The 114,226-nt window shown below is 55.3% G+C and carries 107 protein-coding genes and 4 tRNA genes (1 of these 111 cut by a window edge); 79 read left to right on the top strand and 32 right to left on the bottom strand.

Translation table 11 applies throughout. The annotated features are described in order from the left end of the window. The 4 genes in view from B6S09_RS04420 to B6S09_RS04405 are tightly spaced (at most 9 nt apart) and all read right to left on the bottom strand, a layout consistent with a single transcriptional unit that may run on beyond the window. A protein-coding gene (locus tag B6S09_RS04420; RefSeq protein WP_094277294.1) for an acetyl/propionyl/methylcrotonyl-CoA carboxylase subunit alpha crosses the window boundary here: on the bottom strand, positions 1-1,461 show its 5' portion. 504 nt of this gene lie to the left of the window's left edge; the window shows 1,461 of its 1,965 coding nt (coding positions 1-1,461); its start codon is at positions 1,459-1,461; the stop codon falls past the left edge of the window. Beyond that, positions 1,451-2,245: an enoyl-CoA hydratase-related protein gene (locus B6S09_RS04415; RefSeq protein WP_094277293.1), complete on the bottom strand. Its 795-nt coding sequence runs from the start codon at positions 2,243-2,245 to the stop codon at positions 1,451-1,453. The genes B6S09_RS04420 and B6S09_RS04415 overlap by 11 nt, the downstream gene beginning before the upstream one ends. 9 nt (positions 2,246-2,254) lie before the next feature. Continuing rightward, on the bottom strand, positions 2,255-3,859 hold the full coding sequence (locus tag B6S09_RS04410; RefSeq protein WP_094277292.1) for a carboxyl transferase domain-containing protein: 1,605 nt from the start codon (positions 3,857-3,859) through the stop codon (positions 2,255-2,257). 9 nt (positions 3,860-3,868) lie between these two features. Then, positions 3,869-5,032 (bottom strand): isovaleryl-CoA dehydrogenase, encoded by a 1,164-nt coding sequence (locus tag B6S09_RS04405; protein ID WP_094277291.1) that lies wholly within the window; start codon positions 5,030-5,032, stop codon positions 3,869-3,871. Positions 5,033-5,142: 110 nt separating this feature from the next. Here B6S09_RS04405 and B6S09_RS04400 point away from each other — a divergent pair, with 110 nt between their 5' ends. From B6S09_RS04400 to B6S09_RS04375, 6 genes are all read left to right on the top strand, one after another. Continuing rightward, complete coding sequence (locus tag B6S09_RS04400) at positions 5,143-6,330, top strand: acetyl-CoA C-acyltransferase (protein WP_094277290.1); 1,188 nt, start codon at positions 5,143-5,145, stop codon at positions 6,328-6,330. A gap of 9 nt (positions 6,331-6,339) precedes the next feature. Continuing rightward, complete coding sequence (locus B6S09_RS04395; RefSeq protein WP_094277289.1) at positions 6,340-7,833, top strand: CoA-acylating methylmalonate-semialdehyde dehydrogenase; 1,494 nt, start codon at positions 6,340-6,342, stop codon at positions 7,831-7,833. A gap of 358 nt (positions 7,834-8,191) precedes the next feature. Next, positions 8,192-9,343, top strand: coding sequence for an acyl-CoA dehydrogenase family protein (locus B6S09_RS04390; RefSeq protein ID WP_094277288.1), 1,152 nt, complete (start codon positions 8,192-8,194; stop codon positions 9,341-9,343). Positions 9,344-9,394: 51 nt separating this feature from the next. After that, complete coding sequence (locus B6S09_RS04385; protein WP_244900099.1) at positions 9,395-10,495, top strand: enoyl-CoA hydratase/isomerase family protein; 1,101 nt, start codon at positions 9,395-9,397, stop codon at positions 10,493-10,495. 35 nt (positions 10,496-10,530) lie between these two features. After that, a complete protein-coding gene (gene mmsB / locus B6S09_RS04380) occupies positions 10,531-11,430 on the top strand; it encodes a 3-hydroxyisobutyrate dehydrogenase (RefSeq protein WP_094277286.1) in 900 nt (299 codons plus the stop codon). A 2-nt stretch (positions 11,431-11,432) separates the two neighbouring features. Continuing rightward, positions 11,433-12,194 (top strand): SDR family NAD(P)-dependent oxidoreductase, encoded by a 762-nt coding sequence (locus tag B6S09_RS04375; RefSeq protein WP_094277285.1) that lies wholly within the window; start codon positions 11,433-11,435, stop codon positions 12,192-12,194. 211 nt (positions 12,195-12,405) lie between these two features. On the opposite strand, the gene B6S09_RS04370 is transcribed toward B6S09_RS04375, so the two are convergent. Beyond that, a complete protein-coding gene (locus B6S09_RS04370; protein ID WP_094277284.1) occupies positions 12,406-14,049 on the bottom strand; it encodes an electron transfer flavoprotein-ubiquinone oxidoreductase in 1,644 nt (547 codons plus the stop codon). A 119-nt stretch (positions 14,050-14,168) separates the two neighbouring features. On the opposite strand from B6S09_RS04370, the gene B6S09_RS04365 reads away from it, so the two are divergent. Both B6S09_RS04365 and B6S09_RS04360 read left to right on the top strand, forming a co-directional pair. Then, positions 14,169-14,921 carry an electron transfer flavoprotein subunit beta/FixA family protein gene (locus B6S09_RS04365; RefSeq protein ID WP_094277283.1) on the top strand — a complete coding sequence of 251 codons (753 nt, stop codon included), beginning with the start codon at positions 14,169-14,171 and terminating at the stop codon, positions 14,919-14,921. Then, positions 14,918-15,847, top strand: a complete 930-nt coding sequence (locus B6S09_RS04360; protein WP_094277282.1) for an electron transfer flavoprotein subunit alpha/FixB family protein — start codon at positions 14,918-14,920, stop codon at positions 15,845-15,847. The genes B6S09_RS04365 and B6S09_RS04360 overlap by 4 nt, the downstream gene beginning before the upstream one ends. Positions 15,848-15,953: 106 nt before the next feature. Here B6S09_RS04360 and tenA read toward each other — a convergent pair whose 3' ends face one another. Continuing rightward, the gene (gene tenA, locus B6S09_RS04355; protein WP_094277281.1) at positions 15,954-16,622 is read right to left on the bottom strand and encodes a thiaminase II; all 669 of its coding nucleotides are present in this window, start codon (positions 16,620-16,622) and stop codon (positions 15,954-15,956) included. A gap of 301 nt (positions 16,623-16,923) precedes the next feature. On the opposite strand from tenA, the gene pyrG reads away from it, so the two are divergent. The 11 genes from pyrG (at position 16,924) to rpoS (ending at position 26,509) form a co-directional block, all read left to right on the top strand. Next, positions 16,924-18,561 carry a glutamine hydrolyzing CTP synthase gene (gene pyrG / locus B6S09_RS04350; protein ID WP_094277280.1) on the top strand — a complete coding sequence of 546 codons (1,638 nt, stop codon included), beginning with the start codon at positions 16,924-16,926 and terminating at the stop codon, positions 18,559-18,561. Between the two features lie 87 nt (positions 18,562-18,648). Continuing rightward, on the top strand, positions 18,649-19,944 hold the full coding sequence (gene eno / locus B6S09_RS04345) for a phosphopyruvate hydratase (protein WP_094277279.1): 1,296 nt from the start codon (positions 18,649-18,651) through the stop codon (positions 19,942-19,944). A gap of 157 nt (positions 19,945-20,101) precedes the next feature. Continuing rightward, on the top strand, positions 20,102-20,392 hold the full coding sequence (gene ftsB, locus B6S09_RS04340) for a cell division protein FtsB (RefSeq protein ID WP_094277278.1): 291 nt from the start codon (positions 20,102-20,104) through the stop codon (positions 20,390-20,392). Further along, a complete protein-coding gene (ispD, locus tag B6S09_RS04335) occupies positions 20,389-21,081 on the top strand; it encodes a 2-C-methyl-D-erythritol 4-phosphate cytidylyltransferase (protein ID WP_094277277.1) in 693 nt (230 codons plus the stop codon). The genes ftsB and ispD overlap by 4 nt, the downstream gene beginning before the upstream one ends. Next, positions 21,078-21,554, top strand: a complete 477-nt coding sequence (ispF, locus tag B6S09_RS04330; protein WP_094277276.1) for a 2-C-methyl-D-erythritol 2,4-cyclodiphosphate synthase — start codon at positions 21,078-21,080, stop codon at positions 21,552-21,554. Before ispD ends, ispF begins: the two co-directional genes overlap by 4 nt. Beyond that, entirely contained in the window at positions 21,551-22,591 is a 1,041-nt protein-coding gene (truD, locus tag B6S09_RS04325; RefSeq protein WP_094277275.1) for a tRNA pseudouridine(13) synthase TruD, read from the top strand. The genes ispF and truD overlap by 4 nt, the downstream gene beginning before the upstream one ends. After that, positions 22,572-23,318 (top strand): 5'/3'-nucleotidase SurE, encoded by a 747-nt coding sequence (gene surE, locus B6S09_RS04320; RefSeq protein WP_094277274.1) that lies wholly within the window; start codon positions 22,572-22,574, stop codon positions 23,316-23,318. Before truD ends, surE begins: the two co-directional genes overlap by 20 nt. Positions 23,319-23,322: 4 nt before the next feature. Further along, entirely contained in the window at positions 23,323-23,952 is a 630-nt protein-coding gene (locus B6S09_RS04315) for a protein-L-isoaspartate(D-aspartate) O-methyltransferase (protein ID WP_244900098.1), read from the top strand. Beyond that, a complete protein-coding gene (locus B6S09_RS04310) occupies positions 23,949-24,530 on the top strand; it encodes a YqaA family protein (RefSeq protein ID WP_094277272.1) in 582 nt (193 codons plus the stop codon). The genes B6S09_RS04315 and B6S09_RS04310 overlap by 4 nt, the downstream gene beginning before the upstream one ends. Beyond that, entirely contained in the window at positions 24,530-25,489 is a 960-nt protein-coding gene (locus B6S09_RS04305) for a LysM peptidoglycan-binding domain-containing protein (protein ID WP_341802681.1), read from the top strand. Before B6S09_RS04310 ends, B6S09_RS04305 begins: the two co-directional genes overlap by 1 nt. Before the next feature lie 42 nt (positions 25,490-25,531). Further along, positions 25,532-26,509: an RNA polymerase sigma factor RpoS gene (rpoS, locus tag B6S09_RS04300; RefSeq protein WP_094277271.1), complete on the top strand. Its 978-nt coding sequence runs from the start codon at positions 25,532-25,534 to the stop codon at positions 26,507-26,509. Positions 26,510-26,742: 233 nt separating this feature from the next. On the opposite strand, the gene mutS is transcribed toward rpoS, so the two are convergent. Next, entirely contained in the window at positions 26,743-29,274 is a 2,532-nt protein-coding gene (gene mutS, locus B6S09_RS04295; protein WP_208321682.1) for a DNA mismatch repair protein MutS, read from the bottom strand. Between the two features lie 760 nt (positions 29,275-30,034). On the opposite strand from mutS, the gene B6S09_RS04290 reads away from it, so the two are divergent. From B6S09_RS04290 to B6S09_RS04235, 12 genes are all read left to right on the top strand, one after another. Beyond that, entirely contained in the window at positions 30,035-31,105 is a 1,071-nt protein-coding gene (locus tag B6S09_RS04290; protein ID WP_094277269.1) for an HlyD family secretion protein, read from the top strand. A gap of 1 nt (position 31,106) precedes the next feature. Next, entirely contained in the window at positions 31,107-33,824 is a 2,718-nt protein-coding gene (gene rbbA / locus B6S09_RS04285; RefSeq protein ID WP_094277268.1) for a ribosome-associated ATPase/putative transporter RbbA, read from the top strand. Position 33,825: 1 nt separating this feature from the next. Further along, a complete protein-coding gene (locus B6S09_RS04280; RefSeq protein WP_094277267.1) occupies positions 33,826-34,950 on the top strand; it encodes an ABC transporter permease in 1,125 nt (374 codons plus the stop codon). Positions 34,951-35,110: 160 nt separating this feature from the next. Further along, positions 35,111-35,596, top strand: coding sequence for a CinA family protein (locus B6S09_RS04275; RefSeq protein WP_094277467.1), 486 nt, complete (start codon positions 35,111-35,113; stop codon positions 35,594-35,596). Between the two features lie 74 nt (positions 35,597-35,670). Further along, the gene (recA, locus tag B6S09_RS04270; protein ID WP_094277266.1) at positions 35,671-36,738 is read left to right on the top strand and encodes a recombinase RecA; all 1,068 of its coding nucleotides are present in this window, start codon (positions 35,671-35,673) and stop codon (positions 36,736-36,738) included. 45 nt (positions 36,739-36,783) lie between these two features. Further along, positions 36,784-37,248 (top strand): regulatory protein RecX, encoded by a 465-nt coding sequence (locus B6S09_RS04265; protein ID WP_094277265.1) that lies wholly within the window; start codon positions 36,784-36,786, stop codon positions 37,246-37,248. A 102-nt stretch (positions 37,249-37,350) separates the two neighbouring features. Further along, entirely contained in the window at positions 37,351-39,978 is a 2,628-nt protein-coding gene (gene alaS / locus B6S09_RS04260) for an alanine--tRNA ligase (RefSeq protein ID WP_094277264.1), read from the top strand. Positions 39,979-40,230: 252 nt separating this feature from the next. Beyond that, positions 40,231-40,422: a carbon storage regulator CsrA gene (gene csrA, locus B6S09_RS04255; protein WP_019933193.1), complete on the top strand. Its 192-nt coding sequence runs from the start codon at positions 40,231-40,233 to the stop codon at positions 40,420-40,422. A gap of 140 nt (positions 40,423-40,562) precedes the next feature. Then, a tRNA-Ser gene (locus B6S09_RS04250) sits at positions 40,563-40,655 on the top strand. A gap of 11 nt (positions 40,656-40,666) precedes the next feature. Continuing rightward, a tRNA-Arg gene (locus tag B6S09_RS04245) sits at positions 40,667-40,743 on the top strand. Positions 40,744-40,768: 25 nt separating this feature from the next. After that, positions 40,769-40,845: transfer RNA gene (locus B6S09_RS04240), tRNA-Arg, on the top strand. Positions 40,846-40,870: 25 nt separating this feature from the next. Further along, positions 40,871-40,947, top strand: a tRNA-Arg gene (locus tag B6S09_RS04235). Positions 40,948-40,994: 47 nt separating this feature from the next. On the opposite strand, the gene oxyR is transcribed toward B6S09_RS04235, so the two are convergent. The 4 genes from oxyR to dusA form a co-directional block, all read right to left on the bottom strand. After that, a complete protein-coding gene (gene oxyR / locus B6S09_RS04230; RefSeq protein WP_094277263.1) occupies positions 40,995-41,888 on the bottom strand; it encodes a DNA-binding transcriptional regulator OxyR in 894 nt (297 codons plus the stop codon). 116 nt (positions 41,889-42,004) lie between these two features. Beyond that, positions 42,005-42,733: a glutathione peroxidase gene (locus B6S09_RS04225; protein WP_094277262.1), complete on the bottom strand. Its 729-nt coding sequence runs from the start codon at positions 42,731-42,733 to the stop codon at positions 42,005-42,007. Between the two features lie 145 nt (positions 42,734-42,878). Continuing rightward, positions 42,879-43,115, bottom strand: coding sequence for an HP1242/YdcH family protein (locus tag B6S09_RS04220; protein ID WP_094277261.1), 237 nt, complete (start codon positions 43,113-43,115; stop codon positions 42,879-42,881). A gap of 30 nt (positions 43,116-43,145) precedes the next feature. After that, positions 43,146-44,192 carry a tRNA dihydrouridine(20/20a) synthase DusA gene (gene dusA, locus B6S09_RS04215; protein WP_094277260.1) on the bottom strand — a complete coding sequence of 349 codons (1,047 nt, stop codon included), beginning with the start codon at positions 44,190-44,192 and terminating at the stop codon, positions 43,146-43,148. 81 nt (positions 44,193-44,273) lie between these two features. Between dusA and B6S09_RS04210 the strand changes: the two genes are divergently transcribed. The 14 genes from B6S09_RS04210 (at position 44,274) to B6S09_RS04155 (ending at position 53,988) form a co-directional block, all read left to right on the top strand. Next, positions 44,274-45,347: a tyrosine-type recombinase/integrase gene (locus B6S09_RS04210; RefSeq protein ID WP_094277259.1), complete on the top strand. Its 1,074-nt coding sequence runs from the start codon at positions 44,274-44,276 to the stop codon at positions 45,345-45,347. 275 nt (positions 45,348-45,622) lie between these two features. Then, positions 45,623-46,024: an MbcA/ParS/Xre antitoxin family protein gene (locus tag B6S09_RS04205; protein ID WP_019933198.1), complete on the top strand. Its 402-nt coding sequence runs from the start codon at positions 45,623-45,625 to the stop codon at positions 46,022-46,024. Then, positions 46,021-46,710: an RES family NAD+ phosphorylase gene (locus B6S09_RS04200; protein ID WP_094277258.1), complete on the top strand. Its 690-nt coding sequence runs from the start codon at positions 46,021-46,023 to the stop codon at positions 46,708-46,710. The genes B6S09_RS04205 and B6S09_RS04200 overlap by 4 nt, the downstream gene beginning before the upstream one ends. 210 nt (positions 46,711-46,920) lie before the next feature. Continuing rightward, positions 46,921-47,793 (top strand): hypothetical protein, encoded by an 873-nt coding sequence (locus B6S09_RS04195; RefSeq protein ID WP_134113956.1) that lies wholly within the window; start codon positions 46,921-46,923, stop codon positions 47,791-47,793. 109 nt (positions 47,794-47,902) lie between these two features. Continuing rightward, entirely contained in the window at positions 47,903-48,172 is a 270-nt protein-coding gene (locus B6S09_RS04190; protein WP_208321674.1) for a helix-turn-helix transcriptional regulator, read from the top strand. A 48-nt stretch (positions 48,173-48,220) separates the two neighbouring features. Next, the gene (locus tag B6S09_RS04185) at positions 48,221-48,436 is read left to right on the top strand and encodes a hypothetical protein (protein WP_094277256.1); all 216 of its coding nucleotides are present in this window, start codon (positions 48,221-48,223) and stop codon (positions 48,434-48,436) included. A gap of 63 nt (positions 48,437-48,499) precedes the next feature. Next, positions 48,500-49,078, top strand: coding sequence for a GPO family capsid scaffolding protein (locus tag B6S09_RS04180; RefSeq protein ID WP_094277255.1), 579 nt, complete (start codon positions 48,500-48,502; stop codon positions 49,076-49,078). Positions 49,079-49,194: 116 nt separating this feature from the next. Next, positions 49,195-49,884 carry a hypothetical protein gene (locus B6S09_RS04175; protein ID WP_094277254.1) on the top strand — a complete coding sequence of 230 codons (690 nt, stop codon included), beginning with the start codon at positions 49,195-49,197 and terminating at the stop codon, positions 49,882-49,884. A 92-nt stretch (positions 49,885-49,976) separates the two neighbouring features. Beyond that, complete coding sequence (locus tag B6S09_RS18285) at positions 49,977-50,513, top strand: hypothetical protein (RefSeq protein ID WP_134113957.1); 537 nt, start codon at positions 49,977-49,979, stop codon at positions 50,511-50,513. Then, positions 50,510-50,791: a pyocin activator PrtN family protein gene (locus B6S09_RS04170; RefSeq protein WP_094277253.1), complete on the top strand. Its 282-nt coding sequence runs from the start codon at positions 50,510-50,512 to the stop codon at positions 50,789-50,791. Before B6S09_RS18285 ends, B6S09_RS04170 begins: the two co-directional genes overlap by 4 nt. Beyond that, entirely contained in the window at positions 50,788-51,039 is a 252-nt protein-coding gene (locus B6S09_RS04165; protein WP_094277252.1) for a hypothetical protein, read from the top strand. The genes B6S09_RS04170 and B6S09_RS04165 overlap by 4 nt, the downstream gene beginning before the upstream one ends. Beyond that, positions 51,029-53,230, top strand: coding sequence for a replication endonuclease (locus B6S09_RS04160; RefSeq protein WP_094277251.1), 2,202 nt, complete (start codon positions 51,029-51,031; stop codon positions 53,228-53,230). The genes B6S09_RS04165 and B6S09_RS04160 overlap by 11 nt, the downstream gene beginning before the upstream one ends. Next, complete coding sequence (locus B6S09_RS18280) at positions 53,227-53,451, top strand: hypothetical protein (protein ID WP_134113958.1); 225 nt, start codon at positions 53,227-53,229, stop codon at positions 53,449-53,451. The genes B6S09_RS04160 and B6S09_RS18280 overlap by 4 nt, the downstream gene beginning before the upstream one ends. A 225-nt stretch (positions 53,452-53,676) precedes the next feature. Next, a complete protein-coding gene (locus B6S09_RS04155; RefSeq protein ID WP_094277250.1) occupies positions 53,677-53,988 on the top strand; it encodes an ogr/Delta-like zinc finger family protein in 312 nt (103 codons plus the stop codon). Between the two features lie 374 nt (positions 53,989-54,362). Here the strand turns inward: B6S09_RS04155 and B6S09_RS04150 are convergent, their stop codons facing one another. Both B6S09_RS04150 and B6S09_RS04145 read right to left on the bottom strand, forming a co-directional pair. After that, positions 54,363-55,796 (bottom strand): DUF8370 family protein, encoded by a 1,434-nt coding sequence (locus B6S09_RS04150; RefSeq protein ID WP_094277249.1) that lies wholly within the window; start codon positions 55,794-55,796, stop codon positions 54,363-54,365. Positions 55,797-56,008: 212 nt separating this feature from the next. Continuing rightward, on the bottom strand, positions 56,009-56,914 hold the full coding sequence (locus B6S09_RS04145) for an HNH endonuclease (protein ID WP_094277248.1): 906 nt from the start codon (positions 56,912-56,914) through the stop codon (positions 56,009-56,011). A 1,032-nt stretch (positions 56,915-57,946) separates the two neighbouring features. Here B6S09_RS04145 and B6S09_RS04140 point away from each other — a divergent pair. From B6S09_RS04140 to B6S09_RS04130, 3 genes are all read left to right on the top strand, one after another. Next, positions 57,947-58,396, top strand: coding sequence for a transcriptional repressor (locus tag B6S09_RS04140; protein WP_094277247.1), 450 nt, complete (start codon positions 57,947-57,949; stop codon positions 58,394-58,396). 38 nt (positions 58,397-58,434) lie between these two features. Beyond that, positions 58,435-58,641: a hypothetical protein gene (locus B6S09_RS04135; protein WP_094277246.1), complete on the top strand. Its 207-nt coding sequence runs from the start codon at positions 58,435-58,437 to the stop codon at positions 58,639-58,641. A gap of 63 nt (positions 58,642-58,704) precedes the next feature. Further along, positions 58,705-59,577, top strand: coding sequence for a bile acid:sodium symporter family protein (locus B6S09_RS04130; RefSeq protein WP_094277245.1), 873 nt, complete (start codon positions 58,705-58,707; stop codon positions 59,575-59,577). A 176-nt stretch (positions 59,578-59,753) separates the two neighbouring features. Here the strand turns inward: B6S09_RS04130 and alr are convergent, their stop codons facing one another. Next, positions 59,754-60,842 carry an alanine racemase gene (alr, locus tag B6S09_RS04125; protein WP_094277244.1) on the bottom strand — a complete coding sequence of 363 codons (1,089 nt, stop codon included), beginning with the start codon at positions 60,840-60,842 and terminating at the stop codon, positions 59,754-59,756. 9 nt (positions 60,843-60,851) lie between these two features. Then, positions 60,852-62,246, bottom strand: coding sequence for a replicative DNA helicase (gene dnaB, locus B6S09_RS04120; RefSeq protein ID WP_094277243.1), 1,395 nt, complete (start codon positions 62,244-62,246; stop codon positions 60,852-60,854). Between the two features lie 141 nt (positions 62,247-62,387). On the opposite strand from dnaB, the gene B6S09_RS04115 reads away from it, so the two are divergent. Beyond that, positions 62,388-63,233, top strand: a complete 846-nt coding sequence (locus tag B6S09_RS04115) for a Tim44 domain-containing protein (protein ID WP_094277242.1) — start codon at positions 62,388-62,390, stop codon at positions 63,231-63,233. A gap of 523 nt (positions 63,234-63,756) precedes the next feature. Here B6S09_RS04115 and B6S09_RS04110 read toward each other — a convergent pair. After that, positions 63,757-66,135 carry a penicillin-binding protein 1A gene (locus B6S09_RS04110; protein WP_094277241.1) on the bottom strand — a complete coding sequence of 793 codons (2,379 nt, stop codon included), beginning with the start codon at positions 66,133-66,135 and terminating at the stop codon, positions 63,757-63,759. A 163-nt stretch (positions 66,136-66,298) separates the two neighbouring features. Between B6S09_RS04110 and pilM the strand changes: the two genes are divergently transcribed. The 9 genes from pilM (at position 66,299) to B6S09_RS04065 (ending at position 74,696) form a co-directional block, all read left to right on the top strand. Next, positions 66,299-67,357 carry a type IV pilus assembly protein PilM gene (gene pilM, locus B6S09_RS04105; protein ID WP_208321675.1) on the top strand — a complete coding sequence of 353 codons (1,059 nt, stop codon included), beginning with the start codon at positions 66,299-66,301 and terminating at the stop codon, positions 67,355-67,357. Further along, positions 67,345-67,899 (top strand): PilN domain-containing protein, encoded by a 555-nt coding sequence (locus tag B6S09_RS04100; RefSeq protein WP_094277240.1) that lies wholly within the window; start codon positions 67,345-67,347, stop codon positions 67,897-67,899. Before pilM ends, B6S09_RS04100 begins: the two co-directional genes overlap by 13 nt. Next, positions 67,896-68,486 carry a type IV pilus inner membrane component PilO gene (locus B6S09_RS04095; RefSeq protein WP_094277239.1) on the top strand — a complete coding sequence of 197 codons (591 nt, stop codon included), beginning with the start codon at positions 67,896-67,898 and terminating at the stop codon, positions 68,484-68,486. Before B6S09_RS04100 ends, B6S09_RS04095 begins: the two co-directional genes overlap by 4 nt. Beyond that, complete coding sequence (locus B6S09_RS04090; protein ID WP_094277238.1) at positions 68,483-68,995, top strand: pilus assembly protein PilP; 513 nt, start codon at positions 68,483-68,485, stop codon at positions 68,993-68,995. The genes B6S09_RS04095 and B6S09_RS04090 overlap by 4 nt, the downstream gene beginning before the upstream one ends. Before the next feature lie 40 nt (positions 68,996-69,035). Continuing rightward, on the top strand, positions 69,036-70,700 hold the full coding sequence (locus B6S09_RS04085) for a type IV pilus secretin PilQ (protein WP_243832779.1): 1,665 nt from the start codon (positions 69,036-69,038) through the stop codon (positions 70,698-70,700). 158 nt (positions 70,701-70,858) lie between these two features. Beyond that, the gene (aroK, locus tag B6S09_RS04080) at positions 70,859-71,377 is read left to right on the top strand and encodes a shikimate kinase AroK (RefSeq protein ID WP_094277237.1); all 519 of its coding nucleotides are present in this window, start codon (positions 70,859-70,861) and stop codon (positions 71,375-71,377) included. Between the two features lie 15 nt (positions 71,378-71,392). After that, on the top strand, positions 71,393-72,460 hold the full coding sequence (gene aroB, locus B6S09_RS04075) for a 3-dehydroquinate synthase (protein WP_094277236.1): 1,068 nt from the start codon (positions 71,393-71,395) through the stop codon (positions 72,458-72,460). Positions 72,461-72,469: 9 nt separating this feature from the next. After that, complete coding sequence (locus B6S09_RS04070) at positions 72,470-73,816, top strand: SPOR domain-containing protein (protein ID WP_094277235.1); 1,347 nt, start codon at positions 72,470-72,472, stop codon at positions 73,814-73,816. A 61-nt stretch (positions 73,817-73,877) separates the two neighbouring features. Next, on the top strand, positions 73,878-74,696 hold the full coding sequence (locus B6S09_RS04065; protein WP_094277234.1) for a Dam family site-specific DNA-(adenine-N6)-methyltransferase: 819 nt from the start codon (positions 73,878-73,880) through the stop codon (positions 74,694-74,696). Between the two features lie 9 nt (positions 74,697-74,705). Here B6S09_RS04065 and B6S09_RS04060 read toward each other — a convergent pair whose 3' ends face one another. Then, on the bottom strand, positions 74,706-74,882 hold the full coding sequence (locus B6S09_RS04060) for a DUF2970 domain-containing protein (RefSeq protein WP_094277233.1): 177 nt from the start codon (positions 74,880-74,882) through the stop codon (positions 74,706-74,708). A gap of 193 nt (positions 74,883-75,075) precedes the next feature. Here B6S09_RS04060 and rpe point away from each other — a divergent pair, with 193 nt between their 5' ends. From rpe to B6S09_RS04040, 4 genes are all read left to right on the top strand, one after another. After that, positions 75,076-75,750, top strand: coding sequence for a ribulose-phosphate 3-epimerase (gene rpe, locus B6S09_RS04055; RefSeq protein WP_094277232.1), 675 nt, complete (start codon positions 75,076-75,078; stop codon positions 75,748-75,750). Beyond that, on the top strand, positions 75,743-76,411 hold the full coding sequence (locus B6S09_RS04050; protein ID WP_094277231.1) for a phosphoglycolate phosphatase: 669 nt from the start codon (positions 75,743-75,745) through the stop codon (positions 76,409-76,411). The genes rpe and B6S09_RS04050 overlap by 8 nt, the downstream gene beginning before the upstream one ends. A 23-nt stretch (positions 76,412-76,434) precedes the next feature. Next, on the top strand, positions 76,435-77,442 hold the full coding sequence (gene trpS / locus B6S09_RS04045) for a tryptophan--tRNA ligase (protein ID WP_094277230.1): 1,008 nt from the start codon (positions 76,435-76,437) through the stop codon (positions 77,440-77,442). A gap of 103 nt (positions 77,443-77,545) precedes the next feature. Next, positions 77,546-77,758 carry a hypothetical protein gene (locus tag B6S09_RS04040; RefSeq protein WP_094277229.1) on the top strand — a complete coding sequence of 71 codons (213 nt, stop codon included), beginning with the start codon at positions 77,546-77,548 and terminating at the stop codon, positions 77,756-77,758. A 90-nt stretch (positions 77,759-77,848) separates the two neighbouring features. On the opposite strand, the gene B6S09_RS04035 is transcribed toward B6S09_RS04040, so the two are convergent. The 3 genes from B6S09_RS04035 to B6S09_RS04025 are packed head-to-tail and all read right to left on the bottom strand — an operon-like array spanning position 77,849 to position 81,161. Beyond that, positions 77,849-78,379 (bottom strand): TadE/TadG family type IV pilus assembly protein, encoded by a 531-nt coding sequence (locus B6S09_RS04035; RefSeq protein ID WP_094277228.1) that lies wholly within the window; start codon positions 78,377-78,379, stop codon positions 77,849-77,851. Next, the gene (locus B6S09_RS04030; RefSeq protein ID WP_094277227.1) at positions 78,379-80,658 is read right to left on the bottom strand and encodes a pilus assembly protein TadG-related protein; all 2,280 of its coding nucleotides are present in this window, start codon (positions 80,656-80,658) and stop codon (positions 78,379-78,381) included. The genes B6S09_RS04035 and B6S09_RS04030 overlap by 1 nt, the downstream gene beginning before the upstream one ends. 11 nt (positions 80,659-80,669) lie before the next feature. Then, the gene (locus B6S09_RS04025; protein ID WP_134113959.1) at positions 80,670-81,161 is read right to left on the bottom strand and encodes a TadE family protein; all 492 of its coding nucleotides are present in this window, start codon (positions 81,159-81,161) and stop codon (positions 80,670-80,672) included. A gap of 231 nt (positions 81,162-81,392) precedes the next feature. On the opposite strand from B6S09_RS04025, the gene B6S09_RS04020 reads away from it, so the two are divergent. Together B6S09_RS04020 and B6S09_RS04015 are read left to right on the top strand one after the other, a co-directional pair. Next, the gene (locus tag B6S09_RS04020; protein WP_141201985.1) at positions 81,393-83,645 is read left to right on the top strand and encodes a hypothetical protein; all 2,253 of its coding nucleotides are present in this window, start codon (positions 81,393-81,395) and stop codon (positions 83,643-83,645) included. 359 nt (positions 83,646-84,004) lie between these two features. Next, positions 84,005-85,552 (top strand): ShlB/FhaC/HecB family hemolysin secretion/activation protein, encoded by a 1,548-nt coding sequence (locus B6S09_RS04015; protein ID WP_166670267.1) that lies wholly within the window; start codon positions 84,005-84,007, stop codon positions 85,550-85,552. Positions 85,553-85,603: 51 nt separating this feature from the next. Here B6S09_RS04015 and B6S09_RS04010 read toward each other — a convergent pair whose 3' ends face one another. Continuing rightward, positions 85,604-85,825, bottom strand: a complete 222-nt coding sequence (locus tag B6S09_RS04010; protein ID WP_094277223.1) for a Flp family type IVb pilin — start codon at positions 85,823-85,825, stop codon at positions 85,604-85,606. A gap of 321 nt (positions 85,826-86,146) precedes the next feature. On the opposite strand from B6S09_RS04010, the gene cpaB reads away from it, so the two are divergent. The 8 genes from cpaB to B6S09_RS03970 are packed head-to-tail and all read left to right on the top strand — an operon-like array spanning position 86,147 to position 94,075. Beyond that, positions 86,147-87,124, top strand: coding sequence for a Flp pilus assembly protein CpaB (gene cpaB, locus B6S09_RS04005; RefSeq protein ID WP_094277222.1), 978 nt, complete (start codon positions 86,147-86,149; stop codon positions 87,122-87,124). A 14-nt stretch (positions 87,125-87,138) separates the two neighbouring features. Next, the gene (locus B6S09_RS04000; RefSeq protein WP_094277221.1) at positions 87,139-88,380 is read left to right on the top strand and encodes a type II and III secretion system protein family protein; all 1,242 of its coding nucleotides are present in this window, start codon (positions 87,139-87,141) and stop codon (positions 88,378-88,380) included. Between the two features lie 9 nt (positions 88,381-88,389). Continuing rightward, positions 88,390-89,556, top strand: coding sequence for a CpaE/TadZ family protein (locus B6S09_RS03995; protein WP_094277220.1), 1,167 nt, complete (start codon positions 88,390-88,392; stop codon positions 89,554-89,556). Next, positions 89,553-90,809 carry a TadA family conjugal transfer-associated ATPase gene (locus B6S09_RS03990; RefSeq protein ID WP_094277219.1) on the top strand — a complete coding sequence of 419 codons (1,257 nt, stop codon included), beginning with the start codon at positions 89,553-89,555 and terminating at the stop codon, positions 90,807-90,809. Before B6S09_RS03995 ends, B6S09_RS03990 begins: the two co-directional genes overlap by 4 nt. A 14-nt stretch (positions 90,810-90,823) precedes the next feature. After that, positions 90,824-91,699, top strand: a complete 876-nt coding sequence (locus tag B6S09_RS03985) for a type II secretion system F family protein (RefSeq protein WP_094277218.1) — start codon at positions 90,824-90,826, stop codon at positions 91,697-91,699. 1 nt (position 91,700) lies between these two features. Next, entirely contained in the window at positions 91,701-92,585 is an 885-nt protein-coding gene (locus B6S09_RS03980; protein ID WP_094277217.1) for a type II secretion system F family protein, read from the top strand. Then, the gene (locus tag B6S09_RS03975) at positions 92,582-93,739 is read left to right on the top strand and encodes a tetratricopeptide repeat protein (RefSeq protein ID WP_094277216.1); all 1,158 of its coding nucleotides are present in this window, start codon (positions 92,582-92,584) and stop codon (positions 93,737-93,739) included. Before B6S09_RS03980 ends, B6S09_RS03975 begins: the two co-directional genes overlap by 4 nt. 51 nt (positions 93,740-93,790) lie before the next feature. Continuing rightward, positions 93,791-94,075, top strand: a complete 285-nt coding sequence (locus tag B6S09_RS03970; RefSeq protein ID WP_094277215.1) for a DUF3613 domain-containing protein — start codon at positions 93,791-93,793, stop codon at positions 94,073-94,075. An 11-nt stretch (positions 94,076-94,086) separates the two neighbouring features. On the opposite strand, the gene B6S09_RS03965 is transcribed toward B6S09_RS03970, so the two are convergent. The 6 genes from B6S09_RS03965 to B6S09_RS03940 form a co-directional block, all read right to left on the bottom strand. Further along, complete coding sequence (locus tag B6S09_RS03965) at positions 94,087-94,842, bottom strand: response regulator transcription factor (RefSeq protein WP_094277214.1); 756 nt, start codon at positions 94,840-94,842, stop codon at positions 94,087-94,089. A gap of 78 nt (positions 94,843-94,920) precedes the next feature. Continuing rightward, positions 94,921-97,593 (bottom strand): PAS domain-containing sensor histidine kinase, encoded by a 2,673-nt coding sequence (locus B6S09_RS03960; protein WP_166670268.1) that lies wholly within the window; start codon positions 97,591-97,593, stop codon positions 94,921-94,923. Between the two features lie 10 nt (positions 97,594-97,603). Continuing rightward, the gene (locus B6S09_RS03955; RefSeq protein ID WP_094277212.1) at positions 97,604-98,080 is read right to left on the bottom strand and encodes an A24 family peptidase; all 477 of its coding nucleotides are present in this window, start codon (positions 98,078-98,080) and stop codon (positions 97,604-97,606) included. 170 nt (positions 98,081-98,250) lie between these two features. Then, positions 98,251-100,200, bottom strand: coding sequence for an acetoacetate--CoA ligase (locus tag B6S09_RS03950; protein WP_094277211.1), 1,950 nt, complete (start codon positions 100,198-100,200; stop codon positions 98,251-98,253). After that, entirely contained in the window at positions 100,197-101,189 is a 993-nt protein-coding gene (locus B6S09_RS03945; RefSeq protein WP_094277210.1) for a fumarylacetoacetate hydrolase family protein, read from the bottom strand. The genes B6S09_RS03950 and B6S09_RS03945 overlap by 4 nt, the downstream gene beginning before the upstream one ends. Next, complete coding sequence (locus B6S09_RS03940; protein WP_094277209.1) at positions 101,186-102,313, bottom strand: homogentisate 1,2-dioxygenase; 1,128 nt, start codon at positions 102,311-102,313, stop codon at positions 101,186-101,188. Before B6S09_RS03940 ends, B6S09_RS03945 begins: the two co-directional genes overlap by 4 nt. A 126-nt stretch (positions 102,314-102,439) precedes the next feature. Here B6S09_RS03940 and B6S09_RS03935 point away from each other — a divergent pair, with 126 nt between their 5' ends. Together B6S09_RS03935 and B6S09_RS03930 are read left to right on the top strand one after the other, a co-directional pair. Beyond that, a complete protein-coding gene (locus B6S09_RS03935; protein WP_094277208.1) occupies positions 102,440-102,886 on the top strand; it encodes a MarR family winged helix-turn-helix transcriptional regulator in 447 nt (148 codons plus the stop codon). A gap of 134 nt (positions 102,887-103,020) precedes the next feature. Next, positions 103,021-104,175, top strand: a complete 1,155-nt coding sequence (locus tag B6S09_RS03930) for a CehA/McbA family metallohydrolase domain-containing protein (RefSeq protein ID WP_094277463.1) — start codon at positions 103,021-103,023, stop codon at positions 104,173-104,175. A 109-nt stretch (positions 104,176-104,284) separates the two neighbouring features. Here B6S09_RS03930 and B6S09_RS03925 read toward each other — a convergent pair whose 3' ends face one another. Beyond that, positions 104,285-104,893: a superoxide dismutase gene (locus tag B6S09_RS03925; RefSeq protein ID WP_094277207.1), complete on the bottom strand. Its 609-nt coding sequence runs from the start codon at positions 104,891-104,893 to the stop codon at positions 104,285-104,287. Between the two features lie 93 nt (positions 104,894-104,986). On the opposite strand from B6S09_RS03925, the gene B6S09_RS03920 reads away from it, so the two are divergent. The 3 genes from B6S09_RS03920 (at position 104,987) to bfr (B6S09_RS03910) (ending at position 106,487) form a co-directional block, all read left to right on the top strand. Next, a complete protein-coding gene (locus B6S09_RS03920) occupies positions 104,987-105,400 on the top strand; it encodes a DUF2753 family protein (protein WP_094277206.1) in 414 nt (137 codons plus the stop codon). Between the two features lie 142 nt (positions 105,401-105,542). Continuing rightward, positions 105,543-106,007 (top strand): bacterioferritin, encoded by a 465-nt coding sequence (bfr, locus tag B6S09_RS03915; RefSeq protein WP_094277205.1) that lies wholly within the window; start codon positions 105,543-105,545, stop codon positions 106,005-106,007. Positions 106,008-106,019: 12 nt separating this feature from the next. After that, the gene (gene bfr, locus B6S09_RS03910) at positions 106,020-106,487 is read left to right on the top strand and encodes a bacterioferritin (protein ID WP_094277204.1); all 468 of its coding nucleotides are present in this window, start codon (positions 106,020-106,022) and stop codon (positions 106,485-106,487) included. A 138-nt stretch (positions 106,488-106,625) separates the two neighbouring features. On the opposite strand, the gene B6S09_RS03905 is transcribed toward bfr (B6S09_RS03910), so the two are convergent. Further along, positions 106,626-107,492 (bottom strand): LysR family transcriptional regulator, encoded by an 867-nt coding sequence (locus tag B6S09_RS03905; protein ID WP_094277203.1) that lies wholly within the window; start codon positions 107,490-107,492, stop codon positions 106,626-106,628. 203 nt (positions 107,493-107,695) lie between these two features. Here B6S09_RS03905 and B6S09_RS03900 point away from each other — a divergent pair, with 203 nt between their 5' ends. Then, a complete protein-coding gene (locus B6S09_RS03900) occupies positions 107,696-108,820 on the top strand; it encodes an S-(hydroxymethyl)glutathione dehydrogenase/class III alcohol dehydrogenase (RefSeq protein ID WP_094277202.1) in 1,125 nt (374 codons plus the stop codon). Between the two features lie 200 nt (positions 108,821-109,020). After that, the gene (gene fghA, locus B6S09_RS03895; protein ID WP_094277201.1) at positions 109,021-109,857 is read left to right on the top strand and encodes an S-formylglutathione hydrolase; all 837 of its coding nucleotides are present in this window, start codon (positions 109,021-109,023) and stop codon (positions 109,855-109,857) included. A 98-nt stretch (positions 109,858-109,955) separates the two neighbouring features. On the opposite strand, the gene B6S09_RS18630 is transcribed toward fghA, so the two are convergent. The 3 genes from B6S09_RS18630 to cysC all read right to left on the bottom strand — a co-directional run bounded on the left by B6S09_RS18630 (position 109,956) and on the right by cysC (position 114,196). Beyond that, positions 109,956-112,385, bottom strand: a complete 2,430-nt coding sequence (locus B6S09_RS18630; protein WP_244900097.1) for a capsule polysaccharide biogenesis protein — start codon at positions 112,383-112,385, stop codon at positions 109,956-109,958. 197 nt (positions 112,386-112,582) lie between these two features. Continuing rightward, on the bottom strand, positions 112,583-113,371 hold the full coding sequence (gene cysQ / locus B6S09_RS03880) for a 3'(2'),5'-bisphosphate nucleotidase CysQ (RefSeq protein ID WP_094277200.1): 789 nt from the start codon (positions 113,369-113,371) through the stop codon (positions 112,583-112,585). A 207-nt stretch (positions 113,372-113,578) separates the two neighbouring features. After that, on the bottom strand, positions 113,579-114,196 hold the full coding sequence (cysC, locus tag B6S09_RS03875; RefSeq protein ID WP_211281086.1) for an adenylyl-sulfate kinase: 618 nt from the start codon (positions 114,194-114,196) through the stop codon (positions 113,579-113,581). Between the last annotated feature and the right edge of the window lie 30 nt (positions 114,197-114,226).

Genomic DNA, 114,226 nt, shown 5'->3' with positions numbered 1-114,226 from the left:
ACGCCAGCCGGTGCTGGTGGCAAAGGGTGCATCCCCGGGCTTAGGCAGGCTGAGGGCATAAGCCAGGGCGGCCATTGCCAGCACTTCACCGGTTGACAACCCGGGAGCCGGAAACAGGCTGTGGCGGTGTTGCTCGATAAAACGGGTATGCAGCTCACCGGCCCGAAATGCTGGTTGCTGGCACAAGCGGTGCAAAAAGCCGATATTGGTTTTGACGCCGCCGATGCGATACTGCTCCAGTGCCCGGGCAAGGCCGGCAAGGGCGGCTTCACGGTTGTGATCGTGCACGATCAGTTTGGCGATCAGCGGATCATAATAAATGCCTACCTGATCCCCTTGTCGCACGCCGGTGTCGAGGCGTACCTTGTTTGAGAGCGGCGGCGGGTGCAACGCATACAGAGTGCCGGAAGCGGGCAGGAAATCATGTCCGGTGTCTTCGGCGTAGATTCGGGCCTCCACGGCGTGTCCGCGAAGGGTCACTTGTTCCTGGGTCAGCGGCAGAGGCTGGCCTGCCGCCGTGCGCAACTGCCACTCCACCAGATCGAGTCCGGTAATCATCTCGGTCACCGGGTGCTCTACCTGTAGCCGGGTGTTCATTTCCATAAAGAAGAAGTGGCCGTCTGCGGTATAGAGAAACTCCACCGTGCCAGCCCCACAATAGCCGATGGCTTGAGCGGCCCGCACCGCTGCTTCACCCATGGCGGAGCGGATGGCAGAAGTCAGCCCGGGGGCAGGGGCCTCTTCCAGAATCTTCTGATGACGACGTTGCACCGAACAGTCACGCTCGGAAAGATACAGGCCGTTGCCATGACTGTCGCAGAATACCTGTACTTCCACATGACGCGCCTCGGGCAGGTAGTGCTCCAGCAGCATGGCGTCGTTGCCGAAAGACGACTTGGCTTCGCGCCGGGCGGCGGCCAGCGCCTCATCAAAGCCGGCGGGGCTGTGCACAATGCGCATGCCCTTGCCGCCACCGCCGGCGACCGCCTTGAGTAGCAGCGGGTAGCCGCAGTCATCTGCTTCACGCTGCAGCCGCTCATGACTCTGCTCCTCACCATGATAGCCGGGCACCAGAGGGACTCCGGCACCGGCCATCAGCGTCTTGGCGGCGGCCTTGTCGCCCATGGCGGCAATGGCGGCAGGAGGAGGCCCTACAAACACCAGGCCAGCCTCGGCACACCCCTGAGCAAAGCCGGCATGTTCCGACAGAAAGCCGTAACCCGGATGCACCGCATCGGCACCGCAGCTGCCGGCAATGTCCAGTAACGCTGCCTGATTAAGATAGCTGTCTGCCGCCGGTGCCGGACCCAGATGCCAGGCTTCGTCGGCCAGAGTGACATGCCGGGCATGACGATCGGCATCGGAATACACGGCCACGGTTTGCAGTCCCAGACGACGCGCAGTACTGAGTACCCGGCAAGCAATCTCGCCCCGGTTCGCCACCAGCAGTTTAGTCAGCATGCTCGTCCTCCCAGTCCGGTGTACGCTTCTCCAGAAAGGCGGCAAGCCCCTCCTGAGCTTCACCGGTGATGCGCAGGGCGGCCAGCCGGCAGGCACTGTCGTTGCTAAGGGCTCTGTCCAAAGGCCGGCTGGTGTAGTCCCGGATCAGTGCTTTGGCTGCGCGCTGGGCACAAGGCCCGCCCCGCAGCAGGGCAGAGGCCATGGCCGCGGCAGTCTGTGCCAGGGAATGTTCTGCTATTTTATGCACCAGCCCGAGCCGTTGGGCGTCGGCGGCGTTGATCACTTCGGCGCTGAGCATATAACGCCGGGCCTGGCGTTCGCCCAGCACCGGTAATACATAAGGGGCAATGGTGGCGGGAATCAGCCCCAGCCGGGTTTCGCTAAGGCTGAAGCGGGCATCGGCAGCGGCTACCACGACATCACAGGCACATATCAACCCCAGTGCTCCGCCGAAAGCCGCTCCCTGTACCAGCGCCAGGGTAGGGTGAGGAAAACGGTTCAACCGCCATAACAGCTCTGCCAGCCGTCCTGCATCAGTACGGTTTTCCTCGGGACTTAATGCCGCTGCTCGTTGCATCCAGCCCAGATCAGCCCCCGAACAAAAGTGTTTTCCCTCGGCTTTCAGTATTAGCAGGCGCAGATCCGGCTTGGTCCCGGCCAGCTCAAGACAGCGGTGAAAAGCGTCGATGGTGGTTTCGTTCAGGGCATTGTGGCGGTCGGGGTTATTCAGTACCAGCTCCCACACCCCTTTGCTTGTCTGTTGTAACAGGACAGGTTCAGACATGGTATCTCCTTACATGCGGAATACCCCAAAGCGGGTGGGTGCCGGTGGGCGGTTGCCTGCGAGCGCCAGGCTCATGGCCAGTACGGCGCGGCTGTCTTTGGGATCGATCACGCCATCGTCCCATAACCGGGCGCTGGCATACCAGGGGTGACCCTGATGCTCGTAACGCTCGATAATGGGGCCTTTAAAGGCCGCTTCATCGTCGTCGGTCCACTCTTTACCGGCCTGCGCCCGGGCATCCCGGCGCACGGTGGCGAGCACGCCGGCGGCCTGCTCACCCCCCATGACCGAAATGCGGGCGTTGGGCCATATCCATAAAAACTCAGGGTCGTAGGCACGTCCGCACATTCCGTAGTTACCGGCCCCGAAGCTGCCGCCGATAATAAGTGTTATTTTGGGAACACTGGCGCAGGCTACCGCTGTTACCAGTTTGGCTCCGTGCTTGGCAATGCCTTCTGCCTCGTACTTTTTGCCCACCATAAAGCCGGTAATATTCTGCAAAAACAGCAGCGGAATGCCCCGCTGGCAGCACAGTTCGACAAAGTGGGCCCCCTTCTGGGCCGATTCGCTGAACAGAATGCCGTTATTGGCGATAATACCCACCGGATAGCCGTGCAGATGGGCAAAGCCGGTCACCAGAGTGGGGCCATAGTTGCTTTTGAACTCATCCAGTATCGAGTCGTCCACCAGCCGGGCAATGACCTCCCGGACTTCAAAAGGTTTGCGCAGATCGGTGCCGACGATGCCATAGAGCTCATCGGCCGGGTAACGGGGAGGAACGGGGGCCTGAGGCGGTGGTGGCACAGGGGAACAATTGAGACGGGCAACCAGCCGGCGGGCCTTGGCCAGCGCATGCCGGTCGTTGTCAGCAGCATGATCCGCCACACCGGATTGCTGCGTATGTACGCCCGCGCCACCCAGCTCTTCAGCGCTGACCACTTCACCGGTGGCGGCTCTGACCAGAGGTGGTCCACCCAGAAAAATGGTGGCCTGGTTGCGAACCATAATGGATTCATCCGCCATGGCCGGAACATAAGCCCCGCCGGCGGTGCACAGCCCCATCACTACCGCCAGCTGTGGAATGCCGGCGGCAGACAGCCGGGCCTGATTGAAAAAAATACGGCCAAAATGCTCCCGGTCGGGAAACACCTCATCCTGGCTTGGCAGGTGGGCGCCGCCGGAGTCCACCAGGTAAAGGCAGGGCAGGCGGCAGCGCTCGGCAATCGCCTGTGCGCGCAGGTGCTTTTTGACCGTCAGCGGATAATAGGTACCGCCCTTTACCGTGGCATCGTTGGCTACAATCATGCATTCCACGCCTTGTATCCGGCCGATGCCGGTGATGATGCCTGCCGCCGGCACCGGCTCGTCATAGACATTGAGTGCCGCCAGCTGCGACAGCTCGAGAAAGGGGGAGCCATCGTCGAGCAGGGCGCTGATGCGTTCCCGCACCAGCAGCTTGCCACGACGCTGGTGGCGTTCCCGGCTTGCAGCGTCGCCTCCGATGGTGATGGCGGCAACCTGTTCGCGTAAGCCCTTAACCTCTACTGCCATCGCGTTTTGGCGGGCGATAAACTCCGGTGAGGCCGGTTGCACCCGGCTGGTGAATTGGGTCATCACGGCTCCTTATGATTCTCGTACCAGCTCCCGGCCGATCAGCATGCGGCGGATCTCCGAGGTACCGGCACCAATTTCATAAAGCTTGGCATCCCGCAGCAGGCGGCCGGCGGGGTAGTCGTTGATATAGCCGTTGCCACCCAGCAGCTGAATGGTGTCGAGGGCAACCTGAGTGGCGGTTTCTGCCGCCAGCAGGATTGCTCCGGCCGCATCCTGGCGACTGAGTTTGCCTTTGTCGGCGGCCATGGCGGTCATATAGGTGTAGCAGCGGGCTGCGTTCATGCGGGTGTAGATATCGGCCAGCTTGCCCTGCACCAGCTGGAATTCGCCGATGGCCCGGCCAAACTGCCTGCGCTCGCGCACATAAGGCACCACCAGATCCATAGCGGCCGCCATAATTCCCAGTGGCCCTCCGGCCAGGACCAGACGCTCGCTGTCCAGACCACTCATCAGCACGGCTACTCCGCCATTCAGTGGTCCCAGCAGATTAGCGGCGGGCACCCGGCAGTCCTGAAACACCAGTTCACAGGTGTTTGAACCGCGCATGCCCAGCTTGTCGAGTTTTTGTGCCGGGGTAAAGCCGGGGGTGCCCGCTTCGACAATAAAGGCACTGATGCCCTTGGCGTCTGCCTGCGGATCGGTTTTGGCATAAACCACAAACACTTGGGCATCGGGACCATTGGTGATCCACATTTTGTTGCCGTTCAGCACAAAATGGTCGCCGTCACGGCGGGCACTGAGCTTCATGGATACCACATCCGAACCGGCACCCGGCTCGGACATGGCCAGGGCACCGATATGCTCGCCGCTGAGCAGCGCGGGCAGGTAGCGGCGCTGTTGTTCGTCGTTGCCGTGGCGGTGGATCTGATTGATGCATAAATTGGAATGCGCGCCGTAAGACAAGCCTACAGAGGCGGAGGCCCGGCTGATTTCCTCCATGGCCAGCACATGAGCCAGATAACCCATATTCACACCGCCGTATTGTTCCTCCACTGTGATGCCAAACAGCCCCATGTCGCCCAGTTTGGGCCAGAGCTCAACGGGAAAGCGATTATCCCGGTCGATGCTCTCGGCTAACGGCGTAATTTCCTTTTTCGCAAAAGCGGCTACCTGTTCACGCAGCAAGGTATGCATGTCACCGAGATCAAGGCTCAGGGTGGGGTATGGGGCCATGTTACCTCCCGTCTGTGAAATAAACCGGGTTCGTTTGAATGCATTAACTATAGTCAGCGGTAGCCGGCTAAGCTTTAGTCAAGTAACGGATTTTCAGCAATGAGGTCTGCATGAGCACAGAAAAGCGGATTGTGATTGCCGCCGCCGCCCGCACCCCCATGGGTGCCTTGATGGGGACGCTCGGCAATGAGGCGGCCCACCGCCTGGGAGCGGTGGCGATAAGTGCCGTGCTGGCCCGCAGCAGGGTGGCCGCCGGGCACGTGGAGGAGGTCGTGATGGGGTGTGTGCTGCCCGCCGGGCAGGGGCAGGCCCCGGCTCGTCAGGCCGCACTGGGTGCGGGCCTGCCGGTATCCGTGCCTTGCACTACCGTAAATAAAATGTGTGGTTCGGGCATGAAGGCTGTGATGCTGGCTCATGATCAGCTGTTGGCAGGGGCGGTCTCGGTGATGGTCGCCGGTGGTATGGAAAACATGAGCCTGGCTCCTTATCTGATACCCAGAGCCAGAGCCGGACTGCGCCTGGGCCATGGCCAGCTGCTGGACCATATGTTTCTCGATGGCCTGGAAGACGCCTATGAAGGTGGCCTGATGGGTTGTTTTGCTCAGCGTACCGCAGACCATTTCGGGGTTACCCGGCAGGAGATGGATGCGTTCGCCATGACTTCGCTGCAGCGGGCACAAAGAGCCATGGTGGACGGAGGTTTTCGTGACGAAATAGCACCGGTCATGGTCAAGGGCCGCCAGGGTGAGGTGCGGGTGGACACCGATGAACAGCCTGGTCATGCACGGCCTGAAAAAATACCGTCGCTTAAGCCTGCCTTCGCTAAAGAGGGCACTATTACGGCTGCCAACTCCAGCTCTATTTCCGATGGTGCTGCCGCCCTGCTGCTGACCACGGAAGTGCGGGCCAAAGAGCTTGGTCTGACGCCGCTGGCGCGAATAGCCGGCCATGCCACTCATGCGCAGTTGCCGGCAGAATTTACCCTGGCCCCTATTGGTGCCATACAGAAACTGCTGAAGCAGCAAGGCTGGCAGGCCGGTGAGGTGGATTTGTTTGAAATTAATGAAGCCTTTGCGGTGGTTACGCTGCTGGCCATACGTGAGTTAGGGCTCGATCCCGAACGGGTTAATGTGAATGGAGGGGCCTGCGCACTGGGCCATCCAATCGGTGCCAGCGGTGCGCGCATTGTGGTGACCCTGCTTCATGCCCTGCGCCGGCGCGGACTTAAGCGCGGTGTGGCGGCACTGTGTATTGGCGGTGGCGAGGCCACGGCGCTGGCAGTTGAACTGTGTGAATGAGGTGACTTCATGGCCTATCAGGTTCCGTTGCTGATAAACGGCAATATGGTGCAAAGCCATACCAAACAGTGGCTGGAGGTAACCAACCCGGCCACGCAAGATGTCATTGCTCACTTGCCGTGTGCCACCGGCGATGAGGTGAGGTTGGCGGTGGTGGCAGCAAAAGCCGCGTTTACAAAATGGCGGCGGGTACCGGTGCCGGAGCGAGCCCGATTGATGCTGCGTTATCAGGCGCTGCTCAAGGAACAACATGATGAGCTGGCACGACTGCTCTGCAAGGATACCGGAAAGACCCTGGAAGATGCCCGGGGGGATGTGTGGCGGGGCATTGAAGTGGTCGAGCAGGCCGCCCATGTGGCTTCACTGACAATGGGCGAAACCCAGGCCGAGGTGGCAACCGGAGTGGACTGCTACAGCTTCAGTCAGCCGCTGGGTGTGTGCCTTGGCATTACGCCTTTTAACTTTCCGGCGATGATCCCGCTGTGGATGTTTCCTCTGGCCATCGCCTGCGGCAATGCTTTTGTGCTGAAACCTTCGGAGCAGGATCCGCTGGTGCCGATGGAGCTGGCCAAGCTGTTCCGGGAAGCGGGTGCCCCTGACGGCCTGCTTAATGTTGTGCACGGCGGTGCTGAGGTGGCGGAGCAGTTGCTGACCCATGAGGATATTGTTGCGGTGTCTTTTGTGGGCTCGGTGGGAGCCGGGCGGCATGTGTACCGCACCGCCACCGACCGGCTCAAACGGGTACAGGTGTTTGCCGGGGCCAAGAACCACATGGTGGTGATGCCGGATGCCAATAAGCAGCAGGCCATTAACAATCTGGTGGGGGCGTCGGTGGGGGCTGCTGGCCAGCGTTGCATGGCCATTTCGGTTGGGGTACTGGTGGGTGAGGCGAAGGCGTGGCTCGCCGAGATCAAGGAAGCCCTGGCCAAGGTCCGTCCGGGGGCCTGGAACGATCCCAAGGCGGGGTATGGTCCGCTGATAAGCCAGGCCGCCAAAAAACGGGTGCTGGGGCTGATTGAAGCCGGCAAGCGGGAAGGGGCCGACTGCCTGCTGGATGGTAGTAACTGCATCGTCAGCGATCATCCGGACGGCAACTGGGTGGGGCCTACTCTGTTTGCCGGCGTGACGCCCACCATGCGGATTTATACTGAAGAGATCTTCGGCCCCGTGCTGTTGCTGATGACAGTGGACAGCCTGGATGAGGCCATTGCCCTGGTGAATGCCAACCCCTACGGTAACGGTACTTCCATTTTTACTGCCTCGGGGGCGGCGGCACGCAAGTATCAGCAGGAGAGCCAGGTCGGACAGGTGGGTATCAATGTGCCCGTTCCGGTGCCGCTGCCATTTTTCTCCTTTACCGGCTGGCGCGGCTCCTTTTACGGTGATTTGCATGCTTACGGCAAGCAGGGGGTACGCTTTTACACCGAAACCAAAACCGTGACTTCCCGCTGGTTCGACGATGAGGTGGTGACCGGCCCCAACCTGTCGATTCATCTGAAATGAGAAACACGGCGGGAAGATGGTCTGCCGGGGTGTGCAATATTGTCGGGCAAGGCGCACTACTTCGCCGACACGTCGTAAACCCACCCATGGCTCAGCGGGTGCGGCGAAGCAGACACCCCTTGTCCTCCTGCTTTGACACAGAATCGCCGGACGACTGCTATCAGGCAACTTGGTATTGGCGCGAAGCAGTAGCAGGGATTGCCGGAGCCGACCGTCAAATGCCATGGATGGCATTTGTCGAGCATCCCATGGAAGGGCTTGAAGCGTGTCGGCGGAGGTAACCCTGCTGATGCGTCGCTTTGCACGGATTATCAGGTAGGTTTTGGCAAGCTTTCAGCTATCACCAAAAGGAGTTCATATGGATTTTGAGCTGAATGAAGATCAACGGGCGTTTGTGGCGCTGGCGGGGGAGTTTGCCGACAAGGCGCTGGCACCGTTTGCAGCGGACTGGGACCGGGACCATCACTTTCCGGTGGACACCCTGCAACAGGCGGGGGAGTTGGGGTTTTGCGCCCTCTATACTCCGGAGGCTGCTGGTGGCCTAGGCTTGTCCCGGCTGGATGCCAGCCTGATCTTTGAGCGGCTGGCCATGGGCTGCACCTCCACCACCGCTTTTCTCACCATTCACAACATGGTGACCTGGATGATTGCCAGCAGTGCCGGGAAAGATGTCTGGGAAAAATGGCGTGAGGGCATGACCAGCGGTCGGCTGCTTGGCTCTTACTGCCTGACCGAACCCAATGCCGGTTCCGACGCCGCCTCCCTTAAAACCCGGGCGATACGGGTGGGGGAAGATTATGAACTCAGCGGCAGCAAGATGTTTATCTCGGGAGCGGGAAGCACCCAGGTACTGGTGGTGATGGCCCGCACCGGTGGCGAAGGACCAGATGGTATTTCGGCTTTTGCCCTGGATGCTCATAGTCCCGGCATTGAATACGGGCGTCCGGAAGACAAAATGGGCTGGAGCAGTCAGCCAACCTGCAGCGTGTCCTTTGACGGCGTAAGGGTGCCCGCCGATCAGCTGCTGGGGCGGGAAGGTGAGGGCTTTAAACTGGCCATGAAAGGGCTGGACGGTGGTCGGATTAATATTGCCAGCTGTTCATTAGGGACGGCGAGGCAGGCGCTGAACCTGGCGCGCAATTACCTGCAGGAACGCAGTCAGTTTGGCCGGAAGCTGGCGGACTTTCAGGCATTGCAATTCTCCCTGGCGGACATGGCGACTGAGCTGATGGCGGCTCGCCAGCTGGTCCGGCTGGCTGCCAGCCGTCTGGATGCGGGGCATACCGACGCTACTACCTATTGTGCCATGGCCAAACGGTTTGCGACCGATGTGGGTTTTAACGTCTGCGATCAGGCGCTGCAGCTTTATGGCGGCTATGGTTACATTCGGGAATATCCGCTGGAGCGCCATGTGCGCGACACCCGGGTGCACCGTATTCTGGAAGGTACCAATGAAATCATGAAGTTGCTGATTGCTCGCCGGCTGCTGGCAGCCGGTGGTGACTGGTAAGGCTCGGATTCAATCATAGCGTAATGGTCGGGAGATGGAATGAGTGTAAGGGTGAACAGATTACCCTCCGCAGATGGCCGTACGATCGGCCAGTTGGTGCTGGAGCGGGAGGCTCAGCTCAATGCGCTGAACCTTGAAATGATAGAAATCCTGCTGAGTACCCTGCAAGGCTGGCAGCATGATGACGATGTGGTGGCGGTGGTGCTGGAAGGAAAAGGGGATAAAGCCTTTTGTGCCGGCGGTGATGTGGTGGGCTTGAGCGCGGCCATTGCCGCCGCCCGAACCGGCTGTGGTGAGCGGGAGCTGGGTACTGTGCCCGCAGCGGCAGCGGTTTTTTTTGAGCGGGAATACCGGCTTGATTATTTATTGCACACCTTTGGCAAACCGGTTATCTGCGTGGGGGCCGGCATTGTGATGGGCGGTGGCATGGGGCTGTTTACGGCTTCCGGGCAGCGAATTGTCACCGAGCGTAGCCGGCTGGCGATGCCCGAAGTAACCATTGCGTTGTATCCGGATGTGGGCGGCAGCTGGTTTCTTAACCGGTTGCCACCGGGGCTGGGGGAGTTTATTGCCCTTACCGGCTGTGTGCTTAATGCCGCGGACAGCCTCTGGTTAGGGTTGGCCAACCGCTTTATAGCCGAAGCTCGGCTGAATGAACTCTGGCCCCGTCTGCAACAGAGCGGCAGCAGTGCTGCTGAGGTGCTCAGAGAGCTGCAGGCGGAGTCGGCAACCGAGCTTGCCGGGCTCGACGCTCCCCTGAGCCGGCATCAGGCGCTGATTGGTAAATTGATGGACCAGGACAGTCTGGCTGGCAAGGTAAACGCCATACTGGAAGCAGATATCAGTGATGCCTGGTTTAACCGAGCCCAGCAAACCCTGGCGGCGGGCAGCCCTCTGGCCATGGCGGTGATCCACCGGCAACTGGCCCGCAGCCGTCACCTTTCACTGGCGCAGGTATTTCAGTCCGAGCTGGCACTGTCGGTGCAGTTATGCCGCTTTCGTGAATTCGCCGAAGGGGTACGGGCAAGGCTGATCGACAAGGATAACAACCCCGCCTGGACCTTTGCCTGCCTGAATGAGGTTGATCCGGCATTGCTTGACACCTTGTTGGCGTCCCCCTGGGGCCTGAGCCCGCTGGCGGACATCAGATAAAAATAAGTCACGCTTATATTGAGGGGAAGCACACTATGGCAACCATCGCATTTATCGGACTGGGCAACATGGGGCTGCCCATGACCGCAAACCTGGTTAAGGCCGGACACCGGGTGCAGGCCTTTGATTTGCAGTCAGAGGCGGTCAGCCGGGCAGCAGACCTGGGGGCTGCGCCCGCAAACACGGTGGTGGCTGCGGTAAAAAACGCCACCCTGGTGATTTCCATGCTGCAACAGGGGCAGCAGGTGAGCAGGCTGTATACCGGGAACGATGGCCTGTTTGGTCATCTGGCTCCGGGTTCTCTGGTGATCGATTGTTCCACCATTGAGGCGGAAACGGCGCAGAACTTGGCCACGGTGGCTGCCGGGCATGGCCTGGACTTTGTGGATGCGCCTGTCTCCGGAGGGGTCGCCGGGGCTGAGGCCGGCACCCTGACGTTTATTGTTGGGGGCAGTGAGGAGCAATTTACTCAGGCCAGGCCCGTGCTGGCGCAGATGGGGCAGAAGGTGCTGCATGCCGGCTCTCACGGTGCGGGTCAGATTGCCAAGGCGTGTAACAACCTGCTGCTGGCAGCACAGATGGCCGCCAGTTGTGAGGCCCTCAGCCTGGGGCTGGATCATGGTCTGAAGGCGGACGTATTATCAGAAATCATTCATCAGAGCTCGGGTAATAACTGGGTTATGGAGCATTACAACCCGGTGCCCGGCGTGATGGCCAGCGCGCCTGCCAGCCAGCACTACCAGGGCGGTTTTCAGGTCAAGCTGATGTGCAAGGATCTTAACCTGGCCATGAGTCTGAGCCAGGCCAGCGGCTCGCCGGTTCCCATGGGCTCTGCCGCCCGCGCCTTGTTTAGCCTGCACCAGGTGGCGGGTAACGGCAGTCTGGACTTTTCCAGTCTGTTTTATCTTTATCGCCAGCAGAAAGCAGGAGGCTGACCATGGATATCAAGGGCAAGGTGGTGGTGATCACCGGAGCTGGTCGCGGTCTGGGGATGGCCATGGCCCGTCATCTGGGGCGACAGGGAGCTGTGCTGGCGTTGCTCGATAATAATGAGCAGGATCTGGCGAAAGCAGGGGAAATGGTCGCCGCAACCGGCAGCCGGGTGGCGGTGCACTTGTGTGATGTGGCCAATGAGCGACAGGTGACTGACAGTTTTAGCCATATCGTACGGGAACTGGGCGGACTGGATGTGCTGGTCAACAACGCCGGTCTGATGCGCGATGCCTTGCTGGTAAAGCGCGAGAATGGCACCATCTGCCGTAACATGAGCCTGTCAGACTGGCAGCAGGTGATGGAGGTGAATCTTACCGGTACCTTTCTCTGTGGCCGGGAAGGCGCGGCCATCATGGCTGAGCGGGGGCAGGGCGGCCTGATTGTGAATATTTCTTCGGTGGCCCGGGCCGGCAATCCGGGGCAAAGCAACTATGCTGCCAGCAAGGCTGGAGTGGCGTCGCTGGTGGTGGGCTGGGCCGGTGAACTGGCTCGCTTTGGCATCCGGGTGGCGGGCATTGCTCCCGGGGTGATCGCCACCGAGATGACCGCGCAGATGAAACCCGAGGCCATGGCTCGTATCACCCAGCGCATTCCGGCGGGCCGGCTGGCGGAAACCGACGAGCTGGTGCACAGTCTGCAGTACATTATTGAAAATGATTACTTTAATGGCCGGATTCTGGAAATGGACGGAGGTTTACGGCTGTAGAAAAGGCTTTTGTGATCTGTATCCGGGAGGTTAACACTAAAGTCTACCTTGTTAACGTAAGGTGATACTCGTATTATTTTTTGCAACGCACTGCAACGGAAAGTGCCCTTGCGTTAACAGAGCCAAACAACAAAATAACCATAACCACTGCCATGCCCCTGAACGCATTGTTCCCTCATCAGAGAGCACTGCCTTCAGGGTTTTTTTTGTGTTACATACCGGAATAGTTGGGGCCGCTGCCGCCTTCTGGCGGTACCCAGGTGATGTTTTGTGCCGGATCTTTGATATCACAGGTTTTGCAGTGCACACAATTGGCGGCGTTAATACGGAATACCGGCAGGCCGGCTTCCTGTAACACTTCATAGACACCGGCGGGACAGTAGCGCTGGGCCGGCTCATTATAACGGGCCAGATTGTCCTGCAAGGGCAGGGCCGGGTCGGTCAGTTGCAGATGACAGGGTTGATCCTCATCATGACCGGTATTGGCGGCATGCACTGATGACATGCGGTCAAAGGCCAGTACGCCATCGGCCCTGGGATATGTGACCGGATCACAGCTGGCCGCTGGCTTCAGGGCGGCGTGATCCGGTGTTTTGTCGTGCAGCGAAAACGGCAGCCGGCCTCTCAGCATGTTCTGGCTCAGCCAGTTCGCAGCCCCGCCGGCCCAAGGGCCCAGTTTATGCAGCGCAGGAACAAAATGGCGGGCCCGCTCCAGCTCGTGTTGCAGCCAGCTTTCCTTCATCAGTATTTCAAACCCGGCAAGCCGGTCACCGCCGCGCCCTTCTGAAAGCGCCGGCACCAAGGCCTCGGCGGCGAGCAGACCCGACTTCATGGCGGTATGTATGCCCTTGATGCGGGCTCCATTTAGTGTGCCTGCATCACACCCCAGTAGCAGGGCTCCCGGCAGCACCATTTCCGGCAGGGAGTTTAGTCCGCCCTTGGTCAGTGCTCGTGCTCCCCAGGCCTGTCGTTTTCCGTCCCACAGGTGGCGGGCTAGCAGCGGGTGGTGCTTGAGCTGCTGAAATTCCTTAAAGGGATCCAGGTGGGTATTCTGGTAGTTGAGATCCATCACCAGGCCCACTGAAGCCAGGCCATCGTCGCCGTGGTAAAGGAAAAAGCCGCCGCCATTGCGCCCCAGTGGCCAGCCGCCGCCATGTATCACCAGGCCGGGCTGATGGCGCTCGGGGGCCAGCCGCCACAGTTCTTTAAAGCCGATGGCGTAATGTTGAGGATCTCGTGTTCTGTCCAGAGCAAAGCGGTCGATCAGGCTTTTGCCAAGGTGTCCCCGGCTGCCTTCGGCAAACAAGGTATAACGGGCGCGCAGCTCCATACCCGGCATATGACCGGTTTTTGGGGTGCCGTCTGCCGCCAGCCCCATGTCTCCGGTAAGCACACCGCACACGGCACCCTGTTTATCGAACAGGGCTTCCCTGGCAGCAAAGCCGGGAAAAACAGCCACGCCCAGGGCCTCCGCTTGCGTTGCCAGCCAGCGGCACAGTTTGCCCAGGCTGATGATATAGCTCCCTTTGTTGTGCAGTGAGGAAGGGGTTAGCCAAGCGGGAAGTTCGATCCCGCCCTGACTGTTGCTTAGCATATAAAAATGCTCACGGTTAACCCGGGTTGTGACGGGTGCACCTTGCTCACGCCAGTCGGGAAACAGCTCACTCAGGGCGCGGGTGTCGAACAAGGCTCCGGACAGAATATGGGCACCTACCTCGGCTCCTTTTTCCACCAGGCATACGTTCAGCTCCAGGCCTGCCTGCCGGGCCCGTTGCATCAGCGAACAGGCAGCCGATAAACCCGCCGGGCCGGCCCCTACAATGACAACATCAAACTCCATTGACTCCCGCTTCATGGTTCCCTCCTGCCAGGTTGCTCTGGCTAAAGTATTGTATTGGCGGCGATATTTAACAAATCGTCAGTGCGGCAGAATCGTCTAGTATTAATGCTGACTGATGGATCCCGGGGGCAGGCATGAAAGCACTGGTAACCGTTAAACGGGTGATTGACTATCACGTTCGGGTTCGCGTACTTGCTGATGGCAGCAATGTGGATCTGAGCAATGTAAAAATGGCCGCTAACCCCTTTTGCGAGATTGCGGTGGAAGAGGCGGTACGCATGAAGGAAAAAGGCTGGGTGTCGGAGATAGTGGCAGTCAGTATTGGTCCGGGTGAAGCTGCTGAGCAACTACGTGCGGCCCTGGCACTGGGGGCCGACCGCGCCATTCTGGTGGAGACGGCTGAATCTGCGGAGCCGCTCACTGTGGCTCGTTTGTTGGCAGCGCTGTGTGAGCGTGAAGCCCCTGATCTGGTGCTGATGGGTAAGCAGTCCATCGATACCGATCACAATCAGGCCGGACAGATGCTGGCGGCACTTAATGGCTGGCCCCAGGCGACCTTTGCATCGGCGATTGAACAGCAAGGCGATGAGCTGCTGGTCACGCGGGAAGTAGACGGTGGTCTGCGTACTCAGGCGCTGAGGCGACCGGCGGTGATTACCACGGATCTGCGTCTGAATGAGCCTCGTTTTGCCTCATTGCCCAATATCATGAAGGCCAGGCAAAAGCCGCTGGACAGGCTGACGCCCGATGAGTTGGGTGTGGCTTTTGAGCAGCATGTGTGTCTGCTGGGCATGAGTGAGCCACCGGCCCGCAAAGCCGGTGTCCGGGTAGCCGATGTGGATGAGCTGGTGAACAAGCTCAAGCATGAAGCCAAGGTGATTCCATGAGCATACTGGTGATAGCGGAACACGATAATGCCACGCTTAGTGCCCATACCTGCAAGGTGCTGGGCGCCGCGAGTGAACTGAATGCCAGGGTACATCTGCTGGTGATGGGGCAGGGCTGTGCCGGTGTGGCTGAACAAGGCCGCTGCCTTGCCGGTGTCAGTAAGGTTTTGTTGGCCGACGATACCTTGTATCAGCATCAGCTGGCCGAGCCCTGTGCCGCCCTGGTGTCGCGACTGGCCACGCAATATCGTCATGTACTGGCTCCGGCGTCCACTTTTGGTAAGGATATGTTGCCCAGAGCGGCGGCGCTGCTGGGCGTCGGAATGGTGGCGGACGTGGTTGCCATCGAAAGCGAAGACACTTTTGTACGCCCTGTTTATGCCGGTAATGCGCTGGCCCGGGTACAGTCACTGGATCCGGTGACGTTGCTCACCGTTCGCCCAACCGCTTTTGACGCGGTGGGCAAAGACGAGGCGCAGGCAGACATTGAACCGGTAGCTGCGGTGACGGTGGACAACTGCAGCCGTTTTGTCGGTGATGAACTGCGAGTCAGTGAGCGTCCGGAGCTGACCTCGGCCCGGGTGGTGGTCTCTGGCGGGCGGGGCCTGGGATCAAAAGAGCAGTTTGCCTTACTGGAAACACTGGCCGATAAACTGGGAGCGGCGGTAGGAGCAAGCAGGGCTGCGGTAGATGCTGGTCTGGCGGAAAACGATCAGCAGGTGGGGCAGACCGGCAAAATCGTCGCCCCCGAGCTGTATATTGCCGTGGGTATTTCTGGTGCCATTCAGCACCTGGCCGGTATTAAAGACGCCCGGATTATCGTCGCCATCAACAAGGACGAAGATGCGCCTATTTTTGAGGTGGCCGACTACGGACTGGTGGCAGACTTGTTCGAAGTCCTGCCCGAACTCGAGAAAATGCTGTAAGCCGGCCGGGCCGATACCGTTGTGCCCCGCGAAGGCGGGACCCATTTTATATTGTACGGGTGCTCCGTCCCGCCTTTGCGAGAATGACCGGGAAAGCTCGGGGGAGTTACATTCTTTGTTCGAGGCCCATATCCCAGAAGTCGATTTCAAGCCGGGTTGCATCATCAAAGATACGGCACAATTGCTTGAAGCGGGACGGGGGAACGTCGGCCAGGCGTTCGTTCAGCCAGGCTATCTCGGCCCGGGCGGCAGCCTGGAATTCGGCGCTTTCATACATGGCAATCCAGGCTTCGTAGGGGTTGCTCTCGCCCCGGACTGTGCCGGGTTGCTCTGTCAGCCAGCGGGCGAGCTCGGCATAGCCCACCAGACAGGGGGCCAGCGCCACATGCAGATCCAGCAGGTCCCCGCGGTTGCCGGTATCCAGCACATAGCGGGTATAGGCCAGGGTAGCCCGGGCTTCCGGCAGTTCATTCAGCTCCTGTTCGCTGATGTTCCACTGGGTGCAATAGTCGATATGCAGTCCCAGCTCCAGATCGATAATGGCGTCAAGGCCGGCTTTCGCGTGGCGCAGGTCGGCCAGTGTCGGGCTCTTGTAGGCGGCCAGGGCAAAGGCGCGGCCAAACTGAATCAGAAACAGGTAATCCTGTTTCAGGTAATGGCGAAAGGCTTCAGGGGCCAGGGTGCCATCACCCAGCCGGCGTACAAAATCGTGATGCAGATAAACACGCCAGTTGTCTTTGCAGCTGTGTCTCAACTCATTGAAAGTGAAGCTCATTTCATATCCTTATTGGTGAGGAAGATGGCTCCGGCGGGGGGAGCTTGCCGGGGCTCTCCATTCTGACTCAGCGGGGAATAATGGCAAGCAACTGAATGTTATTATGTTGTAATAAAACTACGATAGAAAGTATGGTTACTGGTATTCGAACGGGTGGAAGGGAACAGGGACGGTGACACAGTGACCTCATAAAGGCGTTGTAAAGCCCATTGTTTCATTGTCGTAATCGGGCTTCTTGCGTATAATGTGACCCCGTCTTGAATTCCACATTTCATTCGTTCCCAAGCTTTTCAGGTTCAGCATGACGACTAAATATATTTTTGTTACCGGCGGGGTGGTTTCCTCCCTGGGCAAAGGCATTGCAGCCGCCTCATTGGCCGCCATCCTCGAAGCCCGTGGTCTTAACGTGACCATCATGAAGCTGGATCCCTACATTAACGTGGATCCGGGTACCATGAGCCCCACCCAGCACGGCGAAGTCTTCGTGACCGATGACGGTGCCGAAACCGATCTGGACCTGGGCCACTATGAGCGTTTTATCCGCACCAAAATGACCCGTCGCAACAACTTCACCTCCGGCCGGGTCTATGCCGATGTGCTGCGCAAGGAACGACGCGGCGACTATCTGGGGGCGACCATTCAGGTGATTCCGCATATCACCAACTCCATCAAGGATCGGGTGATTGCCGGTGCTGAAGGCCATCAGGTGGCTATCGTGGAAGTGGGCGGTACCGTCGGTGATATCGAGTCGCTGCCGTTTCTGGAAGCCCTGCGTCAGCTGGCGGTGGAAGTAGGCCGGGAAAACACCCTGTTTATGCATCTGACCCTGGTGCCTTATATGGCCGCTGCGGGCGAAGTGAAAACCAAGCCGACCCAGCACTCGGTAAAAGAGCTGCTGTCTATCGGTATTCAGCCTGACGTGCTGATCTGCCGCTCCGACCGGGTGATTCCGGCGGTTGAGCGCGGCAAGATAGCCCTGTTCTGTAACGTGTCCGAAAAGGCCGTTATCTCCCTGAAAGACGTGGATTCCATCTATAAAATTCCGGCGCTGCTCAAGTCTCAGGGTCTCGACGAGCTGGTAGTCAAGCGTTTTGGTCTGGACTGCCCGGCCGCCGATCTGTCCGAGTGGGAACAGGTGATCTACGAAGAAGCCAATCCGGTAGGCGAAGTGACCATCGGCATGGTGGGTAAATATATTGAGCTGCCCGATGCCTACAAATCGGTGAACGAGGCGCTCAAGCACGGCGGCCTGAAAAACCGGCTGACCGTCAACATCAAATATATCGACTCCCAGGATCTGGAAAGCAAGGGCACAGGCCTGCTGGAAGGCCTGGATGCCATTCTGGTGCCCGGTGGTTTTGGTGAGCGCGGTGTGGAAGGTAAAATCATGGCCGCCCGCTATGCCCGTGAAAGCCGGGTACCTTACCTGGGTATCTGCCTGGGTATGCAGGTGGCGCTGATTGAATATGCCCGCAACGTGGCTGGCCTGGAAGGCGCGCACTCCAGTGAATTCGACCCCAAGAGCCCTTACCCGGTGGTGGGTCTGATCACCGAGTGGGTGGACGAAGAAGGCAACGTGGAAGTGCGTGACGAAGAGTCCGATCTGGGCGGCACCATGCGTCTGGGTGCACAGTTGTGTCATCTGGCCCCCGGTTCCAAGGTACATGCGCTGTATGGCTCCGACACCATCTATGAGCGTCATCGTCACCGTTATGAAGTAAACAACCGTCTGCTGCCTAAAATTGAAGCGGCAGGCCTGAAGGTGACCGGTCTTTCTGCCGACAAGAAGCTGGTGGAAATCATCGAGAACCCGGATCACCCCTGGTTCGTGGCGGCCCAGTTCCACCCCGAATTCACTTCTACTCCCCGTGATGGCCACGGTCTGTTTGCCGGCTTTGTGAAGGCGGCCGGCCAGTACCAGCAGGGAGAGCTGGAGTAACCGGTATCAGCGGCTGAGCCCTTGGGCTCGGCCGTAATTTTTTAGTGCATTGTTAGGTTTTACGTTTAACTCAAGAGGAAAGTGAGAATGGCTAAGATCGTTAAAGTGATCGGTCGTGAGATCATCGATTCCCGTGGTAACCCCACTGTGGAAGCCGACGTTTACCTGGAAGGTGGTTTTATGGGCCGTGCCGCAGCACCGTCCGGTGCTTCTACCGGTTCCCGGGAAGCGCTGGAACTGCGTGACGGCGACAAGTCCCGTTTCCTGGGCAAGGGCGTACAGACCGCCGTTGCCAATATCAACGATCGCATTGCCGCCGCTCTGACTGGCAAGGATGCCACCCAGCAGGCCGAGATCGACCAGATCATGATCGATCTGGACGGTACCGACAACAAGGCTACCCTGGGTGCAAACGCCATTCTGGCCGTGTCTCTGGCCAACGCCAAGGCTGCTGCTGCCGCCAAGGGTCAGCCTCTGTACGCCTGGATCGCCGAACTGAACGGCACTCCTGGTCAGTTCTCCATGCCGCTGCCGATGATGAACATCATCAACGGTGGTGAGCATGCCGACAACAACGTCGACATCCAGGAATTCATGATCCAGCCGGTGGGTGCCAAGAACATCAAGGAAGCCCTGCGCGTCGGTGCCGAGGTTTTCCATAACCTGGCCAAGGTACTGAAGGCCAAGGGCCTGTCTACCGCCGTCGGTGATGAAGGTGGTTTCGCTCCCAACCTGGAGTCCAATGCTGCCGCGCTGGCTGCCATCAAGGAAGCCGTTGAGCAGGCCGGTTACACTCTGGGCAAGGACGTTACTCTGGCGCTGGACTGTGCTTCTTCCGAGTTTTATGAAGACGGCAAGTACAACATGAAGGGCGAAGGCAAGGTATTCACCTCCGAGCAGTTCTCCGACTACCTGAAAGAGCTGTGTGCTCAGTACCCGATCGTTTCCATCGAAGACGGTCAGGATGAATCTGACTGGGATGGTTTCGCCTACCAGACCAAGATCCTGGGTGACAAGGTGCAGCTGGTGGGTGACGATCTGTTCGTCACCAACACCAAGATCCTGAAAGAAGGTATCGACAAGGGCATCGCCAACTCCATTCTGATCAAGTTCAATCAGATCGGTTCCCTGACTGAAACTCTGAACGCCATCAAAATGGCCAAAGATGCCGGTTACACTGCTGTTATCTCTCACCGCTCCGGCGAGACCGAAGATGCGACCATTGCCGATCTGGCCGTGGGCACTTGTGCCGGTCAGATCAAGACTGGTTCCATGAGCCGCTCCGACCGTATCGCCAAATACAACCAGCTGATCCGCATTGAGGAAGAGCTGGGTGACAAGGCCCCGTATCACGGTCTGTCTGAAGTTAAAGGTCAGGCGTAAACTTGCCTCCCCTTAGCTGAATAAAACCCCGCCTTGTGCGGGGTTTTTGTTTATGGCTCAGGCTGTATGCAGCCTGAGCGGTATCCCCGCCTTGTGCGGGGTTCCTTTTGTTCGGACGGCGAATATGGGAAACTAGCCGTCTTGTTCCGGAGGATAAATGCGCACCCTGACGCTGATACTGATTGCTCTGCTCGCCACGTTACAATACGACCTGTGGCAGGGCAAAAACGGCCTGGCTGAATATCATGAAGTTGCCGCCAATGTAGAACGCCAGCTCATCGACAATGAGCGTCTGGCGGAACGAAATGCTTTGTTATACCGGGAGATCAAGGATCTTAATCAGGGGTTGGCGGCAGTGGAAGAGCTGGCCCGCAACGATCTGGGGATGATCAAACCCGGTGAAACCTTTTATCGTCTGTTACTTCCGGAAGACAAGCCGCCGCAATGACGTTTTCAACCTTTACTGCCGTGGTGCCGGCGGCCGGCGTCGGTAAACGCATGGGCAGCACTGTTCCCAAACAATACCTGACGCTGGCAGGTAAAACCGTGCTTGAACATACGCTGGAGCGGCTGCTGGCACATGATGCCATCGCGCAGGTCGTTGTGGCCGTCAGCCCGGAAGACGCCTGGTTTGATGCATTGCCGCTGGCGGCAGACCCCCGGGTGCTGCGGGCAACAGGCGGCCAGGAACGGGCCGACTCTGTGCTTAATGCGCTTGACCTGGTGACCAGTGAACGGGTACTGGTACACGATGCAGCCCGGCCCTGTCTGACCATGAAGGATCTTGATGCGCTGCTGGCTGCTTCTGTCCATCCTCAGGGGGCGATACTGGCCTGCAGGGTACGGGATACCATGAAACGGGGGGATGGCAAAGGAGCCATCCGTGAAAGTGTCAGCCGCGACGAGCTCTGGCATGCGCTTACGCCACAATGTTTTGCTACCCGGACCTTGCGTCAGGCGCTGTCCACTGCGCTGAGCGCGGGCCATACCGTCACCGATGAGGCATCGGCGATGGAACTGGCCGGCTTTTACCCGGTGTTGGTAGAAGGGCGTTCTGACAATATCAAAATCACCCGGCCGGAAGATCTGGCTCTGGCCGGTTTTTTTCTGCAGCAGCTTAAAGAGAGCTTTACATGATGCGAATCGGGCACGGGTTTGACGTGCATAAATTTGGCGGTGACGGCCCCTGCATGCTGGCCGGTGTAGCGGTGCCTTATGAGCAGGGGTTGCTGGCTCATTCCGATGGTGATGTGATCCTGCATGCCCTGAGTGATGCGTTGCTCGGTGCCATTGGTGCCGGTGATATTGGTCGGCATTTTCCTGATACTGATGCCGAGTTTGCAGGCATCGACAGCCGTATTCTGCTGCGGGATGTGTATGCCCGGGTGCTGAAAGCGGGCTATGTACTGGGCAACGCCGATGTGACCGTTATGGCTCAGACGCCTAAACTGGCACCCTATATCGACGCCATGGCGGCGACCATTGCCGCTGATCTGCAGGCGGCGGTGTCTCAAGTCAACGTGAAGGCCACCACCACCGAACAACTCGGCTTTGTCGGCCGCAAAGAAGGCATAGCGGCGGAAGCCGTTGTATTACTGGTAAAAGCATGAATAACTGGCATTATTTCCACGGTGAGCCCACCGTCAGCGGCCGCCTCAAGGCCACCCCCGAAGATTTTATTGTGCGTGAAGATCTGGGGTTCGCCCCCAGTGGTGAAGGCGAACATATTTTTCTGCACATTCGCAAGCGTGGTCAGAACACCCAGTGGGTGGCACGGGATCTGGCCCGGTTGGCGGGCATTGCCCAGCGGGATGTAACCTGGGCTGGCCTGAAAGATCGTCATGCGGTGACCGAGCAATGGTTCGGCGTTCATTTGCCAGGTAAGGAAATGCCCGATTTCTCGCCCCTTGAAAATGAGGATGTGCAGATTCTGGCCATTGCCCGCCACAACAAGAAACTGAAAACTGGTGCGCTCAGAGGCAACTGGTTTGAGCTGACCCTGAGTGAGCTGGAAGGAAATGATGATCTTCCGGCACGGCTGGCGGCCATCAGTGAGCACGGTGTGCCCAACTACTTTGGTGAGCAGCGGTTTGGCCACAACGGCGGCAATATTGCACAGGCCAGCGCCATGTTTGGTGGTAAGCGCATCAAGGATCGAAACAAACGGTCGATGTATCTCTCTGCGGCCCGCAGTTATCTGTTCAACCTGGTTGTGAGCCAGCGGCTGGCGCAAGGGAAGGGTGAACAATTGCTGAACGGCGATTGTGTCATGCTGGCGGGAAGCCAGTCGTTTTTTACCATCAATGACGACAATCCGCTTGATGAGGTAATGCGTGAGCGGTTTGTCAGCGGAGATATTCGCCTGAGTGCCCCGCTGTGGGGAAGAGGGCGGTTGCCGGCAGAGGGTGAGGCTGCAGAGCTGGAGCTGGCGGCGCTGGCGGAGCAGGAAGCACTGCGCGCCGGATTGGAAGCCAATGGACTGAAACAGGAGCGGCGGGCGCTGCTGCTGAAACCGGAGCAACTGAGCTGGCAGCAGCATGAAAATCGTTTAACGCTGTCGTTCTGGTTACCTGCGGGAACTTATGCCACCAGTCTGGTGCGGGAACTTATCAAGGAAAAGGTGAGCCATGAAAATTCTGGTGAGTAATGACGACGGCGTAAATGCCCTCGGTATTCGCACCCTGAGCCGGGCCTTGTCGGAATTTGCCGAAGTGGTTACGGTGGCTCCGGATCGTAACCGCAGCGGTGCCAGTCACTCACTGACGCTGGAAGTGCCGCTGCGTGCCGATAAACTCGACGACACCGGTTTTTACTCGGTAAAGGGCACGCCGACCGACTGTGTACACTGGGCAGTCAATCATCTGCTGGATCCTGACCCTGATCTGGTGGTGGCCGGCATTAATCACGGTGCCAACCTGGGCGACGACGTGCTCTACTCAGGAACGGTGGCTGCGGCTACCGAAGGCCGGCATCTGGGCCTGCCATCCCTGGCCATTTCCCTGTGCGGCGATAAGCACTTTGAAACCGCCGCCCATTTTGCCGGTATGTTGGTGCAGGGGTTGCTGCGAGCTCCGCTTTACTCCAATCAAATTTTAAACGTGAACGTGCCCGACTTGCCCCTGGCGGAAATTCAGGGTATCAAAGTGACCCGTCTGGGTAATCGTCATCGTTCCGATGCGGTGCTCAGAGAGTTTGATCCCCGCGGTCGTCCTATTTACTGGATAGGTCCGCCGGGGGCCATTCAGGATGCGGGGGAAGGGACCGACTTTGATGCCATAGAGCGGGGGTTTGTGTCTATTACACCGCTGACCATTGATCTTACGGCTTACGATCAAATGGCGGCCCTGTCCCGTTGGATTAAGGATGTGGAGTAAGGACGTGCGCACGTTAGCAGGAGAGCAGCTTTATCGCCTGCTGAAACAGCAGGGCATTCGTAACGAACGGGTTCTGAAGGCCATTACCGGCCTGCCGCGTAACGAGTTTGTGGATGAGGCCATGAGCCATAAAGCCTGGGACAACAGTGCCCTGCCCATCGGTTTTGGCCAGACGATTTCTCAGCCCTACATTGTTGCACGCATGACCGAAGCCCTGCTGCAGGGCACCCAGCTTCGCAGGGTGCTGGAAATAGGCACCGGCTCGGGCTTTCAGACCGCGGTGTTGGCCCAGCTGGTGGATGAGGTATACACCATAGAGCGTATCAAGCCACTGCAATATCAGGCCCGGCGCCGGCTGCAGCGGCTGGATCTGCATAATGTGCGGACCAAGCACGGTGATGGCTGGCAGGGATGGGCCAGTAAAGCTCCGTTTGATGCCATAATTGTCACTGCCGCCGCCAGCTCTGTGCCTGCGGCACTGCTGGAACAGCTGGCCGACGGTGGCCGAATGGTGATTCCGGTAGGGGGAATGCATCAGACGTTGTGGCTGTACCAGCGTCAGGGTGATGACATGGTTCGTACCGAGCTGGAAGCAGTACGTTTTGTTCCTTTGATTCAGGGTGATCTTGAGTGAAGCCGTTTTCCCGTTTATACCGGCTGGTGATGATGTGGGCGGTACACCGCCACGCACCGGTTTATCTGTCCATGAACAGTTTTGTTGAGTCCATTTTCTGGCCGGTGCCGGTTGATGTGATGCTGGCTCCGATGGCGCTGGCCAAGCCGGATAAAGCCTGGCGCTATGCGGCGTTAGCCACCGTGTTTTCGGTGCTTGGAGCCGCCTTTGGTTACCTGCTGGGTTACGCTATGTGGGATCCGCTGGTTGCGCCCTTTATTCAGACCATGGGGTATGAAGGCAAAATTGCCGTTGCCCGGCAGTGGTTTGATGACTGGGGGATCTGGGTCATCTTTATCGCCAGTTTCACGCCGGTCCCCTACAAGGTGTTTACCGTGACTGCCGGACTGTTGCAGATGGCGTTTCTGCCGTTCCTGCTGGTGTCACTGGTTGGCCGGGGGATGCGCTTTTTCCTGGTGTCCGGCCTGATGGTCTGGGGTGGCGTGAAAATGGAGCGCAAGCTGATTGGCTATATTGATCTGCTGGGCTGGTTATGTGTGGCGGCGGCAGTGCTCGCCTATCTGTTGTTGAGCCGCTGATGATGTGGCGGAGCGGGACGATCAGAGTAACAGCCATCAGCCTGGTGCTGCTGCTTTCGGCCTGTTCCGCATCACGGCCAGCCCCGGTCCGGGGAGTGGGGGCTCATGCTCAGGGGCATGTCCAGGCCAATGGACGTCATTATGTGGTGGCCCGGGGCGATACCCTTTACTCCATTGCCTGGCAGGCGGGTACCGATGTGGCTACTCTGGCCAGGTATAACGGTCTTCGTGCACCTTATCGCATCTATCCCGGTCAGACCCTGAAGCTGGATGTGCCCGGTCGCAAGGTGCGGGAATACCGTGTGCGCCGGGGAGATACACTGAGCGGAATTGCCCGCCGGACCAATCACTCGGTTGCGGATCTTGCCAGCCTGAACGGGTTGCGTCCGCCTTACCGTATTTATGTCGGACAGAAGCTGGCCTTGCATAGCATCGCGCGTGCCACCGCAGAGAGTAAGCCTCAGCCGAAACCTGCCCCTTCATCTTCCAAAAAAGCCACTGTCGCAAAATCGTCCGGAGCAGTTGCACCGGTCAAAAGAAAAGCATACGCTGAGTCTGAAGTACAAAAAAACACGGCTGTCAATGGTGCTATCGCTTGGCAATGGCCTGTCAGCGGTCCGGTGATATCGGGGTTTTCGTTATCGGAAACCGGTAATAAGGGCATTGATATTCGTGGCAGCAGGGGCCAGGCAGTCAAGGCCGCTGCAACAGGAAAGGTAGTATACGCAGGGAATGCGCTACGTGGTTATGGCAATCTTATCATCATAAAACACAACGATGATTACTTGTCGGCCTACGCTCACAATGAGGTGCTGCGTGTGAAAGAGCAGGACACGGTGAAAGCAGGCCAGCACATAGCGGATATGGGAAGTAGTGATGCTGCTGATGTCCGGCTGCACTTTGAAATCCGGTATCAGGGTAAATCGGTTGATCCGAGAAAATATCTGCCCAAGCGATAATGACCGGGGATAAGGCTGTTCCCGGTTTAAGGGAGAACTGCCATGAGCCAGAAAAAATACAACACCGAAAATGCAGAAACAGATTTTGACAAGGATGATGAGCTGAATGCCGCTGATGTTGAAGTGGCCGAGGAAAAAGAGGAAGAACAAACCGAAGAGGTACTGAGCCCGCCCACTCAGCGGAGCCTGGATGTGACCCAGCTTTACCTGGGAGAAATAGGCTATTCTCCGCTGCTCACCGCCGAAGAAGAAGTGCATTATGCCCGTCGCGCATTACGGGGGGATCTCGCCGCACGCAAACGAATGATAGAGTCCAACCTGCGCCTGGTTGTCAAAATTTCCCGCCGTTACAATAACCGGGGCCTGGCCCTGCTGGATCTGATTGAAGAGGGTAACCTGGGCCTGATCCGTGCCGTGGAAAAGTTTGATCCCGAGCGCGGATTCCGTTTTTCAACGTATGCCACCTGGTGGATCCGTCAGACCATAGAACGCGCCATCATGAACCAGACCCGTACCATTCGTCTGCCCATTCATGTGGTAAAAGAGCTGAATGTCTATCTGCGTACCGCCCGGGAGCTGGCCCACCGGCTGGATCATGAACCTTCTGCCGACGAGATTGCCGAGGCGCTCGACAAGCCGGTGGAAGATGTGTCGCGTATGCTGAAGCTGAATGAAAAAATCAGCTCTGTGGATACTCCTATCGGCGGTGACGGCGATAAGGCCCTGCTTGATGTGCTGGCTGATGAGAACGACAAGGATCCGGAAGTTGAAACCCAGGATGACGACATTAATTCCAGCCTGGTACGCTGGCTGGAAGAGCTGAACCCCAAGCAGCGGGAAGTGCTGGCGCGGCGTTTTGGTCTGCTGGGCTATGAAGCCTCTACGCTGGAGGATGTCGGCCGGGAGATTGGCCTCACCCGGGAACGGGTACGTCAGATCCAGGTGGAAGCCTTGCGCCGGCTGAAGGAAGTGCTGACGCAGCAGGGGCTTAATATTGACACCTTGTTTCATGGTGAATAACGGAAAACAAAGCGGTAAGCCGACCTCTTCGGAGAGCTGTCAGCTTTAAGGGGGGAAGCCATCGACCGTACCTGTATTTCGGTAGACACTGAAAGGCAGTAGGTTGGCGATGAGCGTAGCGAATCCCAGCAAAGAAGGTAGGTTGGGCGAGTCCCAGCACTGCTCTTAAAAACCCCGGCATAACCTTTGTTATGTCGGGGTTTTTCATGCTAATCCATTGATAGCTGACGGCTTTATTTTCTGGCCTGCTTCAGCTGATACAATTGCTCCAGCGCCTGACGCGGCGTGAGCTCATCCGGGTTCAGGGTATCGAGTAATTCCAGGGCCGGATCAGGCTGCTCATCAAACAGCGGCAGTGAGCCCTGAGGGGGGGCGACGGCCGGCTCAGGGGCGGGGCGGCCGCTTTCCAGCTCGGCCAGCTTCTCCCGGGCGAGAGTGAGTACCGCTCTGGGCACGCCGGCCAGCGCCGCTACCTGCAAGCCGTAAGAGCGGTTGGCTGCCCCTTCCTGTACCGCATGCATAAAGGCGATAGTGTCACCATGCTCCACTGCATCCAGATGGACATTGGCGACTGCCGGCCACAGAGCTGCCAGTCCGGTGAGCTCAAAATAGTGGGTGGCAAACAGAGTATAGGCGTGCAGCCGGTTGGCCAGGGCATCGGCACAGGCCCAGGCCAGCGCCAGGCCATCATAGGTACTGGTGCCCCGGCCAATTTCGTCCATCAGCACCAGGCTGTGGTGGCTGGCGTTGTTGAGAATATTGGCTGTTTCCGTCATTTCCACCATAAAGGTGGAACGGCCCGAGGCCAGATCATCGGACGCACCGATACGGGTAAAGATGCGATCCACCCGGCCAATACGCGCCTTTTGTGCCGGCACAAAGGAGCCAATATAGGCCAGCAATACGATCAGGGCTGTCTGGCGCATATAGGTGGACTTACCGCCCATATTGGGGCCGGTGATTACCAGCATTTTTCGTTGATTCGACAGTGACAGCGGGTTGGCGATAAACGGCTCTGTCATCACCTGTTCCACCACCGGGTGACGGCCTTCCTCAATGTCGATGACGTCGTCGTCGGTCAGCTCGGGGCGGCAATAATTCAGGCTCTCGGCTCGCTCCGCCAGGTTGGCCAGCACGTCCAGACAAGCCAGGGCGGCGGCGCTTTGCTGCAACGGGGCAAGGTGTTCCAGCAACTGGTCCAGTAGCGTTTCATACAGACGTTTCTCCAGCGCCAGTCCTTTGCTTTGGGCGTTGAGTACCTTGTCTTCGTATTCCTTCAGCTCGGGAATAATGTAGCGCTCGTTATTTTTCAGGGTCTGGCGACGAACATAATGCACTGGGACCAGATGGGAGTTGGCCCGGCTGACATCAATGTAAAAGCCGTGCACCTTGTTGTAGGCCACTTTGAGGGTGCTGATACCAGTGGCATTACGTTCCCGGGTTTCAAGCTCTTCCAGATAACGATGGGCCCCGGCGGCCAGTTCACGCAGTTCGTCCAGTTCGGCGTTGTAGCCATCGCGGATCACACCGCCATCGCGGATCACCACTGGCGGAGTGTCCACCACGGCGGCTTCCAGCAGGCCGGCCAGGCCGGGAAAATCACTGATTTGTGTGGCAAGCGATGTCAGGCACCCGGCATCCGCCTCGGCCAGTACCGCCTGAATGTCCGGCTGGGCCTGCAAGGCGGCCCGTAACCGGCTCAGATCCCGGGGGCGGGCCGAGCGCAGTGCCAGTCGTGCCAGCACCCGTTCCACGTCGCCGACCTGGCGTAACAGTGGGTGGAGTTCTTCATGACAGCTGTTTTCCATCAGCGTGGCAATAATATCCTGACGTTGCTTCAGCTCGTCTTTATTGCGGCTGGGCTGATGGATCCAGCGTTTGAGCAACCGGCTGCCCATGGGAGTGGCGGTGCGGTCCAGCACCTCTGCCAGGGTATTTTCCACGGTGCCGGACAGGTTCAGCGTCAGTTCCAGATTACGTCGGGTGGCGGCATCCATGATCACCATGTCCTGGCGGCGTTCCAGCCGTACACTGTTGATATGGGGCAGGGCGGTTCGCTGGGTATCCTTGACATATTGCAGCAGACAGCCGGCGGCACACAGGGCAGTGATGGACTGCTCCACGCCAAATCCCACCAGATCCCGGGTACCAAACTGCTGGCACAGCAGGTGACGGGCGGTCCCGAGATCGAATTCCCACTCGGGCCGGCGTCGCAGTCCCTTGCGGTGCTCGATAAGGCCAAACCAGTCAAACCCTTCCGGGTACAGCAGTTCGGCGGGCTGAGTGCGCTGTAATTCGGCGGTAAGAGTTTCCTCTTTCTCAAACTGGTTGATCACAAAGCGACCGGTACTCACATCCAGAATGCCAAAACCGAAACGTTCGCCGTCGTGATATACCGCCGCCAGGCAGTTGTCTTGCCGCTCATTGAGCAGGGCTTCATCAGACAGGGTGCCGGGGGTGACGATGCGCATCACCTGGCGTTCCACCGGACCTTTGCTGGTGGCCGGATCGCCAATCTGCTCGCAAATGGCTACCGACTCGCCCATCTGTACCAGTCGCGCCAGATAATTCTCCGCGGCATGGTAGGGCACCCCTGCCATGGGAATGGCAGTGCCTGCCGATTTGCCGCGTTTGGTCAGGGAAATGTCCAGCAGGCGTGACGCTTTTTTGGCATCGTCGTAGAACAGTTCATAAAAATCCCCCATGCGATAAAACAGCAGAATATCCGGATGTTGGGCCTTCAGGGCCAGGTATTGCTGCATCATGGGAGTGTGTTGTGTTTGCTCGGTCGCTTTCACCTTGGTGCCTTTACCCTGTCTGTCATGAGATATGGTGCTGTCCGGGTTACCCGGCTGGATGGGACAGGTGACGGGTATGCCGCGGACGGGGCCTAAAGAGTATCAGACCTCTGCTGTCGGGAACAATTGTGCCTGGCAAAAGTTGCGTACACCGCAGGTGGCGGTGCTTCCTGTCGGATGGCTGACAACTGCTATTTTAGAAGGGACCATTTTGATGCCGATCGTGGTTAACAATAAACCATCACCGGGTTCGGTTATTTGCACTATCCAAAAACCATGTAATGATTCGGTTAACATAAAGGAGCATGGGAAAGGTGATATTTAAATTAAATAGGGAGATTCCTTGATCTGGGACATTGATTTTTAAAAGGCTTTTTTAGCTTGGGTTAGTATTATCGGTCGGGGTGAAAATACAACTTAGAGCTTTAACTCCACTGTGTTATTTTTATACATGTTGTCGGTTGGTTTTATCGAATGAAAAAGCTCAACTGACGGTTTTAAATAATAAAAACCGGAGAGAGTACGAGTCTCTCCCACGGCTGGTGCGCTGCCGTCTCTTTGGGTAGTGCCGACCTAGGGTACGGAGGGGCTGAGCCGGTGTGTTTAATATTGCTCTTATTACTTTCATGGGGCAGATTATTCTGGTTTAGCCTGAGCGGGTACACCGCCGATTGTCATAATCGGGAAGGACTGTTTGGAACACCTTTTTATATCCTGGGTGAGATAAATGAAAAAGATAAATAAAAAACATCTTCTGCTGCTGGCTTTATTGGCGGTAGCCGCCGTCGCCGCTTATGTCTGGCAGGGGAGCCTTGACTCCGGTTATGGGGAGGGTTTTGTCAGCGGCAATGGCCGTATCGAGGCGACTGAGATCGATGTAGCCACCAAGCAGGCTGGCCGGGTGGAGGAGATACTGGTGCGTGAGGGTAGCTTCGTGCAGGCCGGCATGCCCCTGGCCCGGATGCAGGTGACGGTGCTGGAGGCTCAGCGGGAGGAAGCCAGGGCTCAGCATCAGCAGGCCCTGAATGCGGTTAACAGCGCGCGTGCTCAGGTGCTGGCGCGGGAGAGCGAACAGCAGGCGGCGCGGGCTCTGGTGGCCCAGCGGGAGGCGGAGGAAGACGCGGCTCGCCGGCGCTATGAACGCTCCCGGGTGCTGACCGGCAGGGGGTCTTTGTCTCAGCAGCAGTTGGACGACGACAAGGCGGCCCTGCTCGGGGCCAGTGCTGCAGTGAGTGCGGCCCGGGCCCAGGTCAATGCCGCCGAAGCCGGAGTTGAGGCGGCTCGGGCCCAGGTGGTAGGGACCGAGTCAGCGGTAGCGGCAGCAGCGGCCACCATCGCCCGTATCCAGGCGGATATTGACGACAGCCAGCTCAGCGCTCCCCGGGATGGCCGGGTGCAGTACCTGATAGCCCAGCCGGGAGAGGTGCTGGGTGGCGGTGGTAAGGTGCTCAACCTGGTGGATCTGACCGATGTATATATGACCTTTTTTCTGCCTTCCGAGCTGGTGGGGCGGCTGGCGCTCGGCAGCGAGGCGCGCATCCTGCTGGACGCGGCACCGGAATACGTGATCCCGGCGCGCATTTCCTTTATTTCGGATATCGCCCAATACACTCCGAAGACAGTGGAAACTGCCAGCGAGCGGCAGAAACTGATGTTCCGGGTGCGTGCCCAGGTGGACCCGGATCTGCTCCGGGCCCATCTTACCCAGGTCAAGACAGGGCTGCCCGGCGTAGTATGGGTTCGGCTCGAACAGCACCAGCCCTGGCCTGAGGATCTGACCGTCAAGCTGGAACCCTGACATGAAGGCACATGTAGCCCATGCAGAGGGCGTCTGTCTGCAATACGGGGAGACCCGAGCGTTGGACGGCATCGATCTTGCCATTCCCGCCGGGCGCATGGTGGGCTTTATCGGCCCGGACGGGGTGGGAAAGTCCAGTTTGCTGTCGCTGCTGGCCGGCGCCAGGGCGGTGCAGCAGGGCCGGGTGCGGGTGATGGAAGGTAGCATGGCCGATGCCGCACACCGGAACCGGGTTTGTCCCCATATCGCCTATATGCCCCAGGGGTTGGGCAAGAATCTCTATCCCACTCTGTCGGTAGAGGAGAACTTGCAGTTCTTCGGTCGCCTGTTCGGCCACAACAAGGCCGAGCGACGCCGGCGCATCGACGATTTGACCCGCAGTACCGGACTTTATCCCTTCCTGACCCGCCCCGCCGGCAAGCTGTCCGGCGGCATGAAACAGAAACTGGGGCTGTGCTGCGCCCTGATCCACGATCCCCGGCTGCTGATTTTGGATGAGCCCACTACCGGGGTAGATCCCCTGGCACGCAGCCAATTCTGGAACCTGATCGATCGTATCCGGGCCGAACGGCCCGGGATGAGCGTGCTGGTGGCCACCGCCTACATGGAGGAAGCGGCAGGCTTCGACTGGCTGGTGGCCATGGACGCGGGCCGGGTACTGGCCACGGGCAGCCCGAATGAGCTGCTTGCCCGGACTGGCTGTCCGAGCCTGGAGCGCGCCTTTATCGCCCTGTTGCCGGAATCCCGCCGCCAGGGTCACCGGGAGGTGGTGATCCCCCCTCTGGAACTGACCGAAGACGAGGAGATCGCCATTGAAGCTCGGGAGCTGACCATGCGTTTCGGCGACTTCGTGGCGGTGGACAAGGTCAACTTCCAGATCCGCCGGGGGGAGATCTTCGGCTTTCTTGGTTCCAACGGGTGTGGCAAATCCACCACCATGAAGATGCTGACCGGCCTGTTGCCCGTATCCGATGGCCAGGCCTGGCTGTTCGGCCAGCCAGTGGACGGTAACGACATAGCCACCCGCCGGCGGGTGGGCTACATGTCCCAGGCGTTTTCCCTCTACACCGAGCTGACGGTATTACAGAACCTGGTGCTGCACGCCCGCCTGTTCCGGGTGGCGGAGGCGGCTATTCCCGAGCGGGTAGAGGAAATGATCCGCCGCTTCGATCTGGAAGAGGCACGCCATGCCCTGCCGGAGCGCCTACCTATGGGGATCCGCCAGCGGTTGTCGTTGGCGGTGGCCATGGTACACAGTCCCGAGCTGTTGATTCTGGACGAACCTACCTCGGGGGTTGATCCGGTCGCCCGGGACCAGTTCTGGCAATTGCTGATCGAGCTGGCCCGCAACGACAGGGTAACCATTTTTATCACTACCCACTTTATGAATGAGGCCGAGCGCTGTGATCGCATCTCTCTGATGCATGCGGGGCGGGTGCTGGTGAGCGACGCCCCGGACGCACTGGTGAGGCAGCATGGGGCCGACACACTGGAACAGGTATTTATTCACTACCTGGAACAGGCGTCGGGCCCGGAGGAAACGCCACCCGCGGCCCCGGCGGCGTCCGCCATTCCGGCGACTCCGCACCGGCAGGGCTTCAGCCTGGGGCGCATGCTCAGCTTCAGCCGGCTGGAGGCGATGCAACTGGCTCGGGATCCGGTTCGTGCCGCTCTGGCTCTGTTGGGCACAGTGCTGCTGATGTTCATTATGGGATATGGCATCGGCATGGACGTGGAGGATCTTCGTTATGCCGTGCTGGACCGGGATCAGTCCGGGCTGAGCCAAAACTACACCCTCAACCTGTCGGGCTCCCGGTATTTTATCGAGCGGCCGCCCTTGGACGATTATCAGGAGCTGGACCGGCGTATGCGCAGTGGCGAGCTATCCCTGGCCATAGAGATACCGCCTGGCTTCGCTCGGGAGCTCAAGCGCGGCAATCAGGTGGAGATCGGCGTCTGGGTGGACGGGGCCATGCCGCTCCGTGCGGAAACCATCAGTGGTTATGTGCAGGGCATGCACTACAGTTGGCTGCGGGAGCAAGCCCGCTATAGTCTGGGACAGAGTACTACGGGATCGGCTACAATTGAGACCCGCTTCCGCTACAATCCGGACGTGCGCAGCCTGCCGGCCATGGTGCCGGCGGTGATCCCCATACTGCTGTTGATGATTCCCGCCATGCTCACTGCTCTGGCGGTGGTACGGGAAAAAGAACTGGGCTCCATCATCAACCTCTATGTGACCCCTGTTTCCAGAGCGGAGTTTCTGCTCGGTAAGCAATTGCCCTATGTGTTGCTTGCCATGCTGAACTTCCTGCTGATGGTCGCTTTGGCGATTACCCTGTTCGAGGTGCCACTGACCGGCAGCTTCGCCACTCTGACCTTGGGAGCATGGCTGTTTGTGCTGTTTTCTACCGGCTTTGGGCTCTTTGCCTCTACGTTCACCCGCAGCCAGATCGCCGCCATGTTTGTGACCATGATCGGTACTTTGCTGCCGGCCATCCAGTTCTCAGGAGTGCTTAACCCGGTGTCCTCTCTGGAAGGGATGGGAGCCCTGATCGGCCAGGTCTATCCGGCCACCCATTTCCTCAACATCAGCCGGGGCGTGTTTGGCAAGGCCTTGGGCTTTGGAGATTTGAGCGCCTCTTTCTGGCCGCTGCTGCTGGCGGTCCCCGTCATTCTGGGGCTGTCGGTGGCCCTGCTTAAAAAACAGGAGCGGTGAGATGCGAGCGCTTGCCAACATATTTCGGCTCGGAGTCAAGGAGCTGTGGAGCCTGGTGCGGGATCCGATCATGCTGGTACTGATCGTTTATACCTTCTCCGTCGCTATCTACACTGCCGCCACTGCCATGCCGGAGACCCTGCACGGTGCTCCCATTGCTATCGTGGACGAAGATAGCTCCCCCTTGTCGGGGCGGATAGCGGCAGCTTTTTATCCTCCCCGTTTCAAGGATCCGGCGATGATTTCTCTGGACGAGATGGATCCGGGGATGGATGCGGGACGCTATACCTTCGTGATTAACATACCACCCGGATTCCAGCAGGATGTGCTGGCGGGCCGGTCGCCGGCCTTGCAACTGAACGTGGACGCCACTCGTATGAGCCAGGCCTTTACCGGCAGTGGCTCGATCCAGCGAATCATCCAGGAGGAGGTTGACGATTTCGTGCGGCGCTACCGGACCGACAGTGAACTGCCGGTAGATCTGGCGGTGCGTATGCGCTTCAACCCCAATCTGGAACGATCCTGGTTCGGGGCGGTGATGGAGCTCATCAACAACGTTACCATGCTGTCCATCATCCTCACCGGGGCGGCCCTGATCCGTGAGCGAGAACACGGTACTATAGAGCACCTGCTGGTGATGCCGGTCACTCCCACCGAGATCATGCTGGCCAAGGTTTGGTCCATGGGGCTGGTGGTACTGGCTGCGGTGGCCCTGTCCATGGCCCTGGTGATTCAGGGGACGCTGCGAGTGCCGATAGAGGGCTCGATAAGTTTGTTCCTGCTGGGCACGACGGTACATCTGTTCGCCACCACTTCCATGGGTATTTTCCTGGCCACCCAGGCCCGCACCATGCCCCAGTTCGGACTGCTGATGATGCTGGTGCTGTTACCCCTTCAGCTGCTGTCGGGAGGCTCCACTCCCCGGGAGAGCATGCCCCAGCTGGTGCAGGAGCTGATGCTGGCGGCACCGACTACTCACTTCGTGTCCCTGAGCCAGGCTATTTTGTACCGGGGGGCGGGGCTGTCCGTGGTCTGGCCCGAACTGCTGTACTTGTTGCTGATCGGCGGTGTCTTTTTCACCGTGGCTCTGGCCCGCTTCAGAAAAACCCTGAGCCAGATGGCTTGAACGGGGCCCGAGCACAAGAGTAACACCAGTGAGCATTATATCGGTCCCCGGCCTGGCGAGCGGGCTATGAATCATTTATTGGTCTGGGCCATGGAGCCGAGGCATGGCAACCGGCATAATAGGCGCTTTCGGTGAGCGGGAGGAACCACGGTTGGACAGCATGACTTTGGCACGACAGTTGGGCGAGGCGCTGGCGCGTCAACACCTTATGATGGTCACCGCAGAGTCCTGTACCGGCGGCGGTATCGCCTGTGCAATGACCGACATAGCCGGCAGTTCAGCCTGGTTCGAACGGGGGTTCGTCACCTATTCCAATGCCGCCAAACACGACATGCTGGGGGTAGATATGGCGCTGATTGAGCAACATGGTGCGGTCAGCCGGGAAGTTGCCGAGGCCATGGTACGCGGTGCCTGCTTACACTCTGGCTGCGATCTTGGCGTAGCGGTAACCGGTGTCGCTGGCCCCGGCGGTGGCAGTCCTGAGAAGCCGGTAGGTACCGTCTGGCTGGCCTGTTATATGGCCGGTACCGACTTACTCGAGTGCCGGCTGTTACAGCTGGATGGTGACCGGGCGGCGGTACGCCATCAGACCGTGATTCAGGCACTGGCATGTTGCCTGTCTCTGCTTGAGCAAAACCCCACTTGATACTGTACGAATAACCAGTATACTCAACATCAGTTTCTAAAAATAAGCACCAGTCAATTTCAGCGGAGCATTTTATGGATCAGAACAAAGAAAAAGCCTTGGCCGCCGCCCTGGGTCAGATTGAAAAACAGTTTGGCAAGGGTTCCATCATGCGTTTGGGCGACAACAAGGCTTTGAATGTTGAAGCCATTTCCACCGGCTCCCTGTCTCTGGATATCGCTCTGGGCATTGGTGGTCTGCCCACCGGCCGCATTGTTGAAATTTACGGTCCTGAGTCTTCCGGTAAAACCACCCTGACTCTGCAGGTGATTGCTCAGGCACAGCGTGCAGGCAAGGTATGTGCTTTTGTGGATGCCGAGCACGCGCTGGACCCGGTGTATGCCGGCAAGCTGGGTGTGAACGTTGACGATCTGCTGGTGTCCCAGCCCGATACCGGCGAACAGGCTCTGGAAATCTGCGACATGCTGGTTCGTTCCGGTGCCGTTGACGTCATTATTGTTGACTCGGTTGCGGCATTGACTCCCCGCGCCGAGATTGAAGGTGAAATGGGTGACTCCCACGTTGGCCTACAGGCTCGTCTGATGTCTCAGGCGCTGCGTAAGCTGACCGGCAACATCAAGAGTGCCAACTGCCTGTGTATTTTCATCAACCAGATCCGCATGAAAATCGGTGTCATGTTCGGCAGCCCGGAAACTACTACCGGTGGTAACGCGCTTAAATTCTACTCTTCCGTGCGCCTCGATATTCGCCGCATCGGCTCCATCAAGGAAGGTGATGAAGTGGTGGGTAACGAAACCCGGGTTAAGGTAGTCAAGAACAAGGTGGCTCCTCCGTTCAAACAGGCCGAGTTCCAGATCATGTACGGCGCCGGTATCTCGAAGGAAGGCGAATTGATTGAGCTGGGCGTGAAGCACAAGCTGATTGAAAAAGCCGGTGCCTGGTACAGCTACAAGGGCGATAAAATTGGTCAGGGCAAGGCCAACTCCATCAAATATCTGCTGGAGCACACCAGTATTGCCGAAGAAATTGAGCAGCAACTGCGCCAGATGCTGTTGCTGTCTCCTGGAGCGGCGGCTGACGCTGACGGCAAGGGCGAACCTTTGCCGGAGCTTGACGGCCCTGATGGCAATGCCGAATTCTGATAACAAGGCCGGGCAATGCCCGGCCTTTGTATTTAAGGCTCTCTGATGTTGTTTGAACCTTCCAATCCGGATCAGCCGGTATGGGATTGTGCCCTGCGGCTGTTGTCACGCCGGGATCACAGCCGGCGGGAGCTGGAACAAAAACTGCGCCAGCGTCAGTTTGATGAGGATGCAATCGTCCGGACCCTGAATAAGCTGGAACAGCAGCAATGGCTGCAGGATGCCCGCTTTGCTCAGGTGCAGGTTCGTCAGCATATTTACAAAAAGCATGGCCCCCTGCGTATCCGGACCGAGCTGCAGCATAAGGGAGTGGCTGCGGAGGAGATCGCCACGGCGCTGGAGCAGCAGGACACCGACTGGTTTGAACTGGCCAGGGAGTGTTACCTGGGCCGCTTTGGCGAAGGACCCGTCACCGATTTTAAAGAACGGGCCAAACGTATGCGTTATCTGCAGGCAAGGGGATTTGCGCCGGATCATATTCGTTACGCTCTTGAAAGCAGCAAGGAATAGCTCCTTTCAGGCCGGGTGAAGACCATGGCGTATTTTACATTACTCCTCATTCCTTTTAAATTATGGGTGTAAACGCCTACCAAGTTATCAACAGGATTTTCCATGCGAATGACCACGTCTGAGTTACGCAATGCGTTTCTCGAGTATTTCCGCCAGCAAGGACACCAGGTGGTGGCGTCCAGCTCGCTGGTGCCTCACAACGACCCGACCCTGCTGTTTACCAACGCCGGCATGAACCAGTTCAAGGATCTGTTCCTGGGGCTGGAGCAGCGAGCTTACAACAGAGCGGTCAGCTCCCAGCGTTGCGTGCGCGCCGGTGGCAAGCACAACGATCTGGAAAACGTGGGGTATACTGCCCGTCACCACACTTTCTTTGAAATGCTGGGCAACTTCAGCTTTGGTGACTATTTCAAGCAGGATGCCATTCGTTTTGCCTGGGAATTCCTGACCGGAGTGGTCAAGCTGCCCAAAGACAAGTTGTGGGTTACCGTGTACGAGACCGACGATGAGGCCTTTGATATCTGGTCTCAGGAAATCGGCGTGCCGGCGGATCGCATCGTGCGCATCGGTGACAACAAGGGTGCCCAGTACGCTTCCGACAACTTCTGGACCATGGGCGACACCGGCCCTTGCGGCCCTTGCACAGAAATCTTCTACGATCACGGCGAGCATATCTGGGGTGGCCCTCCCGGCAGCCCGGAAGAAGACGGCGACCGCTACATTGAAATCTGGAACCTGGTATTCATGCAGTTCAACCGTCATGCCGACGGTACCATGGAGCCTCTGCCCAAGCCCTCGGTGGACACCGGCATGGGCCTGGAGCGTATCGCCACTATTTTGCAGGGCGTGCACTCCAACTACGAGATCGATCTGTTTCAGGCGCTGATCAAGGCCGCTGCCGAGGCGGTGGGTGCCACCGATCTTGACAATAAGTCGCTGCGAGTGATTGCCGACCATATTCGTTCCTGCTCCTTCCTGATTGCCGATGGCGTGATGCCTTCCAACGAAGGCCGGGGTTACGTGCTGCGTCGTATTATCCGCCGGGCTGTACGCCATGGCCGCAAGCTGGGTGCCGACAAGACCTTCTTCCACACGCTGGTGGGTTCCTTGTGCGAGCAGATGGGTGAAGCTTATCCGGAGCTCAACACTCAGCGTCCTGTTATCGAGAAGGTGCTGCGGCTGGAAGAAGAGCAGTTTGCCCGCACACTGGACCGGGGCCTGCAGCTGCTGGAAGATGCCATTGCTGAGCTGGGTGACAGCCAGGTGCTGCCTGGTGAAGTGGTATTCAAGCTTTACGATACCTACGGTTTCCCGGCAGATCTGACCGCCGATGTACTGCGTGACAGGGATATCAGCATTGATGAGGCTGGCTTTGAAACCCTGATGCAGCAGCAACGGGAGCGGGCCAAGGAAGCTTCTAACTTCGGCGTGGATTACTCCAAGGTGATCAAGGTTGACGGCGAAACGGCCTTTACTGGCTACGAACATCTGGCACAGCCGGCCAAGGTCACCGGCCTGTTCAAGGACGGTGAGCCGGTAGCGGCGCTGATCGCCGGTGAAGAGGGGGCTGTGGTGCTCGATAGCACGCCGTTCTACGCTGAGTCTGGTGGTCAGGTGGGTGATGCTGGTGTCATTCGGATGGATGACGGTCTGTTTGTGGTAAAAGACACCCAAAAGGCCGGTAACGGTATTTTGCATCTGGGGTATCTGGAGCTGGGCACTCTGGAAGAAGGTGAAGTGGTATCTGCGGCGGTAGATGGTGCCCGCCGTCAGGCTACTGCCCTGAACCACTCGGTGACCCACCTGCTGCATGCCAGTCTGCGTAAACTGCTGGGTGAACACGTAACCCAGAAAGGATCGCTGGTCGAGCCGGAGCGACTGCGTTTTGACTTCTCTCACCTGGAAGCAATGAGTGCTCAGGAGCTAAGAGAAGTGGAAGATATGGTTAACCGTGATATTCGTGCCAACCTGCCAGTCTCCACTCAGCTGATGGACCTGGAAGGGGCCAAACGGGCTGGTGCGACTGCGCTGTTCGGTGAGAAGTACGATGAAAACGAAGTGCGGGTGGTCGCCATGGGCGAAGTGTCTACCGAGCTGTGTGGTGGTACCCACGTCAGTCGCACCGGTGACATCGGCCTGTTCAAGATTTTGTCGGAGAGTGGCATTGCTGCCGGCGTGCGCCGTATCGAAGCGGTGACTGGCGAAGCGGCACAGGCTTACCTGCATCAGCTGGATCACGAAATTAACCAAGCTGCCAGCCTGGTCAAGGGAGATACCTTCTCGGTCTCGGCCAAGGTTCGCCAGCTGCTGGAGCGCAGTCGCCAGCTGGAAAAGGAAATTGAACAGCTCAAGGGCAAACTGGCGGCTCAGGCCGGTGCCTCTTTGCTCGAGCAGGTGGTCGACATCAACGGCAGCAAGGTGCTGGTGGCTAATCTGGAAGGAGTGGATGCCAAGTCTTTGCGGGGCACCCTGGACGACCTTAAATCCAAGCTGCAGTCCGGTGTGGTGGTGCTGGGCACCGTCAGTGGCGACAAGGTAAGTCTGATTGCCGGTGTTACCAAGGATCTGACCGGTAAGGTCAAGGCCGGAGAGCTGGTCAACATGGTGGCCCAGCAGGTGGGCGGCAAGGGCGGTGGCCGCCCGGACATGGCTCAGGCTGGCGGCAGCGAGCCGGCTGCCCTGCCAGCGGCGCTGGAGTCGGTATCCGGCTGGCTGGGTGAGCGTCTCTGAGAGTCGCAGTCTGCACAACCGACAGGCACTGTCGGAGCGGCTGGCGATAATGCCACTGCGCTGGTATCAGCGTCTATAATTTGGAGCGGCAGCCATTTGCCGTAATTAAAAGAGGCCTGTCTTTGACAGGCCTCTTGATTTTGACGATGTTCTACCCCATTTCATGCCATGGGAAGGCTGGGTTTTTCATCGCCTTTATCGGATAATAAACAGCATTTTTTACTAATAGATAGCCATAACAGGAGCAGCCATATGCTAATTTTGACTCGTCGGGTAGGGGAAACCCTGATGATCGGTGATGAAGTCACCGTAACCGTATTGGGCGTTAAGGGTAACCAGGTGCGCATTGGTGTGAATGCCCCGAAAGAAGTGTCTGTACACCGTGAAGAAATCTATATGCGGATACAGGCCGAGAAGGGTACTGGCGACGATAGCCAGTACTGATTAACGGTTTTTCGGGGTGTTTTTTATTCATATTGATGGCTTTTGCTCCCAAATGCTTAAAGTATGTCCAAACGGAAAAATCGGGCCGGAAAAGTGTTTGACTTATTTTGGCCCGGCGGTAATATACGCCCCGCAAACACGGTGAGGTGGCCGAGAGGCTGAAGGCGCTCCCCTGCTAAGGGAGTATGCGGCTTATACCCGCATCGAGGGTTCGAATCCCTCCTTCACCGCCATTTTTTGCAGCGCATCCGTAGCTCAGCTGGATAGAGTACTCGGCTACGAACCGAGCGGTCGGAGGTTCGAATCCTCCCGGATGCGCCATTTTTTAAAAGCGTTTTTCAGAAAAGCATCCGTAGCTCAGCTGGATAGAGTACTCGGCTACGAACCGAGCGGTCGGAGGTTCGAATCCTCCCGGATGCGCCATCTGAAAATTAACGCGACCTGTTATGCATCCGTAGCTCAGCTGGATAGAGTACTCGGCTACGAACCGAGCGGTCGGAGGTTCGAATCCTCCCGGATGCGCCATATTAAAAAAGCCGGCCTTGAGCCGGCTTTTTGCTTTTCTGCCGTTGTTACAGCAGTTCGCCAAGCAGGCGGCTGATCACCCTTGCCATTTCATTGAAACAAGGCCGGCGAACCGAGTGGGCCCGGTGCAGTAGTGCGATGCTGCGGCGGGGTTGCGGATCCGTGACCTTCAGGTAATGCACGCTGGCATTCTCTGGATGGCCGTTTACCGCCAGCTGAGGGATCAGGGTGAGCCCGGAGCCGGCTGCGACCATATTCCGTAGTGTTTCCAGACTGGTGGCTTTAAAGTGGCTGTCTTCGCCAATACCGGCGGCAAAACAAAAGCCCATGGCTTGATCCCGAAGACAGTGGCCGTCTTCCAGCATCAGTAGTTTTTCACCTTTCAGCTCGCCAAGCCCTATTTCATCACGGTCTGCCCACCGGTGGCCTGCTGGCAGTGCCAGCAGCATGGGCTCGTCATAGAGGTGCATAGAGCCGAAATTATCCATGCCATCCAGCTGAGCCAGGATCAGGCAATCGAGATCACCATCTGCCAGTTGCTTCAGCAATACCTGGGTCTGGGCTTCATAAAGAAAGATATGCAGTTCGGGAAAGTGCTGTTTAAGGGCTGGGATAATATGGGGCAGTAAATAAGGCCCTACGGTGGGAATAAGACCAATATGCAGTTCACCCGACATCGGCTCGGTAAAGGTGCGGGCAATATCGCGCAGCTCTTTGGTGGCTGCCAGCACCCGCCGGGCCTGAGCAGTAATGGCATCCCCAGCCGGCGTGAACAGTACCTTGCGGGACGTTCGTTCCATCAGCAGCACCCCTAGCTCGTCTTCCAGCTTGCGCAACTGGCCGCTGAGGGTGGGCTGACTGACAAAGCACTTTTCTGCTGCCTTGCGAAAGTGGCGCTCTTCGGCGAGCGCCACCAGATATTCAAGATCCCGTAAATTCACCTTTTCACCATGGTTATCAACTCAGTTATGAGCATGATCCCCGATTCTGGCGAGAATGAAAAGATAGGTAATATGCAGTTTGGAGAAGGAACAACCCTGTTGATACTTCGTTTGGCTTATCCCAGTAACTCGGCCAGCTCGTCGCTGCCACCGATATGGCGGCCGTCGATAAATATCTGCGGCACGGTAGAACGGCCGGACACGGCTTTCAGGCTGATACTGGTAGCGTCCTGGCCAATAATCACCTCTTCATAGCGCATTTTGCGGTCCAGCAACATTTGTTTGGCCCGGGTACAGAAAGGACAGCCGGGTTTGCTGAATACGGTAATGGCAGACGGTTTGGCCGCTTCCGGATTGATGTAAGCCAGCATGGTATCGGCATCAGATACTTCAAAAGGGTCGCCGGGCTTTTCGGGCTCAATAAACATCTTGGCAATCACGCCATCTTTTACCAGCATGGAATAGCGCCAGGAGCGTTTGCCAAAACCCAGATCCTGCTTGTCTACCAGCATCCCCATGCCATCGGTGAACTCGCCGTTACCGTCGGGGATAACATGAATATGCTCAGCTTCCTGATCTGCCAGCCAGGCGTTCATCACAAAGGTATCGTTGACACTCATGCAGATAATGTCATCCACGCCGTTTTCAAACAGCACGGGGGCCAGCTCGTTATAACGGGGCAGGTGCGTGGAGGAACAGGTGGGCGTAAACGCTCCGGGCAGAGAAAAGACCACCACGGTTTTTCCGTTGAACAGCTCGTCGGTGGTCACATTCACCCACTGATCCTGCTGGCGGGTGCGAAAGGTAACCTGAGGAATGCGCTGGCCGGTTTTGTCTGTAAGCATAATCTGAGTCCTTATGTATTCGGTGTCGATGACAGGACCCAGTATTGCCTGATTGCTTGGAAAGGGGAAATCGTTTGAATGACTTTGTTTAATAGGTTTTTTCTATTAATAAGGAGCAATGACAAGCCATTGCTCCTTATTGGGTTCAGCCTTGCCCGTTAAACCAGCCTTTATAAATTTGCTCTTTAAGCTGATGGCGGCGCAGCTTCAGGGTTTCGAAATCGGCATCGGCTATGGGCTGATTACAGGCTTCAAGACCCTCTATTTCGTGGTTGAGTTTGTGGTATTCCCTGGCCAGCCGCGCAAATGTTTCATCACTGAGCTTGAGCTCGGTAATGCGGCTGGCCTGTTCAGGAAATTCTTCAGCAAGGGTGTGTGTCATTGAGCGATCTCCTCCTGGAAAGGGGACGATCTAACTATAGACGACACTCTCCTCCGGTACTCTGGCCATGGCTGCTTCCACCACTTCCGGGCCGGCGCCCCGTTTGTGGGCATTTTCGCTTAAGTGGCGACGCCACGCCCGGGCACCGGGCATACCCTGAAAAATCCCCAGAGTATGGCGGGTAATGTTGCCGAGGTAAGTGCCCTGAGACAGCTCCCGCTCAATGTAAGGCAGCAGATTGCGGATCACCTGATGACGGCTTGGTACCTGCCAGTGCTCACCAAACAGCTCAGCGTCAACCTGAGCGAGTAAGTAGGGATTCTGATAGACTTCCCGTCCCAGCATGACACCGTCGAGCTGCTGCAAATGTGCCCTGGCTTCGTCCAGCGTCTTGATGCCACCGTTTACCGCCATGGTCAGGGCAGGATAGTCTCGTTTTAGCTGGTAGACCCGCTCATAATCCAGCGGTGGAATTTCACGGTTTTCTTTCGGGCTCAGTCCCTGCAGCCAGGCTTTACGGGCGTGCACAATCAGCGCATCCACGCCGGCCTCTGCTACCTTGTCTACCAGAGTGCAGAGAAACTCGTAGTTGTCCTGCTCGTCTATGCCGATACGGGTTTTGACGGTAACCGGAATCGACACCACAGCCTTCATTGCTGCGATGCCATCGGCCACGGTTTGAGGGTGTGCCATCAGGCAGGCACCAAACAGGCCGTTCTGCACCCGGTCTGACGGGCAACCCACATTTAAGTTGATTTCATCGTAGCCGCGTTGTTCGGCCAGCACGGCACACTGTGCCAAGGCCTGTGGATCGTTACCGCCCAGCTGCAGTACCAGCGGATGCTCTTCCTCGTTATAGGCGAGGTAATCGCCTTTGCCGTGAATAATGGCACCGGTGGTCACCATTTCGGTATAAAGCTGGGCATGGCGGCTCATCAGCCGGTGAAAATAGCGGCAATGACGGTCAGTCCAGTCGAGCATGGGGGCAACAGAAAACCTGCCAGAGCTGAAACCGCCAGCTCTAGCGGCTTCGCTCTGGTTTTTCCTTGTATTTGAATCTCTTACGATCTCAGTCATTTGGCATTGTTCTCAGATGTTTTTGAGGCTACGGTATCCCTTGCGGTATCCCCTATGAATGGGATACCTGACGGAGGAAACATGGCCAGCTTTACAGTGGAGAAGCGCAAAACAGCAGCGGGTGTCATACGTTACCGCTGTATTGTGCGCGTCAAAAAAGATAAGGCGATAGTGTATCAGGAGTCCCGTACCTTCGGGAAATTGGCCGATGCCCGCACCTGGGGAAAGGCCATGGTGTCCCATATTGAGACCCAGGGGATACCCGGGCAGGCTCCCGACATGCCAACCATTCGGGAGCTGATTGCTATGTATCAGCAAGACCCTGATATATCGAAGAAGATAGGCCGTACCAAGGGGTATGTGCTCAGCCTGCTGGCCGACAGCGATATATCAAAGCTGCAGGCTGACAAGCTGACCACCATGGCCATCATCAATCATTGCCGGGACCGTAACGCCGCCGGCGCCAAGCCGCAGACCGTTGCCCAGGACATCAGTTACCTGAAATCTGTTTATATGTCTGCAAAGCCGGTGTTTGGGATACCTGTTACCGACGAAGTGATCCGCGAGGTGATCCCCGTTCTGCATAGCATGGGCCTGATAGGCCGTTCCGAACGGCGCAGCCGGCGGCCGACCAGCGACGAACTTGATAGATTGCGCCAAGGTCTGCTTAAGCGCATGAGCCACCGGGGCAGTAAAATCCCGCTGACCGACATTCTGGATTTTTCCATACTCAGCTGTATGCGTATCAGTGAGGTTTGCGCTATCCGCTGGGACGATATTGACGAAGCAGCCAGGGCGGTGATGGTCCGCAACCGCAAGGATCCCCGTAAAAAGGCGGGCAATCATATGTGGGTGCCGCTGCTGGGGGATGCGTGGAGCATTGTGCAAAGGCAGCCGAAGGAAGGCGAGCTGGTCTTTCCCTACGAGTCACGCAGCGTGACTGCCGCCTTTCAGCGGGTGCGTAATGCCTTGGGTATTGAAGACCTGCGTTACCATGACTTGCGCCGTGAAGGTGCCAGCCGCCTGTTTGAAGCAGGGTTCGGCATTGAAGAAGTGGCCCAGGTGACGGGACACAGAAGCCTTAACCTGCTCTGGCAGGTTTATACCGAGCTGTTCCCGGGCCGGCTGCATGCCAAGATGAAGGCAGATAGTTAAAACACTGCTCAAACCCCGCCGCTTCTCAGCGGAAACATCCGCGAAAAATGAGGGTGCACCTGACCGGAAAGGTCGGCTCTTGGGTTGGGGAAATACGCTTATCTCTGCCGGGCTTGATATATCACAAAGGTAAAGTATGGGTCTGATGGCGTGACAGGTCACAGTAAAACAGTCATGTTCATATATGGACAAATTTACTAAAATAAACCTAAGTTGACCAACACCACAGCGGCCAAGCCAGAGTTTTGGGCGCTACGCATACAGGAGGGGGTACTATGTCTCAAGTATTACCGGCCCAAGGGAATCATGGAGTTGACCACAGCAAGGCGCTCCCGGTTGTGTTTCGGATCCTGGATAAATGGGACTGTGACACTAAGGAGCAGCTGGCCTTGCTGGGTATCCACTCACGTTCAACATTGACCAAGTACAAGACAGCACATGGCGGAATCCGTCTAAGTCCGGACACCCTGGAGCGGATGAGCTATATCCTGAATATTCATAAGAGCCTGCGTATTCTGTTCAGTGCCGAGGACAGTGTGTATGGCTGGGTGCGCAAGCCCAACCAACATCCCTTCTTTGCCGGCAGAAGTGCCATGGATGTGATGGCAGGAGGCAAGGTTGCTGATTTGTATGAGGTATCCAAACGGCTGAGTGCCTGGCGTGGGGGAACAGCGTGAGCGAAGAGCTTGAGCAGACCCAGCTGCAGGGGCAAGAGTGTTATCGGCTGATCCCGAGCAAGTATCCGCCAATAGACCTTTACGAAGACGTGGCCACCGCTGACGAACTGGAAGCCGTGCATGCCGTTGAGGCCATGACTAACCCACGACTGCAGGAGCAGGCTGGTGATCTGAGCCTGGTAGCGAAAGAGGATTGGCTGGTGGGGATCCCCCATGCCAGTTACGCCATGGCAGCCTTTACCCATATCAACCCGGAAGGGGCGCGTTTCACTACCGGTGATTTTGGTGGTTACTACTGCGCTCCTTCTCTGGATACAGCGATAAAAGAAACTATTTATCACCAGGAACGGTTATACGGATATACCAAAGAGCCTGCTCAGCGCATTCAAATGCGCTCACTGTTCGCCCGCTTCAATGCGGCTCTTATAGACATTACTGCCGAGCAGCATCTTTCTTCCAATCTTTACCACCCCACCGACTACAACCACAGCCAGGCATTTGCCAGCGAACAACGTAGTAATGGGGTCGATGGCTTGAAGTATCGTTCAGTCAGGCATGCTGGCCATGACTGCTTTGTACTGTTCAGGCCAAGATTGATCACTGAAATCTGCCAGGCCAAACACTTTGATTATTGCTGGAATGGAAATGCAATCACCAACGTACTGGAGATAAATATCTACAAATAGACAGAGAGGCAGCCGCTGTGCCCTTGTCTCCCCCTTACTCTGAGTTTGAAGCCGCCTAAAGAGATAAGAGACTGGCTGGCGGCCAGTATGGATTGATAGAGGTAAACGAATAATCAGGTTTTGTCGGGGATAGGGTGACGACCTGAAAAGCGGGTATCCCTGCCCGCCTTCCCCGACAATCAATATCAGGGGCGTATGGGAGCGCAACAGATGACCAAAGGCAGAGATTTACCACCCTTGCCACCAATTGAGTATTGCACAATAGAACGAGCAGCAAAGCTTTTAGATTGTGAAATCAGCGACATCATACATTGGGGAGCAATTAAAGCCATTTCACTGGCCATCAGGCTATCAGATGTACAAGCATCTGTTTACCTGGATAAAAGTGATCAATTTCTGATTGAGACTGAGAATAAAATAGTTAGCGGAGAAGAGTTAACATGGAAGGAAATGATTAATAGTCAGAACTGGTATGGCCGTTATTCTTTATTTGTAGTTGAAAGAGCAGCAGAAGAAGGTGAGCCAACCTTCCCTCCACCCTGTGATGATGGTTTTGGCGTAATTGGAAGGTGTAATGGGTTATGGGAAATGGATTCCAGCATACTTAAACAACTTGAAGGTAAAGAATCGATCACAGTAGGAGTGGTGCTGGGGTTTAATTTATTTCCTTTGGTTCATGATGGAGTGGATCGGCCGTCTGTTGTGTTTTTCCCCGATCCGGGCGCTGGCGAGCGTATAAATCTAACTATCAATGATATATGGATAACCAAGCCTGATCTCACTCGAATTTACCAATCATTAATTTCGGGTGAAGAAATGGAAAACGTACACAACAATGACAAAATGGCAAACTTATTCCTTCAACAAGAAAAGGAAAAAGTAAAAAAAGCACCAAGAGGACATATCAATCAGTTCCGTTTTATCAAGGCGTTGCTGGAGTCACACCCAAGCATTGATCGCGACTCGCTTATCAAGCCGGGCCGTTTATGTGAGGAGCTTGGAAAGATTTTCTCCAGTGCCGGGCTGACCACAATCCCACCAGATGAAAAAACACTCAAAGACTGGCTGAGCAAGGCCGGCTAACCGGAAAAGTGATTTCTCCGGCGGAATTTTCTCTTTTCCGCCTTTTCCGATTTTTTTTTAGTGATAATCCCCCTTGTACAAAGCCACACACTTCAGTGCAGGGGGACACATGGAAAACACAAGAAAAAGAAGCGTTAGCCTTCTCCAAATGAAGCAAGTGTGCGAACGCCTATCTATTTCCAGAAGTTCACTTTACAACCGCATCAAAGACGGCCTGATAACGCCACCCATTAACATAGGCACTACTGCCGTTCGATGGCCAGACAGTGAAATAGACACTCTGGTTGCAGCCATGATCACCGGAAAAACAAAGGCTGAGCTGCAGCGCCTCGTTAACGACCTGACTATCCAGCGTAATAACTCAACACCCCAGCATTAAATTTCATACTCCATCAGAGTGCATCACAAATAAACAGGAAAAAGAAGCATGACATTCCATTCCAGTGTAAACGGACGAGTAGAACGCCAGGTGGTCGAACTTAAGCAGGAGATCGCCGAGCTTAAAGGAAAGGCTGAGTTATTCAGCACTCAGCCCGACAGCTCGGGGCAAAGCCTGATGGCTGCCGTTGAACGCCTGGAACGCAAGCAACAAGCGTTGTTCTCTGAACTCGGGTTCCATGCCGGCGGTTTCCATCTGGCGTAACTCGCGGGGGGGGCAGTGAGGTAGCGTGGAGGCAGCATCAATAACCAATTCAGGAAAAACCAAATGTCAGAATCAAGTATCCGTACCGGTTGGATTTGTATTGCTACTGAAGGAAATACCGCAGATGGCCGTATTATTCCCGCCCACTGGTTAAAGCAAATGGCAGAGACTTACAGCCCCGATTTTTACACAGCGTTATTGTGGCCAGACCATAACCGAAAAGCAGATGTAATGGGCCAGGTGATTGCGCTCAAGGCCGAGCAGGTAGCCGGGAAAATGAAGTTGTTCGCGGTGCTCAAGCCAACCCGCGAGCTGCAGTACCTTAACTCCAAAGGTCAAAAGCGGTTTTGCTCAATTGAACCAGTTGAAGACTTTGCCGGCATAGGAAAAACCTACCTGATGGGGTTGGGGGTGACAGACCAACCGGCCAGCACCGGAACTACCCTAATGCAATTCAGTCAGGGGAAACGACTTATTGCCAAGTCAGAACCACTGCATTTCTCTGCACAAGATAAAAAGGTTAGTGATGCTGATATTCAGCAATTAATTACGGCAGTGCAAAAGGTTGCTCAGCAACAAAATGAGCTTGAAGAAAAGATTTATAACGCAACCTGCGAGGCACAAGGTTTTTACATAGTGTAAAGAACTGCCATGCCAAGCGATATAAAGAAAAAACTCTCCAAAATTAATAATTAAAAAAATCTGTTTTTTAATTTTCTCTATGAGTCTGCAGTTTTAATAGTGGATGTGGATAGCCCATGACTAATGAAATTAATGTTGCCTTTGAAGTATTCAGCCAGGCCAAGCAAAACCAGGACGAGATCGATCAACAGATTGTTTCCCTTGAACAGTTGAAATCAAAACTGATCCAAGAGAAAGCCGAAAAAGAGCAGCGACTTGAAGCGCAATCATCCGTTGAATCTGATGGCCTTATTTACGGCGATAGTAAGACACTGAAAAGTATTGCACAGCTGAAAGGTGCCGTGCTGGTACTGGGTGACAGAATAAAAGCCATCGATACCAAAATCGGGAAAATAAAAGGGCAGCTTTCTGATGCTTACTTAGCCACCCAGGAAGCCAGAGAGAAATTTAATTCCCTTTATATCAGTTGGCTTGAAAGCGAAGCATTGAATGCGATTAAAAGTGGCCTGAGCGAGGCTTTAAAGCCGGCGGCAGGTTTTATCAAGGTAAGAAAAAAAATTATTGGACACAACGTGTTCGACAGCATCGAGCGCAGTTTTGTCCAGTCAGGAATGGAAAAATTAATTATCGAGACCTTGTCAGAACTTTCCAGCAGCGAACACACCAGTGAAGTGGTGCTGTTGCCTGGTGCGGAAGAGGTTGTGTTCAAGCGTTATCAGCCGGCTTCGTTAAGCCATGAGGAACTTAAATTACTGAGTACCCCCGCCGGCCGCCACAAGCTGAAGGTGATAACCAGAACCCAGTAAAGCAAAAGCCGGGCAGTAGACCCGGCTTTGAACAGAGATCACCCACGCCAATGGAATCTCATTATTTAATATTCAAGCCATAGGTAATAACAGTGCTGACTATTCATTCCCAAAGCAAGAACACTGATGATTATGCAATCACAGATCCTGTGTGTAAAGCATCTGCTGAAAAAAACGCCCTGTTGCGCTTTGCTGGTGGTCTGCGTATTATCGTGATCGCTGGCTTAGACACCCAGCAAAACCGGTGGATTAGACACCCACAGGACAAAGACCAAGCAGGAAAATTTGTGCACCGCATTCAATATGGATCCGAAACCACTTCGGGTTCATCAGCATGTTTTGGTGCAAGGATTGGAGCCAAGCGGCTTGACCGCAAAGCACCATCGCGCGTTCCTGCTTGGGCGCACGTCTTGAGGCTGCCAGTCCACCCTGTTTTGAACTTCAAGCAGGGTATCGATATGCTCTATCAATTCCTCATTTGTTCCCCAGGCCACAAGCTGGCCGAGCTTTCCCGTATCCGTATTGTTTCCGCCTTCGGTCGAACCGAAGCCGAGGCCCGCGCCCATCTGGCCGGCCCTAATCTGGTGTTTCTGAGCCGTACCCCGGCCCGTAAAGGGGGTGTAGCATGAGCCAGGTATTATCTCCCACCGTCTTTATGCTGATGGCCACTTACGGTGGTGTGACCACCGTTCGCCTGGACGACGTGGCCGATCACTATTTCGGTATGGCCCCTCAAACCGCTAAGGCCAAAGCCACTGCCGGCCAGCTCCCGGTGCCGGCTTTCCGCGCTTCTCAAAAATCCCCTTATCTCATACATCTGGTTGATCTGGCCGCTTATATCGACACGCAGCGCCAAGCAGCCGCCGAGCGAATCCAGCATCTTAGTGTGGGAGGCAAAAGAGCATGAGTACTCCCAGCAAACAGCGGATTGCAGAAAACGAAGAAAGCGTTCATAGCATGGCCCTTGGCGTTACTGCCTTAGGTGATCTTCTTTCCAGCCTCGATCCTTCTGCTGGTATGTCTGACAAAACCATAAGAAGTCTGGGCTATCTGATTCAAGAAGTAGGCAAAAGCATGACCCAGAAGCTGGATGAAAATAACCGGCTTGACCTTGAAGAAAGCATGAAAAAACTGAGGGGGTCCCATGAGCATTAAATTACCCCCTTCTATAGTCAGAGCCCCTGTTCCTGTTGCCATTCCTGCCTATGTGGCCGGAGAAAAGGTCATTCAGTCTCTGTTCACCGGGCCTACGGGCCCGGAAGATCTGGCATTTATTGAAGACTCGTTAAAAGGTCTGGAGCTAAAAGCCGCCGGTAAGCTGTTCAGCGAATATCAGCGCCGCCGTAAGCAATACAAGGCAAAGTCGGCAAACATCTGGCTACGCATGGCGGCCGGCGTTGCCCGGGAGCAACAGGAGCGTTTTCCGGTTTCGCTGAAACGCATCAACGAGGAAAAGCGGCGTGAAGAAGTAGCCCGGGAGTGGGCCGGTCAGGTCGCCGCCATTATTGATAACTTAACCAACGGGTTTACTACTACGCAGCCGGCGGCAGAGCTTCTGGCGGCCGCCATGGCACCGGCCCGGCAGTGGGGATTTTCACCGGTACTGCCCGACCTGAGCAAAGAGGTTACAGATAAGCACCTTGATCATGCTGCCAGTGCGTTAGCCAGGCTGCAGGATGACAGCTGGTGGCTGCGGCAAATTCGCCGCGCTTATCAGCGGCATCAGGAGCTGATTGCCATCATGTCCGGTGATGTGCGGCGGGGAGTGAGCCCTTATGTATCACACCGGGCCTTTATGGAGTACCGGGCCAATAAGACCGCACAGGCTCGCTGGCTGGCCGATATGCTGGTGGTGAATGAGGAAGAGGAGCTGGAGTTGTCTCTGGCCGAGGCTCATGCCGCCAGTGTTTCTAATCCGGAGGTTCGCCGGGTGGAGCTGATGGTAAGAATGCGGGGCTTTGAGGATCTGGCCTGGGAGCAGGGCCACGCTGCCGAGTTCTACACCTGGACCACGCCCAGCCGGTTTCATGCCTGGAATACGGTTAAGGCTGATCGTGGCCGCTCGGTTCGTAACAAGCGATACCGTGGCACCAGTCCTAAAGATGCGCAGGCTTATCTGTGCAAGCAGTGGGCCAAAGCCCGTGCTGCTATGGCCCGGGCTGGCATCACTGTTTATGGCTTTCGTGTGGTGGAGCCGCACCACGACGGCACACCACACTGGCACATGTTGTTGTTTGTTGCGCCGGACCAGCGTGATGAACTGCGGGATATTCTGGGTCACTACGCCTGCGAACATGACCAGGGCGAGATAAAGAACAACCGCTCAGCCCGTTTTGACGTGCTGGCCATTGATCCAGAGTACGGCAGCGCCACGGGCTATATTGCCAAGTACATTGCCAAAAACATTGATGGCCACAGGGTAGGGGATGACTACGAGGCTGAAGCTCAGGCCAGCGATACCGCCATTAATGTGGCCGCCTGGGCCAGCCTGTGGGGCATACGTCAGTTTCAGCAGATAGGCGGCCCGGCCGTGACGGTATGGCGGGAACTGCGGAGGCTGCGGGAAGCTGTTCAGGATCCTTTGATTGAGCTGGCAAGGCGTGCCGCTGACGCCGGCAACTGGGCCGAGTATATCGGCTCTATGGGTGGGGTATCACTGCCCAGAGAAGATCGGCCAGTAAAGTTGGCCCATCTGGTTATCCCCTGTGCCAGTAAATACGGCGAAGATCTGCGCCGCTTAGTGGGTGTTACATCAGCCGGAGGCTGTTCAATGCGCACCCGCCTTGATGGTTGGACCGTGATCAGAAAGTCAAAGGTGCTGGGTTGTGGCGAGCGCAGCGAGTTGCCCTTAAGCGGCGGCAGCCGCGCCCCTTGGAGCTCTGACAATAACTGTACGGGACAGATAGAACTCCCGCCCCTGGCAGCTGAGCTGGCCCGCGCCGGGCTCGATAGCGTGGACCGGGCGCGAATGGAAAGCGGTGCTGTGGTGGTAGTGGACGGGCTTTATCACTGGATCCGTGACGGCCGGTTTTATCAGTCCCGGCACCGGCCCCAGTTTGGCCGGTCGCCGGCACCGAATGGCAATAACGCATGGGCAGAAAGCCGGGAAATGGACAGGTGCCAGCAACACTGGCTGAAGCGTCAGGCCATGGCCGTGTTGATTGGTCAGCTGCAGCTTGATGACTACATCAAAGGTGCCTTTGATACCTTCCAGGCGGTTCACATACTGAAGACTGTACTGGATAAGGAGCGCAGAGAAGCGCCGGCATCATTCCAGCAGAATAACCACCTGCTCCGGCTGTCCGGGTTTGTGTCCTCCTGCCAAAGCCAGGGAGATGCCCTGTGACCGTTCGCAAACTCCCCACTGGCGGCGCTGCAGTGATGGCTGTAGGGGCACCATGGGGCAGCCACGACGTAAACAAAGGAGTCACGAAAACCGCGCTCCTCCGCGCCCGCCTGCGCACTTTACGTCATAAAAAATCTGAAATTCTGCGGGTGTGCAATACAAGCCGCCAGACCGCGCCATGGTTGGGGTTGTGGCAGGGAAAGCAGAATTTCAACGAATGATCTTTTTTGAAGGGAAATGAAATTACGGAGGGGTAGCGCTGGATCCGGCAAGGATCGCAAAGCCGCGCCGGCTCTGCCTCTCCGGCCGTTTACGTGGCTTTATTTCGATGTGCAATGTTTTATCTGACCAACAATAAACATTGCAGAAAGCGAGGCGGGGCAAGGGGGTAGCCTGTTTTCACGCCGAACGGAAAGGTTTCACTTTTGAAATTTGTGGGAGGAAGAATGCGCTTCACCTGCCGTGCCTGCGGGGCAAAGGCCATAGTCACGAAAAATAACCGGATTACGGCCGATTACGCCGAGCTTTACATCAGCTGCAGCCAGGTTTTGTGCGGGCACCGTTGGGTTGAGTCGGTGGGATATTCCCACGAACTGGCACCCTCACAACTACCTATCCGGGACAGTGAAGTGTTCAAGATGATCAGCCGGCTGCCGCCGGCTGAACGGGAAGAGCTGCTGGAAAGACTGAAGAAAGAGTTACCGCCTGTAATGGAGTCTGAGCCGGACGGCCCCAAGGTTGTCAGGCGGTCAAGATGATATGTTACATGCTCAGGCTGCAGTGCTGCAAAGCGTAAGCCTGGAAACTTAAATCACTGAATGATACCAACACCGATGCCTTCACCCGAGTATAAATCAGATGAATAAGACTATCCGGAATGGCTGACGTTAATCTGTTTTGGCTTTACCATGAATTATATTTAAGCCACATCCAGCAGTAACCAGCCACCGCAGTGGTTATAATCACCAATCAGCTATAAATGACGTGGCCCTTGATCCTGTACTCCTTAAACACCACATTAAAGTGTGAACGCCACCACCTAACCTAAATCATTACGCCGCAAACACGGAATCCAACCTTGAACTGAAAATGCAAAGCATTGCAAATCACTCTTAAATCCTTTTTTAGATGATTAGTTTACCAACTTCCTCCAGAATTCACGTAATATAGGGAATTCTTGTGAGCCTTGACTTTCTATATATTCGTGTAACAAGTTTTCAAGATCATTATCGTCCAACGCTATAATAAAACCACGCTGGTCTTGTGCAGTGTCTACACAGCGTTTATATAGCAACTCTTTATTTTCGATCGAACGGCATATAAGGATTCCTACTTTTCCCCGACTTGGCGAAAAGCGCCCTGACAGCTGGTCAACCTCAGGATTAGCAACTTCTTTTCCATAGTTTTTGCACTCTACAAATATCTGAGGTGCAGGATAATGCATTGCCAGCCAATAGAAAAAACCACCTTTTGCCTCGTTGGTGTAAGTAATGTCTATTCTCTTACGACCTTCATGTATCTTGTGTTGTTTTTTGGGATTACATAACGAAGGATATAAAACCACTGATAAGATTTTCTCAATAATATCCTCATACTCTTCTGCTGCTTCCCTACCAACTGGTAATACCTTGAGTTGGGCAAGTAAGTCATCGATATCGGGCTTATCTATATGCTCCAGTTCTGAAAACTGCTCATGAGAAAGTGGACTAGACGGACTATCCGCTTTAGCTTCACGGTATTCATCTAAGACATGCGGTTTCAAAATGGTCTGTTCGACTACAGCAAGCTTATCCTTTCCATATTTCTCCATTAATGATTTTTTAGTAACCCTTTGAGAACCATTTTTTAGAGTTTCTACAAGTGACGTTTGTTTTTTAAGGTGCTCTGATTGCATCTGCGGAAGCAGGTAATATCTGTAATACTCATCATACTGAAAGCTCAAGCGACTGCGGACTAGAACCTTAGGAACCAAGATTACTTTACCGTAATCTGTAACAGGCAAATGAACGAAGTCATTTTCCCAAATTTCCTTCAGTGGGTTCCATAAAGGACCTGAAGCCACGCCGGGTGTCAAAGGAATACCATAGTAGCGGCACATATCTTGAGTGTATTTAATCAACGAATGACGAAGAATATTACAAACGGCATCAGAAATCATATCAGTCCCAATGCCATTAATAAGCAAGGCAGTATCCTCTAAATCTTGGAGCAAACCAGATGTTGCCGCCTTACTTTTTGTTAATGCATCCCATACAGAGTCTGCTGACTCGTCACCAAACCCATGACCACGAGACTTCCCTACAGAATAACCAAGGTGGAACTCATTACCCTCATTTAGTGAAGATAATAGCTCTTTGGCTCTTTGGTTCTCTCCTTTCCTTATTAGTTTTAGAACCGTCTCAAAAAAGGATTGAAGAAAGGAAGATAGCTCATTCCCCCAAGAGGAATCTAGTGATTTTATTGCGCCCGGATCCAAGAAAACTGCTAAATCCGTATCAAGAGGAACATCAACAAAATCTAAGTATGCTTGTGTTCGATTAATATTAAAGTATTCTGAAACCCTCATGTGGTCTCCTAAAAATAATGGGGGGTTACTTCAATGTTGAGACGGAAATTATATTGATAAAGATGTTGTTTTAACTATTTTACCTTGCCGTTTGCTACTTCACATAACGCTCTGTTAAGGCATGGAGCACGCAATTACCAAACTACCGCATAACACCTCAGCACCAAAGTCACCGTATACTAAAATGACACGCGTGCTGAAGCCTTAAATAGTTAGTTATACGGTTTTTTTTGCAGCCTTTCTTTTAGCTCTTCTGGTTTCATGGCTGGCTTGGTGCGATGAAGCATACGATGGCAATTAGAACAAACCATACAAACGTCATCTAGTGTACTGCTGTAATTGTTATCCTTCTCATGCAGTGGATTCTTATGGTGGCACTCGATAAAACCAGAGCCTAACTCTTTCCCATACACCGACTCGAAGTCGAAATCACAAATTTGACATATGAAGCCAAACTTAGCTTTTGCATCTTTTACTAGCTTTGCATTGCGCTTGAAGTATGAAGCTTCACGAACCTGCCTTTCACCCTCAGCGTATTCTTGCTCTGGTGTATTTTCTCTAAGTTCATAACGTCCCACATTACCAGTCGAATAAGTATCTTGTAAGAGATGACAAACGTAGCCATCTGAACCACCGAAATGATCGAGTCTTTCACTTTTTACACGGTATACATTTCCTGATGGTCGAAAATTAGGCATGTACTGGACATCTTTCTTAAACTGAGTCCAAGTCAGGTCAATGTGCTGCGTTTTGAAAAAGAATACATAAGGGAAGTGACTACTTCCCCACAAGAAATTTGATAGTTCTAGTAACTGCTCTTTCCAGAAACCTTTCACATGGCAAAGAGCTGGCATATCACCGTCCCCTCCAGTGGTTTTTATTAAGAGCATTACATCATCAACTTTCAGTTGGCGAATAACACTTTTTGCTCCATCAGGAACGCCCCAAACGTTACACCATCCATCAGGAAATTCAGCTAAAAGCTTATTTTCAACTTCCGTTTGAAGATGGATTGGACAATGTTCGACTATATCGGAAACTGCAACATTGCCAAAGACGGTTTTTGGAAAGTCTGCATTAGCCCCTTTTAAGCCAACATCATGGAAAAATAACTGCATAATACTTCCTCTGAATTAATACGTATCACATTTCTAATACTGCGCCTGCGCATATTGGCACATGGCCGTGTACAGCATCTACTTGGTGTCACACGTCAACTCATTGATAATTAATGGCTTCATCCAATTTGTTAGTTGTAAAAGTGCATCAGGCTGCGACGATTTGAGCTGCGAAACGAAAATATGTTGGATATGAAACCAGTATTTTAAGAGGCTTTTCATACAACCAAGATCAGAATAATTTTCCTACAGTAAACATGCTACCGCCCGGGTCTTGTGGGCGACCTTGCCTCTCCTCGTCCCTGTAAAGTTGCTATCTTTCAGTAGATTGGCATCGTATGAAACTTTTGCATTATGGCGATACAAGCCGCCGAATGGAAGAAGAGTCCGGTGCGCAGCATAGAGCTCCGGCCGCTGCTGAGCCAGGCTGGAGTCAATGTGCAGGGATCACTGAGGGCTCCTTCAGCTCGACGTGATATTGCCGGCTATCAAACCCTGGATTCAATATGAGGTCCAGGGCTCCGCCCTGGCGGGTATGGGCGGAGTCCATGAAGACCCCGCGAAACTGCCGGCTAGGATAAGTCCGCAACGCGATCACTGATGCATCAGGCGATACAAGGCGTTATCGTGCCCTGCCAAACCGAGTTTTTGCCAACAGGCGTCAAGTCGCTTGAGCTTGATGCAGGCAGATCAAAAAGTACGCTTAGCTTGCTGCAGGGAGTCTGGGAACGGGTGGGATGCTGGGTATCAGCAGGGGACAGAAAGTACGTTAAATCAGATCCTTGGTGATCCGTAAGTATCCCAATAAATTAACCAGCTCAATAAAAACAAAGGCTTATTTAAAAGTCTGCCCCATCGAGCATGGGGGCAACAGAAAAGCGGGCGCTGGGATATTGGGACATGGTGATGATGGCTTTTTGAACAACAGGGCGCGCATTATACCCAAGGCCGCTCACAGACCCAAGCCTGAAGGCGAGAAGGGACGGAGGCTGTGGTAAGATGCGTCGAGAAGCCTTTTGATGAGCCTGATTTATGTCTGTTCAACAACAACTTGAGCGTGCAGAACGGCTGTGCGAACAGCGCAGCGTACGTTTTACTCCCACCCGGCGTCATGTGTTTACGCTAATTGCCGGGCACAAGGGCGCAGTCAGTGCCTACGAGCTGCTGGATCAGCTGAAGGAACTGGAGCCCAATGCCAAGCCACCAACCGTATACCGGGCGCTGGATTTTTTACTGGCCCAGGGTTTTGTACATAAGGTGGAATCGCTGAACGCCTTTTTGTTCTGTGAGCATTTTGCCGAGCACCATCCCATGCAGCTGCTCATCTGTACTCAGTGCGGGGATGTGATTGAGCTGCATGATGAAGCCATTAATCGGGCGTTTGAGCATCAGGCCGAGCTGCATGGTTTTGCCATTACCAGCCAGTCTATTGAAGCCCATGGCCAATGCCGCCGTTGCCGCAGCGAAAATACCGGCAACTGATATGCTTGTATTAATGCCACCACAACAAGGACGCTCTCATGGGTGCATTAATCAAACTGATACTGTTACTGCTGGTTGCCGTCTTTCTGGCCAGCGAGGTTAATCTCAGCACCTCGCTGTATCGTTATGAAGACAATGAAATTGAACTGACCTTCCCCGTCTGGCAAACCGATAATCCCTGGTATTACCTTAAATGGAACCCTTCTGCCGGCGAGTTTGAACAACGGGTTATGTCCGAACAGTGACCTGGATCAGTGCCGTGTGGCACTACCGTGATAGCATGCCGTTTTTCCGGTACGGAGTGCGGCATGACCGACCCTCTTATCAACCTGTTACTGCCTGTTATGCTGGCACTGATGACCCTGATCATGGGCATGACACTGGAGCTTCGTCATTTCAGCCGTTTGTTATGCCGGCCGCGTTCGCTGCTGACCGGTCTGGCGCTGCAATGGTTGTTACTGCCGGTACTTGCCTGGGGCCTGATCTGGTTGCTGACACTGCCGCCACTGGTGGCCTCTGCGCTGGTGTTGATCGCGGCGGCACCTGGCGGTGCGACCTCCAATATGTTCAGTTTTATGGCTGACGGTGATACGGCGCTGTCGGTCAGCCTGACTGCCCTGGTGGGGCTGCTGGCACCCTTGTGGATGCCGCTGGCAGTGATGCTGCAACTGGGGTGGCTGGGCCGTCAGGATACTGGGCTGACTCTGCCGCTGGGCCCGGCCATGGCACAACTGGCACTGATCTGCATTGTGCCGGTCGCGATAGGGATGACGGCGCGCCGTTACTGGGGTGATCTGGTGGTGCGGTTTCAGCCATGGCTGAAAAAAACCGTGAGTCTGATGTTTATGCTGTTACTTATCGTCCTCGTGGCCCGTCATCGCGAACAGTTACCTTCCCTGCTGAGCCTGGCTGCACTGGTAATGGTTTTGTTCTGTGCTCTGGCACTGGTAACAGGGTTCTGGCTGGCGCAGCTGAGCGGCTGTACGCAGGCTGCCTGTCGCAGTCTGGCATTTGAAACCGGCATTCAGAACGCCGCTGTTGCCATTGTGGTGGCATATACTCAGCTTGATTCCGAGGCGCTGGCGCTGATGGTGCTGCTCTATGGCATTGTGATGAATATTCCCGCTTTGTTGCTGCTGGCATGGTTCCGGCAGCGGACGGTGCAGTGGCGCGAGGTGTAAGGCGAAGCATCAATGCTCCGGCAGGCTTCAGACTCATCCATAGGTCACTGGATAAATGCCTTTTCTGGCATTTAATGCTCAATCCCTGTCACTGCTTTGCTAATTCGGCCTGTCGTCTGTTAAATAAAAAAGCCCTGTTGAATACAGCAGGGCTTTCAGGAACATGAAGACGCTAATTAATCGACGTATTCCAGGCGGGGACGCGCCGTCATACGGGTAACCAGCTCATAGGCAATGGTGCCCACGTGGCGGGCAACTTCCTCTGCCGCCAGGCCATCACCCCAGAGCAGCACCTCGTCACCAACCTTATCGGTGGCATCCGGCCCCAAATCTACCGTGGCCATGTCCATTGATACCCGGCCGGCCAGCGGTACTCTGCGGCCATTGATCAGTACAGGTGTGCCTGCCGGTGCCATGCGCGGATAGCCGTCACCGTAACCCACGGCAATAACGCCGATACGGGTATCTCTGGGGCTTACCCAGCTGCCGGCATAGCCCACCGGTTCTCCGGCTTTATGTTCGCGGACCGCGAGCAGGGTGGTGGTGAAATTCATGGCCGGACGCAGACCAAAGTCGGTGCCTTGCTGGTCGCCGAAGGGAGTAATGCCATACAGCATCACACCAGGGCGGATAAAGTCGGCATGGGCATCGGGAAATGCCAGTACGCCGGCGGAGTTGCACAGGGCAGTGTGTTTTACCCGGCCCTGGGTCGCCGCCTTGAAACTGGCAATCTGCTCATCGGTTACGGCCCGGTTGTCGGGTTCGTCGGCACGAGCAAAGTGGGTCATGGCATTGACCGGCTGCACCACGGCAGGCAGTTCAGCCAGCCGGGAAAATACCGTTTCGGCCTCTTCCGGAGCAAAGCCGACCCTGTGCATGCCTGAATCGATTTTTACCCACACGGTTATCGGGGCCGACAGGGGAGTGCGTTCCAGTGCGGCCAATTGATCATGGCTGTGAACACAGACATGAAAGTCATGCCGTGCGGCATACTCCAGTTGAGGAATATTAAAAAAACCTTCCAGCAACAATATGGGCAACTGAATACCGCCGGCGCGCAGCCGCTGGGCCTCTTCAAACCGGGCCACGGCAAACATGTCGGCATCCTGCTCCAGTGCTGCCGCCACAGTTAAGTCACCATGACCGTAAGCATTGGCTTTGACCACGGCGACTGCCTTGGCGTTGGGTGCCTGCTGCCTGGCAACATTCAGGTTATGCCGTATTGCCTCCAGACTGATGCGGGCCACCGCTCCCCGTGCATCCATCTTCGCTCCTTAATAATCATCATCGAAATCCGGTCCGGCGTAGTTATCGAAGCGGGAAAATTGCCCCTGAAACGTCAGCCGTACCTTGCCTATAGGTCCGTTACGTTGCTTGCCGATAATGATTTCAGCGATACCTTTATCAGGACTGTCTTCGTGATAGACCTCGTCCCGGTAGATAAACATGATGAGGTCGGCATCCTGCTCAATGGAGCCGGATTCCCGCAGATCCGAGTTTACCGGCCGTTTATCGGCCCGCTGTTCCAGGCTCCGGTTCAGCTGAGACAGTGCCACTACCGGCACTTCCAGCTCCTTGGCCAGGGCTTTCAGTGAGCGGGAGATTTCGGCAATCTCCAGGGTCCGGTTATCGGACAGGCTGGGCACCGTCATCAATTGCAGATAGTCAATCATGATCATGCTGACACCACCGTGCTCGCGGGCCACACGCCGGGCACGGGAGCGGACTTCGGTGGGCGTCAGGCCGGAGGAATCGTCTATATAAAGCTGACCTTTCTCCAGCAACATGCCCATGGTGGAAGACAATCTGCCCCAGTCTTCATCATCCAGTTGCCCGGTCCGAATGCGGGTTTGATCGATTCGTCCCAAGGAGGCAAGCATCCGCATAATAATCTGCTCAGATGGCATTTCCAAGGAGAATATGAGCACAGGTTTGTCATTTGTTAGTGCAGCATGCTCACAAAGATTCATTGCAAAAGTGGTTTTACCCATAGAAGGTCGGGCTGCCACTATAATCAGATCGGAAGACTGCAGTCCGGCAGTTTTTTTATCCAGATCATTGTATCCGGTAGAGACTCCGGTAATGCCCTGATGAGGATTTTTAAATAAATCTTCTATGCGATCGATCGTCTTTTCCAGCAGGTTCCGTAGCGGCTGGGGGCCTTCATTGGCATTAGTACGGCTTTCGGCAATCTTGAATACCCGGCTTTCTGCCAGATCCAGCAGGTCGGATGAGCTGCGCCCCTGAGGATCAAAGCCGGCTTCGGCAATCTCGTTGGCCACCGCAATCATTTCACGCACTACTGCACGCTCCCGTACAATATCGGCATAGGCACCGATATTGGCAGCACTGGGGGTGTTTTTGGCCACTTCCACCAGATAAGAGAAACCACCCACGGTTTCCAGGGCTTCATGGCGCTCCAGTTCTTCTTGCACGGTGATCAGGTCGATAGGATTGCCGCTCTGGCTCAGCCGCTGCATGGCCTGGAACACCAGCCGGTGAGGCCGGCTGTAAAAGTCGGTATCCGAGACTTTCTCCGCCACTCTGTCCCAGGCGTTATTGTCCAGCAGCAGGCCGCCCAACACGGACTGTTCCGCTTCAAAGGAGTGGGGTGGCATTTTCAGCTGGGCTACGGCCTGATCGGACCTGGCGGTGGTCTTGTCTGTCATCGGAATTCTCACTGGTTGACCAAAACATCATTATCGGAATTTTTGTCTGTAACTAAAAGGTTCAAAGTTGTCTGACTGAGAAGTTGACATAACATGTCACTGCATTAGGATGTTGCCAGACCGTTAACCAAGGAAATTATCATGCGCAAATTGCTTGCCCTGTTTACTCTGCTTTTTGCGGTGGGCCTGACCACCACCGCTTTTGATGCTGAAGCCCGCAAAATGAGCGGCGGCAGCCGTTCTGTCGGCAAGTCGTTCAAAACGGCACCGGCGCAGCCGACTCAGCAGAACATCAATCGTAACAGCACCACTCAGACTCAGCCCCAGTCCAAAAAGTCCGGCCTGATGGGCGGTCTGCTCGGTGGCCTGCTGGCCGGCGGCCTGTTCGCCGCCTTGCTTGGCTCCGGAGCCTTTGAAGGCTTTCAGTTCATGGACTTTCTGCTGATCGCCGGTCTGGCCTTTGGTGCTGTTATGCTGTTCCGCGCGCTGCGCCGAGGTAGAGCGCAGCAACAGCAGCCAGCCTATAACGGCCCTCAGCGCTTTGAAGCACCGCAACAGGCACCGGTTGCCGGTGCCACCGGCGGCTTTGGCCAGAGTGATGTGCCTTTTGATCTGCCTCCCGGCTTTGATATGCAGGCATTTTTGCAGGGTTCCCGTGAGCATTACCGTACGCTGCAGGAAGCCTGGAACCAGAACAACCTGGATAAAATGCGTGAATACATGTCTCCTGAGCTGTTTGCTGAGCTGAGCCGTGAACGTGCCACCCTGAGCGGTGACCAGCATACCGAGGTGATGTTTGTTGATGCTGAGCTGGTGCGTGCCGATCACACATCTTATCAGGCTCAGGTCAGCCTGAAGTTCAGCGGTCGCTATCGCGACAGCGCAGAGAATGTTGAGCAGGACATCAATGAAATCTGGCACCTGGAGCGGGATCTGACCCAGCCCAACTCCCCCTGGCTGATCGTAGGCCTGGAAGACCTGGCCTGATTGATGTTTATCACAAGAGAATAAACAGGGCTGCGATGGGCTAATGCCAATCAGTTAAGGAGCCACTTACTGATCTTGCATCTCTGACAAAATCCGATGATCACTGGTCATCGGATTTTTTTATGTCGCCTTCAGTGGCATTTGTCCGACTTCCCTCAACTGTACCGCTGCATTCCATCGCTTTTCTGATGTGATCGACCCCGACACCATTCAGGTCTGTCATTGCTGTCAATGGGGCATGCGCTACCGGCGATGTGCTTCAATCAGTTTAACTGCAGGGAGGCGTCATCCTGCATCATCTTCAAACTGACCCATCTCCTCAGCGTGGTACCAGGTAGCATGCCGAGGGCTACTTAGCTCCAGAAAAACAGGCAAAGCAGTTCCATCTGGAGGAGGTGAGGGCGAAGGGGGCTGAAGGTGCAGAAGAGCATCTTTCAGCCAGAAAGAAAAATGCCACTCACCTTAAGGGAGTGGCATTACTATCATGGACAGCCTTTTTTATGTCCGGATGGACCATGCCTGTTTAGAACAGTTCATCGGTAACGCTGGTTCCGCCGAACTGTTGGTGGCTGCCCGGTCGGCTGTACCGCTGAGGTTCGGTGCCTTTAACAAAATACTCGGTACTCCCCTTGTTGCTCAGCAGGCCGGTACTGGTATCGATGGTGGCCGATACCATGCCGGCGGGTACAGTGCGCTTTTGTTCCGGAAAATGTGACAGTGCCACCTTCATGTAATCGGTCCAGATGGGCAGTGCTGTTTTGCCGCCGAATTCACCACCGGCCATCTGATCACGGCCCAGGTTGGGGTGATAAGCGGTGCGGCCCAGAGGCCGGCCAAAGTCATCAAAGCCAACCCAGGCAGTGGCCACCCGGTTCGGGTTGAAGCCCGAGAACCAGGCATCCCGGGAGTCATTCGTCGTGCCGGTTTTACCGCCAATGTCTCGGCGGCCCAGGGCTCGTCCGGCACGCCAGCCGGTGCCATTCCAGCGACGGCCGGCAGTCGTGCCGCCCTGGATTGCAGAGCCCAGGGCGGAACTGATCAGAAAGGCATTTTCTTCACTGATAATGCGCTGTTGCTCGGGGGCGGCCTGATACAACACCAGCCCGTTGGCATCTTCAATGCGTTCAACCACAAAAGGTGACACCCTGTTGCCGCCATTGGCAAAGGCCGCATAACCGGCCGCCATCTGCAGCGGCGTGGCCGACGGAGAACCGAGCGCCAGGCTTTCGGTGGCAGGAATCTGGTCGGTATCAAAGCCAAAATCATTCAGCCTCTGCATGGCGTTGGCAATGCCACTGTCGCGCAGCAACCGGATGGACACCACGTTCTTGGAGCGAGCTAGACCCTCACGAACCCGGATAGGGCCATCATATACATTGGGTGAATTACGCGGCTTCCAGGAACTGCCGCTGCCTGCATCCCAGTGGTTAATGGGGGCGTCGTTCACCAGGCTGGCCAGGGTAAAGCCCTGGTCCAGGGCGGTGGAATAAATAAAGGGTTTAATATTGGAACCCATCTGGCGTTCGGCCTGGTCTACCCGGTTAAATTTGTTCAGGGTAAAGTTAAAGCCACCGGTCAGGGCGGTAACCGCACCGGTTTGGGGCTCCAGTGCGACCAGTGCGCCGTTGATATCGGGTAACTGGCCCAGCATCCAGCTGTCTTCCTGAGGACGAACCCAGATTTGCTCGCCGGCGTTAAGGATCTCACTGGCGCGCTTGGGCGCTCTGCCCTGGCGATTATCGGCAATATAAGCGCGCGCCCACTTCAGGCCATCCCAGCTTAGTTCGGTTTCACCCTTGTCTTTGATAAAAACGGTAGCGTTGCGCTCATTTACCTTCAGTACTACTGCTGGCTCAAGTGGCCAGTAGCGTGGCTGTTCATCCAGGTGCTGTTCAATCTGCTCACTACCCCAGGCGTTTTCACCCTGCCACAGGGTGGCGACCGGGCCGCGGTAGCCATGGCGTAAGTCATAGCTCAGCAAGCCATTAATCAGCGCTTCATTGGCAGCCTGCTGCTCGTCAGCGTGCACGGTGGTATAAATATTCAGTCCCCGGATATAGGCTTCTTCACCGAACATGTTCAGTGCAAACTGATGGGCCATTTCTGCCAAATAGGGAGCACTCAGGGTAATTTCGGCACCGTGATAGCGGGCTTTCACCGGTGCAGCCATAGCGTCATCATATTGAGCCCGAGTGATTTTTCCGGTTTCCAGCATACGTCCCAGCACCACGGCCCGCCGTTCTTCTGCCCGGCGCGGATGGCTGATGGGGTTGAGGATAGAGGGAGCCTTGGGTAAGCCGGCAATCATGGCCATCTCAGCCAGAGTCAGCTCCGGCAGGTCTTTGCCGTAATACACCTGAGCGGCAGCGCCCACACCGTGAGAGCGATGGCCCAGCGGGATCTTGTTCAGGTACAGCTCAAGAATTTCGTCCTTGCTCAGTTGCTTTTCGATATGCAGGGCCAGAAAAATCTCTTTCACTTTGCGCACGATGGTTTTTTCCCGGCTCAGGAAAAAGTTGCGGGCCACCTGCTGTGTGATGGTACTGGCCCCCTGGCGCTTTTCACCGGTGGTGAACCAGACCATGGCAGCTCTGACGATGCCGACAGGGTCAATACCGGGATGCTCATAGAAACGGGCATCCTCGGTAGCCAGAAAAGCATCGATCAACTGCTGAGGCATATTATGGATGGCCACAGGAGTACGGCGTTGCTCACCATACTGTGAAATCAGTTCATTATCCTGGCTGTAAATACGCATGGGCGTTTCCAGACGAACTTCTTTCAGCGCAGAAACGTCGGGCAAATCGGCACTGATTTGCTGATATAACACAAAGAGTGCAACCATGCCGGACAGGCCAAGCAAAAAGGCCAGGCTGAGCAGGCGGATGAGCCATTTAAACATGTAAGTAAACCCGGTAAATCATTTTTTAACCAATGGCCGCGAAGTATATCCTGTGAGCGGCATTATGTTCGAGCGCTTTTGGCTATATTTAGCCAAAAGTAAAAATTACTTTCGGGTCCGTCTAAGCTTACAGATACCAATAAAAACAAGGGTATGGATACTCATGTTCAGCCTGTTCGGAATGCGGGATACTCAGTGGGTAGTCGGGGTGGACTTTGGCACCGCCAACCTGAAGGCGGTGGTGCTGAAAGGGCTGCCGGAACGGATGCAGCTGGCTGCCATGGCCATTATACCCACCCCGGCGCAGAGCATTGCCGACCATCAGTTACAGGATGTTCCTGCGGTCGGGGAAGCGCTTAAACGCCTGCGTCGTGAGCTGGGTACGGGTATCGGCAACGTCGCCACGGCGGTCACCGGCAGCAATGTTACCAGCAAAATTATCGCGCTCCCCCGGGGACTGGCAGAAGATGAGCTGGAAAATCTGATTATGCTTGAAGCCGGTCAGCACATTCCTTTCCCGCTGGAAGAAATCAGTCTCGATTTTGAGCGTCTCGGACCCAACCTGCAGCGTCCGGATCGTGAAAACATACTGCTCAGTGCCGCCCGCACCGAAAGCATTTCCACCCGCGTGTCCGCCTTGCAGCTGGCTGGCTGGAATACCGTGGTGGTGGATATTGGTATCCATGCGCTGGCACGGGCCGCTCAGGCGCTGCTGGTGACGGAGTTACCCGGCATTCAGCGGCTGGCATTGGCCGATATTGGTGCTGAATGTCTGAGCTTTGGGGTACTGGAGCATGGCGAGATTATTCACAGCCGGCTACAGAATTTTGGTGGAGCCCACTTTACCCGCGAACTCAGTCAGCTGACCGCCATGCCGGAAGGGCAGGCCGAAACCGTAAAACTTGAGCACACGTTACCGCCGGCCTTGCGTGAAGAAGCCGAACAGCAGCACATTACCAGCGTGTTACAGCATCTGCGCCGGAATTTGCAGATCTTTCAGAGTGGTACCGGCACCCAGCCGCCTCAGGCATTGTTTCTCAGTGGCGGCGGCAGTCAGCTGTTACAGCTGGCACCGGTACTGGAGCAGGAGCTGTCCATTCCGGTACTGAAGCCCCGTTTTGAACGACTGCTGGGCGGGGAAGAGAATGATTATCCCGGTGCGGCGGCCTGCACCACCGCGCTGGGACTGGCATTGAGGAGCTTTAAGCCATGTCCAGTATAAACCTGCTGCCCTGGCGGGAAGGACGTAAAGCCCGGCAGAAAAGGCGTTTTTTTACTCAACTGGCCATTGCCGCCGCCATGACGCTGGTCGTCATACTGCTGGTCAACGTTCGGATTGGTCAGCTCACTGCCCTGCAGCAGGAACGTAACCGTTTTCTGCAAATGGAAATTATCAGGCTGGATCAGGCGCTGGGGGAGATCAGTACCATTCGCTATCAGCGGGATCAGTTGCTGGATCGTGTCCGGCTGATCGATCAGCTTCAACACCGACGTACTTTTTCGATCCGCCTGTTTAATCAGATGCCTGGTCTGGTGCCACCCGGTGTTTATCTCAGCTCGCTGAACGTGACTCGCAACCGTATTGAACTGGCCGGAAAAACCGAGGCGTATCCGCGTGTGGCCTCCATGCTGCGTAGTATGGAGGCCAGTCGCTGGCTGACCGAGCCCCGGCTGTCCTCTATTTATGTAACCGATGCCGGCCCCGTTGAGCTCAGTCAGTTCTCCATGAGCGTGAACGTTGCCCCGGAAGGAGAGGAACCATGAACTGGCAGGAGCTGAACCTGAGTGAGCTGGATATTGAACATATCGGCCAGTGGCCGGGACCGGTCAGAGCATTCACCATCGTGCTCGCCTGCCTGTTACTGGCAGGGGCAGGGTGGCAGTTTATGCTCAGCAGCAGCCAGGCTCAGCTGGAACAGGCCCGGGCGCAGGAAGGTAACCTGAAAAGGATGTTTGAAACCAAGTCCGCACAGGCTGCGGCCTTGCCGGCGTATGAAAAGCAGCTGAACGCCCTGCAGGCACGGCTGGAAAATGAACTGCGTAAACTGCCCAGTCAGCTGGAAGTGGCCGGACTGCTGGACGATATCAGTTTTATTGCCACCGGCAACGGGCTGCGTATTGAGCGCATTAACTGGGAAACCGAGCAGCCGGGGCCATTTTCTACCGAGCTGCCCATGCGCATTATTGTCAGTGGCAACTATCATCAGTTGGGGCGCTTTGTGGCCGATGTGGCTGCCTTACCGCGTATTGTCATCCTCGACAGTTTCAGCCTCAGTCAGAAGGGTAACGAACAGCTCAGTATGAGCATGCTGGCCAAAACCTATAAATATAACGGGCAGGAGGTGCAATGAGAGGGATGTGGCTGCTGCTGTTACTGACTGTCAGTGCCTGCAGCGAGCAGGAGGATTTGCGGCAATATGTGGTTGAAGTACGTTCCCGTCCGGCAACGGTACCCGAGCCCATTCCGACGGTCAGCAGCTATTTTCCTGAGCCTTATGCGCCTGTCAGCCAGCGCAGCCCTTTCGTTGCACCCCGTCCGGAAGGTATCACCAGCCAGACAGAAGATCCCAGAAAGTGTGCCCGGCCCGATGCCGGACGTGACAAGCACCCTCTGGAGCGTTATTCGCTGGAGAGCCTGTCCATGCGGGGAACGTTGCAGAATGCCGGCATTATCAGAGCCCTGATATCGACTCCCGATGGTGCAACACATCCGGTTAAAACCGGAGACCGGCTCGGTTTCAATCAGGGTGAAATAACCGCCATTACTCGTGAGCAGGTTTCACTGACAGAATACGTGCCTGACGGCCGGGGCTGCTGGATACGCCGCGAAACTGCCTTGTCGCTGGTGAGCAGTCAATAATGAGAAAAATCTGAGAATAATTCAGCAGGGAGTGCGTTTTATGGAAAACACCAACGCCCGCCGGCCGGCGACATGGATTACTGCCATGTTGCTCTGGCTGATATCGCAGCCAGCGCTGGCCATTACCCTGGAAGCCGTCCGGGTGAGCCCGATGACGTCCCATCAGCTGATGCTGGAAATGGTGTTTGATCTGCCTCCCGTGGTGATTGAACGACGGATGGAGGAGCCTGCCGGCTTGATCCTGCGTTTGCCCGGTGCCAGTTCGGTGCTTGAAGATCACCATATTCCCATTGAGCGGCAAGGTATTCCTGCCGTTGATATTCGCCGCTTCAATGACGCACTGGAAGTCATTGTTCCCATGCCGCACCAGTTGCCTCGCCGGGTACAGAAAGAAGGGAAGGTACTTCGGGTATTGCTGGGCTCTGCGGTGAATGCGGCCGCTGCAACAGAACCGCCGCCAGTCAGGGCACCGGTAACTGCCAGGGTAACAGAACACCGCCGCCATCACGGAAGTAAACCCATTTCCATGAATTTTCAGGATATTCCGGTACGAACAGCCCTGCAGCTGATTGCCGATTTTAACGGTTTTAATCTGGTAACCACCGACTCGGTACAGGGCAGCCTGACCCTGCGACTGGAACAGGTGCCCTGGGATCAGGCACTGGACACCATTTTGCAGGTGCGGGGCCTGGATAAGCGGATTAATGGCAATATTCTGCTGGTGGCACCGGCGGCAGAGCTGGCCCTGCAGGAGCAAAAAAAGCTGGAAAGCCGTCAGGCGAGAGAAGTGCTGGCCCCACTAGAAACTGAGTTTTTGCAGGTTAACTATGCCCGGGCCGCCGATGTGGTGGCGTTGCTTACCAACGAGAATACCCGACTGCTGTCGGAACGGGGTGCTATTGCCGTAGACGACAGAACCAACATGCTGGTTATCAGGGAAACCCGGGAAAATATTGATAATGTTCACCGTATGCTGGCGCTGCTCGACATACCCATCAAGCAGGTGGTGATTGAAGCACGCATGGTCACCATTAATGAAGGGCTGGAAGAGGAGCTGGGCATTAACTGGGAATACCGCAATGACACCCGTGGCCAGCACAATCAGACCGACGGTAATTTTAATGTTAATCTGCCCCTGGCCAGTGAGGGGGGATCCATTGGCCTGCAAATTGCCAAACTGTCCGGCGATGCCATTCTCGATCTCGAACTGGCCGCACTGGAGCGGGAAAACCGGGCTGAAATTATTGCCAGCCCCAGGGTGACCACCTCCAGCCAGAAACCGGCGGTTATCCAGCAAGGGGTGCAAATTCCTTACAGTACCGTCAGTGACAGCGGCACCAATGTGGAATTTGCCGAGGCCTTTTTGAGCCTTAATGTCACCCCGCAAATCACCCCCGATCAACGGGTGGTACTTGATCTGGTCGTTACTCAGGACAGCGTGGGAGAGTTTATTCCTCAGGCAGACGGCTCTCAGGTACCCTCCATCAATGCCCAGTCGGTCACCACTCAGGTATTGGTGAACGATGGTGAAACCCTGGTACTTGGTGGGATTTATCAGCAGGATATGTTGCGCCGGGTCAGCAAGGTCCCGGTGCTGGGAGATATTCCGGTGGTCGGACACTTGTTTAAAAGTACATCCGACACCAATCGTAAGCGGGAATTGATTATCTTCGTTACCCCCCGTATCGTGCACGATAACATTTGAGGATTTACGGCCGGATTCAAGCTCCGGCTGTCTGCTCCTTGCCAGTTGCCGGCGCAGTTGCGATAATCCGGCGTCCAGTTTCAGAAAATCAAGGTTAGGTTCATCGTCGACCCCGCGGTGTTCGTGGGGCGCATTTGTTTGTGAGAATTTCGTGCAACATGGCTGAAAAACGCAATATCTTCCTAGTGGGGCCCATGGGTGCGGGCAAGAGCACCATCGGCAAATACCTGGCGCAGCAACTGCACATGGAGTTTTATGACTCCGATCAGGAAATCGAGCGCCGCACCGGTGCCGATATCAGCTGGGTGTTTGATGTAGAAGGCGAAGAAGGTTTTCGTCAACGCGAAGAAAAGGTTATCAATGAGCTGAGCGAGATGCAGGGCATCGTGCTGGCCACCGGCGGTGGCTCGGTGAAAAGCCGTGAAAGCCGCAACCGGCTGTCGGCCCGGGGGATAGTGGTCTACCTGGAAACAACGGTAGAAAAACAGCTCGCCCGGGTGCAAAAAGACAAGCGCCGTCCGCTGCTGCAAACCGAAGAGCAGCCCCGAGAGGTGCTGGAGCGCCTGGCCACTGAGCGTAATGAGCTTTATCAGGAAGTGGCCGATTATGTGGTGCGCACCGATGAGCAAAGCGCCAAGCTGGTAGCCAACCAGATTGTTGAACTTATCGGCCTGTAAACCCGGAGAAGCTCCATGGAAAGGTTAACCGTCAACCTGGGAGAGCGCAGCTATCCCATTCATATTGCCAGCGGCCTGATGGCCGGCAGTGCCCTGCTTAAGGGCGCTGTTAAGGGCAAAAAAGTGCTGGTCATCACCAACGAGGTCGTGGCACCGCTCTATCTTGAGCCGCTGCTGGCTGCGTTGGCTCCCCTTGAGACAGAGAGTCTGGTGTTGCCCGATGGCGAGCAGTTTAAAAGCCTGGACACCTTTAATCAGGTGATGGGAAAACTGCTGGAAAGCGGTCACGGCCGCGATACCACGCTGGTCGCTCTGGGTGGGGGAGTTATCGGTGATCTCACCGGTTTTGCTGCTGCCTGCTATCAGCGAGGAGTCCCCTTTATTCAGGTGCCTACCACGCTGCTGGCACAGGTTGACTCTTCCGTCGGGGGCAAAACCGCGGTTAACCATCCTCTCGGTAAAAACATGATAGGGGCTTTCTATCAGCCAGAACTGGTGCTGATCGATACCGACTGTCTGAACACCTTGCCGGAGCGGGAGTTTGCGGCCGGCCTGGCCGAAGTGATCAAGTACGGCATTATCTGGGATGCGGACTTTTTTCACTGGCTTGAACAGAATCTGACGCGCTTGCAACAGCTGGATACGCAGGCGTTGTCTTACGCCATTCGCCGCTGCTGTGAAATCAAGGCCGATATGGTGGCCTGTGATGAACGGGAGCATGGCGTGCGTGCGCTGTTGAATCTGGGGCATACCTTTGGCCATGCCATTGAGGCGGAAATGGGTTACGGCAACTGGCTGCACGGTGAGGCGGTGGCCGCCGGTACCATGCAGGCCTGTCATACAGCCCGTCTGCGCGGTGACATGAGCGAGGCTGAGGTGGCCAGAGTACAGGCGCTGCTGGAGCAAGCGCGGCTGCCGGTAACGGGGCCGGAGCAAATGACCCTTAAACACTATCTGCCGCACATGATGCGGGATAAAAAAGTACTGGCCGGTCAGCTCAGGCTGGTCTTGCCTCAGGGCATAGGCCGGGCACAGGTGGTCAGTGATGTCACCGAAGCCCAGCTGGCACAAGTGCTGGACTAAGGCAGCAGAGTGGCGGCCGGCACTATCGTTACCCTCTCTTCACAACAGCAGTTGCTTGAGCGGCTGCTGCATCTTGCACGGCTTGACCATGAGCTGGCGCTGGTGTCCGGCCCCAAAGGCGCGGGCAAATCTACGCTGGCCGGTTTGCTGGCGCAACAAAGTGATCTGCTGACACCGGTCGTGCTGGATGCCCGTCTGATCACCAGTCAGACCGTGTTTCGTGAAGCATTGCTGGAGCAATGGTTCCCCGGAGCGGTATTCGATGCCGACGACCTGCTGGTCGATTCGGTTACCCGTTTGCAGCCTGCAGCGGCGGGCAAGCGCCTGCTGGTGGTGGATAATGCGCAATGGCTGACGGATCCGCAACTGCAGGAGCTGGCCAGCATGAGTCTGGCGCTGCTGCCCGAGCAGCGTCCTTTTATGGTGCTGCTGGGGTTGCCGTCCTGGGCCAGTGGGGTACGCAGTCTGTTGCAAACACAGCAGATGCCGGTGCTTGAGCTTGAAGTTCCCGAGCTGAGCGAAGAAGATAAAGTGCAGTTATGCACCCTCTGCGATATAGCTCCGGCAGATGACCTGCTTGCCGGGCTGCGTTATCCCGGGGATCTTACGAGCGGCACGGAGGTAAGCATGAAAACACCAGAATACCGTCAGTGGCTGGAGCAGAAACCCGTTAAAATTTTGCTGACAGGCCTTATTCTGATCGGGCTTGGCATTGTTATCGCTCTGCTGGTCGGTAAGGATACGCCGCCGGCACAGGTTTCTCAGCCATTTCAGGCTGAGCCCTTGCCTGCCGAACCGGCACCGGCTTTGACCCTGCCTGCCGAACCGGCACAGCCGTCGGCCGGCAGCGAGACCAAGGCCGGATCTCTGGTCAGTGACTGGCCGGTTGAGCCTCTTCCCGAATCCCCTACGGTTTCACCTCAGGTGGTGGCATCGCCCGATGACAGCAGTAAAGAGCGGGTGGTGATCGACGATGAAGTCGTCAGCCAGCTGATGCAACGTAAAACGGTAACGGCAGTGAAAGAGCAGGTTGCCAGTAAGCCGCAAAATACGCAGCCGAAAACGACAGACACCAGGATGGCACTGTCGAAAAAAGAGGCCGGGCACTACACCTTGCAATTGATGGCCAGTCGTGATCAGGGCGCGCTTAATCAACTGGTTTCCCGTCACCGGCTGTCACCGGCCTGGGTGTATTCACGCACGCTTAATGGCCAGCCCTGGTATGTGCTGGTACATGGCGACTTTGCTTCAGCGGAGCAGGCCAGAGCGGCGATTGGTTCGTTGCCGGCAGAGCTGCGTGCTGCCAAGCCCTGGCCCAAGCCTTTTGGTCAGGTGCAAAAAGAGGCCACCCCATAGTCATGACACCCTCATGGGGTTACAATGCGCGCCCTTTATTTGCGTCCCGGGTCCGGTAAGCATGGCAACACTCACGAAAACCCGCGCCTTTCTTAAATGGGCCGGCGGAAAATACGGGCTGGTGGAAAACATCAACCGCTGTCTGCCCGAAGCGGGCACCCTGGTTGAACCCTTTGTGGGTGCCGGTTCAGTATTTCTGAACTCCAATTTCGATGCCTATGTGCTGGCGGATATTAACGCTGATTTAATCAACCTTTATCAACTGCTGAAAACACAGCCCGATGCTTTTGTGCGAGAGGCGGCGGGGTTGTTTGTGCCTGCCAATAACGACAAAACTGCCTATTACGGCCTGCGTAATGAGTTTAATCAGGAGCAGGAAAGCGGGCGGCGGGCACTGCTGTTCTTGTATCTGAACCGCCATGGCTATAACGGTCTATGCCGCTACAACCGTAAAGGGGGCTTTAATGTGCCTTTTGGATCCTACAAAAAGCCCTATTTCCCCGAAAAAGAACTGTGGTTTTTTGCGGAAAAAGCGCAAAAGGCGACTTTCATCTGTCAGGGCTACGATCAGGTGTTTGCCAACGCGACATCCGATCAGGTGTTTTACTGTGATCCGCCTTACGCGCCGCTGTCCAGTACCGCCAGTTTCACTACTTATGCCGCCAATGGCTTTACTCTGGATGACCAGGCCATTCTCGCACGGCTGGCCCGCGAAACCGCCGCCCGGGGAGTCCCTGTGCTGATCAGTAACCACGACATTCCGCTTACCCGGGAGCTTTACCGGGATGCCAGCCTGGATGTTGTATCGGTAAAGCGCACCATCAGCCGCCATGGCCACAACCGCCAGAAGGTTAACGAACTGCTGGCGTTGTTCCGCTGACATCCTGGTTTACCGCAGCACCCATTTCACCACGGCCAGCAGCATCAGCACAAACAAGGTAATAAACACCACTCCCAGCGTGATGTAAGGCCATGGGCTGCCGGAAAACTGCATGCGCCGGTGTTGTTCCGACTGCACGCCGAAAAGTGCTGCCAGCACTGCCTGTAATCTGTGCTTCCAGTTCATGGTTCACTCCTGATCCCCTTTGGGGGAGCTGTAAGCCGTAAGTGTAGGCCGTAAGCTGTCAGTTAAACCTCTTACCTTCAGGCACAGCGTTGTATCTTCAGAATATTAGTCTTTTCTTATGGCTTACAGCCGATAGCTTACAGCCCGTCAAAGGGGTAGAATTGGAACGTTTTTTGCGCTCAAGGGAACCCCGATGAAAGACTTTTTAATTGCACCTTCCATTCTGTCGGCCGATTTTGCCCGTTTGGGTGACGATGTTGCCCGGGTACTGGAAGCCGGTGCGGATGTGGTGCATTTCGATGTGATGGACAACCACTATGTACCTAATCTCACCATTGGCCCCATGGTATGCAAGGCGCTGCGTGACTACGGTATCACTGCCCCTATCGATGTCCATCTGATGGTCAAGCCGGTAGACAGCCTGGTTCCTGACTTTGCCAAAGCCGGTGCCTCCATCATTACCTTTCATCCGGAAGCATCCGAGCACATCGACCGCACCCTGGGCCTTATTCGTGAACAGGGTTGTCAGGCCGGTCTGGTATTCAACCCGGCAACACCGCTCAGCTATCTCGATTACGTCATGGATAAAGTCGACGTGATCCTGCTAATGTCGGTGAACCCCGGCTTTGGCGGCCAGTCCTTTATTCCGGGTACGCTCGACAAGCTGCGTGAAGCCCGCCGGCGCATTGATGAAAGTGGTCGTGATATTCGTCTGGAAATTGATGGCGGTGTTAAACCGGGTAATATCCGGGAAATTGCCGCAGCCGGTGCCGATATGTTTGTGGCCGGCTCGGCGATTTTCAGCCAGCCTGACTATAAAGCGGTGATTGACGACATGCGCCGTGAACTGGCCGCTGCTCATGGCTGACTTTGATCTTGTTCAGTTTGACCTCGACGGCACCTTAATCGACAGCGTGCCTCAGCTGGCCGATGCCATCAGCGCCATGCTGAGCAAGCTCGGACTCGCCACTCAGTCTGTTAATGCCGTGCGCGGTTGGGTTGGCAATGGTGCCGATATGCTGGTGCAGCGGGCGTTGACCGCTGCTTTGGGGCAGGCTCCCGATGCAGCACTGCAGCAACAGGCCCGCAGCATGTTTGATGAGGCCTACGCCAACCATGCCGATGGGTCACTGGTATTTTATCCCGGCGTGCTCAGCACCCTTGAGCAAGTGCGTGCGTCGGGTATGCGCATGGCGCTGGTAACCAACAAGCCCTATCGTTTTGTGCCAGGTATTCTGGCGGCCGCTGGACTTGGCAGTCATTTTGAACTGGTACTGGGCGGTGACAGCCTGGCCGAAAAGAAGCCCAGCCCGGCTCCCTTGCTGCATGTGTGCCGGCAGCTTGATATCAGTCCGGCCCGCAGCCTGATGGTAGGCGACTCCGAAAATGACGTGCTGGCCGCCAAGGCCGCAGGCATGGCCGTTGCCGGGCTGACCTACGGCTACAATTATGGCCGCTCCATTGCCGACAGCCAGCCCGACTGGGTGCTGGATGACTTTGCCGGTCTGGCTTCAATACTTAAGCTTTAACCAAATACACCACAAGGAATCACATGGCTAAATCCGTCGTATTCAGCGGTGCCCAGCCTTCGGGCCAGCTGACCATTGGCAACTATATGGGCGCCCTGCGCCAGTGGGTAAAAATGCAGCAGGACTACGACTGCCTGTATTGCATCGTGGACATGCACGCCATTACCGTGCGTCAGGATCCGCAAGCTCTGCGTGCGGCCTGTCTGGATGCTGCCGCGCTTTATCTGGCCATAGGCCTCAAGCCAGAGCAAAGTACCATTTTTATTCAGTCACATGTGCCCGAGCACGCCGAGCTGGCATGGGTGCTTAACTGTTATACCCAGTTTGGCGAACTGTCGCGGATGACGCAGTTCAAAGACAAGTCCAGTCGTTATGCCGAAAATATTAATGCCGGTCTGTTTACCTATCCGGCATTAATGGCGGCCGATATTCTGTTGTATCAGGCCAATCAGGTGCCGGTAGGTAACGATCAGAAGCAGCATCTGGAGCTGACCCGGGATGTTGCGTATCGCTTTAACCAGCTTTACGGTGATGTCTTTACCGTACCTGAGCCTTTTATTCCCGAAGACGGTGCTCGCATTATGAGTTTGCAGGAGCCCACCAAAAAAATGTCGAAGTCGGACGACAACGCCAATAACTTTATCGGCCTGCTGGAAGATCCCAAAAAGATTGCCAAAAAGCTGAAGCGTGCGGTAACCGACTCGGAAGATCCGCCCCGGGTATGCTATGACCCCGAGAACAAGCCGGGGGTGTCCAACCTGCTGACCCTGATGTCCGGTGCCAGTGGCCGCTCTGTGGCCGAACTGGAGCAGCATTTTGAAGACAAGATGTATGGTCATCTGAAAACCGAAACGGCCGATGCAGTGCTCGACATGCTGACGCCTATTCAGCAGCGCTTTCATGAACTGCGTGAAGATGAAACCGAACTGCGCAGGGTATTAACGCTGGGTGCCGATAAAGCCCGCGAAAAAGCGGTGAAAACCCTCGACCGCGTGTATGATGCTGTTGGCTTTGTGCCGCGAGCTCGCTGAGCCAGATGTTCCCGCGCCGGGCGCGGGAACTATTTATTGTTTTTAATCGTCTTACTGTCAGGCTTCGGCCATTTATTTTCTTCCTGTTGGAATCCATTCATTAATGAACGAACACACGGCTCCAGAGCAGCAACTGAAAGACAAGATGTATTGGCTGCGTAAATTTCGTATGGCCAAAAATGACAAGACCCTGGAACGTATGGTGTCCCGGGCCATCGATGAATATCACAATAAAACGCAAATCGCCGCCGCCATCTATCTGGCTGAATGCCAGCGCGAGCGTGAACTTATGCTGGGGCGCTATCTCGATAGCTGATCCTTTCGGGGAGTGGTAAGTTTTTCAAATAATTACCCAAACGGCAGGTGTAACAGCAGGCCTGAAAGCAGCCTGCTTGTTTTCAACGTCTTATAACCGGGTAATATTTTCGCCTTTTAATACCACGTCTCCCTGTTCATTTTTGGGCAGGGTAGGGATACTGATGCCGGCCAGCTCGATATGGGGAATAATGGCCCGGCTGCTTTCAGGCCCTTGCGGGTTATAAACGCGTTGCAGACAGACATGCAGCAGACGCTCGTCATCATCCTCCGCATAGTGTCCGAACACCGGATTGCCTTCATGGGATGGCAAAGGTTGCCAGGTGTGGCCACTGTCCGGGGCCGGGCAGTTGCCCGTACGCCAGCCTGCGGGTAACCAGCTATTATTAATCGCGTTAGTGACCTGCCGGCTGAGCAAAGCGGGGTAGTTGGCAGCGGCGGGATCTACCCGCAATACCTCCCGGCCGGCTTGTGTACTGATATGGCGAAAGCTGATCTCCAGTAATATCGGCAGGCTGTAAGCCACAATGCCAAACAACAGGCTGAAAAACAGCACAAACAGAGCGGCAAACTCAATGGCCACTGCGCCCTTCTGACGCGTTTGGGATGCATGCAGTTTCATCAGTTCACCAGTCGCGGCGCACCGCAGTTCAGTTCTTGCAGATGCAGATCCGAGCGGCCGAGTTCAAGTCCGAGCACATCCGCCAGCAGAGTATCCAGCAGCGCACCCACACCATTCAGAATAGGTTTAAGCAATGCCAGTACCGGCTTCAGTAATATGCAGAGCAAGCCACCATTTGTGCAGGTAAAGGTATCGGACTGCAGATCCAGAAGGCCGTCGGCATCGCTGCCGGAAGAAAGATCAATGCCACCGGGTTTGGTTTGCAATAACCGGGTCAGGTTATGGTCCACACACTGGTTCCAGCTTAGCAATGAGCTTAGTAATCCAGCGCAAGACCAGTAACCATTGCCCAAAGTTGGAATACCGATCACATCGAGCAACCCATAGGGTTTTGATGTGTAAGCTTTAAAGGCTTCACTAAAGGTACCATCTTCCCATGTGGAAGGATGAGAGGCTCCAACAAGCCAGGTGCCTGGTATACTCTTTTCCAGAAACCAGTCTTCATTAGCCAGTGGTGGTACCAGCGGCTCACCGGTTTCCGGGTCTTTTTCTGCACTGCCATTCAGTACCAGGTCGGTGACATTATTTACGTTATAAAAGCCATTTACCTTGGTAGCCTCAAGGTACTGGGTAGCCAGTTCAGCGATCTGCTGATCTTGGTCTGCTCCAAGATAGTCAAGATCTGAATCTTCCACCAGCTGGGGCGGGCGGAATACACCTGCCAGCAAGTCCAGCAGGCCAAGCACAATATTTTCCACGGTATTACCCAAGGCCAGCGGATTGGGTGAAGTAGAATAAATATCTCCTTCGGCCAGCGGCTCGGTCTCTTCAATATAGGAAAGCCCTTCAATATGAGTTTTACCTGATAGCTTGATGAAGTGGGCTATCTTGACTAGTGGATCTGTAGTTTGCAGATTGTCTTCACAGCGGGCAGAGCCGGACCAGCGATTGGCTGCCGGCATCTCGCCAATGCAGGTATTCAGCACGCTTGAATTGACTTCAAAGGTGGCGGTGGGCGGGGTTTCGGTGCACTGGGCCGAAATAAACTCGGCCTGGGCTGTGGTGACATCAACGGTCAGCGGGAGGTGTACCCGCAGCCCCAGCACAGTGTCTGTTAACCAGCTTAAAGCGCCCCCCAACAACTTATTACTGTCAATATCCACATACAGACGAACCTGGGCATTATAGGCTTTGGTGCCCACCGGCCCCACGGCAATGGTGGGTGGCTCTACAATGCCCAGCTGCACTTTGGCCAGACCAAGGACGTTCAGTTCAGGAATCTCCAGGGCTCGCTCACTGGTACCAATCAGAATGCTGGTGCCCAGCAAGTCGCCCAGATTAACGCCAGCATCCAGTGCTGGCCCGAGGGTGCCATCGGGGGCGGAGGCCAGGGTAATCAGTCCCGGCATATCTTCGGTGCCGAACAGCGACAGCTGCACATCTTTTAACAGGGGGTTACTGAGAATTTCCAGTCGCAGGGCCTCAAGCTCTGCTTTCAGTACATTGTCGGAAATCACTTCCAGAGAGACATCAATCAGCCTGTCGATGCCAAGTAACCCTACCTGAGTATCCACCAGATCCACCAGCCCCTGTGGTGACAGGGCTTTCAGTTCGTAAATGGAGGCTTCAATGCCCAGTGCCTTTAACAGGCCGGAAGGAGTAATGCTGGCATCGGCAAGTCCATTGGAGTTCAGCACGGTTAACCTGTCTGCATCCACACCAACCACTTTAAGTAGCTGGCCCAGTAATTTGCTGTTATCCAGCCGCAGCAATTCTGCTCCGAGGGTAAAGGTTGCGGTAGGGGCTCCGCCTTCGCGTTCGGCCACGGCGGTGGCCTTCAGGGTAATTTCGTTTTTATCCGACAGGCCCAGCATCTTGCCGGCACGGAACACCAGGCTGGCGGGCACGGTTTCGGTCGCAAATGCCTCCACGGCATGGCCACTGGCATCGGCAACCGGTGTTCTCAGGCCGTCGTTAATATCGATTCTGACACACTGGGTGGCTATCGACTGGCTGTCTTGTGCCAGAAAGCCATTGCGAGTGGCATTTTCCTGAGCATAGGTTTGTACGGTATCGGGAGCATCGGCGCAGCGGCCGCTGTTCAGGCGGGCAATACTTTCCAGGGCGGCGGTGTCGGCCAGTTTTTGCAGCTTGCGTTGTTCCATATACAGCCGGCCGGTGTCCATCACCAGCATAGTACAGCCCAGTGTCAGCAGCAGCGTGCCGGCGGCAAGAATACTGAAGGCACCACGCTGCCTGAATGCAGTTAGTCTGTTCATGGGTTCCTCGGCTATCGGATACGCAGGCTGGCTTCGCCTTTTATTTCATCGGGCAGCTGAGGAATTTCAAACCCCAGCAAGGAGATTACCGGCATAATGGCTGTCGGCTTGGCATGACGAACACAGGCTTTCCACTCGCTGCCATCAGCAGACACACTCAGCACATTGTCACCGTAGCCTTCACAGCGATACGTCCATTTTTCCGGCAGCCAGGAGTCGGCAATAATTTTTTGTGACAGCGTTTCAGCCTCGATGAGAATGTTATCAATCTTGTCATCAGCAGTATCGGCACGGTAAAGGTATATATCTGAAGTGCTTACTGATTTACGTAAAACCTCGGCAGAAAGTTGTTGATAGGCTGCGCCGAGAATAAGTGGAATGGCGTAACTTATTATTCCGTAAAAAAGGCTGAATATCAGCATAAAGACGATAGCCATTTCTATGCTGGCAGCGCCTTTAACCTTGCGGTGGCAAGGAATATGGGATAAATATCTATTTTTCATTGTTATACGGCCCGTAACTCCCGTGAGTCGTCATTATAGCCTCCCTTTAAACGTTAAGCTAATGAATATAAAGGGTTTACTATGTGACTAATACTAATTCGAGCGTTGCCGTACTTTACTCTCCCACCTTTAATAACGCTAAGTTTATGGGCTTTTAAATGCTGTGTTTACCAGGTCGGTTCGCAGGGTTGAAAGGCTGAATAATATTTTATGGTTCCCGGGAGTCTGAGTATGAAAGCGTTCAATCACGAATTTAAAACAAGGAAGTGTGCAACGGCACTCGCGTTACTGTTGGCACTGTCCGGCGCATCAGGTTGTGCCGGTAACACCAGTACTGAGCTTGCCAGCAATAATCCGGGAACCTCTCAGCCCGACGGCGGCGACAACGGCGGCGGTGATAACGGCGGCGGTGATAACGGCGGCGGTGATAACGGCGGCGGTGATAACGGCGGCGGTGATAACGGCGGCGGTGATAACGGCGGCGGTGATAACGGCGGCGGTGATAACGGCGGCGGTGATAACGGCGGCGGCGACAACGGCGGCGGCGACAACGGCGGCGGCGACAACGGCGGCGGTGATAACGGCGGCGGCGACAACGGCGGCGGTGATAACGGCGGCGGTGATAACGGCGGCGGCGACAACGGCGGCGGCGACAACGGCGGCGGTGACAACGGCGGCGGTGACAACGGCACCATTGCTAACGGTGGTGTGATCAGTGATGTACAGGATGCGGTAGGCGGTGTGACCGACGGAAGTGTGCTGGATCCGGCTTCAGACCTGGTGAATAACCTGGTAGACGGTGAAACCGGTGTGTTGTCTCCGATCACCGGCATTGTTGATGGCCTCACCAATTCTGATGGAGTGCTGTCTCCGGTAGGTGATTTAACCAATGGTCTGCTGGGTCCCGACGGTACCCTGTCACCCGTGGTTGGCCTTGTTAACGATACGCTTACTGCAGGCACTGTCGGCACCGGAACCGTGACTGATGTACAGGGCGTGGTTTCTCAGATCACCGGAGATGGCAGCCTGTCTTCGGTCAACGATCTGGTTAATAACCTGGCCGGCCCTGAGGATGGCCTGCTGTCCCCGGTCACCGGCACCCTGGACAGAATTACCGGCACCGGCGGTGTGCTTGAGCCAGTAGGTGATCTGACCAATGGTCTGCTGGGCGACAATGGTGCTTTGTCACCGGTCACCGGCATTGTTAACGACTTACTGAATGAGCCGGCACTGTCTCCGGTCACGGATCTGGCCGGTGGTCTGGTCGGTGGTCTGAATGACACCGTTAACGGGCTGACCAACGAGCTTGCCTCCGGTGATATCGGTACTGGCACCATTAATGATGTGCAGGGCACCGTATCCACCCTGACTGGTGGCACCGCGTTAAGCCCGGTGAATGATCTGGCCAATGGTCTGGTCAGCCCGACCGATGGCCTGCTGGCACCGATTACTTCTGTAGTTGAAGGTCTCACCGGTACCGGGGGCAGCCTGGAAGTGGTTGGTACTGTGACTGATGGTCTGATTGGTGAGCAGGGTGCGCTGACTCCCGTAGTGGGTGGTGTGAATGACCTGCTGGGTGGCGTGCTTGGCGACGGTGAAAATGGTGGTCTGCTGGGTGGCGGTAGCCTGTTGGGCGGCGGCGAAGGCGGCGGTCTGCTGGGTGGCGGTGAAAACGGCGGCCTGGTAGGCACCGTAACCGGTACCGTAGATGGTCTGACCGGTGGCCTGCTGGGCGGCGGCGAAGGCGGCGGTCTGCTGGGTGGCGGTGAAAACGGCGGCCTGGTAGGCACCGTAACCGGTACCGTAGATGGTCTGACCGGCGGCCTGCTGGGCGGCGGCGAAGGCGGCGGTCTGTTGGGTGGCGGTGAAAACGGCGGCCTGGTCGGCACCGTAACCGGTACCGTAGATGGTCTGACCGGCGGCCTGCTGGGCGGCGGCGAAGGCGGCGGTCTGTTGGGTGGCGGTGAAAACGGCGGCCTGGTAGGCACCGTGACCGGTACCGTAGATGGTCTGACCGGCGGCCTGCTGGGCGGCGGCGAAGGTGGTGGTCTGCTGGGTGGCGGTGAAAACGGCGGCCTGGTCGGCACCGTGACCGGCACCGTAGATGGCCTGACCGGCGGCCTGCTTGGCGGCGGCGAAGGCGGCGGTCTGCTGGGTGGTGGTGAAAACGGCGGCCTGGTCGGCACCGTAACCGGTACCGTAGATGGTCTGACCGGCGGCCTGCTGGGCGGCGGCGAAGGCGGCGGTCTGTTGGGTGGCGGTGAAAACGGCGGCCTGATAGGCACCGTGACCGGCACCGTAGATGGCCTGACCGGTGGTCTGCTGGGCGGCGGCGAAGGCGGTGGCCTGGTCGGAGGCAGTGAAGGCGGCTTGGTAGGCACCGTTACCGGCACCGTAGATGGTCTGACCGGCGGCCTGCTGGGTGGCACCGAAGACAAGCCGGGCCTGCTGGGTGGTTTGCTTGGTGGCAAGAAAAGCAACTAATTAATTAATGTCATATTTAAAATGTGCTCCAGCATGCTGGAGCACATTTTTTTGTTTTAAATAAAGTAATCTACCGTCAATAAGAACAAATGTGTTCTTGAAAAAAAAGCATGGCAGCTCAATAATATAGCCAATTTTTATTATCAGGAGCCCATGCTCCAGGAGACTGCCAGATGGGAGCGATTTCCCGCTTTGTAATCCCTGTTGCAGGTTTTTTGCCTTTTTTTTCGGCCGTGGCCGAAACGCCTGCATATTTGAACAGTAATAACGTAGATAATGCGCTTCCTGCCCAGGTTATGCCCGAAAAGGAGTACTCTCCGGCCGGGGCGGAGACATCTCTTCCTGAGCAGCAGCAGAGCATGCAGTTTCCGGCGAACACCGTGATCCAGCTGAACAATGTGCTGATTGAAGGGGGCAGTGTTTACCCGTTCAATGAAGTTGCCTCTCCTTTCTCTGAGCTGATTGGTCAGCAGGTATCTCTCAAACAGCTGATCGATATCACCAACCGCATCACCCAGCGCTATAAAGATGATGGCTATGCCCTGTCATATGCGTTTATTCCTGCGCAAAACCTGAGCTTCGGCCAGGTCAGAATTATTCTGGTGGAAGGCTATGTGGCCGATCTCGATATCCGTGGCGATATTGGCAATGCATCGGAGCGTATTCGTAAGTTCGCTGAAAATATCGTCAATGAAAAGCCGCTGCGGCAGGAAACCTTTGACCGCTACACGGCGCTGATGGCCCGCATTCCCGGCGTTAAGGTAAAGGCTTCCGTACCACGGCCTACCACCACCGACGGTGCTGTTACGCTGATCACCGAAGCGACCCGTAAAAGCATGGCGGTCAGTTCAGCGCTTGAGCTGAACGATGGTGATGATGCCAAACTGCTGGTATCTGCCGAGTTCAATGCCAACACATCCGCCGGTGAACAGGTAAAAGTCACCACCATGTTGCCGCCGGGCGATGACAAAGAGCGCTATGCCAAAGTGGATTACAGCCAGTTTGTCGGTGACAACGGTACCCGGCTGGTTGCCTCTGCGTCCGCCTACCGCAGTGAAAAAGAAGACAAGGTCCGCCTGGGCTCGGTCAATACCAGCAACGGTCCGGCCAATGTGCTGTCTCAGGAAGAGCGCAGTAACGATCGTATTTCTGTGGGCTTCAGCCATCCGATAAAGCTGTCTAACACTGAGTCACTGACGGCCACTGCCCGTGTATATGGGGTAGACGATGAACGTGATTACCAGGTAGAGCAACCCACCGCGCTTGCCGGCAGAGAAGCCAAGATTACCAACAAGGTACGGGCGCTGGCGCTGGAAGGTGAATGGAAGCAGGCGAAACAGGATCAGCTGCGCATTGTCAGCGGCGGTCTGTATCAGGGCCTGGATGTATTTGGTGCCGAGAGCAGTATTACCACCCTGGGCGGTAACAGCGTCGATTATAAAGAAACGGATTTTCTGCGTTTGCGTCTGGCGGGCGTGCAAAGCAATATTTTTGCCGATCGCTGGCACAGCATCTTATCGGGCGCGGCTTACTGGTCGGCCGATGCCCTGCCCGACAGTGAGCGAGCCACCTTTGGCGGCCGCAGTTTTGGCCGGGGTTATCCTTCTGATCAGGCCGAAGGCGATAAAGGCTGGGGACTGGCCTACGAGCTGGGCTACCGGTTCTACCCCGAGCTGTCATGGATGCGTCTGGTCAAGCCTTATGGTGCCATCGACACGGCCCGGGCTTCTTATAATAACAATGGTGGGCCGGATACCGATCTGGGCTCGTATGCCATTGGTGTGCAGTTCAGTGATCAGCGCCACTATAACTTCAGTATTGAAGCGGCCAAGCCGTTTGGCGATTCGGCGGTGGACAGTCAGGACAGAGATCCGCGTTTTCGTCTGAATGCCAGTTATAATCTGTAATAAAAAAGCCCTCGAAAGAGGGCTTTTTAGTTTTATATTCTATGTTATTTATTAACCACCAGCAGCGCCAGTAGCAGTATCAAGCTCTGTTCCGATGGTTTCAAAGAAAGTTACCAGTCTGTCACCAACATCACCAACGGCAGCAATAATGCCTACCGCAATCAGGCCGGCAATAATACCGTATTCAATGGCAGAGGCACCGTCTTCTTTTTGAACAAGGTCGGCGGCTTTCAGTTTGCAGTATACATAGGCTTTCAGGAGAGTGTTGTTCATATCCGTGCTCCAGATTCTTGTCATGGGTATCGCTTAAATATACAACCAACCTACATTAGAGGAAATATATATAAAGTATTAGTCACTTTTATATGGTGCCGTTTTTGTTGTTCGGGACTAGTGTTGCGGTACACTTTAGTCACGGTTTTTGTTTTCATATGAAATATCAATGTAGGCAGGGAATCCTTATTTCACCAGTAGCTGTGATAACTTTTTTGTTTTAAGATTGGTTCCATAAAAGTCCTGTCTGATAACTAACTGATAAATGACGATTTACATCCACCGGCGATGTACCGACTGGCTGGAGTACGGAGAGCACACATGAACAGTCGATTAACACTTGGCCTGGCCGGGTTGTTGTTAACCGGTGCCATTGTTGCCGGTTACAAGGGCATGCAGCTGAGCAACCAGCTTGATCAGGAGGCAGCTGCAAATACCCTGCCTGCGCCACCCTCGGCACCGGTCACGGAATCTCCGGTTTCTAAGACACCGGTTTCTGCCGTAGAGCGAGTGACTAACTGGCAAGACGAAGAACAGCGCACACCTGTGCTGGTGCTGGCCAAGCCGTTGGCCCCCTTTGAAAAAATTACCAGTGAGCACCTGGCCACCGAACAGCTGAAAATCGCGCCTCCCGGATCATTTAAAACCGAGGAAAGTGTGCTTGACCGGCATGTCTGGCAGCATTTGCCGGCAGGCACCGTGCTTAATGCCTCCGTCTTTAAAGCCGGTGGCCCGCTGGCCCAGTTAATCGGAAAAAACGAGCGTGCCTTGGCCATTGCGATTGATGAGGTCAGTGGCGGTGGTGGCTTTATTCAGCCCGGTGACTATGTTGATGTATTGCTCTATCTTCGTAAAAACGAAACTAATAGTGATCAAACCGCTCAGGTTGTCGTGCCTGCTCTGCGGGTACTCAGCTTTGGTGAAGAAGTATCGGTCGGGCCCAATGGGCAGTCTGTGCAGTTTTCTGACGAAGAAGACGAAAAAAGCGCTTCCTCACGCCGTCGTCCGGCACAAAATGCTGTGCTGGCTGTTCCGGCACCACTGACTACTCGCTTTATGCTGGCGGCGCAGGTGGGAACACTTCAGCTTGCGGTGCGCAGTGCCGATGAACAAAGACTGGCGGACTACTTTCAGCATGGCCTGAAAGACAGCGAGCTTAAAGAAATTGAACGGCAGCTGTTCCAGTTTGAAAAGCTGGCAATCAAACAGGCGAAAAAGGCAGCTCAGCCAGGCCTGGTAAAGCGGGTTGCCAGCATTCCTGTTTATCACGGTCCTGACGTTTCCCGTCAAACGCCTTAATGCAAGAGCAGACTATGAAAAAGTATCATAAAACCATTTCATTACCATCAGCGATAATCACCACGCTGCTGTCACTGGCATTTTCTGCTCAGGCCCATTCCCGGGGGTGTTCTCCCATGCCGGCACTGGATGAAGTGCTGGAGCTGGATCAGGGCTCGCAGCATGCCCTGTTGATTGATGCGCCTGTTACCCGTCTGGCCATTGGGGATCCGCAAATCGCGGATCTGAAACTCACCGGTCGCGACAGCATTTTGCTGACCGGTATGGGGGCTGGCACTACCAGTCTGAATATCTGGACACGCTGTGCTTCAGCCCCGATCCAGAGTCAGGTGCTGGTAAAGGGCACAGCCACTCAGGCCATCAGCCCGGCTCAGCCGCAAACCGATGCCGCCGTGCCCAGCCAGGTACAAACCGATATTCGCTTTGTTGAAGTGAACCGTACCAAGCTGAAAGACGTGGGGATTTCACTGTTTGGCAAGCGTGGCAGCTTTTTGTTCGGCGCTCCCGGCAATACCACTGGCAGTGTCGGGCTGGGGGGGCTGGTACCTTCCGGTAACAATACGCCGGTGCCGCTGACAGGTGATGGTTTTAATATCGCCTGGGGCGGCGGCACCAAAGAGGTTCTGGGCGTTCTGAATGCGCTGGAAAACAGCAACTTTGCTTACACCCTGGCGACCCCCAGCCTGGTTTCCCTCAATGGTAAAAGTGCCAGCTTTCTGGCCGGTGGCGAATTTCCGGTGCCGGTACCCAGTTCTGACGGCAGTTCCATTTCCATTGAATATAAAGAGTTTGGGGTGCGCTTAAGTTTGACTCCTACCGTGGTAGATGGCTCCCGTATACTGCTGAAAGTGGCACCCGAAGTCAGTGAGCTCAACTTTAATACCGGTGTTTCCATTGCCGGCACCACAGTACCCTCACTGAATGTACGCCGTACCGATACCAGCGTGGCACTGGCCAGTGGCGAAAGTTTTGTGATAAGCGGGCTGATGAGCGCCAGAAACTATGCCGATGTGGATAAACTGCCCGGCCTGGGCGATTTGCCGGTGCTGGGCGGATTCTTCCGTTCGTCGCGTATTTCCAGAGAAGAAAAAGAGCTGCTGATGATTGTTACTCCTCACCTTGTGCAACCGCTGGCTGCTGAAGCTCAGTTGCCTGAGCTGCCGGGCGAACAGTATCGACATTATGATCCCAACGCATTTGAACTGCTGTTTCTGGAAAACGGTGACTTCGAAATGCAAAGCGGACTGTCCCGGTAGGAGGAAATCATGGAACAGACCTTTATTGTTTACTCCTCCAATGAGCAGGATATCGACTGGTTACGCAATGCGCTGATTCCCCATCAGGTGCTGGTGGCGGATAAAAGTGCGGGTGAAATACTGTCGTTATGTGATGCGACCGGCGCGTCGGTTATTTTTGTGGGGATGGATACACATGACATGACCCGCCAATGTAACCTGATCGAATCGCTGCTGGCGGCACGGCCCTTGCTTACAGTGGTAGGCATGGGAGACGGGCTGGAAAATGAGCTCATCATTAATGCCATGCGGGCCGGAGCGCGGGACTTTATTGTCTATGGTATGCGCAGTAATGAAGTGATGGGACTGGTGCACCGGCTAAGCCAGCGTACACCAGCGGTGCCTGCCAGGCCGGTTAAAAAGAATGCCACGCTGATTTACGGAGCGCAGTCCTCACCGGATGCTGCTCTGGCCAGTGTGATGCTGGCGACCGGTCTGCAGCAGCAGGGCAAACAGGTGCTGCTGATTGACCTTGGTAGCCCTGTTGGAGAAGCGCAGGAAACTCTGGGGCTTGAGCCGGGCTTCAGTTTTCAGGACGCCTTGCGCAACTTGAAGCGGCTCGACAGCAACCTGATTGAAAGTGCCTTCAACCGGCACCAGAGCGGCCTTTGCCTGCTGACCGGCATGCACGGCGATCCCGAATTTCACCAGATCAGCTCAACAGACCACTACTTGCTGCAGGCGGCGCTTAATCAGCATTTTGATCATGTGGTGATTAATCTCACTGGTCAGCAAGACAGTGAGCAGTTGCGCAGTCTGGCCGGAATGTGCTCACAAATTTACTGGTATACCGATCAGAGTATGTCCTGCTGCAAGCGTAATCTGGCGGTACTCAAGCACTGGCGTGACATGGGCGTCCGGCTTGAACATGCCGGTCTGCTGATTGATCACTATATCTCTCAGGTGGCACCCGACAAGCAGGCGATGGCCAGTACCTTTGAGCTGCCACTTATCGCGGCCATTGCCACCGATCCGGTTAACCGCCTCAAGGTGAAAAATGCCGGGCTGTCTCAGAAAGGCGGAGCCGCGGGTAATCTGAGCAGAGCCTACCGGCCTCTGATGAGCCAAACCCTGAAAAGCACCCCTCAAGCCACAGAAAAAAGCTGGCTTAAACGAGTGACGGAGGCCTTTTCATGAGCTCTGAATCACGTTTTGGTGAACGCAGAAAATCAGCGGACAACCAGCTTTTTAAAGGTGCATTGCACAAATATATTATTGATGCGCTGGAAGAGCACGATGAAAATCTGCTGGAAAGCGGCCGTCATCAGTTACGCCGGTTCGTGGATGCCCGGGTGTCCGAATATGCCAGAAGCCGGCACCTTCCCATTTCAAGGTATGAACAGGATCAGCTGAGTGAAGAGCTGGTTGATGAGCTGATTGGCTTCGGGCCACTTGAAATGCTGCTGAAAGATCCGGACGTTACCGAAATTCTGGTTAACGGGCCCAATCGTATTTTTATTGAACGCCGGGGTACGTTGCACCGCAGCGAACTGCGTTTTATTGATAATGCGCATCTTATCAGGGTTATACAGCGCATTCTGGCACCGGTAGGACGCCGGCTGGATGAATCATCCCCCATGGTTGACGCCCGTATGCCCGACGGCAGCCGGATTAATGCGGTGATCCCGCCTGTTGCCATCGATGGTCCGGCGCTTTCTGTGCGGAAATTCCGGCAAGATATGCTTAAAAGCAGCGACCTTCTGGCCGCGGGCTCGCTGGATGAGCACATACTGACCTTTCTTCATGAGGCAGTTGCCAGCCGCTGTAATATTCTGGTCAGTGGGGGTACCGGCACAGGTAAAACTACCATGCTCAACCTGCTTAGCCAGCATATATCTGAAGCAGAGCGCATTGTTACCATAGAAGATACTGCCGAATTGCAGCTCAAGCATGACCATGTGGTCCGGCTTGAAACCCGGCCACCGAATACTGACGGCTATGGTGAAGTGGCTGCCCGGGATCTGGTACGAAATGCCCTGCGTATGCGCCCCGATCGTATTTTGCTGGGTGAAATTCGTGGTGTGGAAGTGTTGGATGTCCTGACTGCCATGAATACCGGCCACGATGGTTCCATGACCACGGTGCATGCCAATAATGCACAGGATGCCCTGCTCAGGCTGGAAAGCCTGGTGGGCATGTCCGGGGTTCAGGTCGCAGAGCGGACCCTCAGGCAAACCGTGTGTTCGGCTGTCGATCTGGTGGTCCAGCTGGTGCGGCTGTCGGATGGTCGTCGTTGCGTCAGTGAGATACTGGAGGTTATTTCACTGCGTGACGATCAGTATGTTACCAACACGCTGTTCCGGTTGCAGACTAAAGGTGCTCATCGTTTTGTCCGGGAGTCAGGCAATCCCGGCTGTGAGAAATTACAGCATTTAAAAGCTGGCAGATAGTGCAGGAGACAAGCATGAATATGCCCTTAGTAATGCTGTTGGTTGCTTTGCTGTTGCTGGCACTGTCGGTGTTGCTGGTGTTCAGTGCACGTAAAAAAGCCAGATCTGAAAAAATGATGGGTGCGCTGGCAAGCGAGAAAGCATCATCATTGCAGTCCAGAGGGGCACTGCATATTGCTCTGCTGCGTGCAGGCATACAGCTCACCAGCTCCAGGCTGATGGCGGCTGTGCTGCTTTATGTGCTGCTCGTTATTCTTCTCTACTGGACGCTGGGTGCCTTGATAGCGCTGGCAGGGGCGGGACTGCTGCTGTTTGCGGTTAAGGTATTTATCGAAGTACGCCAGCGCCGTCGGGTGGCTAAAATGGTCAAGCAGCTTCCGGCCTTTATCGACCATATTATTCGTAGTCTTAAATCCGGCAGAACCCTGATGGAGGGGATGGATCAGGCCGTTGATAGCGCGGCCAATCCGCTTAAATCAGCTTTTGAACGCAGCCAGCGTTTTATGCACCGGGGTGCCAGTATGGAAGATGCAATGGACGACCTGGCCGGCTTGTATCAAATCAAAGAGTTTCAGCTGCTGGCGCTGGCGGTGCGGGTAAATCAGAAATATGGCGGTAATGCGGTGGAGGTGCTCAGTCAGCTGGTCAGTATGATCCACGAACGTGATAAAGCGGCGCGTCAATTGAAAGCCATGACCGGAGAGACTCGCGTCAGTGCACTGGTACTGGGGCTGTTGCCGGTGTCACTGGCAGCTTATGTGTTTATATCAAGCCCGGACTTCTTTCTGGAATTGTGGCATGATCCGTCGGGTAAAAAGCTCCTGCTGTTTGCATTTTTGTTCCAGGTGGTTGGTTCGTTAACCCTCTGGCGCATGTTGAGGAGTGTGTAATATGAACTCACTGTTCCTCAGCTCCGTGCTGCAGCTCCTGCTGGTGGTGTTGCTGCTGTTGTTATTTTTTGAAGAGCGGCGTATACGCAGAGCTATCAACCGGCGTCTTGGCAAGCCTCATCCGGTAGATAAAAACAAACTGCTGAGTGAGTTTGCCCAGAGCCGCATGGGTAAAAAAGGCTTTCAGCTGGACGGTGAAGTACGTATGTTGCTGAACCAGCTGGGATGGCGTAAGCGAACTCAGCAGTCTTTGTTTATTACCATTCAGCTTGGTCTGCCGGTGTTACTGGCACTGCTGGGGGTACTTTACGGCTCGCTTACCGGCAGTGACAATAACCCTTTGCTCACCGTTCTGGCACTGGCCGGCATTGGCTATCTGGTACCTAAACGCTGGCTGGTGAGTAAGGTGGCCAAGCGTAAGCAAAGACTGGCTGAAGAAGTCGAGATGATGCTGCCGTTGCTGCGTATTTTGTTTGAAGTGGGCATGACCGTGGAGCAGGCGCTGCGGGTGCTGTCGGCAGAAAGCGCACGTATTCTGCCGGAGCTGTCGACAGAAATAAGACAAATGTTGCAGCGTGTAGACGCGGGTATGTCGTTGCAGGAAGAACTTTCCCGTACCTCCGAATTGCTGGAGGTTGATGAAGTAAATGATTGTTTTACCGTACTGGAACAGCTTTCCCGGCAAGGCAGTGGCGCCATGGCTTCATTACATGCCATGAAAGAGCTGCTCACCGAACGACGGGTAACAGCGTTGCAGGAAAAAGTATCCAGAATGTCAGCGAAAATGTCGGTTGTAATGGTCGCGTTTTTGTTTCCGGCACTCATGATTGTATTGGCTGGTCCAGGTTTTATGGCCATTGTCAGGGCCTTTGGAGAAATGGGATGAAGAAAACACTTGGGCTGGCGGTGGCGGCCTTCATGACAACAGGCTGTGCTGTATTGCCGGATGGTAGTAAAAACAGCTACCAGGATGGTAACTCACCTTATTTGATCAGCGCCGAGCGCAGCAAGATTGCAACCTGTGATCCGCTCAGCCGTGAGCAGGAGCTGGCGATCAATTTGTCAAAAGAAATGGTGTCGGCGCGGCGTTTGCATGCAGCGTTGGCCAATCTCGAACGTCTTCCTGATGAGCTACCGGAAGCCAGGCTGGGCAAGGCTCAGATATTGCGGTTGCTGAAACGCCCTGAAGCCGAAGGACTGTATCAAAGCCTGACGGGGACCTGTTTAATTGCGGAAGGGTATCATGGTCTGGCACAAATGGCGGTGCTCAGAGATGATAACGAAACGGCATTGACATACATGCAGAAAGCCGTTGCCCATGAGCCGACCAACGAAGCCATGCGTAATGATCTTGGTATCATTTATATGAATCTGCGTAAGCTTGAAGAGGCCCGGTTTGAACTGCTGACAGCCGCTGAACTGAACGAAAGTAGTTCCCGGGCGATGCTGAACCTGCTGACACTGACACTGTATGAGGAAAACTTCGACGGTGCCAGCAAGCTGGCCGCCCGCTATAACATCCCCAGCAAGCAATATCAGCAAGCTCTGACCAAGGCTCGCACTATGCGGCAACAGGATCAGAGTGATGGTAAAAAAGCCGTAGCCAAAAAAGCAGCGCCCCAGATCGTGCAACAGCCTAAGCCGGCAGCACAGCCTGCGGCTCAGCCATCCAGTGTGGTTGCTGCGCCGGCCTCGAAACCGGCACCAGTTGCAAATCAGGCAGTACAGCCAGCAGCCAGTTCACCCAGAGTGGTTGCAGCACCGGTATCCAGGCCAGAAACGGTTGTAAGACCGTCTGCACAGCCCGTGGAAAGGTCATCCGGCGTGGCTGCCACACCGGTATCCAGACCTGCACCTGCTGTAAGGCCAGTTGCATCGTCACAGCCGGTAGCGCCGGCCCGCCAGGTTCGTTCGGTGAGTCAGGGAGCAACCCAGGTTAACCCGGGTATACAGCGGGTAACACCCGGAGTGAGACAGGCACAGGGAGTACAGCGTATTGATGCCGTCTCTCAGCCGATTGTCCCCATTTCTCTTCGCTGATTATGCAGGCCAGGCAGTTCGCCTGGCCATAAAAAACAAGGAGCTTGCCATATGGCGATCGTAAACCGGAGTGTATTACTGGCGTTGCTGCTGGTGAGCACTCATGCCGCAGCCAACACAATAACCCCGGCTCCGCATGGGCTTGTTGAGCCTTCTCCCGCCACGCAAACCGGTCGTTGGCTTCAGGTGCAGCGTGAGGGTAATCAGGCATCACAGCATATTCAGGTATCAACGGCGGCCGAGCAGGAGCTGTCCAGTCAGCGCTGGCTGGACAGCTACAGCCATTCTATCCCTGATCTTTATGAGCAGGGCGCAGAAGGTAAAGCTGATAATTGAAATAAAAATAGTTACAGGCTGGACAGGGCAAGGGCAAGCTGAGTGCGGTTATGCATTTTGGTTTGGCGTAAAATCTGTGAGACATACAATTTAACCGTATTCTCGCTAAGGCCAAGTTCAACAGCAATCTGGTAGTTGGTCATGCCCTTTCCAATTAACCTGGCAACGGCCTGCTGACGTGGAGAAAGTTCGGCAAGAACCTGGCAGTTCTGCGATTCGGCAGGGGCACTGTCCGTCACGGCATCGGCTGTAACTACCTGGCCGTGCTGATGGCTTTTTAACTGAGAAACATCGCCATGCAGATCGCGCATAAATTCGGAGAGCTGCTGCAGCTTTTGCTCGAGACTGCCTATCTGCATGGCATGGCTTTCTTTTTTTAGCTCACTTTTTAAACTGGCCACACCGTGTAGCAACTCATCCATATCGAGAGGCTTTGAGTAGTAGTCCGACACCCCCAGCCTGAGTGCATTAATAATGTCTTCTTTTTCCGAGCGACCGGTAAACAGAATAGTTTTCAAGGGGCGAGCAGAGTGTCTTGCGGCTTCAAGAAAGTCTTTAAGTAAAGAGAGCCCGTTTTTTCCCGGCATATGAAAGTCGCTGAGAACAATGCTGATATCCTTGTTCTCATGAAAAATACGATAGGCAGTATCGACATCATTGCAATGATGGCAGTGGTAGCCATGATCACTGAACAACTCACATAGTTCTTCAGTGATCATGGCTTCGTCATCAACAACAAGAAGGCTGTTAAAGTCAGGAAGCGTCATATTTTCCGCTACAGGGCAAAAGACATATTGTAGTGTATGTAAGAGCCAAATAAATACAATGTATTAACACCTTCGTATTTATGTGATATTGGTCACACTTGTGTTGCTGCTTTTATTAGCAGGAAGCTCAATGCTGAACAGGGCTCCTCTTTCTGAGTTGTGGGCTGTTAAACGACCGTGCATTTTTTCAATAATCCCCAAACTTACGTTAAGGCCGATGCCGGTTCCTTTACCATGAGGTTTGGTAGTGAAAAAAGAGTCAAAAATGGAGTCAAGGTGCTCCGGAGGAATGCCCGAGCCATTATCTTCAACGGTAATGTTCACCAGGTTATCATGGTGGAACATATTAATATAAATTTCAGGCGAGAAGTCTTCTTGCTTTCCTTTTCTCTCAATGAGCGCATCTTTTGCGTTAATGAGCAAATTGATCAAAACCTGTTCAAGCTGATCCTGGTGTCCAAACACCTGCGGCGTCGGAGAGGTTAAGATATGCAGGTGTATATTATTATTTTGTAAGGTGTCTTTCGTTAAAGACAGGGCGCCATCAATAGCATTTTGTGGTGTAAACAGTTTTTTCTCCAGTGCTGAACGGCGACCAAAAAAACGAAGATGTTCAATCGTTCTGGTACTTCTCTCTATCTGCTCATCAATGCGATCCAGCTTTTTCTTCATGTAATCAATATCTAGTTCTGCATTTTTCATTTTTCTTTTCAGGTTGTTGATCGACATTCTCATAACACACAGGGGCTGGTTTATTTCATGAGCCAGTGTGGTTGAAAGCTCTCCCAGCATGGCCATTTTTGCACTCTGATACATTTCCAGACGTGCTTTATAGACTTCTGTATTATCCCGGCCTACCGCCTGTACTTCCTGAAGATTACCTTGCTCATCGAAAATTCCTCTTTCGGCCCATACAACCCAAAGAGGTTTCCTGCCTGGAACATGTAAACATATTTCTGCATTAATTATTGGGTTGTCAGGAGAAAGTTTTCTCAGGCGTGAGTGGAATGCCTCTTTTTGTTCATCAGAAAGGAAGTTATTTAAGTCTATAATACTTTCATTGTCGGATGAAACGTAATCAAGGAACAGTTTGTTGGCAAATGTGATTAGCAAGTTTTTGCTGTATCTGCAAATGATAGCCGGGGAGTCTTCTACTAAAATTCTGTAGCGCTCCTCACTGGCATTTAACTTTTCATTGGCATGTACGGATTCTGTAACATCAATGTAGAGGCCAATTACCTCTTGTGGCTGCCCCCACTGATCCCGAATTAATTTTGCTTCATCCAGCATCCAGTGATACTGGCCTTTAGTATCAAGTAATCGATAATGACAGCTGACAATGCCATATTTAAGAAGGGTTGCGGTCCTGTTATAGAATATATCTTTATCTTCAGGGTGAACATGCTCGGGTAAACTGGTTTTTTTAAACTCTTTTGCACTCCAGCCAAGCAGGCTTTGAATGCTATCGCTAAAGTAATGACTTTTTAATGCACCATGTACATACTTTTGAAGGTAGATAATGGCCGGCGCATTGGCAACCAGCGTGGTGATGCGCTCCTGTGCCGCTCTGGCTTCCAGCTCGGCTTTGACGATGCGGTCTACCAGAGTAATGCTGCCGCATAGCCTGCGCTCTTCTTTTTTGCTGGTGCGCTCTAAAGATAAGTTGAGCTCATACCAGAAATATTGCTTGTCAGCATGCTGGAGGCGAACTCTTTGCTTTATACTTCCAAGGCGTCTGACAGCACTGTTCATTCTGTCATTAAATTCTTCCCGTTCAGCGTCTGCAACCTTATTAATAAAGTCCTGGTGGCTGCATTCGGTATCTACTGAGAGCAGTTTACACATTGGCTCCGGGATAATAAAAGCTGACTTATTGATGTCATACTCTATCCAATAGATACTTTTTTCTGTAGTGATGTACTCGTGTATTGCATCTCTGCTGCTGTATTCCAGCTCTCTCTTTCTGGCTAGTACTGCACCAGCCAAAAGCTTACATTTGACGCTGATGTCTTCAGTGTCAATATCGCTTTTCTCACTAACACCTGCGATGATAAAAGCTTCTTTTTTATAGTCATAATAGTAGGGGGTAATCAGTAATGAGTACTTTTTCCCTGAAAAAAGAGTTTGTTGGATGAGCTCTGGTTTGTGTGTTTCGTTTACGATCTCATGGGCGTTCTCTCGAATAAACAGGTTTAGTTCTAAAGCGCTTCCCTGAGAGTCCGCTGCTCTCCAGTCGTCATTGTTATCCTTCATAACTAAAGATGCAGATGACAGCAGATAAAGCTGAGTGAGCTGTGCCAGGCTTTTACTAACAACTACATCAAGCTCACTGCTGTCAACGCTTAGTATGGTTTCTATACTTCTTTCTACGCACTTTCCCCGGAAAGCGGTTTTATCTTTCTGGTGCTTTTCAGTAACCAGCCTGGTGATGTTAATCAACCTAAGCTTCCAGAATGCACCTTCTTTTTCTATTGCACCGTGAAAGTCAAGCGAATTTCCTTGTGCGCCTGTTAAGGTGGCCTCAATCACTTTACCGACCCAGGCCGCGGGTCTGATATCGTGATCTGGTAAACCAAGGATATTGGCAAGGGAGAATAAATCATCTGATACCTGCAGATTCAGCTGGCCCTGCCGGTTTACTATTTCGCCCTTTTCATCAAACGTGAAAACAATACCCGGGTGCTCGGCATCATGGCTTTGCTTCTGTTCCCGAGTGCTATTTTTTTTTATTTTCAAAAAATGAGTAAACATAGATCCTCGCTCAGGAAAAGGGGATACAGATGGCCGCACCCAGAAAAATAAAAGGGGCATAAGGCAGTTTGTGGCGCTGCTCGGGAGACAGGGTCCAGGCATATCCTCTTACCTGCGCAGGCAACAGGTTCCAGAGGTGACCAGAGCTGATTCGCCACAGCAGCATGGTGACGGCTGCCAGCACAAACGCCCAGAGTAAGGGCATGGGGCCGGCAAGCAGTGCAAATGCCAGCATCATTTTGATATCACCGGCCCCCATTTTTCCCGCAAGAAAGCCCGGCAAGGTAAGTGCAACAGCAATGAGTGCCGCAGTGGCCCCCTGCATGGCAGGCTCTCCGCTGAGTGTGCAGCCTTGCCATAATAGCCAGATCAGCGAAAATATAAAAACAGGCAAGGTTAAAAAGTTTGAAATACGCCGTTGATGCACATCCTGAAAGGCGCATAAAAATAACCAGGATATGATAAGGGGAGTAGCCACAGCTTCCATGTTTGAAACGAGAGTTTGCGCAATGAATGGAGATGATATAGCAGTATGCCGGAACTTGCTGCCGATTCTTTTTTAAAATACCAGACAGCAAGAAAAAAAGCATGACTGAAATGGGGGGGACGGAAAAGACCGTGCGGCACACAGCTGACTGGTGATGGCTGATTCTGCTATCAGGCCAGCTCCGGGCGGTTTTTAAACTGTTCCAAAGCGTCAGGGTTGGCCAGTGCTTCCATATTCTTAACTGGCCTGTTGTGCACAACCTCCCGCACTGCCAGCTCCACCAGCTTGCCGGAACGGGTACGGGGTATATCACTGACTTCCAGAATAACGGCCGGCACATGGCGGGGGGAGCAAGCCGTTCTTAATTGCTTGCGGATGGCTTCACTCAACTCAGGTGTCAGTGAGTGCCCCCCGGCCAGTTGCACAAACAGCACCAGACGCTCGTCGTTGTTCTTGCGTTGACCAATGATCACGCTGCCGGCAATTTCTCTGAATTGTGCCAGTTGCCGGTAAATCTCAGCCGTGCCAATGCGTACTCCGCCGGGGTTGAGCACCGCATCGGAGCGGCCGTGAAACACCATGCCGCCTTCAGCTGTCTGGGTGACAAAGTCACCGTGCTGCCATACACCCGGCCAGCGTGCCCAATAGGCATGATGGTAACGGCTGCCATCGTTGTCGTTCCAGAATCCCAGCGGGCGATTGGGAAACGCATTGCAACACACCAGCTCTCCGGGCTGGCCGAACAAACGCCGGCCATTGTCATCAAACACCTGCACATTCAGCCCCAGCCCCGGCCCCTGACATTGCCCGCGGTAAACCGGGCTGATGGGATTACCCAACACAAAACAGCCGCAAATATCGGTGCCGCCGGAAATGGAGGCCAGTAACAGATCGCGCCTGATATGGCGGTATACAAAGTCGAACTGCTCCGGCGCCAGTGGTGAGCCGGTCGAGCACAGGGTGCGCAATGCGCCCAGGTGATATTGCCGGCCCGGCTTCAGCCCGCTTTTTTCCAGCACTTCCAGATAATTGGCCGAAGTGCCAAACAGGCTGATCCTCTGTTCAGCCAGCCACTGCCACAGCCGGCCGGCATCCGGATGCAGAGGAGCACCGTCATACAACAGCAGGGTCGCGCCGCAGGCCAGGGACGAAGCCAGCCAGTTCCACATCATCCAGCCGCAGGTAGTGAAATAAAACACGGGGTCACCGGGCTGAATATCACAATGCAGCAGGTGCTCTTTGAAGTGATTAAGCAGGGTTCCGCCGGCGCTGTGCACAATGCACTTGGGCTTGCCGGTGGTGCCGGACGAATAAAGCACATACAAGGGGGCATTAAACGGCATGGAATGAAAAGTAAGCGGAGATCCTCTGTGGGTGGCCAGGATTTCCCGCCAGCCGGTGACACCGGCGGGGAGAGCTGAGGGCTCCAGACAGGAGACTTCCACCCGGTGGGTGATGCTGCCAATGGCAGTCATGATCGCTGCTGCTCGTTCACGGCTGTGATGTTGTTTGCCGTTATAATCATACCCATCGGCGGCGAACAGCACCTTAGGCTGAGTCTGGCCAAAGCGTTCAATCACGCCTTCGCTGCCAAAGTCGGGCGAGCAGGAGGTCCAGATACCTCCCAGGGTGGCGGTGGCCAGCATGGCCACGACGGTTTCCGGAATATTAGGCATAAACCCGGCTACGACATCACCTTCTTGTACGCCGGCATGGCGCAACCAGGCAGAGACGGCCGCCACCTGTTGCTGCAGTTCATGCCAGCTCAGCTGGCTGCAGCTGCCATTTTCTGACCGGGCGATAATAGCCGGACTTTCCCCCGGTACCCGCTCGTGCATCAGCAGATTTTCGGCAAAATTCAGCCGGGCATCGGGAAACCAGACGGCATGTTCGGCATCCTGGCTGTCAGCAACGGTGGTGCCGCCTCTGTGCCCAATGACTCCGGCAAAGCGCCACAACTGATGCCAGAACAGATCGCTGTACTCCACCGACCAGGCATGCAGGCTGGCATAGTCACTGAACTCAAGCCCCAGTTCCCGTTCCAGTCGTTGCATAAAGGCGTGCAGCAGGCTGTTGCGTATTCGCTCCGGTGACGGTGACCATATTGGCGATGAGCTCATGTTGCCGGCCCGCGATAAGGTACCAGCTGCTGATCAATGGCACCAAAAATAGATTGTCCCTGTTCATCGAACATTTCCATCCGTACCCGATCGCCAAAGCGCATAAAGGGGGTGCTGGCTGCTCCGGTGTTCAGCAACTCACGGGTACGGCGCTCGGCGATGCAGCAAGCACCGCTGTGCTCATCCCGGTTTGATACCGTGCCTGAACCGATGATGGTGCCGGCACCCAGCCTGCGACTCAGACTGGCATGAGCAATCAGCTGGTCAAAGCCAAACGTCATGTCTACGCCGGCTTCGGGCTCGCCGAACAGCTGATGGTTCAGTAATACCCTCAGCCTGTGGTGCACCCGGCCGTGGTGCCAGTAAGTGCCCAGTTCATCGGGAGTCACCGCTACTGGCGAGCAGGCGGTGGCGGGTTTCGACTGAAAAAAGCCAAACCCCTTGGCCAGCTCAGCCGGAATAAGGTTGCGCAGCGAGACATCGTTCACCAGCATCAGCAGCCGGATATGGGGATGGGCCTGTTCAGCGGTGATGCCCATGGGCACATCGCCGGTGATCACCGCTACTTCGCCTTCAAAATCAATGCCCCAGGATTCATTGGCAAGGGCGATGTCATCGCAAGGGCCTAGGAAACCGTCCGACATGCCCTGATACATCAGCGGGTCGGTCCAGAAGGCAGGAGGCATGTCGGCCCCACGGGCTTTGCGCACCAGCTCTATGTGGCTCACATACGCGCTGCCATCGGCCCACTGATAGGCCCGGGGCAGAGGAGCAGCGCAGCTCCCGGGGGCAAATGCAAAGGCCATGTTGCATTCTCCCCGGTTCAGTCGCTGATACAAAGCGCGTAACGCCCGTTCACATTCATCCCAGTGATCAAGAGCGGCTTGCAGGGTAGGGGCAATGCCTTCGGCATGACAGGCCTGTTGCAGATCCCGGGAAACGACTACCAGGCGGCCATCGCGTCCTTCTTTCAGAGAAGCCAGTTTCACGATTCCCTCCAGGAGTTGACATAGTCGGGGTTTTCCACGCCCTCTGGCAGTGTAGCCAGCTCAAGTGGCAGGCGGCTGTCTATCATCACCGCCACTTCGTCAGTGGCCTTGCGGCCGTTTTGCTGACTGACGGCCAGTGCTTTGGGGTGCGGACCATGAGTAAAGCCACAAGGGTGCCAGGTGATCATGCCGGCATCGATATTATCCCGGCTGAAGAAGTTGCCCCGGTGGTAAAAAATCACTTCATCGTAATCATCGTTATTGTGAAAAAACGGCACCTTAAGGGCACCGGCATCCTGCTCCATGGGGCGGGGAACGAAGGTGCAGATAACAAAGTCTGGGGCTACCCAGGTGCTGTGAGCTGAGGGCGGCAGATGATAGCGATGACTCATTAATGGACGGATATCCCGCCAGTTGAGCCTGAGTACGGTCAGGTCACCTTTCCAGCCCAGCGCATCCAGGGGGTTAAATGGATAGGTGATGGTGTTTATCCGGCCGCGGGCTTTCAGCTGCACCTGCCACTCACCGGGCGTGGTGGCCTGCCCGGCAAAGGCCTCATCAATACGCGGATGTTCCAGTACGCCGGGATCAAAAATAGCGTGTTGTCCGGCCGGCCCTCTGTCGGCCAGCTGATAGCTGCCGTGCGTGGCTTCAATCATCAGCAGGGTAACCGGAGCTGAGGGCTCGATGCGCCAGCTGGTGGAACGGGGAATGATCAGGTAATCGCCTTCATCAAAAGGCAGCCGGCCGTAATCGCAGTACAGCTCGCCGCTGCCCTGATGAACAAACAGACATTCATCACCATCGCCGTTACGTACCAGGTGGTCCATGGCACTGTGGCACTGCCACAGACGGATGGATAAACGCTCGTTGTATAACAGCGGTGTTGCATGCCACGGAGACGGACCCATACCGGGCAGTTTGCGGGTGTCCAGCGCCCGGGGCCGCAGTGGCCCCTCCCAGTGGCTCCAGCCGGTGGGAGGATGGCGGTGATACATATGACTGGCGGGCCCAAAAAAACCGTCTTTGCCTATTTCCCGCTCAAAGCTGCCGGCAGGCAGATCACAGTGGGCCTGGCGTGAATGTTCGCCTTCACGCAGTGGAAAGGAAACCCGGTTTTTCATGTGTTGCCTCCGGTGAAGATCAATACTTTACTCACTATAGCTGCCCCGCCATATTGTGCTGGCCCCTTCAAAGCAGTGTTCAAAAATGGTTACACTTTGGGCTTTACGGACTGACAGGACGTTGACATGGGTGAACAGAGTGAACTGGAGCTGGAACGTTTTCTTCCCTACAAACTGATGCAGGTGGCTGAGCGGGTGGGGGCCGAACTGGCGGTGTTTTATCGTAAAGAATTTGGTATTACCCGGCCTGAATGGCGGTTGATGGCAGTATTGGGAGATGGTCGCTCGTTGATCGCCCGGGAGCTGGTCGAAATGACTAGCATGGATAAGGTGAAAGTGTCCCGGGCCTTGCAGGGGCTGGAAGACAAAAAGCTGATAAAGCGTACCTCGAACCCCAGAGATCAGCGGGCGGCGCGTATTGTGCTCACCACCGAAGGGAAAGAATTGCACCGGCGCATGGTACCCCGGGTGCTGGAATGGGAAGCCAGCCTGGCCGAGGGCCTCACCGGCGGTGACACCCGCCAGTTGCTCAGTTCCCTTAATCAACTGCTGGCCCGGCTTGAAAACATGTAAGCCCTTATTCCGCCGGATATACGATGTATCATACGGCATCTTTTCTGGTTAGCAGTGGGCAAGGAAGCCTATTGTTTTCCGCAATGAAACTGTCAGAATTTGATGGTCTCTTAATTTTTATCGGGGTTTTCTTTATGCGTTTTTACCAAACCGGGCTTACCGTGCTGGCTGCCTTGGTGTTGTCGGCTTGTGCTTCTAATAATGAGCAGGCATCGGTACGGCTTGATGTCATGCAAGGGCCTACCTTCATTAAGGGCGGCGATGCGACCGGTGCACAGGACATTACCGTTAAATCGCCTTATTTTGCCTTTGCCATCAGTGCTGACACCGGTGCGCTGGTTGACCTGGCCATTGTCAATAATGGTCAGTATGGGCCCGATCTGGTACGTTCTCTTGACTTTATTCCGGCCGAAGGGCAACAGCTTACCTCGACAAAAATTGACGTGCTGGAGCAAACCGGTAAGCGGGTGGTGATTGAGCTGGAGCGCCAGCTCAATGGTCAAACGGTGAAAAGCCGTTATGAAGTCAACCGTGATAATGCCGGCATTCGCCTGAGCACGACTCAGGCCGATAGTGGCCAGCAGTTCTCCGGCTACCGTCTTGAGCGCAATCAGGGGCCGGTCACACTGCCCAGTTATAATGACATGCCTAATATGGTGCAGGCACACTGGACCGCCGCCAGCCTGCAAAATGAACTGGGCATTTTGTATGAAAGTGACGATCTGCGTAAAAACCGCCAGGGGGGGGAAGTGAGTGCATGGCTGAGTGCCGGTTCGCTTGATGTGCTCAGTGCCGATAAACCGCTGTATGGTGGCCAGGGGCAGGCGAAGCTGGCCCTGCTTGAGCTGACGCCGGTGACCTCTGGTTTTGAGGCCAAGCTGAAAGATCTGCGCCAGCGCTGGAGCCGGGGCGAAAAAGTATACCTTGGCGGCAGTAGCGGCAAGCTGTATGCCTACACCCCCAAGGGGCGGCTGAGTGCCGACTATGCCAGCGCCGCTGGCAAAGGACACAGCTTTTTGAGTTTTGGGCCGCAGGTATACCCGGTTACTACCAACTTCGGCGGCACCGCCAAGCCCTTTACTGAAAGCCAGGTAGAATTCCGTTCCGATGTGGGGCTGTCCAACGCCGAAGTATGGCTGGACGGTAAACAGGTGGCCGGCTGGAAAATAAACGGTGCCAAGTGGTTCAGAACCGGCGTGCCTGTCCCCCCGAATCACACCTGGATGCAATGGGTAGTGGAAGATCGCAATGGCAAGCGCGCCTATTCCAACCCGATCTGGATCGAGTAAATCAGACTCCTAAAAAAAGCTCTGCCACCACTGGCTCAGCATCAGCCACAAACCAATACAGATGATGGTGATGCCGAGCCAGGTTTTTAGCCGCCGCAGACGGCCTGGATCAAAACTGGGCTTCATAGCGAGCGGCTACTTCCGGCCAGTTGATTACCTCAAAGAAAGCCGCAATGTATTCAGGGCGCTTGTTCTGATATTTCAGATAATAAGCGTGCTCCCACACATCCAGTCCCAGTACCGGCGTTAAGCCTTGCATCAGCGGGCTGTCCTGATTGGCACTGCTGGTTACCATCAGTTTTTTACCGGCATCCACACACAGCCAGGCCCAGCCACTGCCAAACCGGCTTACTGCTGCCTGCACAAACTGCTCACGAAATGCATCAAAACTGCCAAATGCTTCGTTAATGGCCTCTGCCAGCTTGCCAACCGGTGCACCGCCGCCCTGAGGTGACATCACTGTCCAGAACAGGGAGTGATTGGCATGACCACCGCCATGATTGCGAACGGCGGCGGCCATATTATCGGGCAGGGTATTTATCTCCCGCAGCAAGCGCTCCAGTGGCCATTGCTCAAAGGGGGTGTCTTTTACTGCCGCATTCAGTCCGTTGACATAAGTCTGATGATGGCGGCTGTGATGGATTTCCATGGTCATGGTATCCAGGTGGGGTTCCAGGGCGTTGTAGGCGTAAGGCAGCTCAGGAAGCGTAAAAGTCATCACAAATCTCCGGTTGGTTAATCTAAATCATTTTCATTTGTGTTTAATTGTAAGTAAAGTCATATTTTATTTTTAATCAGCGGAGAGCAGAAAATGCACCTTCTCGCCCAGTGGAAAGCCATTACCACAAGCGCTAACCAGGCCTTCGCTCATGAGCGTTATGATCAGGCCTGTTGCTATTACCAACAGGCGTTTACTCTGCTGGTGCAGCAGTGGCCTGAAGCTAATAACATAATGCTGGTGGCTACCGGAACCGATATTGAATCTCTGGTGGTGTGTCTGTCGATCAGTGCCCAAAACCTGGCCGAAGCCCATGCTCGCCAGGGAAGTCATCGCCGTTGTCTCAGTCTGTTGCGGCGTACGCTGCAACGGTTGTCTGACTGGCACCGACATCAGTTACTGCCTCCGGAGGTAGAGGAAGTGGTACTGGGAGAATGCTCACAGCTATGGCGGGAGCTGTGCCGTCAGCAACAAATGGCCGGGCAGCGGCAGGCAAGGTTGCACTGAGCTGCCAATGAAAAGGGAGAATGCTACTGGTTCTCGTTCCCAGTTAAACTCAATAAAATCATACACTTAAGTTTTATTTTGAGTTGAAAAAATGCGATTCGCCGTCTATCCTTATGGCCATCATCGAACGGGGAGAGTGGTTATGAAAGGCGACAAAAAAGTCATTGAGTACCTTAACCAGGTGCTCAGTATAGAGCTGACCTCCATCAACCAGTATTTTCTGCACGCCCGCATGTTCAAAAACTGGGGGCTTCACCAGCTGAACGAGCGGGAATATAAAAAATCCATTAAAGACATGAAACAGGCCGACGAGCTGATCGAGCGCATTCTGTTTCTGGAAGGCCTGCCCAACCTGCAGCATCTGAACCGTCTGCGTATTGGTGAAAACACCGAAGAGATGCTCAGTTGCGATCGCCAGCAGGTTGAAGAACAACTGCAGGTGCTGAAACAAGCCATTGCCTACTGTGAGTCGGTGCACGACTTTGTATCCCGCGAGCTGCTGTGCGACCTGGAAGAATACGAAGAAGGCCACCTCGACTGGATAGACACCCAGCTCGATCTTATCGGCAAAATTGGCCTCGAAAATTACCAGCAGTCACAACTGTAAGGGAACAGAATCATGAAAGGTAACCAGCAAATTATTGCCGCACTCAACGAGCTGCTGGCAGGTGAGCTCAGCGCTATGGATCAATACTTCATCCACTCCCGTATGTATGAAGACTGGGGTTTTAGCAAACTGTTCGAACGCATTGACCATGAATTTGAAGATGAAAAGGGCCACGCCTCCAAGCTGATTGAGCGTATCCTGTTTCTGGAAGGCACACCCGACATGGTGACCCGTGTACCGCTTAACGTTGGCAAAGACGTGCCTTCCATGCTGCAGAGCGATCTGGATCTGGAATATAAGGTGATTGAAGATTTGCGCAAGGTCATGGCCCTGTGTGAACAAGAGCAGGACTATCAGACCCGCGACATGCTGCAGGTGCTGCTGGAAGACACCGAAAACGATCACACCCACTGGCTGGAGCAGCAGCTGGGTCTTATTCAGCGTATTGGCCTGCCCAACTACCTGCAGTCACAAATGTAATCTTCTCAAGGGAAGCAAATTAGTTCCCTCCCCTTGCCAAGGGGAGGGTTAGGGTGGGGTTTGTTTTAACCCCCTCCCAACCTCCCCCTTAAAAAAGGGGGAGGAGCGAAACAGTTCCCCCTTGCCAACTACGTTTACCTATAAACATTCAACCAAATAATCCACCAGCAGCCGCACTCTTGGCGACAGGTGTTTGTTGTTCGGATACACCACCCAGACTCCGTCGTCCGGCAACCGGAATTCATCCAGCAGGCTGACCAGCAGACCTTTCTCCAGCTCTTCCGTCACGTAATAATCCGGCAACTGCACGATTCCCAGTCCTTTGATGGCAGCATCTTTCAGCGCCAGGCCCGAATTACAATGCCATCCGGAAGGCAGCCGGAAGGTGCGTTGCCGGCCCTGCTCCACAAAACGCCAGTGCTCCACTGTACCGGCCAGGCAGCGGTGCTTTCCCAGATCACCAATCTGCTGTGGTATGCCGTTGCGGGCAAGATAATCGGGGGCAGCGCATAAATACTGGGTGCGGCGGGACAGCTTGCGGCACATTAAACGGGATGAGCCCAGGGTGCCCAGTCGAATTGCCAGATCAAATCCTTCCTGAATCAGGTCCACGGTTTTATTGGTCAGTACCATATCCAGCTGCAGGCCGGGATAGCGTAGTAAAAAGTTATTCACCAGCGGTGCCAGAAACTGCTCGCCATAATAAACCGGTGCTGTAATACGCAGTTTGCCTGCCGGGTTACCCTCCATGGTCATGACTTCCTGCTCGGCAGCTTGCAGGGCATCCTGCACCTGGCGCACCTGCTGATAATACACCCGGCCGGTTTCAGTTATCGTCAGCTTGCGGGTGGTGCGATACAGCAAGCGGGCACCCAGCCGCAGCTCCAGCTGGCTGATGCGCCGGCTTACATGGGCCACCGACACGTTTAATCGCTGTGCTGCTGCCGTAAAGCTTTCGCATTCCACGACACAGATAAACTCGTTAATGCCTTCCCAGTTGGTCATTATTGCTCATTGGTAAAAGTGTTTTGCTATAGAGGTTATTATCATTCGGAAGGGGCGTAATACAATAGTCGTTATCCCCTTGCGGGGGGGCTGTAAGCCGTCAGCTTTAAGTTAAAAGCACGTGTAGATTGGTGATGAGCGTAGCGAATCCCAACATTGCTGTTACCGCAATTTATCGCTTTAAAAACACACAGGAGCCTATCATGGACATGATTAAAACCCGCGCCGCTGTTGCCTGGGCCCCCGGTAAGCCGCTCAGCGTTGAAGAAGTGGATCTGATGCCGCCGCAGAAAGGTGAAGTGCTGGTGCGCATTGTGGCTACCGGCGTTTGCCATACCGATGCTTACACGCTGTCCGGTGATGATGCCGAGGGCGTATTCCCCTCCATTCTGGGTCATGAAGGTGCCGGTATTGTCGAGGCTGTGGGTGAAGGCGTGACCAGCCTGGAAGTGGGCGATCATGTTATTCCGCTCTACACCGCCGAATGTGGCGAATGTAAATTCTGTACATCCGGCAAAACCAACCTGTGTCAGGCCGTGCGTGCCACTCAGGGCAAGGGGCTGATGCCCGACGGAACCACTCGTTTCTTCAAAGACGGTCAGCCGATTTTCCACTACATGGGTTGCTCCACCTTTGCCGAGCACACCGTGGTGCCCGAAATCTCGCTGGCCAAAATCAGCAAAGATGCCCCGCTTGAGAAAGTTTGTCTGCTGGGTTGTGGTGTTACCACCGGCATGGGCGCGGTGAAAAATACCGCCAATGTGCAGGAAGGCGACACCGTGGCGGTGTTTGGCCTGGGAGGAATTGGTCTTGCCGTGATCATTGGTGCCGTGCAGGCCAAAGCCAGCCGCATTATTGCGGTCGACATCAACGAAGACAAATTCGAGATCGCCAAAAAGCTGGGGGCAACCGACTGCATCAATCCCAATGACTACGACAAACCCATTCAGGATGTGATTGTAGAAATGACGGATGGCGGTGTCGATTTCTCTTTTGAATGCATCGGTAACGTCAAGGTAATGCGCTCCGCCCTGGAAGCCTGCCATAAGGGCTGGGGTGAATCCGTTATCATCGGTGTGGCACCGGCTGGTGCTGAAATCTCTACCCGTCCGTTCCAGCTGGTCACCGGTCGTGTCTGGAAAGGCTCTGCTTTTGGTGGTGTAAAAGGCCGCTCTCAGTTGCCCGGCATTGTGGAGCAATACATGAACGGTGAATTTGAGCTGGATACCTTCATTACTCACACCATGGGCCTGGACGACATCAACCACGCCTTTGATCTGATGCACGAAGGAAAATCCATCCGTTCCGTGATCCTGTACAACAAATAAATAGCTTTAAGCTATCAGGCCGTCATTCCCGCGCAGGCGGGAATCCATGAGATCGGCACTTGGCCGCAGAATGGGCCCCCGCCTGCGCGGGGGCGACGAAATAGTCGTGTTGCCCGGCACCGATGATATTAACGGGCCCTCGTCCCTGCCGCGTGGGGACGACAGCAACCTGCTTGCAGCCGATTTTTAAAGGATTTCCTATGCAACTGATACAAGAGCAAAAATGCTTTGGCGGCCGTCAGATCCGCTATCAGCACGAAGCCAATAGCCTTAACTGCAGCATGCAGTTTTCTGTATTTCTGCCACCTCAGGCAGAGCTGGGGCCGGTGCCGGCGGTATACTGGCTGTCGGGGCTGACCTGCACCGATGAAAACTTCTCATCCAAAGCCGGTGCACAGCGGGTAGCTGCTGAGCTGGGGCTGGCGCTGATCATTCCGGATACCAGTCCACGGGGCGAAGATGTCGCCGATGACGCCGAAGGTGCCTACGATCTCGGGCTGGGAGCCGGCTTTTATGTGAATGCCACCCAGGCGCCCTGGAGTATGCATTATCGCATGTATGACTATGTGCTGAACGAACTGCCGGCATTGGTGGAAAGCGAATTGCCGTTAACCGGTCAGCGTGCCATCAGCGGTCACTCCATGGGTGGCCACGGCGCCCTGGTGCTGGCGCTGCGTAATCCGGAGCGGTTTGTGTCCGTCTCGGCCTTTGCGCCTATTTCCAGCCCCACCGATTGCCCCTGGGGTCACAAAGCCCTGGAAGCATATCTGGGAGACGACAAGGCCGCATGGGCCGAGTATGACGCCAGCCTGTTACTGAAGGAAAAGGGATGTTCACTGCCCATGCTGGTGGATCAGGGAGCAGCAGATAACTTTCTGGCGGAACAGCTCAAGCCCGATGCCCTGAAAGAGGCTGCCGAACAGGCCGGTGCCAGTCTTGAGCTCCGCCTGCAGCCGGGCTATGACCACAGCTATTACTTTATTGCCAGCTTTATCGAAGAGCACCTGCGGTTTCATGCGAAGCACTTAAGTCGGTAGGTCAGGACGAGTCCCAACATTTCAGCAGGCTATAAAAATGTTGGGATTCGCGCTGCTCACTGCCAACCTGCATGTTGTTTAAACTTACAGCTGACCGCTTATAGCTTACGGCTCCCCGAAGGGGAAAACGCTTCCCACAAATACCTTACCTTTCGCCAGCGGCGGTGGAGCAGTCGTAACAGCGCATGCTCGGGCTCCCGGTATGCTTCCCGTTCCCTGGCCAGCTGGCGTGCCATGCGCAGCGGAGTGCTGCACAGGCCGGTTTTATAATCCACATAGGTGGGATACCAGGCATAGGTGGCATACACCAGGGCCGGTAAGGGGAGGGCACGGCCACGACGAGTGACCGGGTGGATGTCGGTGGTCAGCCCCCAGCCGGCATAAAACGGCTGACCCCATACCGTGACCGGTTTGCCACGGATCAGTGCTTCCAGTCCGGTAAGGGATGTCAGCACGTGCACGGCATCCACCGTATCCAGGCAGTCCACAATGCCGGCCTCGGTTTCCACCAGGTCCACACAGGCTTTCAGCACGCTTTCCGGCACCTGTCCCTGGCGGTTGCCACTCACCACATCCGGATGGGGCTTAAACACAATAAAGGCATTGGGGTAAGCGGCCCGAACTGCTTCAAGCAAGGCAGCATTGCCGGCCACAAAGGGGCTGCCCAGTTGTACCGAAGCATCGTCGTCGACCTGACCGGGAACCAGCAGCAAGGGACGCTCTCCGGCTTGTTCCCGCCAGCCAAACCGGCTGCGAACACCCACGTTATATTTGGTCAGTGCCTGCTCTTTAAAATGGGTCAGCAACTGCTCTCCCAACTGCAGCTCCAGTTCAGAAAAGTCATGGTGCTTTAAATACTGCTCAATGGCACTGGGTGTGCGTGGATCGTAATACATGCCGACCGGATCGATAACCAATGAGCCCGGACGGCGCAGATCCGAGCCCAGGCCCACCGACCGCAAGAAGCCATCTTCCATGCGCCACACCGGTTGCGAGCAAGTGCCCGTCTGTTGTTCAAACTTGCGCCCCCATACCAGCACGGCGCAGTTTGTGCTGGATGCCTGCCTTTGCAGGCATGATGAGGGTGTGGAGTCATTCCGGTTCCCCCCACTGTCATTCCCGCGCCCATTATTGTCATTCCCGCACCCATTATTGTCATTCCCGCGTAGGCGGGAATCCATGGAGTCTTCAGCTCCCGCCGAACTGTCAGAACCTGAAAATATGTCGGGAATACGGTCAACATTGTCATTCCCGCACCCATTATTGTCATTCCCGCGTAGGCGGGAATCCATGGAGCCTTCAGCCCTCGCCGAACTGTCAGAACCTGAAAATATGTCGGGAATACGGTCAATATTGTCATTCCCGCACCCATTATTGTCATTCCCGCGCAGGCGGGAATCCATGGAGCCTTCAGCCCTCGCCGAACTGTCAGAACCTGAAAATATGTCGGGAATACGGTCAACAAACGTCACTTTTTTCGCATAGCGGCGCAAAAAGTAAGGTGAAAAACGCCGCCGCCACAATGAAAAGCCCACGGCCTGCAGCGTGTTTACCGGCGGCACCGGTGAACGTTGCGCCAAAATAAGATCCAGCAGATCCTCGAGCTCACAAGGCTCTCCGGTTACCGGATCCAGGTAGCGGCAATAACGCAGATACGCCGCGGCCAGCAGCTGTGGCACAGTGCGCAGTTCGCCCCGGCGCGGCACCGGAGCACGGTCATCGGTGGCTCCCCAGCCGGCGTAAAACGGAACACCAAAACACACCACCGGCTTGCCAGCCAGCAATGCCTCAAAACCCAGCTGAGACGTGACGGTATATACCTTGTCCACCTCAGTCATCAGAGCAAAGGGGTTCACGCTGTCGGCCAGCAGCAACACATCATCACCGGCAGCTGCGGTTAAATAGCCCTGTTTTTTGCCCAGCAGCACATCCGGATGAGTTCGCACAATAATCTGTGCGCCGGGGTTTTCAGCTCTGGCTGCGTGCAGCATATCGAAAAACGACTGCTCACTGGCCAGCCCCAGCCGTACCGACTGATCACCTTTGGTCTGGTCAATGACCAGCACTTTTGGGCGGGAAGCATCAAGCCGGGCTGTGACCGCCGGCGGCAATGCATTGTCGTCATAGCAGTTGTATTTGGTGATGCCGTTTTCTACCAGCGCCTGGTGCAGGGTATCGGCACGCTGTGCCCATGCCGGGCTCCACCAGCTGATGTCATTCAGCATCAGCTCAAGGGCGCTTGGCTGAGTGGCGTCGTAATAAATGCCCGTTTCATCCACGATCAGCGACAGACGATGGCCCGCATCGGCAGGGTGACCAATATAACCGACGAACCCGTCTTCCAGTTGCCAGAACGGTAACCTGCCTGTCAGGGCCAGCTGACGGGCCTTTTCAGTATTGGGTTTCATACCCCAGCCCACGACAGCGGTGGCCTGCCCTGTGGTAAAAAAGCCAACACGGGCAGGAGCCAGCAAAGCATTAAGTACCCTGCGCTGACGCCAGATACCGAAAGAAGTGGTTAAAAGCATAAAAGGCCGAAGGTAAAGGATGGTAGCTTGAGGCAAGTCCCGACATTTTGACTGATAACGTAGCCAGCTGCAAAACCCCACCCTGAGAGAGGATTGCTGAACTGTAGGTTGGAACGAGTCCCAACATTCCGACATGCGGTGCCAATGTTGGGATTCGCTTCGTTTATCGCCAATCTACATTTGTTTTAACTTACAGCTTACAGCTCCCCGAAGGGGTTTTCTCCGCCGAGCACCAGAAAGAAGGGGTTAAGCACTTCTTTGGTATTGGCATAGCTCAGAGGCTCGCCGTTCAGCTGCACTACAATGCCGCCGGCCTGCTCAACCACACACTGAGCGGCGCCGGTGTCCCATAGTGAGGTAGGGCCAAGACGGGGGTAAATGTCTGCGGCATTTTCTGCTACCAGGCAAAGCTTGAGTGAGCTGCCCATGGGCACCAGCTCATGTTCACCCAGTTGTTCCAGCAGAGCCGGTAACTCGCCACCGCCATGAGAACGGCTGCCCACCACGCGCCAGGGTGTACCGTTTTGGTGTGCTTTTACATGAATGGCCACCGGCTCAGCGTTGCCCTCATATTTAAAGGCCCCCAGGCCGTGAGCAGCGACATAGCCGACATTCAGGGCTGGCGCATACACCACCCCCAGCACCGGCTTGCCGTTTTCGATCAGGGCAATATTCACGGTGAACTCGCCGTTACGCTTGATAAACTCCTTGGTGCCATCCAGCGGATCTACCAGCCAGTAGTGGCCATGCTCATCGGCACCGGCAAAGCCGGCGGTGTCTTCTTCCGATAAAATGGGCGCTTGCAGCGGCAGCTCAGCCAGCCCCTGAACAATAATATGGTGGGCAGCGGCATCTGCTTCGGTCAGCGGAGACTTGTCTTCTTTTTGCTCAACGGTAAACTCGCGACCGTAAATTTCCATAATGGCAGCCCCGGCTTTGCGGGCCAGAGTGTCTACCTGATTAAGCAGTTCCTGAGTAACAGACATTCTTTATCCTTTTATTGTCATTTTGTAGGCTCGGCTACAGCCGGCCTACAACAATTGTCACTCCGGCGAAGGCCGGAGTCCATTCTGCAGAGAGAACGAGTTCGTAGGTTGGGACGAGTCCCAACATTCCGGCAGGCGGTATAAATGTTGGGATTCGCTACGCTCATCGCCAGCCTACGTCTGTTTAACTGACAGCTTATGGCTGTTTTACCCGATAAAACCTTTGTCTTTCAGCACGGCAATCACCGCATCCGCTGCCTCGCCTGCACTCAGTGCGGTGGTGTCCAGACGAATTTCCGGATTCTCCGGCTGCTCATAGGCGGAGTCGATGCCGGTGAAGTTCTTCAGCTCGCCGCGGCGGGCCTTTTTATACAGGCCTTTCACGTCGCGCTCTTCCGCCACGTTCAGCGGGGTGTCCACGTGCACTTCAATGAACTCACCCTCTGCCAGCAGCTCCCGGGCCAGGCGGCGCTCGGCGCGGAACGGCGAGATAAAGGCGGTGAGTACAATCAGGCCGGCATCCACCATCAGCTTCGACACTTCCGCCACCCGGCGAATGTTTTCCACCCGGTCGGCATCGGTAAAGCCCAGGTCCCTGCTCAGGCCGTGGCGCACGTTGTCGCCGTCCAGCAGGTAGGTATGGTTGCCCTGGGCGTGCAGCTTTTTCTCCACCAGGTTGGCGATGGTCGACTTGCCGGCCCCGGACAGGCCGGTAAACCACAGGACCACCGGCTTCTGGCTCTTGGTGAGGGCTCGGGCGTCCTTGTTCACATCCACGTGCTGCATGTGAATGTTCTGGCTGCGGCGCAGCGAGAAGTTCAGCATGCCGGCGGCGACGGTGTTGTTGCTCAGCCG

Origin of the sequence: Oceanimonas baumannii, assembly GCF_002245495.1 — a bacterium.
Lineage (GTDB): Bacteria > Pseudomonadota > Gammaproteobacteria > Enterobacterales > Aeromonadaceae > Oceanimonas > Oceanimonas baumannii.
Note: the sequence above shows the minus strand (reverse complement) of the source record. Positions and strands in the feature narration are given on the sequence as shown.

Excerpts from the sequence above, each read along its gene's own strand:
- B6S09_RS04415 (WP_094277293.1), bottom strand. The coding sequence starts at position 2,245 with ATGTCTGAACCTGTCCTGTTACAACAGACAAGCAAAGGGGTGTGGGAG.
- B6S09_RS04410 (WP_094277292.1), bottom strand. The coding sequence starts at position 3,859 with ATGACCCAATTCACCAGCCGGGTGCAACCGGCCTCACCGGAGTTTATC.
- B6S09_RS04405 (WP_094277291.1), bottom strand. The coding sequence starts at position 5,032 with ATGGCCCCATACCCCACCCTGAGCCTTGATCTCGGTGACATGCATACC.
- B6S09_RS04400 (WP_094277290.1), top strand. The coding sequence starts at position 5,143 with ATGAGCACAGAAAAGCGGATTGTGATTGCCGCCGCCGCCCGCACCCCC.
- B6S09_RS04395 (WP_094277289.1), top strand. The coding sequence starts at position 6,340 with ATGGCCTATCAGGTTCCGTTGCTGATAAACGGCAATATGGTGCAAAGC.
- B6S09_RS04390 (WP_094277288.1), top strand. The coding sequence starts at position 8,192 with ATGGATTTTGAGCTGAATGAAGATCAACGGGCGTTTGTGGCGCTGGCG.
- mmsB (WP_094277286.1), top strand. The coding sequence starts at position 10,531 with ATGGCAACCATCGCATTTATCGGACTGGGCAACATGGGGCTGCCCATG.
- B6S09_RS04375 (WP_094277285.1), top strand. The coding sequence starts at position 11,433 with ATGGATATCAAGGGCAAGGTGGTGGTGATCACCGGAGCTGGTCGCGGT.
- B6S09_RS04370 (WP_094277284.1), bottom strand. The coding sequence starts at position 14,049 with ATGAAGCGGGAGTCAATGGAGTTTGATGTTGTCATTGTAGGGGCCGGC.
- B6S09_RS04365 (WP_094277283.1), top strand. The coding sequence starts at position 14,169 with ATGAAAGCACTGGTAACCGTTAAACGGGTGATTGACTATCACGTTCGG.
- B6S09_RS04360 (WP_094277282.1), top strand. The coding sequence starts at position 14,918 with ATGAGCATACTGGTGATAGCGGAACACGATAATGCCACGCTTAGTGCC.
- tenA (WP_094277281.1), bottom strand. The coding sequence starts at position 16,622 with ATGAGCTTCACTTTCAATGAGTTGAGACACAGCTGCAAAGACAACTGG.
- pyrG (WP_094277280.1), top strand. The coding sequence starts at position 16,924 with ATGACGACTAAATATATTTTTGTTACCGGCGGGGTGGTTTCCTCCCTG.
- eno (WP_094277279.1), top strand. The coding sequence starts at position 18,649 with ATGGCTAAGATCGTTAAAGTGATCGGTCGTGAGATCATCGATTCCCGT.
- ftsB (WP_094277278.1), top strand. The coding sequence starts at position 20,102 with ATGCGCACCCTGACGCTGATACTGATTGCTCTGCTCGCCACGTTACAA.
- ispD (WP_094277277.1), top strand. The coding sequence starts at position 20,389 with ATGACGTTTTCAACCTTTACTGCCGTGGTGCCGGCGGCCGGCGTCGGT.
- ispF (WP_094277276.1), top strand. The coding sequence starts at position 21,078 with ATGATGCGAATCGGGCACGGGTTTGACGTGCATAAATTTGGCGGTGAC.
- truD (WP_094277275.1), top strand. The coding sequence starts at position 21,551 with ATGAATAACTGGCATTATTTCCACGGTGAGCCCACCGTCAGCGGCCGC.
- surE (WP_094277274.1), top strand. The coding sequence starts at position 22,572 with ATGAAAATTCTGGTGAGTAATGACGACGGCGTAAATGCCCTCGGTATT.
- B6S09_RS04305 (WP_341802681.1), top strand. The coding sequence starts at position 24,530 with ATGATGTGGCGGAGCGGGACGATCAGAGTAACAGCCATCAGCCTGGTG.
- rpoS (WP_094277271.1), top strand. The coding sequence starts at position 25,532 with ATGAGCCAGAAAAAATACAACACCGAAAATGCAGAAACAGATTTTGAC.
- mutS (WP_208321682.1), bottom strand. The coding sequence starts at position 29,274 with ATGATGCAGCAATACCTGGCCCTGAAGGCCCAACATCCGGATATTCTG.
- B6S09_RS04290 (WP_094277269.1), top strand. The coding sequence starts at position 30,035 with ATGAAAAAGATAAATAAAAAACATCTTCTGCTGCTGGCTTTATTGGCG.
- rbbA (WP_094277268.1), top strand. The coding sequence starts at position 31,107 with ATGAAGGCACATGTAGCCCATGCAGAGGGCGTCTGTCTGCAATACGGG.
- B6S09_RS04280 (WP_094277267.1), top strand. The coding sequence starts at position 33,826 with ATGCGAGCGCTTGCCAACATATTTCGGCTCGGAGTCAAGGAGCTGTGG.
- B6S09_RS04275 (WP_094277467.1), top strand. The coding sequence starts at position 35,111 with ATGACTTTGGCACGACAGTTGGGCGAGGCGCTGGCGCGTCAACACCTT.
- recA (WP_094277266.1), top strand. The coding sequence starts at position 35,671 with ATGGATCAGAACAAAGAAAAAGCCTTGGCCGCCGCCCTGGGTCAGATT.
- B6S09_RS04265 (WP_094277265.1), top strand. The coding sequence starts at position 36,784 with ATGTTGTTTGAACCTTCCAATCCGGATCAGCCGGTATGGGATTGTGCC.
- alaS (WP_094277264.1), top strand. The coding sequence starts at position 37,351 with ATGCGAATGACCACGTCTGAGTTACGCAATGCGTTTCTCGAGTATTTC.
- csrA (WP_019933193.1), top strand. The coding sequence starts at position 40,231 with ATGCTAATTTTGACTCGTCGGGTAGGGGAAACCCTGATGATCGGTGAT.
- B6S09_RS04225 (WP_094277262.1), bottom strand. The coding sequence starts at position 42,733 with ATGCTTACAGACAAAACCGGCCAGCGCATTCCTCAGGTTACCTTTCGC.
- B6S09_RS04220 (WP_094277261.1), bottom strand. The coding sequence starts at position 43,115 with ATGACACACACCCTTGCTGAAGAATTTCCTGAACAGGCCAGCCGCATT.
- dusA (WP_094277260.1), bottom strand. The coding sequence starts at position 44,192 with ATGACTGAGATCGTAAGAGATTCAAATACAAGGAAAAACCAGAGCGAA.
- B6S09_RS04210 (WP_094277259.1), top strand. The coding sequence starts at position 44,274 with ATGGCCAGCTTTACAGTGGAGAAGCGCAAAACAGCAGCGGGTGTCATA.
- B6S09_RS04205 (WP_019933198.1), top strand. The coding sequence starts at position 45,623 with ATGTCTCAAGTATTACCGGCCCAAGGGAATCATGGAGTTGACCACAGC.
- B6S09_RS04195 (WP_134113956.1), top strand. The coding sequence starts at position 46,921 with ATGACCAAAGGCAGAGATTTACCACCCTTGCCACCAATTGAGTATTGC.
- B6S09_RS04190 (WP_208321674.1), top strand. The coding sequence starts at position 47,903 with ATGGAAAACACAAGAAAAAGAAGCGTTAGCCTTCTCCAAATGAAGCAA.
- B6S09_RS04185 (WP_094277256.1), top strand. The coding sequence starts at position 48,221 with ATGACATTCCATTCCAGTGTAAACGGACGAGTAGAACGCCAGGTGGTC.
- B6S09_RS04180 (WP_094277255.1), top strand. The coding sequence starts at position 48,500 with ATGTCAGAATCAAGTATCCGTACCGGTTGGATTTGTATTGCTACTGAA.
- B6S09_RS04175 (WP_094277254.1), top strand. The coding sequence starts at position 49,195 with ATGACTAATGAAATTAATGTTGCCTTTGAAGTATTCAGCCAGGCCAAG.
- B6S09_RS04170 (WP_094277253.1), top strand. The coding sequence starts at position 50,510 with ATGAGCCAGGTATTATCTCCCACCGTCTTTATGCTGATGGCCACTTAC.
- B6S09_RS04165 (WP_094277252.1), top strand. The coding sequence starts at position 50,788 with ATGAGTACTCCCAGCAAACAGCGGATTGCAGAAAACGAAGAAAGCGTT.
- B6S09_RS04160 (WP_094277251.1), top strand. The coding sequence starts at position 51,029 with ATGAGCATTAAATTACCCCCTTCTATAGTCAGAGCCCCTGTTCCTGTT.
- B6S09_RS04155 (WP_094277250.1), top strand. The coding sequence starts at position 53,677 with ATGCGCTTCACCTGCCGTGCCTGCGGGGCAAAGGCCATAGTCACGAAA.
- B6S09_RS04150 (WP_094277249.1), bottom strand. The coding sequence starts at position 55,796 with ATGAGGGTTTCAGAATACTTTAATATTAATCGAACACAAGCATACTTA.
- B6S09_RS04145 (WP_094277248.1), bottom strand. The coding sequence starts at position 56,914 with ATGCAGTTATTTTTCCATGATGTTGGCTTAAAAGGGGCTAATGCAGAC.
- B6S09_RS04140 (WP_094277247.1), top strand. The coding sequence starts at position 57,947 with ATGTCTGTTCAACAACAACTTGAGCGTGCAGAACGGCTGTGCGAACAG.
- B6S09_RS04135 (WP_094277246.1), top strand. The coding sequence starts at position 58,435 with ATGGGTGCATTAATCAAACTGATACTGTTACTGCTGGTTGCCGTCTTT.
- B6S09_RS04130 (WP_094277245.1), top strand. The coding sequence starts at position 58,705 with ATGACCGACCCTCTTATCAACCTGTTACTGCCTGTTATGCTGGCACTG.
- alr (WP_094277244.1), bottom strand. The coding sequence starts at position 60,842 with ATGGATGCACGGGGAGCGGTGGCCCGCATCAGTCTGGAGGCAATACGG.
- dnaB (WP_094277243.1), bottom strand. The coding sequence starts at position 62,246 with ATGACAGACAAGACCACCGCCAGGTCCGATCAGGCCGTAGCCCAGCTG.
- B6S09_RS04115 (WP_094277242.1), top strand. The coding sequence starts at position 62,388 with ATGCGCAAATTGCTTGCCCTGTTTACTCTGCTTTTTGCGGTGGGCCTG.
- B6S09_RS04110 (WP_094277241.1), bottom strand. The coding sequence starts at position 66,135 with ATGTTTAAATGGCTCATCCGCCTGCTCAGCCTGGCCTTTTTGCTTGGC.
- pilM (WP_208321675.1), top strand. The coding sequence starts at position 66,299 with ATGTTCAGCCTGTTCGGAATGCGGGATACTCAGTGGGTAGTCGGGGTG.
- B6S09_RS04100 (WP_094277240.1), top strand. The coding sequence starts at position 67,345 with ATGTCCAGTATAAACCTGCTGCCCTGGCGGGAAGGACGTAAAGCCCGG.
- B6S09_RS04095 (WP_094277239.1), top strand. The coding sequence starts at position 67,896 with ATGAACTGGCAGGAGCTGAACCTGAGTGAGCTGGATATTGAACATATC.
- B6S09_RS04090 (WP_094277238.1), top strand. The coding sequence starts at position 68,483 with ATGAGAGGGATGTGGCTGCTGCTGTTACTGACTGTCAGTGCCTGCAGC.
- B6S09_RS04085 (WP_243832779.1), top strand. The coding sequence starts at position 69,036 with ATGGAAAACACCAACGCCCGCCGGCCGGCGACATGGATTACTGCCATG.
- aroK (WP_094277237.1), top strand. The coding sequence starts at position 70,859 with ATGGCTGAAAAACGCAATATCTTCCTAGTGGGGCCCATGGGTGCGGGC.
- aroB (WP_094277236.1), top strand. The coding sequence starts at position 71,393 with ATGGAAAGGTTAACCGTCAACCTGGGAGAGCGCAGCTATCCCATTCAT.
- B6S09_RS04065 (WP_094277234.1), top strand. The coding sequence starts at position 73,878 with ATGGCAACACTCACGAAAACCCGCGCCTTTCTTAAATGGGCCGGCGGA.
- B6S09_RS04060 (WP_094277233.1), bottom strand. The coding sequence starts at position 74,882 with ATGAACTGGAAGCACAGATTACAGGCAGTGCTGGCAGCACTTTTCGGC.
- rpe (WP_094277232.1), top strand. The coding sequence starts at position 75,076 with ATGAAAGACTTTTTAATTGCACCTTCCATTCTGTCGGCCGATTTTGCC.
- B6S09_RS04050 (WP_094277231.1), top strand. The coding sequence starts at position 75,743 with ATGGCTGACTTTGATCTTGTTCAGTTTGACCTCGACGGCACCTTAATC.
- trpS (WP_094277230.1), top strand. The coding sequence starts at position 76,435 with ATGGCTAAATCCGTCGTATTCAGCGGTGCCCAGCCTTCGGGCCAGCTG.
- B6S09_RS04040 (WP_094277229.1), top strand. The coding sequence starts at position 77,546 with ATGAACGAACACACGGCTCCAGAGCAGCAACTGAAAGACAAGATGTAT.
- B6S09_RS04035 (WP_094277228.1), bottom strand. The coding sequence starts at position 78,379 with ATGAAACTGCATGCATCCCAAACGCGTCAGAAGGGCGCAGTGGCCATT.
- B6S09_RS04030 (WP_094277227.1), bottom strand. The coding sequence starts at position 80,658 with ATGAACAGACTAACTGCATTCAGGCAGCGTGGTGCCTTCAGTATTCTT.
- B6S09_RS04025 (WP_134113959.1), bottom strand. The coding sequence starts at position 81,161 with ATGAAAAATAGATATTTATCCCATATTCCTTGCCACCGCAAGGTTAAA.
- B6S09_RS04020 (WP_141201985.1), top strand. The coding sequence starts at position 81,393 with ATGAAAGCGTTCAATCACGAATTTAAAACAAGGAAGTGTGCAACGGCA.
- B6S09_RS04015 (WP_166670267.1), top strand. The coding sequence starts at position 84,005 with ATGCAGTTTCCGGCGAACACCGTGATCCAGCTGAACAATGTGCTGATT.
- B6S09_RS04010 (WP_094277223.1), bottom strand. The coding sequence starts at position 85,825 with ATGAACAACACTCTCCTGAAAGCCTATGTATACTGCAAACTGAAAGCC.
- cpaB (WP_094277222.1), top strand. The coding sequence starts at position 86,147 with ATGAACAGTCGATTAACACTTGGCCTGGCCGGGTTGTTGTTAACCGGT.
- B6S09_RS04000 (WP_094277221.1), top strand. The coding sequence starts at position 87,139 with ATGAAAAAGTATCATAAAACCATTTCATTACCATCAGCGATAATCACC.
- B6S09_RS03995 (WP_094277220.1), top strand. The coding sequence starts at position 88,390 with ATGGAACAGACCTTTATTGTTTACTCCTCCAATGAGCAGGATATCGAC.
- B6S09_RS03990 (WP_094277219.1), top strand. The coding sequence starts at position 89,553 with ATGAGCTCTGAATCACGTTTTGGTGAACGCAGAAAATCAGCGGACAAC.
- B6S09_RS03985 (WP_094277218.1), top strand. The coding sequence starts at position 90,824 with ATGAATATGCCCTTAGTAATGCTGTTGGTTGCTTTGCTGTTGCTGGCA.
- B6S09_RS03980 (WP_094277217.1), top strand. The coding sequence starts at position 91,701 with ATGAACTCACTGTTCCTCAGCTCCGTGCTGCAGCTCCTGCTGGTGGTG.
- B6S09_RS03975 (WP_094277216.1), top strand. The coding sequence starts at position 92,582 with ATGAAGAAAACACTTGGGCTGGCGGTGGCGGCCTTCATGACAACAGGC.
- B6S09_RS03970 (WP_094277215.1), top strand. The coding sequence starts at position 93,791 with ATGGCGATCGTAAACCGGAGTGTATTACTGGCGTTGCTGCTGGTGAGC.
- B6S09_RS03965 (WP_094277214.1), bottom strand. The coding sequence starts at position 94,842 with ATGACGCTTCCTGACTTTAACAGCCTTCTTGTTGTTGATGACGAAGCC.
- B6S09_RS03960 (WP_166670268.1), bottom strand. The coding sequence starts at position 97,593 with ATGTTTACTCATTTTTTGAAAATAAAAAAAAATAGCACTCGGGAACAG.
- B6S09_RS03955 (WP_094277212.1), bottom strand. The coding sequence starts at position 98,080 with ATGGAAGCTGTGGCTACTCCCCTTATCATATCCTGGTTATTTTTATGC.
- B6S09_RS03950 (WP_094277211.1), bottom strand. The coding sequence starts at position 100,200 with ATGAGCTCATCGCCAATATGGTCACCGTCACCGGAGCGAATACGCAAC.
- B6S09_RS03940 (WP_094277209.1), bottom strand. The coding sequence starts at position 102,313 with ATGAAAAACCGGGTTTCCTTTCCACTGCGTGAAGGCGAACATTCACGC.
- B6S09_RS03935 (WP_094277208.1), top strand. The coding sequence starts at position 102,440 with ATGGGTGAACAGAGTGAACTGGAGCTGGAACGTTTTCTTCCCTACAAA.
- B6S09_RS03930 (WP_094277463.1), top strand. The coding sequence starts at position 103,021 with ATGCGTTTTTACCAAACCGGGCTTACCGTGCTGGCTGCCTTGGTGTTG.
- B6S09_RS03925 (WP_094277207.1), bottom strand. The coding sequence starts at position 104,893 with ATGACTTTTACGCTTCCTGAGCTGCCTTACGCCTACAACGCCCTGGAA.
- B6S09_RS03920 (WP_094277206.1), top strand. The coding sequence starts at position 104,987 with ATGCACCTTCTCGCCCAGTGGAAAGCCATTACCACAAGCGCTAACCAG.
- bfr (WP_094277205.1), top strand. The coding sequence starts at position 105,543 with ATGAAAGGCGACAAAAAAGTCATTGAGTACCTTAACCAGGTGCTCAGT.
- bfr (WP_094277204.1), top strand. The coding sequence starts at position 106,020 with ATGAAAGGTAACCAGCAAATTATTGCCGCACTCAACGAGCTGCTGGCA.
- B6S09_RS03905 (WP_094277203.1), bottom strand. The coding sequence starts at position 107,492 with ATGACCAACTGGGAAGGCATTAACGAGTTTATCTGTGTCGTGGAATGC.
- B6S09_RS03900 (WP_094277202.1), top strand. The coding sequence starts at position 107,696 with ATGGACATGATTAAAACCCGCGCCGCTGTTGCCTGGGCCCCCGGTAAG.
- fghA (WP_094277201.1), top strand. The coding sequence starts at position 109,021 with ATGCAACTGATACAAGAGCAAAAATGCTTTGGCGGCCGTCAGATCCGC.
- B6S09_RS18630 (WP_244900097.1), bottom strand. The coding sequence starts at position 112,385 with ATGCTTTTAACCACTTCTTTCGGTATCTGGCGTCAGCGCAGGGTACTT.
- cysQ (WP_094277200.1), bottom strand. The coding sequence starts at position 113,371 with ATGTCTGTTACTCAGGAACTGCTTAATCAGGTAGACACTCTGGCCCGC.
- cysC (WP_211281086.1), bottom strand. The coding sequence starts at position 114,196 with ATGCTGAACTTCTCGCTGCGCCGCAGCCAGAACATTCACATGCAGCAC.